Source organism: uncultured Microbulbifer sp., from assembly GCF_947498635.1.
GTDB lineage: Bacteria > Pseudomonadota > Gammaproteobacteria > Pseudomonadales > Cellvibrionaceae > Microbulbifer > Microbulbifer echini.
Window position 1 is genome coordinate 1 of sequence record NZ_CANMKV010000020.1, and the last position, 85,519, is coordinate 85,519.

The following is an 85,519-nucleotide window of genomic DNA, read 5'->3' on the forward strand; positions in this document are numbered from 1 at the left end:
TGGAAGCTTACTAGCCTACAGCCAGCTGGCCTCTCTCGCTATTGCCAAGTGTGTCGGTTGTTATGGGAATCTAGGATTTTATTTCAGCATCTAAACTCATTCTGGCATTTCCTGCATTGACCCTACGCAGTGCCATCTTAGGAAATTTTCTCTCGAGATAAACGCCGGGGCCTCAGGCTGGTTATGAGTGCTGCTTGGTTTTTCCGTATCGAACTGAATTTCTGGGCATTGATTAACCAGCTACCAATGGGCTTTGATCCAAGGATGCTAATCGGACCTTTTATATCCTTGCTAACTTTTGCTATATTTCTAATTCCTCTGACTTTCTTAGCATTTTACTTTTGATAAAAGAAGGTAGTCATCGATATAGCAAGAATACAATATTTGTAAGCCTTTGATTGATCACCGAAATCACCATCACAGGATCGTTTGCAGCAATCTTGTATATAGGGCCACCTAGACAGCTTCCATTTAGATAGAAACACAATAAATTGATTGAAATCAGGGCTACAAGCGCATTTATCGAGCGCCAATTTAGCCCGGATCATTGAGCGAACTTTTGATAAAGAACTATGAGCCAATAATACTCATTGCTCCCCCATAAGAGAGAAACTTGCCAATGGCAAACATGCTCACCTTTGAGAAAAAATAAGACTTTTTGATTTTATTGTATAAGAATATCGACGATAAGAAGTATCGCGTAACGAGGGAAAATAAGAGACTCTAACAACCTACTTATTCAACCAGTCATCCAAAGCAGCCAGTATCTGATGCCGATAGGGCTGGGTTTCATTGATCATCTGGTGACGGGCACCGCGAATCAAAACTCTATGACAGTGCGGAAAGCGGTCGCGGATAGCCCGCATGTCGTAACGCCAATCGACCGTACCATCACCAGTACCTTGCACCACCAATATTTTTCGGGGATTGCGCGCGGTCTTGGGAAAGGTCTTGATCCAGTCCACCATAGCACCGAGCCAGCACATGGAAATCACCCTGGACTGCAGAGGATCACGTAGGGCCTGCCGCCGGGAAAACTCGGCATCGTGCGTATTGATGGTGAATTCGCGACTGGGTTCGCTAATAAACAGGCGCCCCAGATAATACTTCCACTTAACCAGATGCCAGTTGGCCGGGCGCACCAATGGAGCCAGTAGAAAAACCTTATCCAGTGGTTGCCGGCGACTGAACTGCAGGTGCGCCAGTAAAGCTGCGCCACCAGTGCTCTGTCCCAAGGCGTGCCAGGGCTTGGGTAACTTGCCTTCAGCTACAGACAAAAGCCGGTCAAATACCTGGCGGTATTGCAGGAAAGTCTGGATGGCGACCCGCTCTCCACTGGAAAGGCCATGGCCGGGGAAGTCAAAAATCACCACATTGAGATTGCGCTCTAGCCCAAAGCGGATCGCCGGGCCATAAATACCGGTATGATCGAAATAGCCGTGACAAATAAACAAGGTGCCGCGGGGGTTTTCCACTAACCAATATTGAGATACCAGCTCAAAGCCCGCTGCATTAAAAGTGCCGACCCCGGTTTTATAGGAAAGGGGGAAGTGCAAGTCGTAAAAATTTCGATAATCTTGCATCTCGGTCAACAGCGGTGCCGCATCGTTGGAAAAGTCGAGTTGCGGCAATTTCTGGCGCAGGGCCGAGTAGTCCGGGCGCTGAATCACCGGGCTGTTTTCGTAGCTGCTAATGTCTTGCAAAGTTTCCATTGAACCAATGGTACTGCATTTTTGCCAAGGGGGAAGGGACAGGGTGAGGCAAAGGTACTTTAAACTACAAAAAGGCGGGCCCCAGGCCCGCCTTTCATACGGCTAAAAGACAGTAACCACTTACTTAATTTGCGGCTCCAGCTCTCCCGCAGCATACCGCTGACTCATAGCGTCAAGGCTAAGAGGACGAATCTTGCTCGCCTGACCCGCAGTACCAAAGGCTTCATAGCGCGCTACACAGATATCCTTCATTGCCATCTGGGCGGCTTTATAAAACTTGCGCGGATCGAATTCGGACGGATTCTCGGCCAGGAAGCGACGGGTTGCACCGGTTGAGGCGAGGCGCAGATCGGTATCGATATTGACCTTGCGCACACCGTATTTGATGCCTTCACAAATTTGCTCTACCGGTACACCGTAAGTTTCGGGGATTTCACCACCGAACTCATTGATTACCGCCAACCACTCCTGCGGTACGGAGGAGGAACCGTGCATCACCAGGTGGGTGCCTGGGATACGAGCGTGAATCTCCTTGATGCGATCAATAGCGAGAATATCACCGGTTGGTGGGCGGGTGAATTTGTAAGCACCGTGGCTGGTACCACAGGCGATTGCCAGAGCATCCACTTTGGTTTTTTGTACGAAGTCCGCAGCTTCTTCCGGATCGGTCAGTAGCTGATCATGGGACAGCTTACCTTCGGCGCCAACACCGTCTTCTTCTCCGGCCATACCGGTTTCCAGGGAACCCAGACAGCCCAGCTCACCCTCAACGGAGACACCACAGGCGTGGGCCATGTCCACTGCGCGCTGGGTAACCTCGACGTTGTACTCGTAGGAAGCCGGCGTCTTGCCGTCATCTTTCAAGGAACCGTCCATCATTACCGAACTGAAACCCAGCTGGATTGAGCGCTGGCACACGGCGGGGCTGGTACCGTGGTCCTGGTGCATCACCACCGGAATCTCCGGAAACTCCTCGATTGCGGCGAGGATCAGGTGGCGCAGAAAAGGCGCACCGGCGTATTTACGCGCACCGGCGGAAGCCTGCACGATTACTGGCGAGTCGGTCTCTTTGGCCGCCTCCATAATCGCGCGCATCTGCTCCAGGTTGTTCACGTTAAATGCCGGCACACCGTAGCCATACTCGGCGGCGTGGTCCAGCAATTGGCGCAGGCTGATAAGAGCCATAATAAATTCCTTTCTCGTCTACTCGTCGTATTTGTATTTTTTGCTTTTATCACTCTCCGCGGTTAGCGGAGAGCATTATTCGATATTTAATCGTCGGCGCGGGACTCAAGAATCGCAACGGCCGGTAGTTTCTTGCCCTCAACATATTCCAGGAAGGCGCCGCCGCCAGTGGAAATATAGGACACCTTATCGGCGATGCCATATTTATCCACAGCGGCAAGGGTGTCACCGCCACCGGCGATGGAGAAAGCATCGCTGCCGGCGATGGCCTTGGACAGATGCTCAGTGCCCGCACCAAACTGGTCGAACTCGAACACCCCCACCGGGCCATTCCAGATAATGGTTTTGGCGCCTTTCAGAATTTCTGCCAATTTCTCGGAAGATTGAGGGCCGATATCAAAAATCATATCGTCTTCGGTCACCGCATCAGCCGACTTGGTTTCGGCTGCAGCGGTCTCGCTGAATTCCTTACCCGTCACCACATCAACAGGTACCGGAATATCGCACTTCTGCATCAGGCTCTTGGCGGTGTCGAGCAAATCGTGCTCACACAGGGACTTACCCACCGGTTTGCCGCTGGCGGCGAGGAAAGTATTGGCAATACCGCCGCCCACGATCAACTGATCCACTTTGTCTGCCAGGCTCTCAAGAACGGTGAGCTTGGTGGAAACCTTGGAGCCGCCGACAATCGCAACCAGTGGGCGCGCCGGCTCTGCCAGAGCTTTTTTCAAGGCATCCAGCTCGGTGGCAAGCAGGGGGCCGGCGCAAGCCAGCGGTGCGAACTTGGCCACACCGTGCGTAGAGGCCTGGGCCCGGTGGGCGGTACCGAAGGCATCCATCACGAACACATCGCACAGTGCCGCATAGGCCTTCGCCAGGTCTTCGCTATCTTTCTTCTCGCCCTCATTGAAACGCACGTTTTCAAGCAGAGCTACCGCGCCATCCGCAAGCGCTACCCCATCGCGCCACTCCCTGATCAGAGCCACTTCGCGACCGAGCAGTTGCCCCAGGTGGGCCGCTACGGGAGCCAGGGAGAATTCCTCGGCATATTCACCTTCGGTGGGGCGCCCCAGGTGGGACATCAATAGCACTTTCGCACCTGCATCAATGGCGGCCTGGATAGTGGGAAGTGCCGCACGGATACGGGCGTCAGAGGTTACCCGGCCGTCTTTTACCGGTACATTCAGGTCCTCGCGAATTAGTAGGCGCTTACCCGCAAGCTCCAGATCTGTCATCAATTTGACCGCCATTCACCAATCCTCTTCTACTTCGATTAACTGAAAATATGGGCGCGGAGTATATCAACTGCGCTGCACTGCTGCCGACAGGAAACAAGGAAAAACTTGGCAGACTCAGCGATAAAAACTGAGAAAGCTGGGCGTTCAGATCGCTGTAGTTCATCGAGTACGGCCGCGGACACCAAATGCCAACTTCAACCCCTACTACCCGCATAAACCGACGGCATGCTGTGCAGCATCGTTATCCAGTCGGGCCTTAGAGACTTATGTGCCACTTGGTTATTCCCCCTCGAGCGTGACTGCTTGGTGAGCAACAGCCCGGCCACACCCTCTCCTTGTATAACTCATTGATACAAAAGTTCTTTTCGCATAAATACCACACCGCTAGAATCGCGGCCCCTTCCCCAAAAGCACAACTCGACAAGACCGGAAAAGTGCCACGGCACCGACGGATTGACTAAGGAGGTCTCTTACGTATGGAACCATCGGATAGCGATATTGTTTTTCAAAGTTACGGGCGCTGCTGTAACAGCGAGGATTTTTTTAAGGATTTTTACGATCGGTTTATGGGTAGCTCCGCTGATATCCGCGAACTGTTCGCCAATACGGATATGAAAGCCCAGCGCCACCTACTGCGCAATGGCATTATGCAACTGGTGCTTTACGCCCGCGGTATGTCCGATACCAAACTACGCGCTCTGGGCAAGAGCCACGACCGCACGGGCTACAATATCCGACCGGAGTGGTACCGCCTGTGGCTGGATGCCCTGATGGCCACTCTGCGACAGCACGACAGCCAATTTTCCCCGGAAGTCGAGGCCGCCTGGAACCGTGCCATTACCCCCGGCATTGATATCATTCGTCAGGCCTACTGAGCATCCTGCCAAACATTAGAGGGAGCCTGACGCGCACAAACCCATGTGTTTGCCATGTGCTCCTTCAATCTATATAAAACCTTTTCAGTACAGCCAAATTAAACCTATGAGATATAACTTGGAATTATGGTCCCAGGTAATGCTCGAAAAGGAATGGCAACTCGCAAAAGGCGAATGTCTTTACGGACATTCATAACGGGCAGTTCACATTGCTGGTTCTCTCTGGATAGAGCCTGATCGAACGCCAGAACTATGGATTAATTGACAAGGACCTCCTATGAAACCAGTACGAAAGTACAGCTTGCTTCTAGCACTGTCTCTGGCGATATCCGCCTGCGGTGAAGCGCCGTTAGATCGAAAACGCTCACAAAATGAAACCGATTCCACTTTAATCTCAACGGCCAATACCAAAGCCCCACTTTCTATTGATTACGAAAAGTTCACTTTGCCAAATGGTCTTCGCGTTATCGTTCATGAGGATCACAAGGCCCCGATTGTTTCTGTCGGTGTTTGGTATCACGTGGGCTCCAAAGATGAAAAGCCAGGGCGCACCGGCTTTGCCCATTTATTTGAGCACTTGATGTTTAACGGATCGGAAAATTACAACGACGAATATTTCAAACCTTTTGAGCGAGCTGGTGCAACCGGAATGAATGGCACCACTTGGCTGGACCGCACAAACTATTTCGAAACCGTACCAAAAAACGCCCTCGATATGGCCCTGTGGATGGAATCCGATCGAATGGGGCACTTGCTCGGAGTTATCACCCGGGAAAAACTCGATGTGCAACGCGGCGTTGTACAAAACGAAAAACGCCAGGGACAAAATCAGCCCTACGGCAAGGTCTGGGAGCGCATGCAAAAAGCGATATTTCCCGCAGGCCACCCCTACTCCTGGACCACTATAGGGTCTATGGAAGACCTCAATGCCGCAACTATTGAGGACGTGCATGAATGGTTTAAACAGTACTATGGCGCCGCCAATACCGTGCTGGTACTGGCTGGTGATATCGATGTAGAAACTGCCAAAGATAAGGTAAACCATTACTTTGGAGACATCCCCGCCGGGCCACCCTTAATCAAGAAAAAAGCCTGGATTGCCAAGCGGGAGCAATCCACCCGCGAACAGATGTTTGACCGTGTTGCCCAACCCCGCCTTTATAAAGTCTGGAATACCCCCAACCTTGCCCACAAAGATGCCAAAGCGATTGCTCTGGCTGCCTCAATACTCGGCGATGGCAAGAATTCACGCCTCTATGAGCGCCTTGTTTATAGGGATCAAATAGCCACCAACGTCAGCGTTGGGCTGCATGAGTTCGAACTCTCCTCCATATTCCCCATTACTGCCGACGCCAAGCCGGGAGTGAAACTTGCCGAGGTTGAAGCAGCAATTAAAGAGGAATTACAACGCTTCCTCAAAGAGGGCCCTTCTGCGGATGAATTAGCCCGCGTTAATATGAATGAATACGCTGCTCTCGTGCGCAACCTTGAGCAGGTGGGCGGCTGGAGCGGCAAAGGGGTCCTACTCGCCCGCGGTGAGCTCTACCTGAATAACCCCAATGCCTATTTGGATGCCTTGGGTGATAAGCAAAAAATCACCGCCGAGCAAGTGCGAGCGGCTGCACGGAAATGGCTATCCAGCGGTGATTACAACCTCGAGGTGCTCCCCTTCCCCGAATACAGCGTCGCGAAAAGTGGAGCTGACCGCTCCAAACTCCCTGAAACAGGCACTTTCCCTAGCGTGCCTTTCCCCAAGCTACAAACCACAAAGCTATCCAATGGACTGAGAGTGGTGCTGGCGGAACGCCACGCGGTTCCGATTGTGGATATTCAGCTACAGTTTGATGCCGGTTATGCGGCCGACCAGGGTAACAAACTGGGCACCTCCAGCTACGCCATGTCCATGCTTAAAGAGGGCACGAATAAATGGGATGCGCTGGAGATTAGCGCTAGAGAGGAAATGCTGGGAGCGCGTATCAGCGCAAGTGCGGATATCGATACCTCTACGGTTAGCCTCAATACACTAAAAAACAATCTCGACGATTCCGTAGCGCTATTCGCCGACATCGTTATGCACCCAGCCTTTTCTGAGGATGAAATAGAGCGCAAGCGAACGCGCTGGATCGCAGATATTCAGCAAGAAAAAACCCGCCCAGTGCAAATGGCGCTGCGCAGCTTGCCCCCACTGCTCTATGGTGAGGGCCACGCTTACAGCGTGCCATTCACCGGGTCCGGGACCGAAGCCTCGATACAATCCCTCAACCGCGATGATCTCGTGGGTTACCACCAAACTTGGCTGCGCCCTGACAATGCCACTCTGATTGCCGTCGGTGACATCACCTTGGAAGCGTTAACACAAAAACTGGAAAAGCACTTTGCCGACTGGGCAGCACCTGAGCATCCACTTCTCCAGAAAAAACTCACCGAGGTAGCCCACCCCCAGCAAGCCAATATCTACCTGATCGATAAACCCGGAGCCGAACAAAGTATCATTATTGGCGGACTGCTCGCGCCCTCAGAGAAAATCGTCGAGCGCGATGCGCTGCATATGATGAATGATATCTTCGGCGGAACTTTTACCGCGCGCCTCAATATGAACCTACGCGAAGATAAACACTGGGCTTATGGCGCCTATTCCTTTATGACGGGCGCCAAGGGGCAGCAACCGTTGATGATTTATGCCCCAGTACAGACCGACAAAACCAGTGAATCCCTGGTCGAGCTATACACCGAGTTACGCGCCTATATCAGTACCAAACCTGCGCAGGAAAGTGAGCTGCAAAAAATCAAAGAGAAACGAATTAATGAATTACCAGGCAGTTTCGAAACGATTAAAGCGGTATCCAGCGCAATCTCAGGCATGATTACTTACGACCGCCCTCTGGACTACATGGATAGCTATGCAAATACAATCCACAATATAGACCTACCCACCATTCACAAAATGGCCCTAAATACGATAAAACCCGAACAATTTACCTGGGTAATTGTGGGCGACAAACGAAAAATTGAGGCGGGAATTAGCGCACTTAATATTGGCCCAATCATTGAACTCAACCACGCTGGGCAGCCCATCGAAAAAGCAAGCATTAATTAAACACTATTAAACAAACCCAGGCGTTTCACCAAACGTCTGGGGTTTGTCAAATACCCAATAGATTATCCCCAAGTAAGACTTTATATATTTTCCCTTCTAAATTGAACGCCCGCCATACAGAAACGATTGCGCGCCACAATCTCTCAATGAAAAAACCGCCAATTTTTTATAAAGATGTAATTCTGTAATTTCTTAAATAAAAACAGTGTTTTTTATTTCTCTAAAACTAAAACATTGTTATTTTCCCCAACGGGGAGGGGCGGGATTTACTTCCTGAAGGGATTTTATCCTCCTCAAAAAAATAAAATAACATCTGTTAAGGAGTAACTTATGAAAAAGGTCCTTTCAATCTTTGCCAGCAGCGCCCTGGCTTTTAGCCTTGCAGCCACGGCCACTGCCGAAGACAAACGCTATATTGTCACCTTTAAGGAAGGCAAGGGGGAGATGGTCGGATCTCTGCTGCAACAAAATGGAGGGCGCAAAGCCCTTGAAATTCGCAACCACAATGCCATGGCCGCCCACCTGCCGGCAAAGGCGCTAATGGCAATGCGCAGGAATCCAAATGTTGCTTTTATCGAAGAAGATTTGAAACGCTACCCCCTATCCCAGGAAATGCCGTACGGTATTCCCATGGTACAAGCAGACCAACTCAGTGACCTTCAGGCAGGTAACCGCACCGTATGTATTATTGACTCCGGTTACGATTTGGCCCACGAGGACCTCTCCGGTAATGCGGTTACCGGTAGTAGCGATCCCGATGGTGCCGGTAACTGGTACGAGGATCAAAATGGTCACGGCACCCATGTGGCCGGCACCATCGCCGCAATGAATAACGACGCAGGTGTTGTAGGGGTAATGCCCAGCAGTAATATTAACCTGCATATCGTCAAAGTCTTTGGCGCTGATGGCTGGGCTTATTCCTCTTCGCTAATCGCCGCTGCGGAAGAGTGTGCGGCCAATGGCGCCAATGTAATCAATATGAGCCTGGGGGGCGATCGGGCCAACTTCTTCGAGAGACGCGGCTTCGACAATCTCAATCAACGCGGCATTCTCTCAATTGCCGCAGCGGGTAACGATGGTAATACTCGCCATAATTACCCCGCCTCTTACAATTCCGTTGTCTCCGTAGCCGCCATCGACAGCGACAAAAAAGTCGCTGGCTTCTCTCAAAAAACAAATCAAGTTGAGCTGGCCGGACCAGGGGTTCAGGTACTCTCCTCCATTCCTACTGGCAGTGGCCAGGCTGCTACCTTAGAAGTAGCCGGCGCTGAGGTCGAAGCGGCGGCCATAACAGGTACTCCCATCGCAGCGATCAGTGGAGCGCTGGAGAACTGTGACACCGCCGAATCTGCATGCGTGAGCGCGGCCGGTAAAATCTGCCTAATTCAACGCGGGAACATCAGCTTTGCGGAAAAAGTGCTGAACTGTGAGGCCGGGGGCGGCATTGGCGCGATTATCTACAACAACGAACCCGGACTACTGTTCGGTACTCACGGAAGTGTGGCAACACATATTCCCTCCGTAGGCATCTCCGATACCGATGGCAATGCCCTACTGTCGCAACTGGGCGCCAGTGCCACCATTGAGACAGAGGCGATGGATTATGCCTACTTTAATGGTACCTCCATGGCGACACCCCATGTTGCCGGCGTGGCCGCCCTGGTATGGAGCCACTTCCCCAACTGCAGTAACTCTGAGGTCCGCGCAGCCTTAAAGGCTACGGCAGAAGATCTTGGAGAAACAGGCCGCGACAATGCCTATGGTCATGGGCTGGTTCAAGCCAAAGCAGCTTTTGACTATCTGGCTGCCAACGGTTGCACCGGCTCCATTTAACAGCACTGTAATCCGCGGGTAGAGAGCCAGCGCTCACTACCCGTCGCGTACCGGGCAATTGCGCCCGGTACGCGTGGCAAACTCTCTCGTCCCCCCTCAACCTACTGAAAAACTGTTTTCCGGCAAAATGTTCTTGCTCACCAGCTGCTCCAGCACACCGCCGCACTTCTCCCGGAGGGTATCCCTGATCAGGCGCACAGTGGGTGTAATCGACTGCCTGCCGGGACAGACTAACCAGAGCTCCGTACGCTCCGCTTGATACCCCCCCATCACCGCCACAACGGTGTTTTTCAGTAAATCTCTCGCCATATCCAGGCTCGACTTAACTGCCAGCCCACGTCCAGCGACACACCAGCGCCGCACTAGATCCCCATCGTTGGAAGCGCGATCCCCATGCATACGAACTCGAAATAGCTGCTCTCTGGCGGTGAACTCCCAATTATTGTGCACAATATCGTGTAACTGATAAAAAAGGCCGTTATGCCTCGCCAAATCATCGGGGTGCTTGGGAGTTCCATGGCGCGCAAGATAATCGGGCGCGGCACAGAGTAATCGCGGTGAATCACATATTTTGAAACCATAGAGATTACTATCTCCAGGGGGACCATAGCGCAGGGCCACATCCACCGGATCCCGATAAAAATCCACTTGGCTATCACTGATATTGACTTTCAAATAGATTCCCGGATACAGATCCTGAAAGGCATCCAGCCAGGGAACCACAAGGTTGCGCCCCAGGTCCGAAGACAAGCCTATACGCAGCTCTCCGGCGAGCTCTGTGGTGTCCGCCTTCAAATCCTGCTTCGCCAAAACCAGGGTGAGCAACGCTTCCTCACATTTTGGAATAAAGCGCTCGCCTGCCGCTGAAAGACGTAACTGCCGGGTCGTGCGAATAAATAGGTCTGCCCCCAGAGCACGCTCGACACGCTTGATGGCCGCACTCGCTGTCGCAGTGCGCATATCCAAACTAGCCGCAGCGGCGGTGATACTGCGAAATTCGGCTACTTTAAGGATCACATTGAGATCTTCGATCTGCATATTATCAATTATTTTTTGATAAAGAATCAAAGATTGTAACGTTTTTGAATTGGTAATCTACGTCTAAAATGACTGCACTCTATCCAAGAGACAGGCAAGGGTGAAATGCCCCGATGGCTGCTGTTCGGCTTACTCCGACTCGTTTGGATAACCTACATATAGCCCCAACCAACAGGACATAAGAGGAATCGAGGATGAGCAAACTGACTATTGTGGCAAATATCAAAGCCAAGGCCGATAAGGTCGATCTGGTGAAGTCAGAACTTCTTAAACTGATCGACACCACGCGTGCGGAAGACGGTTGCATCAGCTATAACCTGCACCAGGACAATGATAACCCAGCACATTTCCTCTTTTTTGAGAATTGGGAGAGCCGCGATCTTTGGCAAACCCATATGAACAACACCCATCTAAAAGAATACATGCGGGCAACCGATGGAGCCGTTGATGTGTTTACTCTCAATGAAATGAGCGAAATAGAGAACTAAGCCTGATCTCTACCAAAAGCCGGGAATACCCGGCTTTATCAATCTGAAAAACAGTAAAAAGCCCTAACCATTGAAATATCTGGCGTAAGGATAAGACGGATTACGAAGAATCCTTTGACTGCAGCAAATCATCCAGCTCGCTCACCCGCTCATTGCCCAGATATAGCTGCTTCAAGGCTTTTAATGCCTTTTCCCCAATAAACATCTCAGAACTCTTGCGGGTCAGCAGAGTTGCCTTATCAGTACCGCCCAACAGGCCCTCGGGCTCCTCAAGCGCCCGTATCTGAAAGCGGTGATGTAAAAACTGCGGATGCCAAAGGGGGATCACGATCCACTCTCCAGAATTAACCGCCTCCTTGAAACGCCCAAAGCATTCAGTCTCAGTCCCTGGTCGGAAATAATATCCAGCATCCCCTAGTCAGTAGGCATCGATCATTTTGACAGAAAAACGGCTGATACCCGCGCCCGGGTTGATGCCCTGAATACGCTGGCTCATTTTCTCTAACACTTCTGGTTTTAAAAGATCACCGACGGCACGAATCTCCTCTGCCGGGATATGCTCTGGAACTCCCCAAATACAAAAAGGCTTATACAGCACGGTTAATTTGCGAACAACATGCTCCATCGGGGTGAGATACTTTTGATGGCTAGCGGGGAGCCAGGCCGACACCAGCATGTCCACTTGGCCACTACCCAACATTGAAAACATCACTTCATGTGAGGCGGTATACCGCTGCACTCGATGTCCAAAATCCTATAGGATTTTTTCAACCTCTCTGGCACTAGCATCGTGAAAACTGAGGTCTATATGACCAACGCGTATTGGTCGCATCACCATCACTTTAAAAAATAAAAACAATCTACAGTTCATTCTGCCAAATGGGCATCTACCAATCAGACAATGATACCCATGGGTCTCCATAGTCTTTAAAAAACTCAATGAAAATTTACTTTCTACCGACTTTTACGAACCAATATTTCGGACAGTTTTAGGGGGCTTGAGCCCCTGAATCTATAAGGCTTGAGCCCCGGAGGGCTGTTTTATCGCAAGTCGAAGGTAGCCCTGATCTGCCAATAACTACCCTTTGAGCTGCAGCCCTCGAAATTACTGGGCTAAAACAGTCCGGAGTATTGTTAAGCTAATGCTAGTAAGCGTTGTTTTTCTTTTCTTATTTTTCATTTTCTCTGCCGTCAAGCCAGAAATAAGCTTCGATAGAAACTAAAAATTTCGTGAAGCGGCTGAGAAAAATAGCTCCCTTGTAGATACCCTATTATCAAAATTTGATTGCAAGATCAGGCTTCAAGAGAGCTATAGATTTTCAAGACATTCTTTTCTTTCACTATCCAGCTAAATTTTCGCTACAAATCTAGATATGTTGCTGCTCCAGCAAAATAGTTTGATTTATATAAGCTACCTATAATTTATATTGAGGATAACAACTCTATGAATTATCAAACAATAAAATTCATAATATAAATAAATCGCATTCAGAACTCAATCAAGAATAGTTACTTCCAGTCTAATCAATACATATAGACCGCTCCTGCAAAATCGGCCTCATTGCTCTCAGGACTTGCGAGCAAACCGCTATCGGCACCTTCTTCACCGGTCGCCCCTACTGCTAAACTAGCGTCATCTCCACTTAGCGCAATAGATGCACCAAAATAGTCTCCCGAGTCTGTGTTGCTCGCCTTAATATAAGCTTCGCTAGACCAGTCTATACCATTAAATATATAGGTATAAACTGCGCCTGATCGAATTGAAGAGCTGTCTGTATTATCTCCAAAAAATCCTTGGCTAGAGCTATCCTCCCGCATTGCCCCCACAGCTATAAGGCTGCCATCATCACTCAGCTTTAGTACCTCTCCAAACATATCATTTGCATCAGTATTGGCAGCTTTCAAATAGGCAGTTTGCTGCCAGGAGTTTTCATTTCGCGAAAAAATGTATACAGCGCCATTGTCATATCCATTTTGATCATCGTGATTTTCATTAGATCCATCTTGTAATGGGGCGCCAACAGCTAGAGTTTTTCCATTACCACTTAAATTGAGCGAAAAACCAAATCTATCACCAGCAAATGCATTACTAGCCGATATCTTGCTATCTTCCACCCAGGAATCACCATCCAACTGGTATAGATAAACGGAACCTGCACCCGCATTATCAGCATAAGCTCCAACTGCGAGTGAAGCCCCAGCATCATCCAGGCTTATCGAAGCACCAAAACCTAATCCCGCAGAACTATCAGTAGCCTTAATGTAGGCATACTGTGACCAGACTCCCTCCTCATTACGGAACATATATACCGCTCCAGAATCTTCAATATCATCGCCAGATTCGCCATCAATACCACCGTCTTCATTAGGTGCGGTTACAGCTAAAGTAGAACCATCTCCACTTAGGCTAAGGGCATGACCAAATAGATCATCATTTCCTTGATTGTCAGCTTGAAGTCGGGTGCTGTGGACCCAACCTTCATTACTTCGGGAAAAAATATGAACAGCACCCGCAGCAAAATTATCCTTTTCCCCGTTCTCCTTGAACGCCCCTATTGCAAGCGTATTACCATCATCGCTAAGGCTCAACGCGGTTCCAAACTGTGCAGCTCCTTGAGGATCAGGAGCCTTAAGATAGGCTTGCTGTGCCCATTCACCATCTTCCCGAGAAAAAACATAAACTGCACCTGAATCAGATGTCAGGTTATCCTCTTGATCACCACCGCTATCTTCGGAAGGGGCACTTACTGCAAGCAGATTGCCATCATCGCTAATTGCTAGATCCCAACCAAACTGATCACCAGCATCCGTATTACTAGGTTTAAAATAACCGATACTACCTATCACTTCCTGATCAATCGCTACTGTTTCAGAATCGATACATCTCTGATCATCACAAGTTTGTAATAAGTATTGGGCGTTAATCCTTTTGAATAAAGGTACCACTAATTCAGTGTATTCTGTTTTTGGCGTAATAGGATTTCCAACAGGTTCAAACCCAGAGTGACCATCAGAATTTTCAAATAGCTGATAATAAGTTGCCCCAGAAACATCACTCCAGCGAAAGGTTAGCGTTTTGGGTTGCTCATAGTGGGCCTCAATGATAGCGGCTTTAAGCCCAGTGCCAGTATCTGTACCATCTCCCCCATTCGAAGATCCATTGCACCCTGAAAGCGATGCACTAAATATCAAGATTGCTACGTTGATATTAAATCTCATCCTATGTTTTCCTTATAAGTCATCGTATTGTTTTTCAAAACTTTCTCACTCTTTGCGCTGGAGCAGATAAAATTTTTACCTTTAATACAGACAATGCGAATTCTCTCTAGCATCATTCTTAGCACTAAAATTTCTCCAACAAAAAGTAATGCGGAAAATAAAATCAAAATAACGGTCGACTTGATCCATAAACAAGCATCCCTTTCATACACCAAAATTTGATTTCTTTTCAGGGCCTTGAGAAGGTTAAAGGCCTGGGATGCATAATTGATAAAAATTTAAGGTTAAGGGGCTCACTTGCTGAACTCGCAACAACCCGCAAGGATTTCAACACTGAAACGATCGGCATAAAAGAAGATTGAAAGGAAATACTCTGTCGAGCAGGCATTTATATATATCCTACTTACTTCACCAGCCGGAAGTAAAAACTCTAAACTTAGGATAAATTTCTCTTTAACCCTCATATTTTATACTTTTCATTGTTTGACTTTAGCTATTTACTCCGTATACCAGATAAAGTGCCAAGCTAATACAAAACCCAACAGGATTCATAGTAGCGCTTATAAACATAAATTTTGGCTTTAATTTATAAACCACAACCCGCTCATATCGCAGCTGAGATTATATAAGCTACCTAAAATCAAATACGTACCTTGATGTACTGATATTTTCAAAAAGCCTACAAGATTCACTTGATAGAGTAAACTTTTTTAGATAAAGAGAGTTTTGTCCCATAAATTAGAACAGTGGTTTCAAAAAAACCGAACGATAAGTCTTAAAGTGGTTAGATATATGTCCGAATTTGAGGGTATATTTTTATGAAAGAATGTGATTCACAATTTCTTGAATAACTACAACACTTCGGACAGTTTCATGCCGCCATAGTCCTGTAGTCACCATACCGCTCGTAAATACGGGCAACTTTGTCACAACTTTGGTCTAAATCTAACTCATCAAAAACTCTATCCATAAGGTGCTGATTGAACTTGGGACGCTTCCAGATAGCAATTGAAATGACCACAATCTCACCCGTTTGTTTCGTATTTCTATCTTCGATTTTCAGCAAATTCAGAGTCGCCAATGATGCATTGACATGCATGTTAATCGCCTCTTTTCGGATTGACTGACAATGAGCCAGACCAGTGTGCTGTTTTACATCTCTGCCGTCCTTTATGAATTTAAACATCACAACACGAATGGTTCGTTTTAAAAATTGGCATAAACAGTTTTCGTATATACTTCAGTTCTTTTATTTAGAGCACCAACCTAGTCAAAACGATGTACGTCCATATCAAAATCAACCTTGCCATCATATTTCTAAGAACGACCCGAGCCTTTGTACGCCCCTTCGTACAACCACTGTAAGCCTGCATCTATTCGCAACTTCCCACAATGCTCAACCCCGTTGGAATGATGGCTGAAACAAACTTCACCTTGCTATAATAGGCATCTGCAGCTAGATATTTCATACCAAGCGCAAGAATTGCTACTGCAACTTTGACGGCATGATCGGCATAGAGCTCAATTCGAGATCGGTCCCCTTCATCTATTGCCTGCAGACTATCCAAGGTATAGGCAGTATTCGATTTCAGATCAGTGATACTGTTCAAGGAAATTTCGAGACCACGCTGAAATTCTTCAGCACTGCCGTTGTAATACCACCCTAACCCTTCTGTTTTATAGCCTGACTTACTAACAAAGTTTTTATCTATGGCAGCTACACGCTCCTGGATGTGAGGAAACTCTTGTGTAAATAGTTTTTATTGAACTGGACGAAATCAAAATATCTACTAGACCAGCGACAAAAGCGTCTCTCACTGGCAGAACTGTATCGCCCCATGTTTAGATAGGTTGCTTTTCCCTAAAATACCATCAGGGCGGAAAAGGTGTAAGCATGAGTTTTCTTTGCGATCTTTTAATATTGGATATTTGAGCGAAAATAGTTTTTACTAAACCTTCCATGGGCAGGTATTATTTTGATGTGATGTGAGAACCTTATTTTCTCAGTATCTGGCCGTGGCTCCTACCTATTTCGCCCCTTAAAACTGTCCGAAGTATTGACAAACAGAAAAGGGCAACTCTGTTGGTTTGTGTTTCATGCAGATATTATTATATGCTACCAAATCCTAAACATCACAACTTGTAAGATTGCCCACCCCAATCTCTAAGAGGTATTCTTAAAAGGGCTCAGAATATTATTCCTTTAAACTATAAATAAAAAACAACAGATAGCCGGATAGATATCCGCTCAAAATGCAGACTTAAACAATAGAGCCAAAATCACTTTCGGCTCTATTATTCATCTCTTTATTTTCCCGCGACCTGCTTGACCTGATCATTCAAAATGGCATGCTGCATACCAATGGTGCCTAAAGCTTCTACCGGTAGAAAGACCTTGTTATTCGATTCAGCCATTTTATCCAGCACTTCCAGGGTGCGATAGGCTAAGTATTTATCGGTTACCGATTTTGCCAGAAGATCATTGACCTCCTTTTGTCCAATCGCTTTCTCACGGGCAATAGCACGATTCATCTTTTCCCGCTCCAGATCCCGCTCCATTTGAATTTTTTGAATTTTAAACTGCGCCTTTTCCTGCTCTATTAACTCGCGGCGCTCAGCGGCACGCTCCTTAGCCTGTGTAATCACCTTGGGGAATTGTATATCCGCCAGGCCCAGGCGTTTAATTTCAATGGGGGTTCCCTTCAAAGCCTTGGATACTTCACCAAACAACTCATGACTCAGGGATTCCCGGCTTGAGGCAATTTCATTTATGGAATACTTAGCCACGACACGGCGCACCACATCCCGTATTACGGGCTGGGCATAAGTTCCGTAGACATGATTAACAGAAATATTATTGTTCACCGGCGGAATACGATCAAATACATGATCAATAACATCGTTACTGATCGCACCGGTCATACGCACATCAAAGCTCATATTCAACTGATCTTTCGGCATAAAGACTTTAAATTTTTCCAAATGCCCAAAATCCGCAATCGTCATCGTGACCAGCTTATCGCAATAGAATATGCACATATCCAGACGAAACTTGGAAGGTGGTACCACTTCGGGCTTATATCCATTCTTGGTCAATATTTTGCCCACATGGGCCGGCGGCACTTCCACCCGTTCACCACAAGCAGAAAGTAATAGAAAGGAGGCCAACAAACCGAAAACCACTACAAAACGCATCATAAACACCAATCAATGAAAGGAAATACGATATGGCAATTGTTCGACGACGACAAGAAAGAGTAATCCGCTGAAAGATGCTACAATCGACGCCAAACAAATGAGCCCAAGCTCATATTCCTATTAACTGTTTGAAATAAAGATATGCAATTGGAATTTGTCACCGCAACCCTTTTTAATCTCGGCATTAACCTGCTCTACACAATGCTGGCACTTTTTATTGGAATCATCGCACTGATCACTATCGATAAAAAACTACTGCGCACAGTCGATATCGAGGGCGAACTGAAAAATGGCAATATTGCAGTTTCCATCTTCGCCTCCACAATCCTGATCTTTGTCGCCATCATTATTTCCTTCGGACTGAAAGGATAGAGCCGTGCGCAGATGGGTCGCCCCGTTATTAGTGTTCTCTGCGCTGCTAATGCTGCCGGAAATTCTCCGTAAAACAATACACAGGCCGACGGAAAGCTTCTCTGCAGAGGAATCCCTCAGTTCCGCACATAGAATTTATGATTCAACCGCCACAGCGGCTCAGGATCGTCAATACGGTATCGTGAGAGTCGTCGGTACCAGTAATCCCCTGCCGGAGGAAACTGTCCAGCAGGTGGTGGCCAAACGCACTCTGGAAGAGAGCGCCTACGTTTCAATTTGGAATTGGCAGGGTTTCGAGGCGGTAACCGCTTCAGCGCGAGGCCTGGATAACAAACACCATTTTGCCAATAGTTATCTGGTGGGTTTCAAACCTTTCCAAACCCGGCAACTCTGGGTGCCACTCTACACACTGGCCATGCAGAAGGAATATCAGTACGACCACCTGCAATACGCCGGCCTGTCCGATATCTGGCAGACTTCGCGCCAGGCTTATTATCAAAAACGCGGCGATTGCGAAGACCACGCCATTTTACTAGCCGACTGGCTGATTGAACTGGGAGTGGATGCGCGGGTGGCGCTGGGTACTCACCGGGGGCAGGGGCACGCCTGGGTGGTGGCTATTGTGGATGGCCAAGAATATCTGCTGGAAGCCACCAGCAAGCGCCGCGAAGCCAGCTGGCAAGCAATGCCCCTAGCCGCCCTGACCGAGGGCTATGAGGTGGAATTTCAGTTCAATCGCAACTTTTTCTGGGCGAAACGCAATTCCACGCCCACGCGAAAGTATCGCGGTCGCCACTGGATTAAAAAATCCCAGTTTATTCGCAGTTGATTTGACCCTGGGAGGATCCACCCGGTGTGTTATTTCCGGGTGCGTTTATTCTAAACTCAGGCCCTGCAGCCCCGTTGCTGGAGACAGCTTAAATCGGCGAACCCGGCGGCATCGCTTTGATATCCCCGGCTTTTACTTCCAGCTCTCCACGCATAAAAGATTCAATACGCTTAGCCTGGAAATAATAGTGCGCGCTATACCCTTCAGCATCCTCACCAAATAATTTTCTCTTCCCCAGCGCCAGCTGAAATTTAGCGAGTTGCAACTGTGCCTTGGCGCGCACCGACTCCGCAGCGTTGCGGTTACTGGCGAGTAACATCAGATACTGGATATAGACATGATTGGTGCGCTGATGAACGGCCGCCTGAAGTCCACTGTACTGTGCACTATTCAGGGATAGCGCGGTCAGTCGCTCCAACAGGGTATCGAACGCGGGAATCTCACTGCTGCGAGCACTCTGTTGATTCATACGCGCTGCCCGCTGCGGGTCCATCAAGATAGACAAGGTGTGGCCCACCGCTGCCTCGGCGAGGGCCACCGCATCGAAAGCCACACCGGTATGAGAGGGAAAGCTCTCCCTTGTGCGTTCATAGCCATAAGATTTGGGCGGAATTAATTGCAGAACCTGTTCCGGCAGCACCAGGAACTCTGGTGACAGGGTAGCCACTAACGTCTCTATCGCCTGCTGTTGGCGCTCCGCCGGTACCAGGGTGTAACTGTTTTGCTCAGCGTCGTTATACAGATAATCGTAATCCAGACCACCAATCAACTTACCCACAGCTTCGGCCTGGTAGCGGTGCCCGTAGTAAACAGGTACCAGTGTCTCCTCCAGATCTGATCGTGGCGCTGAAGTGGGATTTGCCGCACCCGAGAAGTTTTCCAGGGCATAACGACGCAGCTCAATCAAACGATTAAATTCCGCCAGTGGCTCTACTCCGTTATCCCATAAGTGGGATGTGGCATGGGCGTTGTTGATTGCGCGGGAATCCGGGTCAGAGATAAAACGCAATCCCTGTTCACCGGCTTCGGCAATGACCTTCGTTAAATAAGACTGCTCCTCATCGCCACTACCGTAGCCATAGCGGATTGCCAACTTATCCCATGCACCTATTCCGGATGCGTACGCGTTGGACAAATCCAATTCTGACCCCAGCAGGGAAACCAATGGTGCCGGGTAATCCATCACCGAGGCACGCTCCTCGGCGCTGGCAGCAAAATTGTGGGCCAGCCCCAAGGTGTGGCCCACTTCATGGGCGGACAGTTGGCGAATACGCGCCAGCGCCATAGCCTGCAAGGCCGCGGTATCTACTGCTTCATCCGTATAAGGCTGCAAAAGTCCTTGGGCGATTAGGAAATCTTGGCGCACTCGCAGGGAACCCAGGGTGACGTTTCCCTTCAGGATTTCACCGGTACGCGGATCAAACACAGAATAGCCATAAGACCAACCGCGGGTCGCGCGGTGCACCCAGTTGATCACGTTGTAGCGCACATCCAATGGGTCCACATCTTCCGGGAGAATCTCCACCCGGAAAGCATTTTTATAACCGGCAGCGCTGAAAGCCTGGTTCCACCAGCTGGCACCTTCTACCAGTGCGCTGCGGACTGGCTCCGGAACACCGGAGTCCACATAGTAAACGATAGGTTCAACCACCTCATTGCTACCCGATTTTTTCTCGAGCCGGTGACGGTAGATAAAGCGCTGATCCAGAGGCTGGTCGATTGCGGTTGCGTAATCGCGATACATAAAGGGGAAGTAGCCACTGCGACTGTGGAACACCCGCGGCTGGTACTCTCGATCGGGAAGTTCAATCAAGGAGATATGCTGGCGTAGGGAAACCAGAGTCGGGGTTGGTACCACCTCGCGCAAATATTTACCCGGCTTGCTACCGGAAAAGGTCAGCTGAGCCTCAAACTCGCTGTTCTTGGGAAAATTCTTAGTGCGCGGCAAAAAGATCGCGGACTTCGATTTATCCACAGAATAACTGCCCTGCTCCGCCTGCTTTAGGCGGGCCCCAATACCGTGCTGATCGCTCAGCAAGAAGGGGGTGAAGTCCACCAATGTAGAACCATCATTTTGTGCTAAAACTTCAAATCCCCAGAGTACTGAAGAGGCAAAAGCCTCTTCCACCGCGCGGCGTTCTGCCAGGTTTTCAGACTCAGCACGATAGTGAGCGTTTACCTGGTGCAACAGTACCTTATTACCCACACGCTGGAACTTCACCAAACGGCTCTCACCCACCTGGTTGCGGTCCAAGCCCACGGGGTTAGACCCCAACCCCTGAGCCAGACCGGTGAGGAGTAGCAGCTCACGCTCAAACATATCGATCTGCAATAGTACTCGGCCGCTGCCCTCGTCCCAGTAGAAATTGTGATACCCACTGTATTTACGCATATCCGTCGTGTACTCGACGATATTCTCGGCTCGAGCCACGGTGCTTAACAGCACCAAGCACAGCGCCATCAAATGCCTGCTGAATGACATTTGCCGTCCCCCAATTTTTAATTATTAAAAGCCAATACTCTGCGGTGCCCTGACCACATCTGGATTGTGGCCAAGAGTAGCACTTAGAGTAACCCCAATCTGCACAAAAAACAGGCTGAAAAGTTTTCTTATACGCTGCATCCATTTGCACCTTCAATCTCGTCTGAAAGGGAAAGGCAGAAAAACAGAGATTGAACTATGTGGAAACCATTTGCGATTTCAACACTGATTGGTTTGGGTGGAGCAGGCCAGGTCATGGCACACGAATCCATTCATATCGATACCGACAACTGTGAGTCAACGCTCGACTACACAGTGAAAGTGGGACCCGACTTCTTCGAAGTACACGAGGATAGTGATAAGCAACAATTGGTGTACTTCCACTCACCGGCACAGCTGCAGGTAAATGGAAGCCCGGTAACTCTGGATACCCAACAACAACAACTGTTGCAGGAGTATCGCCAAAAACTGCACCTCGCCGGCCGTGACACCCTTTTGGTGACACTGGAAGCCGTAGATATCGCCATGGACGGATTGTCTATCGCTATCAGCGCCCTGGCGAGCCCGGATCACCCGGAGAATCAGGAGCTGAAACAATTCTCTGTGGATTTAATTCAGCGCACCGAGGATCGCCTCAATCGCGAAGGGGAAGTCTACTATCTCGGCGATACTGAGATTGGCAACTTTATTGACGAGACAATCTCCAAAGAATTTGAGCCCCGTATCGAACGCCTGGCCAAGGATGCCGCGGGTACTATTGCCTGGCACGCTCTCAAGGCCGCGTTCACCGGAGGACAGAGTATTGAGGAGCGCGCTACCGAACAGGCGGAACAGTTACTGGAACATCGCGCAGAACAGATTGAGCAAACTGCCGAGCAACTTTGTGCCTCTCTGCAGTCCATTGACCAACTGGAAACACAATTACATCAAGCCGTACCCGAGCTGGGCGACTATGATCTGGTCAAATAGTATTAGTGCCAACCGGTCTTAATTTTATCCCCCAAAGCCTGGCCGCTCTGCGGCCTTTTTTATTGCAGTTGCAATTTTTTAAGAAATTGCTTTGCATCGCGAACACTTCCCTTCGCGTGCTCCACATGGGTCATATGCCCGACTTTTTCGTAAGCAATCAACTTACTATTCGGTATTTCATGAGAAAAATACTCACCTACCTCTAGCGGAATAATTTGATCTTCTGATCCCCAGAGAAACAAAACAGGAGTTTGTATATGCTCAAGCCCTAAAAGCGGTTGGAAATTGACTGTAGCATTAGCGACAAGATTAATAGCCGTGCCACGACTTTTCTTATAACGCGAGAGTAGGTAAATACGGTCCACCATTTTTTCCGGTACAGCATTTGGATTATAGAAAAACCGGGCTTTTAACAGTTTTCTAAACAGCCCACGGCTACCCAAATGAGAAACAAAGCGTCGCCCCCAGTGACTGAGTGCGAAACGCGCCATAGAGGCAGGCATTTTCAGCCCCTTGTCACATTGATAACCGCCCGGTGCAATCAAGATTGCGGCCTCAGCAGTATCGGGGTGTTCAATCAAGTAGCGCAGTACCGCATTGCCTCCAAAGGAGTGACCAACAAGAACAAACCTCTGCAACCCCATTGCCTCAATAAACCGCGCGATAAAATCCGCCAGGTGCTTAGGCGTATAGGTTCCCCCCGGCAAGGGATCTGTCAGACCGTGGCCTGGAAGATCCACCAATATCAAGTGGTAATCCCTAGCCAACACTTTTGCCCACTCCCCCCAGCCCCCCAAGGAGTCCCCACCACCATGAAAACACAAAAGCAGTGGGCGCCCCTCCCTGCCTACTTCCCGATAGTTCACCGAAAAACCATCGGCAAAAGCTAACTGGTTGTAGGAAAAACGGGACAATTCGTTGCGGCTCAGACTAGGGCTGAAAAACGCGATTCCCAGTAACCAGATAAAAATCAGCAGAAGTATAAGGACAATCCAGAATGCCATAATCACGACAGGGCCTCCCTAGCCCGCGCTGGTTGTTTAAGAAGACAGCGTGACCCCAAAATTATTAGTTTATCGAAGAAATGTCAGCCCTTTGAGACTGGTCGAGGCTACAGCCACATAAAAGTGCATCAATAAAATCATAAAGAGACCACCGACCAGAATTAGCCAAAACCGGTTGTACCCCAGGTGACGCATGGATAGGAACCAGGCGCCAAGATTTAACAGCTGTAATACAGCAGATAAGCCCGCCAACAGCACCGCTTCGGTATAGGCCAGCCAGGTGAGATTAAAAGCAAGGGAGGGAACCTGAGTCATCACCGCGGCTGCCCCCAGCAAGGCTGCCGCCAAGCCAACATTACGCACTGAGTCGAAGGTAATTTCCAAGGCCCGAGGATAATCGCTCATTTACTCCCTGTATCCATTTACCCAGTTCTGCCCATTTTAAAAACCTGTGGGCCAACCAGAAGAATAGATTGCATTCAGCAATGGGGTTCTAAATCCATCAGATAAGCAGCTTAAGCGAGGATTAGTAAGTATTGCCCGCGTGTAATGCGACAGTGCCAGGCCTTGTACACACGAACTACCGAGTTACAAGCCGAATTTATTCCTTAAACTCAAGCACCTGTTCCATCGCCCGGCGGATAGAGTCCAATGACAAAGTAATATCCTCCGCCGTGGTAGCCCAAGATGAGACACTGAGACGTAAAGCCATTCTATCCCGCCACACGGTCGTACCGAACCAGCACACGCCTTCCTCCTGCACAATACCTACAATCTGCTGCAACGCGGATTCGTCATTGATGCTCGCGACCACTTGATTCAGCACCACTGCATTGAGAATCTCAAAGCCTAAATTGGCTAGGCCGTCGGCAAACTGACGGGCAAAATCGCAGCACCGCTCCACCAAATTAGCCACGCCTTCACAGCCCATTTCCTGAATCGCCGCCCAAACCTCAACGCCCCGGGCGCGGCGGGAAAACTCAGGAACCATATCCTTCGGTGGCACCTGGACTCCAGACAGTAAATAAGGCGCCTGTGTAGTCATAACACAGTGCACCGCCCGGGCCTCGCGACAGATAGCAACACCACAATCGTAGGGTGTATTCAGCCATTTGTGCCCATCAACCGTCCAGGAGTCCGCTAACGCCACTCCCGCAGTTAGGTATCGCTGCCTAGGTGAAGCCGCCGCCCACAAGCCAAAGGCGCCATCCACATGTACCCAGGCTCCAGCCGCCTTGGCCCTCGGGATGATTTCTTCAAAAGGATCAAAATGACCGGAATTTACATTGCCTGCCTGCAAACACACGATGGTGGTTTCATCCAACTCGGGGAAAGAACCTACAAGCACTCGGCCCTGATTGTCGCAGGGAGCTTTCACCAATTGGTCTGTACCAATTCCAAGAATCGACAAAGCTTTATGCACTGTGACATGGGATTCTTCAGATACAATAATCCTCAGCGGGGGTGCTCCGGCTAGCCCCTTTTTCGCCAGATCAATACCCAGTTTCTCATATTGATGGTTGCGTGCTGCAGCCAAACAAACCATGTTCGCCATAGAGGAGCCAGTGGTAAATCCAACACTACTTTCTTCCGGTAACTCCAGCAATTGCAGTAGCCACTGAGCGGCAATGCGCTCCAAGTAAACTGCCGAGGGTGCCGATGATTCCAGTACCGCCACTTGGTCCCAGGCCGCATTTAAAATAGAGGCCCCCATTGCTGCCGGGGTAGAGCCCCCGACCACCAAACCGAAGAAGCGACCACCGGTACTCGCCACAGTAGCGGGAGAGGCGTAATGATGGAGCTCTGCAATCACCTGTTGCGCCTCTTGCCCTTTGTGAGGCAGGGAGGAGTTTAATCTTTCCAGCTCACTCAAATCTAAAGGTGATGGACTGACTCTTCGCTCGCGAATTTTGGATATATATTCCTCAGCACATCGACTTGCCTCAGACAGAGCCTTTAAAGATTTCAAATTACTGGTCATTTTATTCTTTTTCATTTATTCGCCTCACACTTCCCTTTATCAAAATTTTTAGACGGCAAGGAAATTTTCGCAACAGAATCTAAAAATAATTTCTCGAAATAAAATTCCAGGTCTGCTCACAAAGTAATTGATGCCCAACGGGGTTTGCATGGAGCCCATCTTCAGAAAGCAGTGGCATAATCGCCAATGCGCACCATAAACTTTCAAAATCCAGCACTGGGATCCCTTCACTCAAGGCTACCTCTCTCACCACTTGGCTATAAAGCTGTGCATCTTTTCGAAAGAAATAGCTATCGCTATCGCGATAAGGCGTCGTTCTCCGCTCATCAAAGGGGATGCCGGTCATTACAAAGCTGGGGGCGATCTCACTGGATGCTTGCAGTAGTTCTAACATCGCCTGGCGAAAAAAATCCAAAGCCATCGTATTCTTTGCCGCTTCCCCGCCAATGCGGCAAATATCATTATAACCAGGGTAGAGCCCTATTAAATGGGGCCTTCTCACAGAGAGTTCCGCTGAAACCCGCTGAGTAAGCGATACAACACTTTCACCAAATATTCCCAATGCATAGACTAAGTTTTTGGGATTCAAAGGTTCGTAACGGAAACGAAACCTTTGAACGAAGCCTCCCAGCTCGGTATCACCTCGTCCATAGATGGAGCTTGAACCAATAAAGGCGATCTTTTTGGGAACTCTTCTAGACATAGGAATAACCTTCAGGTTAAATGGGCTTTAATGTTCGCTACAAGTTACTACCAACAAAAAATATAGTTCCAACAATTTATGAAACACAAATTAAAAAAACAGTTATTCAAACAGTATAGAACTCCTATTTGAATAGGCGGGTAATACACCCATTTACCGACCGCCACCAAATTTCAAATTTCAATCGATACCCGATAGTTATGTAGGAATTTCTTAAGGCCAGAATGTGAGAAGTCAATCACGCGAGAATCCAATCTTCTCTGCGCCCATTTTTTGCTAAACGCATCCTCTAATATCCATTGACCCAGACTGCCTGCCAGATGATTACGTCTCTCACTCCAGTCTAAACAAGACTTGCACAATGGACGCCGAGTCTTTCTCAACTCCTCAATATCAACACCTAGTTTAGAGAAAAATTTCTTCCCTTTTTCAGTCAGTTCCGCACTCTGAAACTCTTCGAGGATGATACCTTCTGCCATTAGAGAGTCATATAGAGCAATTCCGAAACTCCCAGCCAGATGATCGTAACAAATTCGAGCTTTTCTCAGGTCAGGATTTGCCGGGCCAGTATCAATACTTCTGCGCGCCTGCGTACTACTTATATTGAGCAGCTTCTCCAATATTTCCGCCACCTCATGATCGCGCAACTGAAAATATTTATGGCGCCCTTGTTTGCGCACCACCAGCAAACTGCCCTCGGTAAGTTTGGATAAATGCGTACTCGCTGTCTGAGCACTGATATCCGCCTCACAGGCCAATTCGGTTGCCGTCAGGGCTTTACCACTCATCAGTGCCATTAACATTTTTGAGCGAGTCTTATCACCAATCAGACCCGCCACCAGAGATATATCAGGCTCCATAAGCACACCAAATAGTTCGTTGTAGATCGAAGCATAAAAACTATTGAGCCATAGAATGCAACGTATCCCAAACAGAGGCAAAGCTTATGACGATTACCTGCTTTATCGAGTATTGTATAAACCCCCATCAATTGGATGAATTCAGAGAGTATGCAGAGAATTGGGGAAAAATTATCCCTGAATGCGGAGGCGAACTCTTAGGTTACTTTCTACCCTATGAAGGCACAAATAACCGTGCCTTTGGCCTGATCAGTTTCGATAGTCTGGCGAGTTACGAGCAATATAGAAAACGGCTTAAAGCCTCCGAATTGGGCGCTGCCAATTTCCGCGTTGCTATGAACAAGAAGTTTATCAACAAGGAGAAACGTTCATTCCTTCAGCCGGTGCCATGTACTTATCTAGCCATAAACCAAGGATATGGAAAATAAAGATGATCGCCGTTATTTTTGAGGTAACACCTAAAGAGACAGGCAGAGAATCCTACTTTTCCAAGGCCCAAGAGCTAAAGCGCTGGCTTCAGTATATTGATGGGTTTATTTCGGTGGAAAGGTTTCAAAGTCTCTCCAGACCCAACACCGTTCTCTCTCTGTCGTTCTGGCGAGATGAGCAAGCAGTGCAAACCTGGAAAAATCAGATGCAACATCGAGAGGCCCAGCAACTGGGCATAGACAGCTTATTTGAGCATTACCGCATTCGCATAGCTCAAGTAGTGCGTGATTACGATATCCATCGAGAGGAAAATACTAAATGAGTTAATTAGGATGAGACATTTATCCCAAGAGGCCAAATAAATTCTTTAATCCGACTGGCGAGGCGATAATTTCAATCGATCACTTTGTGCTTACTACAGCGATCAAGTAATAACCCTATTATTTGGAAATAACATAAGAAAAACCGGTACCAGAAATTCAAAAATCCGCTAAGAGCACAATAGCTGAAACCGGTTTTTCTTGCGATTAAGACTAATTTAGATCGGTGGCGTATTGGCGTAACAGTTGCAAAGGTACGATTTCCAATGCTTTCAGGTGGGTACGCTGTAAAAAAACTCGCGGGGCCCTATCCTGCTGCTGGGCCTCTAACCAGCGCGCGGCACACAGACACCAGCGATCTCCCGGGGCCAGTCCCGGGAATCCATATTCCTCAATGGGGCGACTTAAGTCGTTGCCACGGCTGCGGGAAAATGCGAGAAATTCGGCACTCACCTCGACACAAACCGTGTGGGAGCCCTGGTCCTCTTTGCAGGTATTACAGCAGCCATCGCGAAAAAAACCGGTCATTGGCGCCAAGCTACAGGGAACAAGAGGGTCGCCAAACACATTGACGGAATTATCCTTTTCCATAATCAGCCCGGCCCCGTACTGTCATTGAGCAACTCGATATCCACCAGCTGCCAATGCAGGCCATTGCGCTGCATTATCAGCCGCAGCTCCGCCCGGTCGGCCTCGCCATAATCGACACTGAAGTGATTGATATCGGTAAAGCGCCACTTGAGACGCTTCCAGTTGCGCTTGGAGCCCTGCTCTGAATCTTGCTCCCCTAAGGGAATAGCTCGCTCCTCCTGGGCTGCCCCCCCACCAATCAGTTCCCGCTCTATACCCCGTAAGTCATCACCGCCACGCAGTAGGGCAGCGATCCCCTCAGGGGTGACAAACTGTTGCATCAAAGGCCCCATCACAAAGTTGGCCCCGGCACTCAGGAGTTCATCAAACTCTTGCGGAATTGAATTACCTATAGATGAGCGCAGCTGTTCCTGCATGCGAACTCTTAGATTGTCACGTAATACCGGAAAATCCACATAGCGCTCGAGAGTATCGATACTCTCACGCCTTTTTTCCGGCTCCTCAGCTTTAGCCATCTGCGCAGCCCGCTGTAACTGGTCCATTGAATAGAAGGGTAGCGCCACATATCCGGCGGCGATCAAAACCAGTATCACAGCTCCCGCCCATAGAGTTCTCTTCATTATTACCTCTCCTTTTTACGTCTAGGGGGAATTTTATGCTGAGAAAGATCCATCACCTAATTTGCTGCTGTACTGGCGTGGCATTGTTCCTAAATCACGCCTGTGAGATATTCGCCCCCAAGACTCTGCACACCCACCCAGTTAACTTTTAATAAGGACATCAGTCAGGATGAGTGATATTTATCAAGCTCCTCAGGCACAGCTAGCCGAGGGGGAAGAGAGTGGTGATTTTGGCTCTATTGAGAAAGGCATTGCCGGAGATTATTCGTTTGCGATCGGGGAGATCCTCAGCGAAGCCTGGGAGCGTACCAGCGGTAACAAAGGCACGGTGTTGATCGGAGCACTGCTTTACGTAGTCGGCTCAATAGGTATCAGTATCGTGGCTGGGCTGCTTACCGGTGCCGGTGGCGCTGCAGTACTGGGTATGGGGAGTACAGATCAAGCTTCTCAATCTATGTTTTTTGGGGCATTGATTTACCAACTTATCGTCATTATTGCCGGTGCGCCGCTGGCCGTTGGTATGGCGATGATTGGAATCAAAATAGCCCGCGGGGAACAAACATCCGGAGCCGAGGTGTTTTCCTACTTTGACAAGATCGTACCCTTAGGCATTGGTACTATTATCATGTACTTGATGATTATGCTCGGCTCCCTGCTGCTGGTCATTCCCGGTATTTACTTGGCCATCGCATACTTGCTAGCAATGCCTTTGATTGCCGACCGCAATCTAGGCCCCTGGCAGGCCCTGGAAACATCTCGCAAAGCAATCTCCAAAAACTGGTTCGCTTTCTTCGGACTCATAATCGTACTGCTACTGACCTATATGGCCGGCGGTTTAGCGCTGCTCATTGGCCTTATTTGGGCCATCCCCCTGTGCAGCATTGCCTATGGCGTCGCATATCGTAAGATCTTCGGCAGCCCCCACAAAGCCTGACTTTTAAAATAATCCAACAGGAGCGGTGGCTTGCTGGATACCACCTATAACGTCGAAACCCCCGAGGGTATCGATCTACGCGCGCGGGCCGCTGGGCCTGTGCCGCGCATCCTCGCCTTTGCCGTGGATGTGTTTTATCGAACCCTAATACTCGCTGGGCTCGGCATAGGCCTGGCCTTTGCCAAAACTGCCGGTATGGGGATCTGGCTAATCTGCTCCTTCCTGTTGGAGTGGTTTTACCCGGTGTTTTTCGAGGTGCTGCGCGGCGGCCAGACACCGGGTAAAAAGGCCTTTGGACTGATGGTGGTGAACGACAACCTCACTCCCATCTCCTGGGGCGCCTCTATTGTGCGCAACCTGCTGCGCTTCGCCGACTTCCTACCTTTCGCCTACGCCACCGGCGTAATTGCCATGACCCTGGGGCGCAACTTTCAGCGCCTCGGCGATTTGGCCGCAGGTACCCTGGTGGTCTACCGCGACACGGACAAGGTACCCATGGCACTGCCGGACACAACACCGCTGCCGCCACCACGCAATTTCAAACAGCAGGACCAACTAGCCCTGATCAGCCTGCTGGAGCGCCACGACGACTTGAGCGAGGCGCGCCAACAGGAGCTCGCCAATTTACTCGAGCCGATCACTGCCAAGAGAGGCCGCGCCGCGCTGGAATACTTACGCGCCGTGGGTAGCTGGTTATTGGGTGGCAGGGGCTAGGAATTCATGAGACAGAGAGATTTTGAAAATCGCCACCGCGACAGCTGGGCACAGCTGGAGACCTGGCTTAAAAACGATCAGGCCCGCGCTGAAGTGGCCACACTGGACTTGCCCGCCGCCTACCGCGAGCTGTGCCAGCAACTGGCCGTCGCCAAGGAGCGCCTGTACACCAGCCGCCTGATCGACCACCTCAACCAGCTGGTCACGTCGGCCCACCACCGGGTTTACCGCCAGCAAACCCTGCGCCGCAAGGGTTGGTTACACTACCTGGTAGCCGGATTTCCCCAGGCCGTGCGCGCCAACGGCCGCGTGGTGGCTCTGGCCAGTGCACTGTTTTTGCTGCCCGCCCTGGTGATGGGCATCGGCACCTACAACAACGATGCATTAATTTATGCGGTCATGGCTCCCGGCGATGTGCTCTCCCTGGAATCCATGTACGACCCCGGCAATCGCGTGCTCGGGCGTGAGCGCGGCTCGGATACCGACCTGGCCATGTTCGGTTTCTACATCAAGAACAATATCGGAATTGCTTTTCGCACTTTTGCCGGGGGCATACTGTTCGGCCTCGGCTCCATCTTTTTTTTGGTTTTCAACGGCATCTACCTCGGCGCGGTATTTGGCCATATCACCAGAGTGGGGTTTGTAACCACCTTCTACCCCTTCGTGATCGGCCACGGCGCCTTTGAGCTGACCGCCATAGTGCTGGCCGGAGCCGCCGGCCTGCTGCTCGGGCGCTCGCTGGTAGATCCGGGTCAACACCGACGCTCGGTAGCCCTGCGCCTAGCCAGTGTCGAGGCCATGAAAATTATGTACGGCACCTTCCTGATGCTGGTGATCGCCGCCTTCCTAGAGGCCTTCTGGTCGTCCAGCACGGCCATGCCCATCGCGATCAAACTCGGCTTCGGCGCTCTTCTGTGGCTGCTGGTATTCGCCTATTTCGCCCTGGCCGGGCGCGGGGGTTCCAGCCATGCAAGTTAAGCATCTGGCGGTACGCGCACGCCTGCGCTCACCCTGGGAGTCCATCGACTTGGGCATCGCCCTGGCGCGCAAATACTGGCTGCCAATGTTTCTGGTCTGGCTGATACCGGCGGCCTTGCTATTGGGCCCTCTCGCTTGGTTTTTCCCCGGCCATCCGGGCTGGTCGCTGTTCGCGGTCTGGTGGCTAAAACCCGTGTTCGACCGCCTGCCGCTGTTTATGATCAGCCGCACCCTATTCGGCACGCCGGTATCCGCGCTGGCGGCACTGAAAGCGTTTTTCCGGCAGAACCGCACCGACTGGCTCGCCTGGATCACGATCCGCCGCCTGAGCCCCACGCGCGCCTTCGATATGCCGGTGACCGTACTGGAGCAGTCCAAGGGCGGCGCTCGCGCTGCGCGTATCGGCGTACTGCACCGCAAACATTCCGGAGCCGCTACCTGGCTGACTTTGACCGGTATCCACCTGGAGACCTTCTTCCTGATCGCCGCCTTTATCCTTATCTACCTGTTTATCCCCGAGCAGGTTACGGCAAATATCGAGTGGACGCCCCTGGTCCGCGGCGAGACCCTGGCGCTGGAATGGGTCTCCAACGTTCTCTGTCTGCTAATTATGGCGGCGGTGGCACCGTTTTATATTGTGAGCGGCTTCTGTCTGTATATTGGTCGGCGCATCGAGCTGGAAGGCTGGGATATCGAGATCCAGTTCCGCGATCTGGTGGAGCGCCACCAGCGCGCTCAACAGTCGCGCAAGCCCACTGCAAACGGCGCCTCGCCTCTGGCCACGGTGTTACTGCTGTGTGCGCTCGCCTGTGCCTCGCTAACACCGACGCCACAGGCCTGGGCGGAAACTCTGGAGAGCCCCCAACAGGCACAACAACATATCGATAAGATCCTCGCGGCAGAAGACTTCCACAGGATCGAGGAGGAGAGCGGCTGGCGCCTCAAAGATTTTGATAGCGAACAGGGAAAAATTCCCGAGTGGCTGATCAAACTGTTCGAGTGGCTGTTCGAATGGCTCAGCGAGAACGCCGATGAAGCCGACGATTCCTCGGGTATCAACTGGGGAGCTCTGCTTGCCAAGCCCATTGAGTTACTGCTTTGGATCGGTGTAATCACCGGGTTGATCTATCTGGGCTGGCGCCACCACGAGGCCATTCTCAACAGCGTGCGCTGGCAGCCTAATGCGAAAACAAAAGCGGCGGAGGCGCCGGAGACCCTATTTGGCCTCGACGTGCGCCAGTCCAGTCTGCCCAGCGATGTGTGCGCGGAGGTACTGCGCCTGTGGCGGGCGGGCGACCAGCGCGCCGGCCTGGGCCTTTTATATCGCGCCACCCTGTCCCACCTGATCGAGGACTTCCAATTTTATTTTGGCGACCACCTCACCGAGAGCGAGTGCGCCCAATTGGTAAGTCAGCGCCAGCGGACACCAGAAGGCCTGCAGCGCCCGGTGAGCGCGCCTATGAGCCAGTTTGTACAGCAGCTCACGATGAACTGGCAGCAACTGGCCTACGCCCACCGCCCCCCCGCCGATACACAGGTAGGCGACCTGTGCCAGCAGTGGCAGGAGGTATTTGCCAATGACCGCTAAACGCCTGTTGATTGGTTTCGCTCTGCTGCTGTGTGCCGCGCTGGCATGGCTGTTCCTCGCGTTCTTTGAGCGCTACACCGAGGAAAAGGACCGTGGCTGGGGAGCAGAAGCACGACGCAATCCGTTCCTGGCCGCCGAGCACTACCTGGCCGAGGTGGGGCTGGAGCCCCGCCAGGCGGAAAATATCTCCGTGCTGAATACGCTGCCTGCAGACGCCACCCTGTTTATCGCCAGCTCCAGTCAAATCTACAATCCTCAGCGCGTTGAGGAGCTATTGCAGTGGGTTGAGAGCGGCGGCCACGCCATCGTAGTCGCGCGCACTGAAGGCTTCGATTTCGACAAGGGACGCAGCGAAGAGCGCGACTGGCTGCTGGAGGCCCTCGGCGTCTCCATGATGGAGGGGCATGAAGAGTTTCATTTTGAGCACCCTCTGCAACCGCTGATAGGGGAAGACGCCGAACTGAACCCTGAGCAGAGCCCCGGCGAGGCCCTGCGCGAATACAACCGCAAGATCGATGAGGGGCTAGTCGAGGATAAAGCCGAATCAGAGGCAGAGAAACCTCGCAACCCGGATGTGGAGCCAGAAAACCTGGTCACCCTACCCACCGCCAGCGGGGCCGAAATTCAGTTACATTTCGACGCCAGCCACCTGCTCTACCACGAGGGCATCGATGACAGCAGCGCCGAGGGCGCCCCCCTATTCTTTGCCAAAGTTTGGCGCGAAGACGAGGCAGCGCCGTTTATGCAGTTTGGACGGGGCACCGGCGTCATCACCCTGCTGACCGACAGCACCATCTGGCAGTCTCACCGTATCGGCCACTTCGACCACGCCTATTTCCTTCAGCTACTGGCCGGCAGTGGCGATTTTGTCTTCCTGACGCGCCCGCGATTCGAATCGCTGGGGTTCCTCGCGCGCAAGTATGCCGCCGAGTTTTTTATTTCCGGCCTGCTCGCCCTTTTCGGCTGGCTACTACTGCGCGCACGTCGCTTCGGCCCCCTGCAGCCGCCACCGGAAAGCGTACGCCGCTCACTGCTGGAACATATCTCTGCCTGTGGGCACTATTACTGGCGCGACGACCAATGTGAGCGACTGCTGCGCGGCCAGCGCGAGGCGCTGCTGCGCCGTCTCGGCGCGACAGGGGCCAGCGCTGCCGCCCGGCAAAAGCTGTGTAAAAAGCTCAGCGCCGAAACCAATCTCAGCGAACACAGCATCATCGCCTGCCTGTGGGGCAAACCGGCGATCAGCGAAGAATCCTTTACCGAACAAATGCGCACCCTGCAGCGAATTGAGGCAGTCCTATGAGCGATACCACCCTGAATCCCGAACCACAAACCCACAGCCAGGCGCCGGATTGGCAGACCGCTTCAGCCCAGTTGCAGTTGCTGCGTAACACGATCAACCGCCTATTGATCGGCCAGGAACAGGTGGTCGAACAGGTCCTGGTGGCGCTGCTGGCTTCGGGCCACGTGCTGCTGGAGGGCGTACCCGGTCTCGGCAAGACCCTGCTGGTGCGCACCCTGGCCAACTGTTTCGGCGGCAGCTTCCGCCGCATCCAGTTCACCCCGGACCTGATGCCGGCGGATGTCACCGGCCACGCCATGTACAACATGGGCGAAAGCCGCTTCGAAGTGCGCCGCGGCCCGGTGTTTACCAACCTGTTGCTGGCGGACGAGATCAACCGCGCCCCCGCCAAGACCCAGGCCGCCCTACTCGAAGTGATGCAGGAGAAACAGGTCACTATCGACGGCACAGCGCTGCCGGTGCCCAGCCCCTTTATGGTGCTGGCTACTCAAAACCCCATCGAGCAGGAGGGCACTTACCCGCTGCCGGAGGCGGAACTGGACCGATTCCTGCTCAAAGTTCTGATCGACTACCCAAGCCTGGAGGCCGAGCTGCAACTGGCCGCCGCCGCCAGCAGTGGCCGTATCGAGCAGCGCCTGCGGGAGAAACCCGCCGGGGAAATCACCATCGCGCAGTTGCAACAATTACAAGCCCTAGTACCGCAAGTGGCGCTGGATCAGCAGGTGCTGGAATACGCCGTGCGTCTGGTGCGCGCCACCCGCAAAGCAGCCCAACTGCGCAGCCCCGCCGGCCCCCGCGCCAGTATCGGCCTGCTGCAGGCCGCCCGTGCCAGCGCTCTGCTGCAGGGTCGCGAATTCGTGCTGCCGGACGATATCAAAATGATGGCGATTCCGGTGATGCGCCACCGCGTGAGCCTCTCCCCGGATATGGAGATCGATGGCGAAACCACCGACAGTGCTCTGGCAATGATCATCGATAGCGTCGAGGCACCGCGGCTGTGACACAGGGCGTCGCCGCGACAGAGGTTTCGAGCGCAGAGCCCCGCCTCGGACGTCCCGGACCCAGCCACCGCCTGATCAAACTCCTCGGCTACTGGTGCCTGACCGCACTGGCCGTCAGTGCCGCGCGTATTTGGCTACCCCAGTCTGCAGACCTGGTGGTCTCACTGTGGTGGACCGGCGGGGGCCTGTTGATCGGCGCGGCCCTGCTGGATCTCCTCACCGGGCGCAGAGTGAAAGGCCTAGAGGGCGCACGAAAACTGCCCGGTAATCTGGCCCTGGGCGTGCGCAACAGCGCGCGCTTGAAACTGCGCAACAGCGGCCCTCGCGCGCTAAAGCTTTGGGTGTGCGACAGTGTGCCGCAACAACTGGCCAGCACCGGGCTACCGCGCCAAGCACAGCTGGAGCCGGATCAGGAAGTTGCCATCGAGTACTCCCTGGTGCCACACCGCCGCGGCAGTGCTGAATTCGGGCGTATCGAAGTGCTCGCCGATTCCCCCTGGGGCCTGTGGCAGACCCAGGTGTGGCTCGGAGACAAACAGACCGTGAAGGTCTACCCCAACTTCCTCGGTATTTCCTCCCTGCAAGCGCTTTCCACCGAACAGACCCTGCGCCAGCTCGGCCTGCACCAACAGCATCGGCGCGGCGAGGGCATGGACTTCCGCCAGCTGCGCGAATACCGCCAGGGCGATAGCCAGCGACAGGTCGATTGGCGTGCAAGCTCGCGCCTGCGCAAACTGATCAGCCGTGAATACCAGGACGAGCGCGATCAGGAAATCATCTATATGCTCGACTGCGGTCGGCGCATGCGCGCCAAAGACGGCGAGCTGAGCCATTTCGACCACGCACTTAACGGCCTGCTGCTATCCGCCTATGTGGCGATTAAACAGGGCGATGCCGTGGGCCTGCAGGCATTTGCCGCCGCTCGCGACAGCTCCGGTGGACAACTGCCGCCGGTCAAGGGCGAGAGCGCGATCAACCTACTGCTCAACAATGTCTACGACCTCCACTCCGGCACCGGCAGTGCAGACTATAGCGGCGCCGCCCAGCAACTGCTGGCCACCCACAAGCGCCGCGCCCTGGTGATCCTGATCACCAATCTGCGTGATGAAGACAGTGCCGAACTGCTCACCGCCGTGCGACTGCTCACCCGCAATCACCTGGTGATGGTGGCCAGCCTGCGGGAAACGGCCGTAGACCGCGTGGCGCAAAAGCCCATCGGGAATTTTTCCGAAGCGGTCGACAGTGCCGCAGCACAGGATTTCCTGCGCCGGCGCGCACGCCTGTTACAACAGTTGCAAGCCTGTAACGTATCCGTCGTCGACTCCCGCCCGGAGCTGTTGCACCAAGCGTTGGTAGAAGCTTACTGGCGCCTGAAGCGCAGTGGAAAAATCTAACCAGCGCCTGCACCTGGGTTCCATTAAGTTGCAGTGGGCCGTCCCCAAGAGAGATACTCGTGCTGTTCAAAAATAGAATTCCACAAAAACAGGGAACCCAACACGAACATGTCTCAAAACACAATCGAGCTGCTCAGCCGTGCAGCGGTAAAGTCTTCCCCCTTCCCCCACTTTTACCTTGAGCGCTCACTGGCTTCTGAAGAGGCCAGCGCCCTGATCGCCGATTTCCCCCCCCTGGACCAAGGCGGCAGCTTCAATATCAACGATGTGAAGACTACCGAGCGCCTGCGCGATTTTGTCGAACAGTTTGGCAGCCCTGAAGTAAGACAGATTCTCGGCGAAAAATTTTCCGTCGACCTGTCCGATAAGCCGATGATGGCGACACTGCGTGGGTATTCCCGAGCCAAGGACGGACGAATCCATACAGATTCGAAAAGCAAATTGATTACGGTTTTGATCTACCTCAATGATGAATGGCCGGCGTCTACCGGCCGCCTGCGTATCCTGCGCAGTGGCGATAACATGGATGATTACACCGATGAATTACTCCCAGGCCCGAGTTCCCTGGTTGCTTTCAAGGTGACCGATAATTGCTGGCATGGTTATCCCAGTTTTGTCGGTAAACGCCAGGCGATCCAGATCAATTTTTTAAGCGGTGACAAAGCGAAAAAGAAGCACCAGTTTTTTCACGGCATCAGCGCGCGAATAAAATCCCTCTTCCAGTAAAATTATCGGATAAAGATCCTCGCTCGATAGGGAGCACAACAAATTAATAAACACTCCCTGCCCATATTTTGATGATGGCAGTGGCACTTTTACCACCTAACGGGTAATCTGTTGCCACCTGCCCGAGAAATCGAAATCGGCCCCGGTCATCTTAAGATCCACTATTTATGAGCCCCCAGCGCATCTTAAAAAGCCGCCCACACCTGCCCCAATGGCAGGCGCTGTTGCTTTTAGTGGTGTTTCTCAGTGCGCGTGGTTTGGTACCTGCGGGATTTATGCCCGCCGCCTTTGCGGACTCTACCCCCTACGGCCTCTGTCACGGCGACAGCCGCAGCGCACTTTTATTAAATGCCCTGGCAATCCCGGTAGAAGAGCACCACCACGGCCCTCAGACTGAAACGAGCGGGCATAACCACGATGCGCTGACCGCACATTCTTTTGCCGACAATCATTGTAATTTTTCCGCCGCGGCCAGCCTGGCCAGTGCGCCGGCGGCAGAGCTGTATGCAGCCGTCGCGGGAAACATCCTGCCCACGCCAGCCATCGGTTTCAGTCCGGTTCACTCCCACAGACATGCCCGCCCTCTTATCCGCGCCCCGCCGGTTTAACACCACCGTTTTTCCATTAATTTTTCAGCACTGAAAAAGTGTGTCGAAAATTCGAGGTCTGATTTCGAGGCTGGGTAGCGCGCGTCATACTCGCGATTAACCTGGCCAGGCTGCTACAGCCGTATATCCGCCTCGTCAAAATAGGAATTCCCGGCTGTGATTACGGCCGGGATAAATCCGTGCGCGCCTTTTAAGCACGCACGTATAACCGTGTCCGCTGCACGGTCTGATAAACGGATAAGTCAGCATGTACAATTTTAAATTTCCAAAGAAATTTTCACTGCACACACCGCTCAGCCTGGCCATTATTGCCGGCTGTACCTATTCCGGCATGTTGCTTGCCAATGAGGAGAACAGCAGCAAAGAGGGAGAAATGGAACAGATGGTAGTCACCGGGGTAAAAACCGAGCTGCCTCTCAACCTGGTGACAGACCCCAAAATACCTCGCCAACCCTTGCCTGCCAATGACGGTGCCGATTACCTGAAAACCATTCCCGGTTTTTCCGTAGTCCGCAAAGGCGGCACCAGTGGCGATCCCCTATTACGCGGTATGGGCGGTTCGCGCCTGGGCATGCTGTTGGATGGGGAATCGATTATGGGCGGCTGCCCCAGCCGCATGGACCCGCCCACCGCATATATTTTCCCCGAGAGCCTCGATGAAATCGAAGTGATCAAGGGGCCCCAAAGTGTTGTGCATGGGCCGGGTAATTCCGCCGGGGTAGTACTGTTCAATCAGCTGCAGGAGCGTCCCAGCGAATCGGAGTGGGATATGCACGCGAGCCTGCTCGGCGGTAGTGCCGATCGCAAAGATGGACTCTTTGACCTCGCCTATAAAACCCCCCAACTTTCCCTGCGCGGTTCGGCGACCTCCGCTTCCGCCGATGACTATGAAGATGGTGACGGCAACCAGGTGCACTCCAACTATGCGCGCTGGAGCAGCAAGGTAAACCTAGCCTGGACTCCAAACGACGATACCCGCCTGGAATTCGATAGCACCTTTAGCGACGCTGAAGCGGCCTATGCCGACCGGGGCGCTGACGGCAGTAAGTTTGATCGAGAAAGCTATAGAGCAAAATACCGCCGCAGTAACCCCGGGGGGCTGTTGAGTGCCATTGAGATTCAGGCGTATTACAACTACATCGACCACGTTATGGATAACTACAGCCTGCGTGAACCTGCAGGGATGGCAGCTAACCCCAGCGCCATGAATTTAGACAGCGAGACCTATGGAACCAAGCTGAGCCTGGAGTTTGCCCCTGCGGATAACATCGAGCTAACCGCCGGCCTGGATACACGAGAAAACCGCCATAGCAGCCGCATGAGCATGAACCAAACGATGCTTGATTACCGTCAGCTCGCGCGGGATGCAGATGCCGAATTTTCCCAGCTGGGTATTTTCTCCGAGGCCGGGTGGCAGATAGCTCCCAATCAACGCTGGATTGTCGGTGCCCGCCTAGACGACTGGGAAGTTCGCGACCTGCGCGAGACGATCTCTCTCTCGATGATGTCCTCTGTGGAAAACCCCAGTGCCGGGGAAACTCGCTCGGAACGCCTACCTAGCGGTTTCCTGCGCTATGAGCGAGCGCTGCCAACAGCACCTGAAAACTCAGCCACTCTCTATGCTGGCCTGGGATACAGCGAACGCTTCCCCGACTATTGGGAAATTTTCTCTCGCGAAGCGGAGGATTCCTACAGCGCACTCAATGTGGAAGCGGAAAAAATGACTCAGTTAGATATCGGCTATATTTACCGCGATGAAAATCTGTCCGCCAGTATTTCCGCCTTTGCCAGTGCTATTCGCGACTACCTGCTGGTACAGAATGACTTCCAGAAGACGGCGCTAATGGCAGAGATGAACGATATGTCCAGCATGGGCGACGACATGGATATGGGGAGCTCTTCAGGCGGCCGCACTGTTGCGGTAATACGCAATGTTCAGGCGCGGACTTGGGGACTGGAGCTGGATGCCAGCTATCAATTAACCGACAACTGGCGCAGTGAATTCACTCTGACATCAGTGCGCGGCGCCAACGATAGCGACGAGAGCACTCTGGCCCAACTGCCTCCACTGGAGGCGCGCCTGGGGCTCCACTACGAGCATACCCAGTGGTCTGCGGGTATTCTGTGGCGGGCAATTGCCAGCCAGGATCGTGTCGATGTCGGCAAAGGCAATATCATCGGACAAGACTTCGGTCCCACAGACTCTGCCAATGTGCTGTCAATTAACGCGGGCTGGCGGCCAAACAAGCGTCTGCTGTTGACGGCGGGAATAGATAACCTTCTCGATGAAACTTACGCGGAACATGTCAGCCGCGCCGGTGCGGAAATTCCTAACTTTCCACAACTCGACAGGGTGAATGAACCCGGCAGGACCCTCTGGTTAAAGACTATTTATCGTATTTAAATCGAGTATTTTCCAGCCGGTTCAATGGCTGAGTAAACGGAGCGGGAAGCCCCTGCGGGTTTCCCGCTTTATAAGTGCGCTGTCATTTATCGCACTATGCTCAAACAATAAATACGTACGCCAACAAGGCGGCTAAATAATAATATTAAAATCGATAGGAAAGATTGAGACTTAAAGTGCGCAGGTGTCCCAGGTTCACTCGATAGATCGAGCCAATATCATTGTAATTGTACTCAATGGAGGTATCGAAATCCGGGTTCCACATAAACCGGTAACCGAGGCCCAGATTCCAAAAGGTATCGCTGCCATTTGCATTGATGACATGGTAGTAATAGCCATCATAATACCAATCATCCTCGCGATCCAAAGGGTGCCACTTGTCTTTGTGGTGATACCAGTAGCCGTATTTGCGCACATTATTCAGGTCAATATCGGCATAATTCCAGCCAGCCATCCAATAGAGGCACTGGACATAGCAGTTCAGGGTAAAATCCACCTTGAAATTCAGACCCACCTGATTGATTTTCACGCGGCTGTCATCAAATCGTGAATAGCGCAGGTTTACCTGCCACACACCCACCGCCGGGGTAATTCCCACGCTGGCATAACCGAAAAAATCCCGCTGACTATTGAGCTGCAAATCTCCAGATCCCAAGCCCAGCGTGGTGATAACCCGATACTCCCCAGACTCTATACCCTCAAAAGGATTATTCCATTCCACCGCACTGACCACAGGCGACACTAGCAGGGCCAGGGCAAAGAAAATTACTTTCATGACAGACATCCTTGCATCACGATACTTATTAGGGAATCTCTGAAAATTTCGTAATATCTCTGTGGGGCGTTTGTCGATCAGGCACCATGACCTCACAGAGTCCAGCCTCAGAAAAGCTATACACTCTCGACATCGATAATGGCCCAGATGCCACCCGCAAAGGCGGGGTTTTCTCGCAGATGATCCACATCCTGTGGCTTGGGCATGGGCTTCCCGGCCTTGTGTAACTCTTCGAGGCGCTGGAATATTGTTTCCGCCATTTTTTGCAGGGCGCCATCTAAGGTTTCGGCATAGCAATGACAATGCGGCAGGTCCGGTGCTATGGCACCGAAGCCGGCGTATTCAATATTGTGAAGCACAACCGGGTAGCGCATTGGAAAATTCTCTTAGTCATTAGCTTTCCAAAGCGTAGACGGGTTTCAATCTGGTGAAGGCAATCTGGCAAGGAAAATCCACTATTTTTCCAGTGCAATAAATCCAGCGGTAGTATTTCTAATTGAGACAGACGCCTTCAGTAAATAATTATTTATTTTATTAAGTAATGAATAATTCCGTAGTGCCACTGGCACCCAGATCGCAGCACAATAAGTGCATGTTTTTGCAGGATCCCTCTAACCTGGCGGGTCTTAAAGGACATAACTGTCAAGTTGGATCGATTGCAAAGTGCCAAACTTGGATCATTCGCGGTAAGCTGCGCCTTTCATCTGCCGCTTTTATAAGTAAACCAATTATTAAATTATCCAAAAATTCCTTTAAACCATTATCGGCTCACAAGGAGACTAAGAGTAAGGAAGGGCTTCCCGGCATTCTGCTGAAAAATTAAAACAGACCTATAGGATTCTGGATCAATCTTAGAAAAAATATTGTTTTACGCAAATTACAGGGAGGAGTCAGCGTGGCATTCTTCCCAACAGCGCCCGGCGGGAAAAGATCATACCGTTTAATGTGCGTCGCAGTAGCGTTTGATTTTCCGAATCGGTTTCCGCAATAGCATCCTGTTGCCGCTGCAACCAAGCAATTTCATCTTCGAGCTGCCGGCGCAGACCGCGAGTTTCACTGAGTGGCGGCTCATTATGGCTCATATGGCTGGGCATGCTGCCGGCCTTTTCTGTTTTTATCTAAGGGCGTGACAAATAATATTGCGCCCCCAGCGGGGTGGGGGCATGGCAAGCTTAGTTCACGGATGACTCTGTGTTGAGTAAATCCTGCCAATCGAAAGACGCATCTCCGATCACATAAAAAAACGGATTCAACAGGGAATCCTTGCGGTTGTAGCGCAGCAGCTTGAATTGATCATCGACTACCGTGCCACCGGCCGCCTCGACCACCGCCTGGGCTGCGGCGGTGTCCCATTCGCATGTTGGTGCCAGCCTGGGGTATAGGTCTGCGGCACCCTCCGCCACCAGACACAATTTGAGAGAGCTCCCCATGTTTTTACAGGCCACCGCTCCCAACCTGGATTCAATGCGCTCCACCAATTGATCCACGGCACCGGCACCATGACTGCGACTGGCGACCAGCTCAACCGCTTCGCCCGACTCCAGACGCTGTCTCAATGGACGCACACGGATATCTGTATCACCGGATACGGTACGTTTAAAAGCGCCAGCACCTTTGCCGCCAGCATAGGTGATATCCAACACCGGCACATACACCACCCCCAGCACGGGCTCGCCGTTTTCGATCAGCGCAACGTTTACGGTGAACTCGCCGGTGCGGCGGATAAATTCCTTGGTGCCATCCAGCGGATCCACAATCCAGTAGCGCTGCCACTGGCTGCGCTCGGCAAAAGAGGGCATTTCCTGCTCTTCGGACAACACCGGGACACCTTCGATCAGCTGCGCCAGCGCTGGAGCGAGGATCTTGTGGGCAGCCAGATCCGCCGCAGTCACCGGTGAATCGTCCGCCTTGGTTTCCACTTCCAGGTCGGCACTGCTGTGGTAAACCGTCAAAATGGCTTCCCCGGCGCCTTTGCAGATTGCGATTACCTGCTCCAATAATGCCTTATTCATTAAAACTCCCTTATTTTTTAGGCTGTGATTATAGGACCTTAGGCGGAAAAAAGATCTTTTACAGACAGATAGCGCTCACCGCTGTCATAGCTAAATACCAGTACGCGACTGCCTGGGGCGAACTCACCCTCACGTTTTTTCAACGCCGCCAAACTGGCGCCGGAGGAAATACCCACAAAAATGCCCTCCCGCAAAGCGCACTGACGCGTCATTTCAAAACTATCCTCTTCGCTGACCAAAATAGTGCCGTCGAGCATCTCGGTATTCAGAACCTCCGGAATAAAGCCCGCACCAATTCCCTGTAGGCGGTGCAGACCTTTATCGCCACCACTGATCACCGGAGATTTTTCCGGTTCGACGGCAAACACCTGCAGCTTGGGAAAAGATGCCTTGAGAACCTCACCACAGCCCGTGATATGGCCGCCGGTGCCGACTCCGGTAATCAGATAATCCAGCCCCTCGGTGAAGTCGGCCAGAATTTCTTTAGCGGTAGTTTCTCGATGTACCTGGACATTGGCGCGATTGTTAAATTGCTGAGGCATCCAACCGTTGGCATGTTCTGCCAGTAATTCTTCAGCTTTGGCGATAGCGCCCCCCATCCCCTGTTCCTTGGGCGTGAGTACCAGCTCGGCCCCCATGGCAGTCATCACCTGCCGCCGCTCCAGTGACATGGATTCCGGCATGGTAAGAATCAAGCGATAGCCCTTCACTGCCGCCACCATGGCCAGACCGATTCCGGTGTTGCCGGAGGTGGGCTCAATAATCACACCGCCCACCGGCAGGGCGCCGCGACGCTCGGCATCCTCAATCATCGCCAGGGCGATGCGGTCTTTAATACTGCTGCCGGGATTGAAGCGCTCCACCTTCATCCACACCTCAATATCTGAGCGGAACAAGTGGTTAATGCGCACATGGGGGGTATTGCCGATGGTTTCCAGAATATTGGCTGCCTTCATCGATAAAGCTCTCCGTTAATGACTTTCTCGGCAAACACGTCGTTCTGCCTATAAATAATTGCCTGAAGACAGATAGTAACCCAGATGCGCGCCACCCCAAGTGGCTCGGGTAAAAATCCAGGCGGTGGTAAAAGCTGGTAAATTCTTCAGGCAATCACAGCGATTAAACGGGTAACCCCCCATCTTGTCTAAACCAGTTAATTGGCTCGCCAGCTTAAGGCGCCACTGAATAAAGAATCTGATAATAATAAGAGGCATCACTATGATCGTTAACGCTCCCGCCGCCCATCAATCCAGTCCTTTCCTGCCCTGTACATTTGTGCTCTGTGCCGCTCTTTTTGTGCTTCTTGACGGCCTCGGAGTTACTGGCCTTTGGATGGCCTCCTTAAAAGCCCTGCCGATCGCCATCCTCGCCCAACTGGCACTGCGACAGCTGTATGGGCTCAGTCGCAGCCTGACACTCGCAGCCCTGGCTTTTTCTGCACTCGGCGATGTGCTGCTGGAAATAACATTTACCCACCACTTTATCTTTGGCCTAGGCGCCTTTCTGCTAGCCCAACTTCTCTACGCTGCTAACTTCCTGCGCCACGCCGACTTCCGCAATCGCCGCAGCCTGATGCGAATCCTGCCGGTGATTCTGTGCGCTCTTGTGCTGGCCCGGCTGATTCTTCCTGTCACCGGGGAACTGGCACCGGCAGTGCTGTTTTACCTACTGGCCATTGTCGCCATGGCCCTGGGCGCGGCGGCACACCGGGGCAACTCGGGCCTATTATTCACTGGCGCAATCACCTTTATGCTGTCCGACACGCTGATTGCTCTAAATAAATTTGTCACCCCGCTCCCCCTTGCCGATACAGCAATTATGCTCACTTACTACAGTGCACAGTTCGCCATCCTGTACGGCATACGCCGCACCCAGGCATAATGTCCCTTAATCTAGGGTATATATGGGGACAGCTACACTTTGGCCTCCCTCCCCACCACTGAGAGGTAGACAGGCCCCATGCTCGACTGGCGAAGTATCGACACTGTGCTGCTGGATATGGACGGCACCCTGCTGGATTTGCACTACGACAACCACTTCTGGCTCGACCATCTGCCCAGGCGCTACGCCGAAGTGCATGGCCTGGACCCACTGCACGCACAGGAAACCCTGCAAAAAGAGATCGATGCCCGCCGCGGTACCCTGGAGTGGTACTGTCTCGATTTTTGGGCGGAGACCCTACAGATGGATATCCTCGAAGTGCTGCGCGAAATTGAGGAACGCATCGCCCTGCGCCCCCACACCGAGGCCTTTCTCCAGGGCTTGCAACAGCTGCGCAAACCCACTTATCTGGTCACCAATGCGCACCGCCTTGGGCTCGAGCACAAGCTGGAACTTACCGGTCTCGACCGCTGGTTTGACGGCATTATTTCCTCCCACGATTATGGACACGCCAAAGAGAGCGAACGATTCTGGCACGTCCTGCGCGAAGAGGTGACGTTCGACCCACAGCGCACCTTGTTTGTGGACGACAACCAGAGCGTACTGGCCGCCGCACAGGATTACGGTATCGCCCACCTGCTGTGTATCCGCCAACCCGACAGCCGCGGCCCCAAACGCGAGATCAACAACTTCCCGGCAATTCATCATTTCGATGAAATTATGTCGCCGCATCACAGCAATAATTAACCCGCAGAGTTCGGGTAACGCCTATATAACGACAGGTTTCGATGGAAAAAGTACGTATAGACAAGTGGCTTTGGGCCGCGCGCTTCTTCAAGACCCGCAGCATCGCCAAACAGGCGATTGAAGGCGGCAAGGTGCATGCCGATGGGCATAGAGTCAAAGCCAGCAAGGAACTCACCGTTGGTGCGCTGTTGAGTATTCGCCAGGGCTGGGACCAGATGGAGGTGGAGGTTATCGCCCTCTCCGACCAGCGCCGCGGCGCCGATATCGCCCGTACCCTCTACCGCGAGACCGAGGGCAGTATCGCCCGGCGCGCTCGCGAGCGCAGCGAGCGCCAGGCGGCCAACGGCGGTATCCAGCCCGAGCGCCCCAACAAAAAGCAGCGCCGCCAGATCCATCGCTTCCTGCGAGAGCAGGACTAGCGGTAAATAACCAGAGTGGTGAAAATTCCGCCATTTTTATTCATAGCTGCTAAACTGGCTCAACTTAACCCGATAGAAAACAGCCCCGATGAAACGACTGATCGCCATCTCTCTGTTGCTTCTGCTCGGCGTGCAGACAGCCCTCGCCGATAGCCGCGAACACGAGCAGCTCAAGCGCTCGATTATTAAGATTTACACCACCGCCTCGGCCCCGGACTACTTCAATCCCTGGGCGCTGTTGAACCCCAAACAGCTCTCCGGCTCCGGTGCGGTTATCCGCGGTCAGCAGATCCTCACCAATGCCCATGTCGTGGCCAACGGCAGCTTTATCCAGGTGCAGCGCCATGGCGATGCCAAGAAATTCCGCGCCCGAGTGAAGTTCGTCTCCCACGATGCCGATCTGGCCCTGCTCACCGTGGATGATGACAATTTCTTCAGTGACACCCGCCCCCTAACGCTGGGCAAGCTGCCCGACCTGCAGGAAGAAGTCACCGTATACGGCTACCCCATCGGCGGCAAATCCCTGTCGATCACCCGCGGGGTTCTATCGCGGATGGAGCATCAGTACTACGCCCATGCCGAGAGCTACCTGATGGCCGGCCAGATCGACGCTGCCATCAACCCCGGCAATAGCGGCGGCCCTGTGATTTCCGGTGGCCGCATTGTCGGTGTAGCCATGCAGACCAATCAGAGCGCCGAAAATCTGGGCTATTTCGTGCCCCCCAGCGTGATTGCCCATGTGCTTGAAGACGCCACAGACGGACAACACCAGGGCTTCCCCGAACTGGGGGTGGTCACCCAGAGCCTGGAAAGTCCCTCCATGAAAAAAGCCGCCGGCCTCAGCGAGGATCAGGATGGCGCCATGATCGTCAAAGTTTTTAGCGACTCCCCCTCCGCAGGGACTTTCCAGCCCGGAGATGTCCTGCTCGAAGTCGACGGTTTTAAGGTCGCCGCCGATCGCACCGTGGAATGGCGTGAAAATCAGCGTACCAATTACCACTACGCCGTAGACCTACACCATGTTGGCGACAAACTACCGGTGCGCTTCTCCCGCAACGGCGTGGAACAAACCGCAGAGGTGACCCTGGACGCAGCGCCCCCCTCCCGCGCTCTGGTCGTGGGTGAACAATTCGACCAACAGCCCCGCTACTACATCTATGGCGGCGTGGTATTCGTGCCCCTGAACATGAACCTGATCAAGCGCTGGGGCAACAACTGGCACTCCAAGGCCCCTATCGACTACCTCTATGCGCGCAATCAATGGGGTGAAGAAACCCGCCGCGAACTGGTAGTAGCCCTCAAGGTATTGCCCGCCAACGTCAATTTGGGCTACCACGACTGGAAGAACTGGATCATCGATTCGGTCAATGGCCACACTGTTGCGGACTTCGACGAATTCGCCCAGCTGATGGAAACCAACAAAGAGACCTTCGTGGAGCTGCGCGACCGCTCCGGTTACCGCATGGTGCTGGATCACGCCGAGGCCCAGGAGCAGGAACCGCTGATTCTGCAGACCTACCATATTCCCCAGCGCCACTCGCAGGGACTGTTCAGCAGATTGGCCAATAAAGAGGAGTAAGGCCCGCGATAAGGGCTAGGGAGAAGCCGTGAAACTACTGAGAGGAACCTTGTTTGGCAGCCTGATGGTGGCTGCCACTGCCGGGGCTAGTGAACTCTATCGCTGGGTCGACGCCGACGGGCGTGTACATTTCAGCGACCGCCCCCCAGCGGAGGCCAAGGCCCAGGATATATCCGGGCAGCTCAATCCGATCAACTCCGCCGAGGCCACCAAGAATCGGCCGAGCTTGATCACCTCCCCGGCCACAACCACCGGCCGAGAGCAGCAAAAACGCCAACAGAAGGAGCAACAGGCACGCCAGCAGGAGCAGCAGCGCAACTGCAGCAAAGCGCGCCAGCGTCTACGCGCGATCAATGGGCGCGTGGCCTTTATCGACAATAATGGCAAAGAGGTTCGCTATTCCGAGCGCGAGCGCCAACAAATGGCCAAAAAGCTCCAGCGGGAAATCGCCAGCCGCTGCGGCTGACCCCAAAAAACCACCTCCTTCAGCCGGCATATCGCTTGCCGGCGCCACAATTATCCAGGCCGGCTACCATTTAGACATATCCACCTCTAAAATCCCGCGGTTTTAATACCGAGGCAATCGATCTATGTCCGATCAGCTGGAACGCTTTATCTTTTCCCAACACGATATACGCGGGCAGATGGTGACCCTCACCGATGCCTACCGCGAAGTGCTGGAACACAACCCGCTGCCTGCGCCGGTGGCGCATCTGCTGGGAGAGTTTCTCGCGGCCGCCGCCCTACTTTCCACCACCCTGAAGTTCGAGGGCATACTGAGTCTGCAGGCCCGCGGCGAAGGGGATGTACCACTGATTATGGCGGAGTGTACCCACCACAGCGATTTGCGTGGTATCGCGCGGGTTGCCGAGGGAGCACAAATCAGTGAAGACGCCAGCCTGAGCCAACTGATCGGGCCGCGCGGCGTCCTCTCAATCACCCTGGAACCGAAACGCGGCGAGCGCTACCAGGGCGTTGTCCCCTTGGAAAAAGACAGCCTGGCCGGCTGCCTGGAAGACTACTTCATCCAATCAGAGCAACTCGATACCCGCTTCTGGCTGGAGTGTGACGGCAGCAGTGTGGGCGGCATTATGCTGCAGGTGTTGCCCGGCAATAACGCCGCCAGCGCAGAGGAAAATCACGATGCCTGGGAAACCGCCCTGCACCTGGCAGATACCGTGAGCGCCGATGAGCTGTTTCACGTTCCCCACGACGAGTTGATTCACCGCCTGTTCCACCAATTGCAGCCGGCGAGCCTGGGCACCGACAGTATTCGCTTCAAGTGCAGCTGCTCCAGAGAGCGCAGCGCGCACGCCCTGATTTCCCTGGGCGCAGAGGATGTATACCGGCTACTGGAAGAGCAAAATGGTGAGATTATAACCGACTGCCAATTTTGTAACGCTCAGTACCGCTTCGACCGAGAGCAGGTTGAATCCCTTCTGAGTGCGCCGCCCCATACCTTGCACTAGGGGTAGTTGCCACCGGTGGGGGAACAATTTTCGCCACTGGCTGGCCCAGCTTCCGCACACGAAGATTCACATAATCTATAGGGTAAAATTACTACATAGATGAAGTGAATCAAAAACAGGTAAATTTGTACTGACAGCGCTGTCAAAGAGCAAAAAGTGACCGAGTTTGCTACCCGCTTATTTTGAATTTTGCCATAATGCGCCCCCCCAATTTTGCCAGGCTGTCTAATACTTGGGCGGCCCTATATTTTTACTATCCAACATTCACGGGTAATCGACGAATGGCACAGATCGACGACACCGCGCTGGTTTATAAGAACCTTTCACCAGCACAATTGGTCGAGCAGGCTCTTACGCGCGGCGAAGGCAAACTTTCCGACACTGGCGCGCTGGTCACTGAAACTGGCGCCCGCACCGGCCGCTCCCCGGCGGACCGCTTTGTTGTGGAAGAGCCCTCCACCGCCGACAGCATCGCCTGGGGCAATGTGAACCGCCCCTTCCCACAGGACAAGTTCGATGCCCTGTGGGACCGCGTAGAGGCTTTTGTCGCCGGCGACGACAGCTTCGTGCAACATCTGCACGTAGGCCAGGACGAAGATCACTACCTCCCGGTTGTTGTGACCACCCAGACCGCTTGGCACAACCTGTTCGGCCGCAACATGTTTATCCGCGCCGAAAAGTACAACCCCAAGGGCAAGGAAGAGTGGCGTATCCTGCACGCACCGAATTTTGTGTGTGAACCCGACCGCGACGGCACCAACTCCGAAGGCTGCGTGATCATCAACTTCGGCCAGCGCCGCGTCCTGTTGGCCGGAATGCGCTACGCCGGTGAGATGAAGAAGGCGATGTTCTCTGTGCAGAACTTCCTGCTGCCGGAAAAAGATGTCATGCCCATGCACTGTGCCGCCAACGTGGGCAAAGAAGGCGATACCTGCCTGTTCTTCGGCCTGTCCGGCACCGGTAAGACCACCCTGTCCGCCGATCCCGAGCGCTACCTGATCGGTGACGACGAGCACGGCTGGAGCAAGGGCGCAGTCTTCAATATGGAAGGCGGCTGCTACGCCAAAACCATTGATCTGAGCCAAAAAAATGAGCCGGTGATCTGGGACGCAATCCGCTTCGGCGCCATCGTTGAGAACGTGGTGACCAACGATCACGGCACCGCCGATTACTGCGACACCAGCCTCACAGAAAACGGCCGCTGCTCCTACCCGCTGGAGCATGTCGAAATGCGCCAGCTGGCGAACCGCGCCGGCGAGCCGAAGAATGTCATCTTCCTCACCTGCGACGTATCCGGCGTACTGCCTCCAGTATCCATCCTCTCCAAAGAGGCTGCCGCCTACCACTTCCTGTCCGGCTACACCGCTCGCGTTGGCTCTACCGAACTGGGCGCAGAGGCCGGTATCCATCCGACCTTCTCCACCTGTTTCGGCGCGCCGTTCATGCCGCGCGCTCCGCGCGAATACGCCGACCTGCTGATGAAACGTATCGACGACTTCGGCTCCAAAGTCTACCTGGTCAACACCGGCTGGACTGGCGGCTCCGGCGACAACGGCAAGCGCTTCCCGATTCCGGTTACCCGCGCTGTGGTAGCGGCAATCCAGAGCGGCGCTCTGGAAGGCGCGGCCACCGAGCACCTGGATACCCTGAATCTGGATATTCCCCTGGAAGTACCGGGCGTCGACAAAGCCTACCTGAACCCACGTGAAGCCTGGGAAGACAAGGCTGCCTACGACGATCAGGCCGGCAAGCTGGCCAGACTGTTCGCCGAGAACATTGAGAAGTTCAATGTCAGCAATGAGGTGAAAGGCGCCGGTCCCAAGGCCTAAGCCCCTCAGCGCAGCCTCCTAAAGGCGTAAAAAAGCCCCGCCACCACATGGTGCCGGGGCTTTTTTTATACCGCCATCTTCCACATCCACTCCGCTACCCATGCCATCGAAAGTTGTCGATTTTTACGGCTATAGTGTGTAAAGAGGCGCCGACGAAATAGACGTCTGTGTGCAGGCTCTCACTTCACTGACCAGATTTCGGAGCTGTAATCGAAACCCATGTCCGAAGGCAATTCATTTACCCGCTTCAGGACCCTCTACCCCCATCAACCGCCCGGTCGGCGCACCAATTTTGCGGTAGTGGCCAGCCTGACCCTGTTGCTCACTGTGGTACTGGTAACCCTGTGGCTGTGGCTGTGGTTTAAGGCACAGGAAAAACCCTATGTGGAAACGAAAGGGTATCGCATCGCCAGCGAGGAGAGCTTTAAGAGCTTTTTACGCAATGGCAACAACCGCGCGCAGGTCAAAGCCCTCAGTGACTACTTGGAAAGCCGTGGGCTCAGCGAGGTCACCGCGGTGAGCAATCTACTGCGCCAGGGTGAAGAGTGGCTGGAACTCGAGAAACCAGCATTCGCCCTCCCCCCCCAGGGCGAGTGGTCCAAGATGGCCGATACCTTAAAGCTACTGCGCGAGCAGGTTGTGCCCCTGATCGGCCCGGTAGCAGTGATCTCCGGATTTCGCAGCGACAGCTATAACCGCGAGCTGGAGCACTCAGATAAGGCCCGTCACCGGGCCTTTTGCGCCCTAGACCTAATTCCTACCTCCAATATCAGCCACGGTGAGCTTGTGGAAGAACTGCAAGCCCTGCACGCGCGCCTGGGTCCCGAAAGCCGCTTCGGCCTGGGACTGGGTAACGGCGTGCTCTTCCATATCGACACCTGTGGCTATCGAACCTGGCAACTGATGGATTGAACCATGGGTATCCAAGACAACGGCGATCGTCAAACATCCATTTCACGCACCCAGCGCCGCTGGCTATTACTGACCGGCGGGCTGCTAATCATCATCACGATTATTGTGCTACTGCTCACCTCGGAGAAAACGCGTGAGTTAGGTGAGAGAATTCTCAGCCCTATCGACCTCCTGCCCTTGCCGGATACCCCTGAAATTTACGATATACAGGGATACCCTGCCGCCTCAGAGCGGGTTTTTAGTCGCTTCCTTAAGCAGGAAGAAAATCAGAAGCGGTTTGCCAAGCTAAAGAATTTTCTGCGAATCAATGAGGTGGACCATGTGGTAGCGCCCTTCGAACTGTTGCGCCAAGGCAGCGACTGGCAGGACCTAGGCGAACCACCTTTCGCCATTCCGCCTACGGAAAATTGGGGCTCCATGATTTACACCCTGAGAGCACTGCAGCGAGAGATAGTGCCGATTATCGGCCCGGTTACCGTGATCTCAGGCTGGCGTACCACCAGCTACAACAGCAAGGCCGGTGGCTCTAAAGGCAGTAAGCATTTGCGCTTTTGCGGGCTGGATATAGTGCCGCAGAAAAATTTCACCCGCGAACAATTAGTGCCCGTACTAAGGGATATTCACAAACGCAACGGCAAGCAGTGGGATATGGGATTGGGGATATATAAAGGGATTCGTTTTCACGTAGATACCTGTGGTTACAGGCGCTGGTAAATCCGCCCTGCTTCTGCTTAGATAGATCGCAAATTAGGCGCCCGATACCACAGGGCTTTGCAGCAGTAGAGGGAGCTCCAGTGCAGGAAAAGTTAGAAAGACGCTCATTTATACTTTCACTTATTTTAGTGTCGATCGGTTTTTTACTACTGGTAAAACCCTTCTTCACACCGATTTTCTGGGCCTGTGCTATCGCCCTGATTTTCTACCCAGTGTACCGCTTGCTGATGGAGCGCTTTCCGAACTCACCCAATTCCATGGCGCTGCTGACGCTGTTTATGTGCATCGTGCTATTGGTAATACCCGTACTGGTGGTAGCAACGTCCTTTATTAATGAAGCCGTCACTCTCTATCACCGGGTGCAGGAAGGGCAGATCGATATCTCGAAATCCCTGGAACAGGTGCGCAATACCTTCCCACGGGTCAACGATATGCTCGAGGGCATCGGCGTCGATATTGATGAAGCCAAGCAACGGCTACTTGGCGGCGTAATGAATGCCGGCAGCTTTATCGCCAAAAATGCTATTGAAGTTGGGCAAAACACCGTTAACTTTTTTGTCATGCTTGGCTTAATGCTCTACCTCACATTCTTTTTAATTCGCGATGGCGAGAAGCTGGTCAACCTGATTATTCATGCACTGCCCCTCGGTGATGAACGCGAACACCTGCTGCTGGCTAAATTTGCCGAAGTGACCCGAGCTACCATCAAGGGCAACCTGGTCGTCGCCATCACCCAGGGCTCTCTGGGCGGTATTATTTTCTGGGCCCTCGACCTCCCCGCACCGCTGCTGTGGGGGGTATTGATGACCCTGCTGTCGCTACTGCCTGCCGTTGGCGCGGCGCTGATCTGGTTTCCCGCCGCGATCTATCTCTACGGCATAGGCGAGCCGATCAAAGCCAGCATATTGCTGGCATACGGATTTACGGTAATCAGCTTGGTAGACAACTTATTGCGCCCGATTTTGGTGGGGCGGGATACCAAGTTACCAGATTATCTGGTGCTGTTTTCCACCGTGGGTGGCCTGATCATGTTTGGTATCAGTGGCTTCGCAATAGGCCCTCTACTCGCAGCGCTATTCCTCGCCTTCTGGGAAATCTTTATGCGGGAATTTGTCCACCCCGAAGACATGCTGATGCCGCCAAGGCCCGAGGGTGATTAGCCGTGAGCAACCCCGCCAGCTGAAAGTGGCAGCAAAATACTCTGACTGCTGAATAGAGCTAGCGCCGGGAGGTATAGGATAACGCGTAAATCCGAAAGTCTGGCTTCTGGCACTCGCCAGTCTCTCGGGCGAAACTAGACTGTTGCGAAAATTCCAGGTCGAACAAGAGGCATATACTAGTTTGATGCGGAGTATGGCAGTAGCATAGACGCAATTTTTGCCTTAGCGGATGTTCCTATGAAATATTGGTTTACCCTGATTATCGCCACCATAATTAGCCTGCCGCTAATGGCGCTGGAAGTTGGAGAAAAAGCACCCAACTTCTCCCTGCAGGGCACAGATGGAAAGACACACTCACTGGACGACTATATCGGCAAACGCGCAGTTGTAATCGCTTGGTTTCCGAGGGCTTTTACTAAAGGCTGTACTATCGAATGTAAATCCCTGGCTAAAAATGGGCACAAAATTCGCGCCTTCGACGCGGCCTATTTTATGGCCAGCACCGATAAGCATGAGGATAACACCCGTTTTGCCAAGCATAATGCCGCCGATTTTCCCCTACTCAGCGACCCCACTGGACAAACGGCTAAAGCATACGATGTGTTGATCCCCGTTCTTAAACTCGCTCGGCGCGTCACTGTTTATATTGGCAAAGATGGGACCATTCTGAAGATTGACAAAGATATCAACCCCGCTACTAGTGCAGAAGATATCGCCCGTAATCTGGCCGAACTCGGGGTGGAGAAATCGGGCAACACGCAGAAAGAAAACGTGGAGCAGTAATCTATTTCACAGCTCGGAAAGCTCCGGGCTGCTTTCTCATACTATGAGATTGCAGAATTGATCTTTGATCTTCTTAGTCACAAATAAAGGAAATCCCAAAACAGCACTGCTGTCCTTCAAACTCATCGAGCCACTTGCAAACGCTCAAGCTGGCCCGGCCCTCACTGGATTTATCCACAAACTCATGAGAGTAGATTGGCTCGCCAGAGGCGAATACACATAAGTCATCATCCCGCAATTCTACAGCGTTATTGGCCCAGGGCAGCTGCGCATCGGTCTTGCCTGCCACTTCCTCACCGGCCAATTCACAAATCTTTCGATTGCCCCAGAGATATTTTCCTTCCCGATCTTTTATCCAAAAAAGAAAAGGTAATTTTTCGAAAACACTCATCTCAGAACTATTCATAAACCCACCTAAATATTACGAGCATATTATAAATACAGCATTACTTACCGGATCTATCAATAAAACGACTTCAAACCAAATGCATTAAACTTACACACCCTTATAGCAATAAAGCGCAAACATATAACCGCACTACCCAACTAACCGTAGAATCCCAGTAGTAATAGCAACTTATAAAAACCAATTTTGCCGCTGTATGATAGCGTCCGATAAAAAAGTACTGTAACTAAACAATGCACAAAATTTCAGGAACTTCAGCACCCTTGTGATTACAGCCATCCTAGTCTCAGCCTGTAGTGGAGAGGCGGAAATGGTGAAAGCAACACTCTCGACTTTCATCACAGGCGAAGGTAATTATATTACCCGAGAAATAGCCATTCCAATGCCCAGGATTTTATCCAGGACTTAGCTTTTACTGTAAATAAATACGAAGGAATTTCCCTCCGGAACCCAGAGAAAATTTTGAAACCCTTAGAAAAAATATTAGAAAACTAATACTTGTGCGACCACTCATTTGCTATCAACACATATAAAACCAGTATTTTATTCAGCGGCCTACATGTCAGAAATAGAGGGCTTTTAACAAGAATCATTGAACTAGAAAAGAGAGAGACAGATTAGCGGTATTCCCAACTTTACTAGAGTTGGCGATTTCCGGTACAAAATAGACAGTAACAAAAATTTATCCTAGTTCTTCTACGAGGAAGCCATATGGAATAGATATAGTAAAGAATATTACTTAGATACCAAGGAAGAAATCTCGAAATTAAACTCTACCACATGTTAAATACCCAACGCTCATTTCCGTTGAATGAACTCCGCGGTGAATTTACCGCAAGATTTTACCATCCAGAGTCTTATGCAGAATACAATTGCGATTATCTCCACGCCTACCATAGAGGCGTACACCCACCTGGGATCTCAGTAGTCTTGAGATCCCAGTGTTAGAGTCACTCTCCACTCATCCCCAGCTCTTTCAGCTTCCTGGTCAGGGTATTTCGCCCCCAACCCAGTAAATCTGCAGCATCCCGTTTACGTCCGGCAGTATGCTTGAGGGCGATTTCTATCAACGCCTTCTCAAAAGCCGGCACGGCTTCGCTGAGAATTTCCTTGCGCCCGGCGCTCAGGGCTTGATCGGCCCAGAGTCGCAGGGCCTTTTGCCAGTCCAGGGGGGCTTCGACATCGTTCCCCTGTTGGTGCAATTCCTGCGGTAAATCCTCGATATGCACTTCGCGGCCCGAGGCCATCACGGTAATCCAGCGACAGGTGTTTTCCAGCTGGCGCACATTCCCAGGCCAGTCGAGCCCGGCAAGGTATCCCTCGGCCTCTTTACTCAGAATTTTGGGCTCAACATCGAGATCTGCAGCGGCGGCATTAAAGAAATGACGCACCAATCGTGGGATGTCTTCACGCCTGTCCGCCAACCGCGGAATATGGATACGAATAACATTCAAGCGGTGAAATAAATCCTCGCGGAATTTATGCTCGCGTACCAACTCCTCCAGGTTCTGATGGGTAGCGGCAATAATACGCACGTCCACTTTTACCGGGGTGTGACCTCCAACCCGGTAAAACTCCCCATCTGCCAACACGCGCAACAACCGCGTCTGTGTTTCCGCCGGCATATCACCGATCTCATCCAGGAAAAGGGTACCGCTATTGGCCTGTTCGAAACGCCCGGTGCGCTGGGCACTGGCCCCGGTAAAGGCGCCCTTCTCGTGGCCAAACAATTCGGATTCCATCAGGTCTTTGGGGATGGCGGCCATATTGAGGGCGATAAATGGCTTATCCCGGCGCGGGCTGTGGTTATGCAGGGCCTGCGCCACCAGCTCCTTGCCGGTGCCCGATTCACCGTTAATCAATACCGTGATATTCGAGTGAGACAGGCGACCAATGGCGCGAAACACTTCCTGCATAGCCGGCGCTTCGCCGATAATCTCTTTATTACCCGCACCATTGTCCGGCTCTGCGCGCTCTTCCTGGGCCTGTTCTTTGGCGTGCGCCAAGGCGCGGCGGGTAACCGCCACGGCCTCATCGATATCGAAGGGCTTGGGTAAATATTCAAAAGCCCCGCCCTGGTAGGCGGCCACCGCACTGTCGAGATCTGAGTGCGCGGTCATAATAATAATCGGCAGGCCCGGACGCTCCGCCTGGAATCGCTCCAGCAGTTTAAACCCGTCGGAACCCGGCATGCGGATATCACTAATCACCACATCCGGCGAATCGCTGTAAAAATCATCTAGAGCGCGATCACCACTCTCGTAACACTGGGTTTCGATTCCCTCCCGCGAAAGTGCCCGCTCCAGTACCCAGCGGATTGATCGGTCGTCGTCAATAATCCAAACGCGATTGCTCATTCTCTAGGTTCCTGTATTGGCTTATTCGGTAACAAGTGGCAGGTAAATCTGGAACACACTGCGACCCGGTCGGCTATCGCATTTGATCAGGCCGCGATGCTGGTTGATGATGTTCTGGGAGATAGACAGCCCCAGGCCCGAGCCCTCGGCACGCCCGGAAATCATCGGGAAAAATATGCGCTCACGGATCTCCTCGGGAATACCGGGCCCGTTGTCTTCTATTTCAATACGGCAAACCAGCGGGCAGTGGCGCCGGCCGATGGTGAATTGACGCTGTACCCGAGTGCGCAGCACCATCTCTCCGCTGGCGAGGCCTATGCTCTCGTCGATGGCCTGCATGGCATTGCGGGCGATATTCAACAGGGCCTGGATTAATTGCTCGGGGTCTGCCGGCACATCGGGAATAGAGGGGTCGTAATCCCGGCGAATGCGTAGTTCGCCCCCGCACTCGGCCTCCACCAACTGGGCCACCCGCTCCAGAATCTCGTGCACATTACTGGGCGCCAACCGTACCGGCTGGCGCGGCCCCAGCAGGCGATCGACCAGGTTGCGCAGGCGATCCACCTCTTCGATGATGATCTGGGTGTACTCTTCGAGCGAGGCATCGGGCAGCTCCCGCTGCAGTAGCTGTGCGGCGCCGCGAATGCCGCCGAGGGGATTCTTTACTTCATGAGCCATACCGCGCACCAGATTGCGCGCGGTTTCCTGGGTACTGAGTAGCGCGTCCTCGCGGGCGATACGCAGCAAACGGTCCATCGGCTGCACTTCCACCAGCAACACCCCCAGCTCCGGCACGGGGCTCACAGAGTAATCAACGGTGCGTGTTTCCTGATTATGCAGGCGCCAGCGGGCCCGGCGCACCGTGAATTTCTCACCACTGGCAAGGGCACTGCGCAGAGCCTTCTGCGCCTCAACGGATTCCCGCACCACCTCCTCCAAGGGCATTCCCTCAACCCGCGCGCTGGAAGCGGCCAATAAATCCTCGGCGGCATTGTTCAGATAGCAGAGTGCTAACTGGTCATCCAACACCAATACCGCAGAGGTAAGGCTGTCTAGTAACTGGCGCAACTGGCGATCATTGAGCATTCAATAGTTTCCGCTTCTCAACAGGGGCCTGGGCACGATCCTGCGCCCGGCGCGATAAACCCTTGTACCTAGCCAGTGCAAAAAGCAAACCAAAATGGCGCACATGGCGGTCCGAGAGGCACAGTCCGACCACCGCAGTATTTTTACGCTGCCCGGTCTCTGCAGCAGCCCAATCAACCACAGGAAAAGGTAGAAACGTACAAGGAGAACGACCTGCGCACCATATTAGTGCGCAAGCTATTGATTCACCAGCGAGTCTCAAAGAGGAGTAGCGCCCTCCCAAAAGAGGCAGTTGGCGCCGGTATTGGCTAGAGACTCAGGGGGTGGGCTGCGCCTGGGGGATGCCCGGCCCCACGGGGGCTTTGGGAGCCTGCGGAGCACGCGGTGCCGGGTTGTCCGGGAGCCTTCCCCCCGGACGCTTCACATACAGGGTGATCACCTGAGACTGGGCCAAGACCTGTCCTCTGGCATCGGTAAGCACCGCCTGCACCGAATGGGTGCCCCGCTCTAGTAGGGAGATATCCAGACCCGCTCCCTCGGAGCTGCCGTTCCAGGGCTTGCCATCAACTACTGCAAAGAAGCTGGCCCCCTCCGGATACACCGGTTGTACGTTGACCTGCAGTGGAATAAAGCGTTGCCCCGGTGGGATCGTAGCGCCGTCCTGCGGACTCACAATCTGAATAGTGAGGGGGCCCGTGGGCCCTTCTTTGCCCTCATCCTCTCTATCTTTGGGCGACAACTTGCGGGTTGACAACGGGCGCGGCAGGGCGATGGGCTGTACATTGATCGGGGCCAACTCCACCTTTTGTGCCTGCCCATTGGCCGGTGGCGTATCGCTAAATGTCACCTGGCCATCGGGGCCGACAACTTTGTAAATAGTGCCCGATGCGCTGCCACCATCGGTGCCGGCAAGGGCAAATAACGGTGTGGCGAGGCACAATACCTTAAGCAATTTTGTATATCCCATAGCTCCATCGGCCGCACAGCGGCGCTCCTTGTGTCTGCTCGATTGTGGGCTCCAACTTGGCGGGGCCAGCTAGCAATAAGCGCTGTAAACGCCGCGACAATGATCGACGGCAAAAACAACCACCCCAGTGAAAGTGTACCTCCAATAAAAAAGCCCGCACCAGGGCGGTGCGGGCTTTTCGAGAACAGCTCGACGGCATCACTGTGATGCCGCTCGCTATTACACGGAGTAGTACATATCGAACTCAACCGGGTGTGTGGTCATGTTCAGGCGCTCTACTTCTTCACGCTTCAAATCGATGTAGGCATCGATTGCGTCGTCAGTGAATACGCCGCCTTCGGTCAGGAAGGCGCGATCGCTATTCAGTGCGTCCAGGGCACCTTCCAGGCTCTCGGCTACCGTCGGGTACTCAGCCAACTCTTCGGGCGGCAGGTCGTACAGATCCTTGTCGGCGGCATCGCCGGGGTGGATCTTGTTCTTAACACCGTCGAGGCCCGCCATCAGCAGTGCGGCGAACGCCAGGTAGGGGTTGGCGGTCGGATCCGGGAAACGGGTCTCGATGCGCTTACCTTTCGGCGAGGTCACATACGGAATGCGAATGGAAGCGGAGCGGTTGCGCGCAGAGTAAGCCAGGATAACCGGTGCTTCGAAGCCCGGTACCAGACGCTTGTAGGAGTTGGTAGACGCGTTACAGATCGCATTCAGAGCGCGTGCGTGCTTCACGATACCGCCGATATAATACAGAGCGGTCTCGGACAGACCCGCGTAGGCGTCGCCGGCAAATTGGTTTACGCCATCCTTGGTGAAGGACTGGTGTACGTGCATGCCGGAACCGTTATCGCCAACCAGGGGCTTGGGCATAAAGGTTGCCGTTTTACCGTAAGCGTGCGCCACATTGTGCACAGCGTACTTGAGGATCTGTACCTCATCCGCTTTCTTGGTCAGAGTGTTAGCGGCAACGCCGATCTCACACTGTCCTGCGGTGCCCACTTCGTGGTGGTGCACTTCTACACGCAGACCCATCTGCTCCATAGCGGAACACATGGCAGCGCGCACATCGTGCAGGGAGTCGACCGGGGGTACGGGGAAGTAACCGCCCTTAACACCCGGACGGTGACCGATATTGCCCTCGGCAAAGCTGTGACCGGAGGACCAGGCCGCCTCTTCGGAATTGATTTTGTAGAAGGCGCCGCCCATTTCGGCACCCCAAGTAATGTCGTCGAATACGAAGAACTCGGGCTCTGGGCCGAACAGTGCGGTGTCGCCCAGACCGGTGGACTTCAGATATTCCTCGGCGCGCAGTGCAATGGAGCGGGGATCACGCTCGTAGCCCTGACCGGTGACCGGGTCCACGATGTTACAGCGAATAATAACGGTGCTCTCATCGGTGAAGGGGTCGAGGAACGCGGTATCGTCATCCGGCATCAGGATCATGTCGGACTCATTGATACCCTTCCAGCCAGCGATAGAGGAGCCATCAAACATCTTGCCCTCTTCGAAGAACTCGCCGTCAATCTCCGACACAGGGATGGAAACGTGCTGTTCTTTACCCTTGGTGTCGGTGAAGCGCAGGTCTACCCACTTAGCCTCACTCTCTTTAATCAAATCGAGCGTTTTCGCTGACATTGCTGTCCTCCAGGTCTTGAAAAGTAATTGGTCGCTATGCCTTTGCTGCCGGCATTCACTCTTTACCTGGCGTGAAATAAAGCAAGGAGTGTGCCAAATTAGGGCAGCCGCGCCGCAGCGGCGACTAGCGCCGGTGCGGGCCCCAGCACTGGGCCGACTGGGGCAGGATAGATGTATTGTGGCCGAGCAGCCACAGGTAAATGCACCATTCTGGCGCGATCGTTCTCGAGGGCGCTCATTAACAGTGCACAACCAAGTTGCCTCCGGCTAGTTTATAATGCCGCACCTTCTTATCAACATGCGGTACCACACGGATTCCCATGCACTTTGTCGTCAAGTTTTTTCCAGAGATCACCATCAAGAGCAACCCTGTGCGCAAGCGGATGTCTCGCCAGCTCAAGGACAACCTGCAGCGCCTGCTGCACCAGCTGGACGACCGCATTCAAGTGCGCAAAGACTGGGAAAAGATCGATGTGATCGCCCCGGATGCCGTAGCGCACCTGGGCAGCCGTATCGAAGAGGTGCTCTCCCATACTCCCGGTATCGCCAACTTCTCCCGCGTGCAACAGTTCCCCCTGGGCGACCTGCACGATATGTATGAGAAAACCCTGGCGGTGTGGGGCCCAGCCCTCAAGGACAAAACGTTTTGTGTGCGGGTAAAACGCACCGGCAAGCACGACTTCCAATCTCTAGATGTCGAACAGTACGTGGGGGGTGGTCTCAATCAGAATACCGAGGCGGCCGGGGTCAAACTGAAAAACCCGGATATCACCGTGAAGCTGGAGGTCCGCCACGACAAGCTCAACGTGATCGAGGTACAGCACCCCGGTCTCGGCGGTTTTCCCCTGGGCACACAGGACCCGGTGTTGTCGCTGGTATCCGGCGGCTTTGACTCCACCGTGGCCAGCTACCTGATGATGAAGCGCGGCCTGCGCACTCACTTCCTGTTTTTCAACCTGGGTGGGCGCCAACACGAGCTGGGCGTGAAGGAAGTGGCCTATTACCTGTGGAATAAATACGGTGCCTCCCACCGGGTGCGCTTCGTAACGGTGCCCTTTGATGAGGTGGTGGCAGAGATCCTAGAGCGCGTCGACGACTCCCATATGGGCGTGATTCTGAAACGCATGATGCTGCGTGCCGCCGATGTGATTTCCAAGGAACTAGAAGTAGACGCAGTGGTAACCGGTGAGGCGATCGCCCAGGTTTCCAGCCAGACCCTGAAAAATCTGGCGGTCATTGATAGCGTCACCGACACCCTGGTACTGCGCCCGCTGATCACCACCGATAAAACCGACATTATCCGCACTTCGCGGGAAATCGGCACCGAGGAATTCGCCGCGAATATGCCCGAGTACTGCGGCGTGATCTCGGTGAAACCCACCACCCGCGCGAAGATTGAAAAAGTGGAGTCTGAGGAAAACCGCTTCGACTTCACCATCCTCGATCGCGCCATCAGCAATCGTTCGATCCAGAATATCGATCAGGTGATCGAAGAGGTGGATGGCGAGGCCCCAGAAGTGGAGGTTCGCGAGGAGGCCGGCGGCGCCGTCGTACTCGATATCCGCCACCCGGACGAAGAGGAAATGGACCCACTGGAGCTCGAGGGCGCAGAGGTGCAGACCATTCCCTTCTATCGCTTGAACAGCAACTTCGCCCAGCTGGATCAGGAACGCGAATACCTGCTCTACTGCGCTCGCGGAGTGATGAGCCGCCTGCACGCCTCGCACCTGCTAGACGAGGGCTTCCGCAATGTCGGCGTACTGCGCCCACAGATTCCACACCGCCCCGAAGGCCTCAAGAAGTAGCCTCTGCGCGCGGGCGCTTGCTGCGTCCGCGCGCACCTCCCACAACAGTGGGGTCCACTATTCTGAACATGGCCGGTGATTTTTTACTCAAAATCACTCCCAATTGTCATGCGGCCCCCCTATAATCGCCGCCTTTGGCCGGAATGCTGCTGTAGAAACCCCGCAGGCCCCCGCCCCGATTTACCCAGATTTAACGCCCAGAGGCCCCCAGTGATAGACAATCTGCGCAATATTGCGATTATCGCCCACGTAGACCACGGCAAAACCACCCTGGTGGACAAGCTGCTGTCCCAGTCCGGCACTCTCGACCGCCGCGACGAAGGCGCAGAGCGGGTCATGGACTCCAACGATCAAGAGCGTGAGCGCGGCATCACCATCCTGGCGAAAAACACCGCCATTCGCTGGAACGACTACCGCATCAACATCGTCGATACCCCCGGACACGCCGACTTCGGCGGCGAGGTAGAGCGCGTACTGTCCATGGTCGACTCTGTATTGCTGCTGGTAGACGCGGTCGACGGCCCCATGCCGCAGACTCGCTTCGTCACCCAGAAAGCCTTTGAGCAGGGCCTCAACCCCATCGTGGTGATCAATAAGATCGACCGTCCCGGCGCGCGCCCGGACTGGGTGATGGATCAGGTCTTCGACCTGTTTGACAGCCTCGGCGCCACCGATGAACAGCTGGACTTCCCGGTAGTCTATGCCTCCGCCCTCAACGGTATCGCCGGTCTCGACGACACCGACCTGGCCGATGATATGACACCGCTGTTCCAGATGATCGTGGACAAAGTAGAGCCACCCAAGGTCGACCCCAACGGCGCCTTCCAAATGCAGGTTTCCGCCCTGGATTACTCCAGCTACGTAGGCGTAATCGGCGTTGGCCGTATCAGCCGCGGCACCCTAAAGCCCAACCAACAGGTAGTGGTGCTGGACCGCGAGGGCAGTTCACGCAAGGCTAAGGTCCTGCAAGTTATGGGTTACCTGGGCCTCGAGCGCGTCGAAGTTGAACAGGCCAGCGCCGGCGATATCGTCTGCATCACCGGTGTGGGCGAACTGAATATCTCCGACACCTTGTGTGATGTCGACACCCCGGAAGCCCTGCCGGCCCTGAGCGTGGACGAGCCCACCGTGAGCATGACCTTCCAGGTCAACGACTCGCCCTTTGCCGGCCAGGACGGCAAATATGTAACCTCGCGCAATATCAAAGAGCGCCTGGACCAGGAGCTGATCCACAACGTGGCCCTGCGTGTAGAGCAAGGCGACTCCCCAGATAAATTCAAGGTTTCCGGCCGTGGCGAACTGCACTTGTCCGTTCTGATCGAGTCCATGCGCCGCGAAGGTTTCGAGCTGGGCGTATCCCGTCCGGAAGTGGTACAGAGAGAAGTCGACGGCGAGATCCACGAGCCCTACGAGCAGGTGGTTATCGACGTTGAAGAGCAGCACCAGGGCCCGATTATGGAAGAGCTGGGTCTGCGCAAGGCCGACCTCACCAATATGGAGCCGGACGGCAAAGGCCGCGTGCGCCTGACCTTTATCGTGCCCTCCCGCGGCATGATCGGTTTCCGCTCCCAGTTCCTCACCATCACCAGTGGCTCCGGCATCATGACCAGCATCTTCGACCACTATGGTCCGGTGAAGCAGGGTGAAGTGGCCAAGCGCATCAACGGCGTACTGGTTTCCATGGTCAAAGGCAAGACCCTCGCTTACGGCCTGTTCGCTCTGCAGGATCGCGGCCGCCTGTTCCTGGGCCACGGTGAAGAGGTCTACGAAGGACAGATCGTCGGCATCCACTCCCGCGGCAACGACCTGGTGGTAAACCCCACTAAGGCCAAGCAGCTCACCAACGTGCGCGCCTCAGGTACCGACGACGCACTGACCCTGTCGCCGCCCATCCGCCACACTTTAGAGCAGGCGCTGGAATTTATCGAAGACGACGAATTGGTAGAAGTGACTCCCAACTTTATCCGTCTGCGCAAAAAAATCCTGCAGGAAAATATGCGCAAACGCGCGAAGAAATAATTTATATTTTCTTCCACTCTAAAAAGGGCCCTAACGGGCCCTTTTTTATTTGCCCTCTCACGACAAATAATACGCCGATCACTGTAAATATAAAAATCCCTCGGGCGAGGCTGTATTACTAATAGCTGAGTAATGTATACCGCTAGCTGGTATACGGTAAGAAAATTCACCGAAAATATACCAGCTAGAATTTTTAGATAATTCCGTTGTCCCCCGTACACTTTTCCTTTTGTTTTTCGAATTAGGCAAACCAGGTTTCAATACCGCACCCAAAGTCCGATCATTTACCCTTTTTTCTGATATGAAAAAATTTCCTAAAAAAAGTGCGATTAAATTTTAGCTCCATCTTCTTTTTTTCAACACATGGAAACTAAAAAAATATCCAGCGCAAATAAATCATTGAACGGCATTATTTCTCTGTATCCGTCGTGGAACTTTTGCATCCTTATTTATTCCTAATTTCTCAATTATAAAGCTTCGAGAATCTCTGAATAATTCCGTGATACCTTGGAAAGCCCCACCGGCAGGCCTTGGGGGGCCACATCTACTGCGTTGTCACTCCTGCAATGGACTAAGACCATTTGCGGCGAGCTGCGTCTAATATTTGCGACCTTCAAGTCCCACAGAGACATTACGGAATTATTCAGAGGTTCCCTTAGCTCTATAACGCTAAGTTATTTCATATTTAAGGCCCACGGGAGGTCAGTCTAATGTTTTCTTTCCTGCAATCTCAGGATCAAACAAGGATGTTGGAGGGGGACCGCAGTGACCGCGGATTTGGATTTAAGAGGGTTGCAACGCTCGCGGCAGCGCTCGTGTTGAGCGTAAATATCAGTGCCCAAGAGACAACCAAACGAGTCTCGGCCTACTGGGCCGACTGGGAGTATTGGGCCGACTCATCCTTTACCCACGACAACGTGGATTTTTCCAAGCTCACTCACGTCCAGTACGCCTTTGCCTGGAACGACGAAGAGGGCACCATCTACTTCACAGACCCCTATGTTTTCTACGGGCTGGGCGCCCAGTCATTCTCCGGCGGCGCGGGTAATGGTCCGGTCAAGTGCTCTCCGCCCTTCTGGCATCCTTACAGCCAGTACGACTCCAGTAAGCAGGCCGAGGTCTGCCAGGGATGGAACGATCAAGAGTCAGGTTTCGTAAAATCGGTGCACGACGACGGCGCCAAGGCAATTCTCTCTGTGGGTGGCTGGACCCTCTCTCATAAAGTGTCTGAGATGATGGAGAGCGACACCGCACGCGCGGCCTTTATCGAAAATGCCGTAACACTCCTTACCGATTGGGACTTCGATGGGCTCGACCTCGACTTCGAATATCCGGGCTATACACCGAACGGCGGACGCTCAATCGACAAAGACAACTTCACAGCACTCCTGAGAGAGCTGCGCGCGCGCTTTGATGAAGTCGAAGCCGAGACCGGCAAAAACCTGGAGTTGACCGCCGCGGTCGCTTGCGGCCCCTCAATTGCAAAGGAAGGTTACGATTTTGCCGAAGTCGGAGCAATCCTCGATTACGTCAATCTTATGACCTACGACTTCGGTGGTGACTGGGATTCGGTAGCCCAGCACACGTCCCCCCTGTTCCCCTATGAAGGCCAAGTCAACGAAGGCTTCGACGCGGAGAGCTGCCGCGACATGTGGATGTCCGAGGGCAATATCCCATCCGAGAAAATCATACTGGGTATGTCCCACTACGGCCGCAGCGTCGCCGGCGCCACCGCGATCGGCGAGGCCGCATCGGGGCAAGACGTAGCCCACTGGGGTTCTGACACTGAAACGCGCTATTACCAGATCGTCGAAAAGATGCAGAATGATCCATCATTCCAGACCGCCTACGATCCAGAGGCCGTCACCCACTATGGGTGGTTCCCGGATGGCGGTTTTATTTCTTTCGAGGATACAACCTCAATTGCCGAGCGGGCTCGCTACGTGGTCGACCAAGACCTGGGCGGCGTGATGATCTGGCAGCTCCGAGGCGGCATGCTCCGCGAGAATAACCAGTACCAGTATCCGCTTCTCGACGCGGCACTGGAGGTCTTTGGGCAAGGCGATTCCGGGTCGGATAACTCTGGAGATAGCGGCAATAGCGGCGACACTGGAGGCACGGATAACGGAGACAACGACAACTCCGGGAATACCGGAAATAACGATAATACTGGTAACGACAGCGATACTGGCGACAACAACACTGGTGACAGCGGCGGCGCAGGAAGCACTGCCTCCTGCACGGCTTTCCAGCAGCCTTATGCCGGTGATCCTGGCTACTCTATCGGTGATGTTGTCGTCTTCGAAGGAGCTGCCTACGAATCCAACCACGCACCAAACTGGTGGTCGCCATCCGCCGCACCGACACTGTGGAACGAGACCAGCTGCCAGACAAATAATGACGGCTCTGACAGCGAATCAGACAGTGACTCTGATAACGGCTCGGATAGTGGCACTGACGACAATACCGAAAATGGTTCTGGCAATAATTCCGATAGCGACTCTAACGACAGCACTGACGACAACGAGGGCACAGCGGCTTCCTGCCCGGCATTCCAGCAACCCTACGCCGGTGATGCGGCCTATGAAATTGGTGATCGGGTAACGTTCGAAGGCCAGGTATACGTCTCTACCTTCGGGCCTAACTGGTGGTCTCCGGCAAATGCCCCCCAGTACTGGGAAGCGAGTTCCTGCCAGTAGCCTAAACCCGTTTGTGTCTCGCAGGAAAACCCCGCGGGGCAATATGTAAGCGCGAAGAAATAAATTTTCTTCCAACCAATAAAAAGGGCCCTTTTGGGCCCTTTTTATTGGTTCATCACCCACACCCGATCCTGTCTATTTCCCTCCCTACTTTGTCGCCCACTTCGGACGATTTTGCAGCCATACCCTCAACCAATCGCAATACCGATTATAGGCATCTGGGCTAAAATTAGACGAATAGCGATTCATAAACCCATGCGGAAAAAGGGTTTGATGTACATTCACCAGCGGAATTTTGGAAAGATTGCGTGAAAAATCAGAAATATTCAAGGAGGGCTCTTCGTCTGCCAGGAAAAAATCTACATTTTTTCCTGGCCTTTCATCGAGAAAATGACGCACCCGGGAGCCATAAAAGCAAGCTGTCTGCTCAATGAATGCGGAACTATCACGACAAGCTAGCATCCAGGCGACAGTGGCTCCCACACTAAACCCAACTACATTACACTTGTGGCCCTGCGCTCTAATATATTTATTTACAAAAGAATAATAATTATCGACACCACCCTCTCTCATAAAATATTGATAAGCCGCCCCCTCACTTTCGAAATTCATTCTTCTCCCTAAATAGGGATCCAATATTTTATGATCGATACTCACTCTAGAGCACAACTGCTCCAAAGCTTCTGTTAAGCCCCAAATATCACTAATCACTACTATTTGCAAAATTAAGCACCAAGAAATCACCCAAGAATAAAAGATAGACAGAAATTCATTAATAATAAATATATTTATTCAGACCATCTCCCCTCTGCAAAACACCTCCTAAAGCTTAAATACTATTGACTTTAGCGGGTTATTCTCAATTTATTAAGATATTTTTTTAACCCAAAAACCGCATCAGACCCGTATCTGGATGACAATTTTTGTACATGGCTTTTCCCTTCCCCTTAGGGACTACAGCAACCTCATGACTCAATAGCAGATGCATCTCAGGGGAGAAACACACAGCATGCTGTTGCGCTGCTGTGTAAATCGCTTTGTGTGTGCGGTGGTGATGCACCCAGTTTTCCAAATCTACCAACGAGGCGAACCAAGCGATAGTCTCTGTATCCGGCCGGCCTCGCATTGGCTTTTCATCCCGTAAAAGGCGCACACTAAGACAGCGAGATTTCATTGGGTTTTCATCAAGAAATCTCACACCCTGTTCATATTTCGGGCGCAATTTTTCTTCGTAGCTTCTTCGCTCCTTTGAGCTTGTTACTGAATAGCCTTGTACGGTTCTGATCATACAGATATTTTCGGGCAGGCTAATTTCTTCACTGGATTGATCAATTGAAGATAATGGCTCCAATTTTTTTAATTGGCTAGACAGACCATTATTCTCGGCCGCTGCAATACGATCCCGCATAGCGCCCCAATAAGCATGGTCTCTCTGCGTACAGGTCTCAAAATGACGAAATAGGCCCCAGTCTGCTGTCGGTAGGGAAGACGAAACTTCGAAGTGGCTGCGAGGAGCTGCCAGTGCCTCATACCAAACCCCGCACTTACCCTGGGTAATTACAGCCAACTCACTAAGCCCTTTGAGCAGCCACTTATTCATGGTGTCTTCACAAGACCAATAAGCAATAGCGATATCATTGTAAGCGTCCTGAGGATCAACATATCCAGCGCGTTCATAATGCAATAAACCCTCTGCCAGGGATAAAGCCTTAGCTAAGCGGGAAAATAGCAAATCATCCCGCTTACCACTGGGCATCTGTAAAGCAACCTGGCACTGCACATACCATATCGCTGGAGGTAAATTCAGCTCCCAGGATGGATATGGCGGTTCAAAGTGATCTGGACGATTTTTCATAATGACCCTGCCGCGAGTGAGCACTGTCGTTAACAGTGTATGATTATACTGCTCGCCTCTCCAAGGAGAGGCATTGAAAAAAGCATACGGCTAACTTTCAGTAATTACACAGCTTCTCAAACGCCTTGCAATTGTCCCTGAATCTTACTTTCAAATTAAGGCGTCGATAGCTTTCATTGAAATACGCTCCAAAAGAAGGATAGTAAACTCAAGCATCTCTAATTGTGCAGACCCAGTAAGGCATGACATTGAGAATTACAGGAACAATAATCCTACACGCCAATGGATACGTTTACGCATTATTCCTGTGGAAAAATATCGTATCGAGAATTACGGGCATTTTACATGCCAGAATTAAAGAAACTTTTCTGATACTTATCGAAATAACATAATCTTGTTGAGACTTATAAAAAATAAAAAATAAAAAATAATACAAAATAGAGAGACCCAACAATAATTGAACACAGCTATATATCTAATTGTAAATTGTCTGCCAACACATAGAGCCTTTTGATATTCTTGGCCTTTCTGGACTCCCTAATTGGGGATGGTGGAATATACAGAAGGGTGATATAAATACACCTCTTTTAAATAAACTGCTATGGGTCAATGAGTATATTGAAAGATCAATGAACATAATAAAAGAACCCCCAACGCCGGATGAATTAGCGGCGATATATATTGAGGCTGGTTGGCTACAGGACCCTTTCTCAGATAAAATGACAAAAGCAGTTTCTTCACCGTCGGAATGGTATGTAGTTCGGGATCTTACTCATGCGACTTTGGGGATAGGTCGATTTATTACTGACTACGCAAGATGTGCATTTATCGTTGATGTAATTGTCCTTAAAATACATCATCATAAAGGGATTGGCACGGCCATAATCAGCGAGATTGTTTCAGATTGTCGTAAACTCGGTATCGATAATATCAATCTTTGGCCTAGCAAGGGCAAATTGCCGTTCTACGAAAAGCTTGGCTTCTATTCACTTCCTTCAGATCAACCACATATGAAGTTCGATACAGGTAAATGATGAGCTTCAGTTTGAGGCTGCGACATTCGAGTTGCTGCCATTAGAGAACGATGAGGAAAAGGGATAGGAAAATCGATTCTTGAGTTCCTCTCATCAAAGATTGACGGATGGGCAAATTTATTCGTTGCTATAACTAATTGGCCTGCAAAGAAGCTCTACTATGGATATGAAATATCTGATGAATTCATGACAGATTTCAATGGCACTCCGGTGTATGCTAACAAAATGATGCGCCCATACGGCAAGAGCTCACACCTCGCACACTCCCCCACCGATTAAGACGTTAAATTCCTTGGCTATGTAGAAAGATATCGAACGCAGACAGAATGAATTTATGGTCTTACTCGAAGAAGAGTATGGCTATAAGCATTGGTTCTGGTTCCCCAGAATGATGCCATTCGAGCTGGAAGCTTGGTGGAAAAAACTAGCAACTGTAGATCCTTACTTTAGGACTCCTGAACCATTACCAGGAGATATCCTATTCGCTGAGGACATGGAGTGCTGGTACTCCTTGCAAGAAAATGGAAAGCATTATCAGGCACATACTCATTGTGACGAGGATAGTTGGCTCATGAGCCCTTCAGAGAAATATATTTATCACCGTGGCTACGAAGGTGAGAGAGAATAAATTTAACACGACAAGGAAAAGTCGCCCTGCGGACTGGTCTCGCTAGCGTTCAGCTTTACTTGCGACCCCATAGAGCTTGGAGCATGAATTAAACCTAGGGATAAATCGCAGCCCCGAGTAAACCTATAGACTACATGAGTACTCGCAATGATGATGGTATATCGGTTGATGTATTTCGAGACAACCTAATTAAAAAATGAATCTATTACGGTAATGTCGGCAATTTTACGCTCCAATTCGCCAGTATTAATCAAATTTTTGAGCGCATGGAATAGAGCATCTTTTAAACGCATAAATAGCTTCAGAGGAATGCATCCTCTATTAGATCAATATCGGTAACTATAAAATATTTTTGATCGGTGAGATCTTTAGTAACCAAAAATAAAATAGACAGCAATCCCAAATAGAGATCTGAACACAACTAAACAGACTTTTCCCGATGACATTATTTCACGGACACTACTTAGGCCATCCAGTCCAACCATAGTGATGACGAATACAGAGGTACTCAAAGTAGTATCAAACCGTAAAAAACCTACGCTCAACTTTTTTCCACTCACCCAGAGCCGCAGGGGAATGCAGACAGACCGTAATTTGCTCGAACTGCTCAAAATTTCCATTCAGCACTTCCAGCGCTTGATGTGCGGCAATCGTATGGGGAAAGCGGTTGGTACCCGCACCCAACGCAGGAAATAGAATACGCTTCAGTCCACGTTCTTGCGCCAAGTGCAACACACTCTCATAACAGCGCCGCAGCTGGCCGATTGCCTGAGCCCCCCACTGATCCCCACTGCTCCACTGCGGAGTGACAGTGTGCAGCAGGTAGTCTACAGAGAGGTGGTAGGCCTTGGTGAGGCGTGCCTCGCCTACGGCGCATTCCGGTTGTTTTTGACATTGTGCCGCAAGTTCTTCTCCTCCCCGGGTATAGACCTGGGCTGAGAGGCCTCGCCCGCGAATCAAATGTTTGTGTGCAGGACACACCAGCGCATCCCCGCGCAGGGTCAAAATATTGCCCCAAGTCAGATCAATTTGTGTCACGGCTTCTCAGTTCTAACGTTTGCTTTACAGATACTGTAGCTTGCGACTTTGGTCGTCGGGCGAATCCTCCTATACTCAGCGCTGCGTCACTCCGCGGGTGAATCGTGCGACACATTTAGACGCCTGGTAGCCAACGGAAAGTTGCAGTCTGTATAGCAACAGAGATCACTATGAACTCAGGGTACAAAAAGCATAATCCCGCACTGGACACACCGGTGGAGGCGCTGGAGCGCATCGACCTGCGCCGCCGTATCATGGCCTCTTCCTATATGTTGATTTTCGCCATGGCGGTAACCGGCGCGATGGCTGTGATTGCCCTGACCGCCGCCGATATCCTGCAGGCCACTACTCTCTCCGCAGCCGCAGTGGTCATTCTCTGTGCCTACGTCACCATTAATGTCATGGGTCCCAGCCAAAAGACACCTCTGCTAGTGGGTATTCTTTTGCTCGTGCTCTACTTCTATCTATTGTTATCCGGCGGGGTGAACAATACCGGTCTGATGTGGGCGGTCATGTTAGTGCCGGGATTTATCAATCTCTACGGCTATAAGACCGGCACGGTCGCGCTTATTGCCATCGGCCTAGTGACGGCCACCGCCCTTTTCTATCCCGATTTTCCCGGCCTGACCGCGGAATATGATACCGCCTACCGCGCGCGCTTTATCGCGGTGTTTGGCGCACTCACCGCGCTCACCGCGCTACTCGACAGCAGCCGCCACCACACTCAGCAGTTGCTCGAGCGCCTGACCGGCGAGCTGGAAAAAAATGCCTCGACCGACGCCCTCACCGGGCTCGCCAACCGCCGTGAGGCCTACCGCGCTATCCACGACCTGGAGCGGCGTGACAAAGAGCAGCAGGGGCGCTATGTGGTATTGATCGGCGACCTGGACAACTTCAAAAGTATTAACGACACCTATGGCCATGCCTTCGGCGACCGCATATTGCAGGACGTGGCCAAAATCCTCGGGGACAACACCCGCTCCGAAGATATTGTCGCGCGCTGGGGTGGGGAGGAGTTTCTGCTGCTATTACCCAATACCGGCATGCGCGGCGGTAGCGTGCTAGCGGAAAAACTGCGCCGCAAAGTGGAGGCCCTTAGCCGCCGCTATGTACAACCGGTTAAGGTCTCCATCAGCTTTGGTGTCGTAGATGGCAGCGGCAACTCGCACAATGAGCTACTGGCGGAGGCCGATAAACGTATGTACCGCGCCAAGAACAGTGGCCGCAACCGGGTGGTGGCGGCTTGATGACGACAGGCCGAAAATATCTCGCCGAGAGACAAAGCGCTAACAGTGCGTGTCAGGCAATAAAACCGCGCAGGAAGAATCCGACGGCGAGCGCCAGCACGGCGGCCCCGCTACCAAAAACCAAGGTCTTGAGACCGGCCAACCAAGCCCTTTGGGAAAATACCAGGCCCTTACACAGACCGATAGCCAAGAAGGTGCAGGCCGCCAGAGCCGAGCTGCTATAAAACTGCTCGGTTAAGCTGAGCGGCGGAAAAAGATAGGGCAATAGCGGTATAGCGCCGACACCAATAAACGCAATAAATGTGATCATGGCACTGCCCAGGGGCCTGCGCGTCGCACGACTGATACCATACTCCTCCGCCAACATGGTCTCGATCCACAGCTGGCGGTTTGCGGTAATCGTGGCGACAATCTCACCCAATACGGGCCCGTGAAATCCTTTGCGCTGGAAAATCTGCCGAATCTCCTCGCGCTCCCCCTCCGGCACCAACGCTATATGTTCACCCTCGGTGCGGGCGGCTGCGTCTGCCTGCTCTCGCTCAACACTGACCGCCTCGTAGTTGCTCACCGCCATACTAAAACCATCGGCAATCAGGTTGGCAAAGCCCATCACCAGCACCACCGACTCTGAAAAACCGGCACCGAAGGCACCGGCCACTATGGCAAAGGTGGTGACGCAGCCATCAATAGCCCCAAGGACAAAATCGGAGACCCGCTGGGACCTCGGTGCCTGCCCCAATCTGGCGTGAATACGCTCGGGGCGGTGTTCCTCTAGCAACGCACGCCGGGACAGCGCCTCAGCCTTTTTGTCCTCGTCTTTCATGTTGTAGGCTCAGCCTAATAAAACCCTAGTGGCACAGAGCTTAAATAAACCTGACTAAGTTCGCAGCCGAATTCAGTGTTCATACCTGCCTTCTTGCTACGCCCCTATCCATGCTCTAGTTTTATTTCACAATAAAGCTGCCCCGGTCGACTCCGGTATTGCCGGTCTTAGCGTCATAGGCATAAACCAGTATTTCATACACACCGGGCAAGTCCGTCGCGAAGGGGGCACTAAAAGTATTCATAGTGTCCTGGATTTTTAGCGGTATTGTGGCGAAATCAGCCCCATCTTTTTTGATTAGCGCGGTGACTTCGATCTTACTGCCATCCCAGAGACCTCCGGCGGTAAGTGAACAGCCGCACATCATGACCACATTAGCGCGGATCTCAAACGGACTCTTATCCAGCCCCGTATAGAGGTGTGTTTGCGGACTGAGCAGGCCCACTATCATACCGGGTATCTCTACAATCAGTCCCTCACCAGTGATCGGCTTACCGGGCACCAGCCAGGTCTGGGTCTGAGCCACCACACGCGCCTGCTTCTTGATATAGGGCGCCAGCACCTCAACGGTGAGAAATACCGGTTCTCGGATATCGAGTTTAGCCGTGAATTTTGCCGCTCCCTCGGCGATAGGCACATGGCGCTCGCGCGGAGTCTGCATAATCTTGCCGGTATCACCGGTGCTCCCCTGGGTCAGCCCCCTCGCGAGGATTTCTCCGGTATCCGCCGCGCGGATAATAACCATGGCACCCCCAATGGAGGAGCCAATAAATTTGGCATCCTTGGCTTTGGCACGCACGGTAATTTCGGTAGGAGAGACTCGGGAAACCGTTTCGGCTCCAATTGGCAAAGCGACGACTTGAGCAATAAAAACACAAATAAATATGGTAATTTTTTTCATTCAAAATCCTTATCTATATTCCAGAAAAAATCATATAAGCGCCTAACGTAAACAATCCCCAAAACATGGCGCCGACCAACAACCAATAAAATTTAACAACGTTAATTTTTTATTGGACTTACCCTTTATATCTCCACAGGCAACATTTGCGGCCTTCTGCGCAGACAAAAGTGGCAGTGCAATAGCAGGCATCATAACCAGGCTAACAAAATCCAGAACTATCAACTCCGCAGAAACCGATGATAAGCGCTCACTCAAAAAACTGAGCAGAGTAGCCACGATATAAATAACCGCCATGAGTTTTGGCCGCCATTTATAACGCTTTTGCGTTTCTTCGAGGCGGATCCGTATGGTTAAAAATAAAGGGTAGACAAAAATGACGGAAAATATCGCACGCATAACCGGCAGCATACTTTCACCACTGGCCCTTTTATATTCTTTCCAGTGACGATAAAACCAATAAATAGAATAAATGCCGAATGTGCCAAAATACAGCACCAGGAACTTGGTGTTCGATACCACATAAAATTCTGTTCCTCCGAGCGCCTCATTACTCAGGTCGGCCTCTGGCGCGTCGTAAATTCGACTATCCATACTATCACCTTCAAAAAATCGGGAAAAACAAACTGATAAATAGAAAGTTCAACAGGCGGGGTGAAAATCCACCCAATAAAAAAGCCGGGCAATGCCCGGCTTTTCCTTAACGGTTTGTCTTGCCTTTAGGCACTTTTAACGGAGCCGACCCAGGCGGCCACACGGCTTTCCAGAACCGGCACCGGCAGAGCGCCACCGCCCAGTACGGTATCGTGGAAACCGCGGATATCGAACTTATCGCCCAACTGCTCTTCGGCCTGCTTGCGCAGTTCCTGAATTTTCAGCATACCGATTTTATAAGCGGTTGCCTGACCCGGCCATACCAGGTAGCGGCGAACTTCTGAGCGCACTGCGGTTTCGGGAATCGCGGAGTTCTCCAGGAAGTACTCAACCGCCTGCGCCTCGCTCCAGCCCTTGGCATGCATACCAGTATCCACAACCAGGCGGATGGCACGCCACATTTCGGCGGTCAGGTGACCAAACAGATTGTAGGGATCTTCGAAGGCCCCCATTTCCTTAGCCAGTTTCTCGGAGTACAGCGCCCAGCCCTCTACATACACGGTGAAGTGCGCCTGGGTGCGAAACTGCGGAATACCCTCCAGCTCCTGGGCTATGGAGATCTGCATATGGTGACCTGGGTTACCCTCGTGGTAGGCCACGGTCTCCATATCGGTGGTGGAGTAAGCGCTCATGTCGGACAGATGCGCATAGTAGATACCCGGGCGGGAACCGTCCGGGGTGCCTGGGTAATAGTGCTGGGCACCGCCATCCTGCTCGCGGAAAGATTCCACTCGCTTCACCACCAGCTCTGCCTTGGGCAACAGGCCGAAATATTCCGGTAATTCCTTGGTGATATTGTCGAGGAAAGCCGTGGAGTCATCCAAGTAGCCCTGGCGACCATCTTCGGTATTGGGGTAGTAGAACTGGCCATCTTCACGGATAAAGGTAAAGAAATCCTGCAGGCTACCCTCGAAGCCCACTTGCTTCTTGATGGTCTCCATCTCCTCGCGGATACGCGCCACTTCCTTGAGGCCGATATTGTGGATCTCATCGGCTGTCAGGCTAGTAGTGGTGGTATTGGCCAGACGCTGGTTGTAGTAGGCCATGCCATTCGGCAGGCTGCTGGCTCCCTGTGGTTCCGCAGAGGCTTTCTGAATGTCTTTCTTCAACCAGGCAATCAAGGCCTCGTAGGCTGGCAGGAATTCGCTCTCCAGAGACTTGCGCGCATCCGCAGTGAGCTTATCGGCCTGCTTCTGGCCAATCTTTCCGGCTTCCAGCAACTCGGCTATCTGACCTTTTGCTCCGGTCCACAGGGGCGCATCATCGCCATCGCTGAAAGGGGCGCCGGCGATCAACTTGCCGGACTGCTCGATAGCACCCTCATAGGCAAAGCGTGGCGGACGGATACCCTCTTTGGCAGACAATTCGGCGCGCTCGCGCAGCTGGTTGATCGCACGGGAAATACCGCCGATACGGGCGATATAGGCCTGCATATCCTCGATATTCTCCACCTTGTGGAAATTCAGCAGGAAGTTCGGCAGCTGTGACTGTACCCCACCCATCTGCTCGAAAATATAGCCATGGCGCTTGAAGGGCTCGTCGGCCTTGGCCTGTTCAAACTGATAGATCCAAATATCGTAGGACGTTTTCCCCTCCTGGCTCAACTTACCGTAATCGAAGTTCTTCTTCAGTTCGGCAACCGTCTTTTCCATCCAGGCCAGTTTGCGCGCCTCGGCGGCTTCACTCATATCATCGATCTGGTCGTACTGCTCTTTGCGACCAAGATAGGAGAGCTGCATAGGGCTGAACTGCAGCTGCTCTTCGTAGCGCGCGTCCAACCACTCGGTCAGGCGCTTGGTTTCGGCAACGGCGTCAACTGTAGCCGGTACTTCAGCAACGGCGCTCTGGGTCTTGTCGGTATTCGCGCCCGCCTGAGCGCTCTTATCGCCCTGACAGCCCGCGAGGATAGCGACAGCCAGCAGACTGGGGATCAAAGGGTTGTTCAGTTTAATCGGCATTTTCCTATCTCGATCAAAAATTGTACAAAAAAACGCCGATCACTTTGACATGAAATGATCGGCCTGTCGATTCGGCTACTTCCAAACGCCATATCTATGCGTCGAGCGGAGGAACCGGAGAAGATTTCACCTTTTAGTCCATACCGAACTGACTCTTCTGCGAGCCGAGTATTCGGGTTAAGCGGTGGAGCCCAGGATTGCGGCCGTGTTTACAGGAATTAAGAGGGCGAGTTACGCCGATTACAAAACCACACGGTCAAACCCTCGTTTGCAATCTCAGGTCCATACTTCCGATCTATAGGAGTCCCAAGGCTGTTGCCTCGTCCACGCAGCGCTGGTGTGCGGGGCAGGAGTCGAGGTGGTCGTTCACCATACCGGTTGCCTGCATATGCGCGTACATGATTGTGGAACCAACAAAACTGAAGCCGGCTTTTTTCAGCGCCTTACTCATGGCATCGGAGGTCGGTGTACTGGCGGGCACCTGCTCGAGGGAGCGCGGGTTATTCACAATGACCCGACCGTCGGTGAACTGCCAGAGAAAATCAGCAAGTGTCTGTCCCTTTTCCTTCAGCGCCAGGGTCGCGCGGGCATTTTTTACCGCGGACTCCACCTTTAGGCGATTGCGAATAATACCTGGGTCCTGCAGTAGCTTTTCTATTTTCCGCGGCGTATAGCGCGCAATTTTTTCCGCATTGAAATTATCAAAAAGCCGTCGGTAATTTTCCCGCTTGTTCAATACGGTTATCCACGATAGTCCCGCCTGCGCCCCCTCCAGTAAAAGAAACTCAAACAGGATTGCCTCATCGGTCACCGGAAAGCCCCACTCCTCATCGTGGTAGCGCTGATACAGGGGGCTGGACAGACACCAGCCACAACGCTTCTCTTCCATAAATTACTCCCCAATCTAAATGCCTGTGATTTTTATACAGCGACACCGCCGAATAATTATCCAAACGATACCAGTAAAAAAATATGACTGTGGCAGGGCGCTACTGCGCCCCGGAAAAGAAATAGTGCTGGATTAATTGCAGGACCAACAACAAAGAGACCAGGATAAGAATAATATTACTGCGATTCACTGTAACTCCAATAAATTTTGCTCTACCAACCAGTCGCGACATTCGCACAACATAGTATCCAGCGCCACCGTCGATTGATATCCCAGCTCCCGCTCGGCCTTAGCACTATTGGCCACAACCCGGCGAGTCACCAGAGTGGCCTTCTCGGGGGTAATTATCGGTTCGCGCCCGTTCATCCGCGACCAGAGGTCAGAAATCCAAGCAATGGACTGAATTGCGAGGGCGGGTGTGGTGCGCTTGGGCACCGGCTTGTGCAACAACTCGGCAATTTTCCCAAAAAACTCCAGGAAACTGGCATCGGTGCCGGCGAGGATATAGTTCTCACCACAGCGACCCTTTTCGACCGCATTGATGTGTGCCCGCACCACCGCCCCGGCGTGGCAAAAAGAACCCCAGCCCGGCGGCACACCGGGAAGCTGGTTTTTATCGATCAGAAAAAAGGTCTGGGCCCAACTGCTGGTATCGTATTTACCCACCACAGCACAGGGGTTCAGAAATACCGCATCTAGCCCCTTGTCAATTTCATTGCGCACCGCAATTTCTTCGCGCTTCTTGGTATATAGGTAGTGATGACGCGGGTCATCAGCCAGCTTTTCACTCTGTTCGGTAATGGTTTCCCTGTGATATCCGTAGGCGGAAATCGAGCTGGTCACGATCATACGACCCACTTTTTTCTCCCTGGCCACCTGCGCAATATTCGCCGCACCCTCGACATTGTCCTTCCACTGCTGGGCATTGCCACCACGCCACATACTGGTATTGGCCGCCATATGGAAAAGCGCATCAATATGATCGGGGATCGCCGTGCGTAGAGAATCGGGATCGTCCAGGGAGGCCTCGACCAGTTCCGCCCCCATGGAGCGTAACCTATCGGTATTAGAGGTACGACGGTGCATAGCGGTTACCCGCCAACCATCGGCTTTGAGTTGCTCAACCAAATTCGCACCGAGGAAGCCACTGCCTCCGGTCACAAATGCATGTTTCATAAATCCACCGGATGATTATTTTTTTATTCATACCCAGTGACATACTCTGTCGAAACCTCCGCACTCCGGGAGGGTAAACCGGCTGACAGTACCGCTGCTCCGGCAGAGTAGACCGCCGCACGAAAATACGGTGCAGTCGGCTCAAGAAAGACACCCGGCAAGCTGTTTACCCGCCGGGTTATCAGGAGGGAGATTACTCGATTTTCATACCCAGTTGGTAGGCAAGGAAACTCCATTGGTTGGCGAAGTCTTCCACCTGCATCCACACCGGTTTGCCGGCACCATGGCCTGCACGGGTCTCTACTGCGAGCCATATGGGTTTCTCACAGCCTTGATCTCCCTGCAGGGCAGCGGCGAATTTGTAGCTATGCCAGGGTACGACCCGATCATCGCGATCGGCGGTCGTAATCAGGGTCGCTGGGTAGCAGGTGCCCTCGCGGGTATTGTGCACCGGAGAATATGCGTGTAGCGCCGTAAACTCCTCGCGCTTCTCACTCAATCCATAGTCACTCGACCACTGACGCGCATTCGCGGAGGCCGTGTGATAGCGCAGCATATCCAGCACGCCCACTACCGGCAGTGCGGCGGCAAACAGCTCCGGGCGCTGCACCAGGGTTGCACCGGCGAGTAAACCGCCGTTAGAGCGCCCACTGATACCCAGCTTCCGCGGAGAGGTAACCTTCTCTTCGATTAGCCACTCCGCAGCGGCAATAAAGTCATCGAAGACATTCTGTTTTTGGGTTTTGGTCCCCGCTTGATGCCAGGCGTCACCGTACTCGCTGCCACCCCGTAGATTGGCCAGGGCCAGGGTGCCCCCCATATCCAGCCAGCCCACAAAGCGGTTATAGAAGCGCGGTAGCTGAGCCGAATTGAAACCACCGTATCCATAAAGCAACGTTGGGTTAGAGCCATCGCGTTTCATTCCCTTCTTGTGCACCAGGAACAAGGGGATACGGGTACCGTCCTTACTCTTATAAAAGTGCTGGCTCACCGTGAGGCCGGAGAAGTCTGCGGCGTATTCCGGCTGCTTAAACAGCTTGGTTTCGCCAGTCTGCACGTTCAGATGGTAAATACTCGGTGGAGTGATGAAATTTGAGAAAGAGTAAAAGGTTTCCACCCCGTCCGGCTCACCGTAAAAGCCCTTAACCGATCCCACACCAGGCAGTTTTAACTCATACTGCTCCTTACCGTCGGTATCAGTGACCAGCACCCGCGATTTGGCATCCTCCAGGTAATGCAGCACAAAGCGCTCACCGATATAGCTGGCACTCTGCAGGGCGCTGTCCGCCTCCGGCACCAAGTCTCGCCAATGCTTGCGTTGAGGCTTGTCCAGATCGACTGCAATCACCCGCCCCAGTGGCGCACCCGCGCTGGTTTTGAAGAAAAAGGTATTCCCCTGATTGCCGAGAAACTGGTAAAGGCCATCCCAGTCATCCAGCAGCTTAACCACCTTGCCACTGTCATTGCGCAGGTCGCGGTAGTAGAAGGCATTGGAGTCATAGCCATCGAAAATTCCGAAAAGCAGGTAGTTTCCATCGTCGCTCACCTCGGCCCCTGGGTTACGGGTAGGGTGGTCAGTAATGCGGTAAACCAATTGGTCGCGCTCCTGGGTATCTCCCAGGCGGTGGAAATAGACGGCTACCTGCTTAGTATCATCGGCACTGCCATCCTTATTGAATGGGTAGCGGCTGTAGTAGAAACCGGATTCGTCAGGCGCCCAGCTGGCAGCACTGAACTTGATACCCGTCAGCTGCTCCTTCAGGTCCTTACCCGTCTTTAAATCGCGGATACGATAGTCGGTCCAGTCAGTTCCACCATCGGAGATACCGTAGGCGAGGTAACGCCCCTGCGGACTGACTTGCAGACGCTTGGCCGCAATGGTGCCATCATCACTCAGGGTGCGTGGATCGAGGACAGCTTTGCCCTCTCCGAGGAGATTCCCGGTGCGGTAGAAAATGTTCTGATCCCAATCTCCGTTGTTGTAGTCGTAGTAATAGCTACCGCCCTTTTTGTAGGGCACACCATAACGCTCATAACGCCATAGCTCGGTGAGACGGTCATTGATTTTCTGCCAGCCTGGCAGGGCCTTCAGGCGCGGTAGGGTATACCCATTCTGCGCCTCGACCCAGTTCTTCACCGGCGCTGTGTCGGTGGCTTCCAGCCAGCGATAAGGGTCGGCAACCTCAACACCAAAGTACTTATCTACCTGTTCGATAGCCTGGCTCTTTGGGTAGTTGTCCGCTGCCTGCACACTGGCTGTGGCCAGGGCCCCAGCCAGAAACGTCAATAACCGTCTCTTCATACCGTATTCTCTGTTTCTCTGCATGAATCAGTCCGCTAATCTAGGCGATTTACCCACTGGGTTCCAGAGAGAGGGGCAGAACTGAGGTGAAAGGATTGATCCAACGGGTAAGCCACGCCCGCGTAGAAGTGGCCGGAGAGTCTGTTGGCGCCATTGAGCTAGGTGTTTTATTACTCCTTGGTGTGGAGTCCAGGGACAACCGTGAAAGTGCCGATAAGCTACTGCATAAAGTGTTGAATTACCGAATATTTCCCGATGAAAACGGGCGTATGAACCGGAGTGTGCAACAGGCCGGTGGCGGACTGTTGGTAGTCAGCCAGTTTACTCTGGTGGCTGAAACAGAACGAGGTATGCGACCCAGCTTCAGCCGAGGTGCCAGCCCACAGCATGCCGAGGGTCTATATGATTATTTTCTCGAGCGCGCGCGCTCCCAGTTTGCCCCAGTGGCCAGCGGTATTTTTGCTGCGGATATGCAGGTATCTCTACTCAATGATGGGCCTGTGACCTTCATGCTGGACACTTAAGTGTTCTCTACACCACATGTATTCCGAGCGAATGCCTGGAATACTAAATGAAAAAGAGCAATTAATTGCAAAGGAGTAAATCCCACATGCGACTAGCCATAACAGGTAATATCCACCTAACACCGCTTGTTGAGCAGGATGCTCAAGCGCTCTTTCATTTGATAGAAGCCAACCGTGCTTTACTGAATAAATACCTATACTGGGTAAAATCCGTAAAGGACCTGGATTCCACCAGGCAATACATACAGCAGCGCATACACAGTAAACGTGGTGGAGCGGTCTGGTATAAAATCATCTGCGACGACACGATCTCCGGAATTTTTGGCATTAAAGAAATTAATAGACAAGAGAAGAGTGCAGAAATCGGTTACTGGCTCTCCGCTCATTGCCAGGGCCGAGGTATTATGACAAACGTAGTCACAACAATTTGTGAGCAGCTTAGAAATAAGTGGGGCATCCTTCACTTGAATATTCACTGCTTATCAGAGAATACGGCCAGCATCACCGTCGCCAAGCGGGCCGGAGGAATTCACAGCGACACCATACCTGCTTATTCCACCATAGATGGCAAGTCTCAAGACCTGATGATTTATACTATTTCCCTCTAATATTATTAGCTAATTAGTAAGAAATTAATCAGGCATAATCAATAGCATACATTTTGAATGTGCTCCGTCAGGGCTGGACTTTTACTGGGCTCCATCCCAAACCATCCGAGCCCTGACCCGCCCTAAAAATTCTCTTGATCGACCATTCCCCAGTATCGATTTCCACCACTTTTCCGTCTCTCTGAGAACCTACAAACAAGAACTTGCCATCGGGAGAAAAGAGGAGTGAAGCTGGCTCACGCGCTGCGGCAGCTTGTAAATCAATACTCTTCAACTCTTTACGCTTAGCGGCATCGTAGATGACAACACGATTTCCCTGCAGATCTGCAACCGCAACCTGTTCTCCATTCGGGTGGAACTGTATTCGGATGGGAAGATAACCCACATCGATGGTATCTATCTTTTTCATTGTATCGGTGTCGTAAATGAAGATATTTTTCGAGCGGTTATTACCAATCCACAGCTCTTTTCCATCCGGGCTGACCCATACCGCCTCGGGGCCATCCCCAGCTGGAAGGGTACTTTTTAATTTCATATTCTCCGTATCGATCACACTGAAGGTATCCGAGCCTCGACTGGTGACATAGGCGGTTTTGTTATCTGGAGATAACGCCAGTAGATGGCTACCGATCTGATCTGTTGAGACAGAGCTCAATACCTTTCCCGAAACCACATTCACCTTGATCACATCGTGAGTCTCTTCGGTGGTCACGATCAAGTTTTCGCTATCGCCCAACCACATGATGCCGTGGGGGCCCATGTGAGGACTGATATCAATAACTTTTGTGCGCTTCCCGGTCTGCACATCAAAGACATTGAGCTCTTCTCCCACATAGCCATCCTCCAAATAGGAAACCACCACAACCTTGGACTTATCTGGGGATAGAATGAGCTCATGCGGTGACCCACCAGTTTCCTGTCGCTTGATCTCTTCGCCGTTTTCAAGATCGATAAAGCTGACTGTTCCCTCATATTTATTACCTACGATCAAAGTATTCGCACCCACAACACTTCCTATACACAAAAGCAACAGGGCAAGGCTATAGGGGATTAACAACCGCATTTCAGTACCTCACGATATTTACCCGGGGGGAGGGGGTGCATGTCGGAATAGCTAAGTAGCCTCCTATCGGCTAACAGTATAGTTAAATGGGCCTTAACACCTTGCCACTTTACTACTATGGGTTCATGACTGAGTGGCCGCCCACTTACCCACAAGTCGACCGTCAGCTTATCTTCAATTTCCCTGTCCACTTTTATTTTCCCGGTGGTTACCAACAGAAACCATGGATAGAGCTGTGCATAACTCCGGGATATCCCCTCTCAGCCCTGTCTTTCCGTGGCTCCGTAAAAGACGGGTAAAAAAGCAGCGCCTCTTGCGCAGATTTCCACAGGGGCGCGTTATTAACAGAAAGCCTGGATAGACTTGTGCATAACTCGAATAAATCCGCTACAGGCCCCGCGGTTACAGGTGTTCTCGGTAATGCTTAAAAATCCACCGATTAATCACTGGGGTAATTTCTACTTTTTGCGGGCGTGCTATCAGTACGTTTCCGGTTTTGTGTCGAGGTTTTTTTGGGGAATATTTTTAGAGGTGGAGTGTAAAAAAGCTCTGAGGGAGGATGCGCTGGAGACTATTTTTGTCGGGTTAAACCGCGCGAGCTGAATATCGCGGACAAAATTATTTGCGCGCTTTAGGGGTTTTTATTTATTTTATGGATAGGTTTTCTTAAAAAATATCTATAAAAATCTAAATTAGACGCTCTATTTTCATGGCGTCGTTTGTTCTATTTTTTTATTCGTTTTTATTTTCTACGCTTTGCGCTTTTTAGTCTCTATCTCTGCCTCTGTCTTTCTCTTTTGTTTGTCTTCTTGGCTTTTTTTGTTGCATATTTTTTTCAGACATAAAAAAAGGGCCACCCTATTGGGTGGCCCTTTCGGAAT

75 protein-coding genes and 1 pseudogene are annotated in these 85,519 nt (G+C 52.4%); 38 read left to right on the top strand and 38 right to left on the bottom strand.

What is annotated here, in order from left to right; genetic code table 11:
- Positions 1 to 731: 731 nt before the first annotated feature.
- The 3 genes from Q1A69_RS11715 to Q1A69_RS11725 form a co-directional block, all read right to left on the bottom strand.
- Positions 732 to 1,712, bottom strand: coding sequence for an alpha/beta hydrolase (locus tag Q1A69_RS11715; protein WP_299585464.1), 981 nt, complete (start codon positions 1,710 to 1,712; stop codon positions 732 to 734).
- A 120-nt stretch (positions 1,713 to 1,832) separates the two neighbouring features.
- On the bottom strand, positions 1,833 to 2,897 hold the full coding sequence (fba, locus tag Q1A69_RS11720; RefSeq protein ID WP_299585466.1) for a class II fructose-bisphosphate aldolase: 1,065 nt from the start codon (positions 2,895 to 2,897) through the stop codon (positions 1,833 to 1,835).
- Between the two features lie 86 nt (positions 2,898 to 2,983).
- Complete coding sequence (locus Q1A69_RS11725) at positions 2,984 to 4,147, bottom strand: phosphoglycerate kinase (protein WP_299585468.1); 1,164 nt, start codon at positions 4,145 to 4,147, stop codon at positions 2,984 to 2,986.
- A 464-nt stretch (positions 4,148 to 4,611) separates the two neighbouring features.
- Between Q1A69_RS11725 and Q1A69_RS11730 the strand changes: the two genes are divergently transcribed.
- The 3 genes from Q1A69_RS11730 to Q1A69_RS11740 all read left to right on the top strand — a co-directional run bounded on the left by Q1A69_RS11730 (position 4,612) and on the right by Q1A69_RS11740 (position 9,940).
- Entirely contained in the window at positions 4,612 to 5,010 is a 399-nt protein-coding gene (locus tag Q1A69_RS11730) for a globin (RefSeq protein WP_299585470.1), read from the top strand.
- A 277-nt stretch (positions 5,011 to 5,287) separates the two neighbouring features.
- Complete coding sequence (locus Q1A69_RS11735; RefSeq protein WP_299585472.1) at positions 5,288 to 8,107, top strand: pitrilysin family protein; 2,820 nt, start codon at positions 5,288 to 5,290, stop codon at positions 8,105 to 8,107.
- A 330-nt stretch (positions 8,108 to 8,437) separates the two neighbouring features.
- On the top strand, positions 8,438 to 9,940 hold the full coding sequence (locus Q1A69_RS11740; RefSeq protein WP_299585474.1) for a S8 family serine peptidase: 1,503 nt from the start codon (positions 8,438 to 8,440) through the stop codon (positions 9,938 to 9,940).
- A gap of 96 nt (positions 9,941 to 10,036) precedes the next feature.
- Here Q1A69_RS11740 and Q1A69_RS11745 read toward each other — a convergent pair whose 3' ends face one another.
- Positions 10,037 to 10,978 (bottom strand): LysR family transcriptional regulator, encoded by a 942-nt coding sequence (locus tag Q1A69_RS11745; RefSeq protein ID WP_299585476.1) that lies wholly within the window; start codon positions 10,976 to 10,978, stop codon positions 10,037 to 10,039.
- A gap of 194 nt (positions 10,979 to 11,172) precedes the next feature.
- On the opposite strand from Q1A69_RS11745, the gene Q1A69_RS11750 reads away from it, so the two are divergent.
- The gene (locus Q1A69_RS11750; protein WP_299585478.1) at positions 11,173 to 11,466 is read left to right on the top strand and encodes a putative quinol monooxygenase; all 294 of its coding nucleotides are present in this window, start codon (positions 11,173 to 11,175) and stop codon (positions 11,464 to 11,466) included.
- A 100-nt stretch (positions 11,467 to 11,566) separates the two neighbouring features.
- Here the strand turns inward: Q1A69_RS11750 and Q1A69_RS11755 are convergent.
- The 5 genes and pseudogenes from Q1A69_RS11755 to Q1A69_RS11775 all read right to left on the bottom strand — a co-directional run bounded on the left by Q1A69_RS11755 (position 11,567) and on the right by Q1A69_RS11775 (position 17,880).
- Positions 11,567 to 12,205: pseudogene (locus Q1A69_RS11755) on the bottom strand (glycine betaine ABC transporter substrate-binding protein).
- A gap of 785 nt (positions 12,206 to 12,990) precedes the next feature.
- Positions 12,991 to 14,685 (bottom strand): hypothetical protein, encoded by a 1,695-nt coding sequence (locus tag Q1A69_RS11760; RefSeq protein WP_299585480.1) that lies wholly within the window; start codon positions 14,683 to 14,685, stop codon positions 12,991 to 12,993.
- An 871-nt stretch (positions 14,686 to 15,556) separates the two neighbouring features.
- Positions 15,557 to 15,784, bottom strand: coding sequence for a hypothetical protein (locus Q1A69_RS11765; RefSeq protein WP_299585482.1), 228 nt, complete (start codon positions 15,782 to 15,784; stop codon positions 15,557 to 15,559).
- A gap of 274 nt (positions 15,785 to 16,058) precedes the next feature.
- Positions 16,059 to 16,295, bottom strand: a complete 237-nt coding sequence (locus tag Q1A69_RS11770; RefSeq protein WP_299585484.1) for a hypothetical protein — start codon at positions 16,293 to 16,295, stop codon at positions 16,059 to 16,061.
- 697 nt (positions 16,296 to 16,992) lie between these two features.
- On the bottom strand, positions 16,993 to 17,880 hold the full coding sequence (locus tag Q1A69_RS11775) for an SPFH domain-containing protein (RefSeq protein WP_299585486.1): 888 nt from the start codon (positions 17,878 to 17,880) through the stop codon (positions 16,993 to 16,995).
- Between the two features lie 144 nt (positions 17,881 to 18,024).
- Here Q1A69_RS11775 and Q1A69_RS11780 point away from each other — a divergent pair, with 144 nt between their 5' ends.
- Together Q1A69_RS11780 and Q1A69_RS11785 are read left to right on the top strand one after the other, a co-directional pair.
- Positions 18,025 to 18,255, top strand: coding sequence for a DUF350 domain-containing protein (locus Q1A69_RS11780; protein WP_299585488.1), 231 nt, complete (start codon positions 18,025 to 18,027; stop codon positions 18,253 to 18,255).
- Between the two features lie 4 nt (positions 18,256 to 18,259).
- The gene (locus Q1A69_RS11785) at positions 18,260 to 19,084 is read left to right on the top strand and encodes a transglutaminase domain-containing protein (RefSeq protein ID WP_299585490.1); all 825 of its coding nucleotides are present in this window, start codon (positions 18,260 to 18,262) and stop codon (positions 19,082 to 19,084) included.
- A gap of 88 nt (positions 19,085 to 19,172) precedes the next feature.
- Here Q1A69_RS11785 and Q1A69_RS11790 read toward each other — a convergent pair whose 3' ends face one another.
- Positions 19,173 to 21,566 carry a zinc-dependent metalloprotease gene (locus Q1A69_RS11790; RefSeq protein ID WP_299585492.1) on the bottom strand — a complete coding sequence of 798 codons (2,394 nt, stop codon included), beginning with the start codon at positions 21,564 to 21,566 and terminating at the stop codon, positions 19,173 to 19,175.
- A gap of 198 nt (positions 21,567 to 21,764) precedes the next feature.
- On the opposite strand from Q1A69_RS11790, the gene Q1A69_RS11795 reads away from it, so the two are divergent.
- The gene (locus tag Q1A69_RS11795) at positions 21,765 to 22,535 is read left to right on the top strand and encodes a DUF2884 family protein (protein WP_299585494.1); all 771 of its coding nucleotides are present in this window, start codon (positions 21,765 to 21,767) and stop codon (positions 22,533 to 22,535) included.
- Positions 22,536 to 22,594: 59 nt separating this feature from the next.
- Here the strand turns inward: Q1A69_RS11795 and Q1A69_RS11800 are convergent, their stop codons facing one another.
- The 5 genes from Q1A69_RS11800 to Q1A69_RS11820 form a co-directional block, all read right to left on the bottom strand.
- Positions 22,595 to 23,539 carry an alpha/beta hydrolase gene (locus Q1A69_RS11800; RefSeq protein ID WP_299585613.1) on the bottom strand — a complete coding sequence of 315 codons (945 nt, stop codon included), beginning with the start codon at positions 23,537 to 23,539 and terminating at the stop codon, positions 22,595 to 22,597.
- A gap of 69 nt (positions 23,540 to 23,608) precedes the next feature.
- Positions 23,609 to 23,944: a hypothetical protein gene (locus tag Q1A69_RS11805; RefSeq protein WP_299585496.1), complete on the bottom strand. Its 336-nt coding sequence runs from the start codon at positions 23,942 to 23,944 to the stop codon at positions 23,609 to 23,611.
- A 196-nt stretch (positions 23,945 to 24,140) separates the two neighbouring features.
- Complete coding sequence (locus Q1A69_RS11810; protein WP_299585498.1) at positions 24,141 to 25,535, bottom strand: aminotransferase class V-fold PLP-dependent enzyme; 1,395 nt, start codon at positions 25,533 to 25,535, stop codon at positions 24,141 to 24,143.
- 64 nt (positions 25,536 to 25,599) lie between these two features.
- Positions 25,600 to 26,223: a GDSL-type esterase/lipase family protein gene (locus Q1A69_RS11815; RefSeq protein ID WP_299585500.1), complete on the bottom strand. Its 624-nt coding sequence runs from the start codon at positions 26,221 to 26,223 to the stop codon at positions 25,600 to 25,602.
- Positions 26,224 to 26,396: 173 nt separating this feature from the next.
- Entirely contained in the window at positions 26,397 to 27,062 is a 666-nt protein-coding gene (locus tag Q1A69_RS11820) for a winged helix-turn-helix domain-containing protein (protein ID WP_299585502.1), read from the bottom strand.
- 107 nt (positions 27,063 to 27,169) lie between these two features.
- Between Q1A69_RS11820 and Q1A69_RS11825 the strand changes: the two genes are divergently transcribed.
- Positions 27,170 to 27,511, top strand: a complete 342-nt coding sequence (locus tag Q1A69_RS11825; RefSeq protein ID WP_299585504.1) for an NIPSNAP family protein — start codon at positions 27,170 to 27,172, stop codon at positions 27,509 to 27,511.
- A gap of 2 nt (positions 27,512 to 27,513) precedes the next feature.
- Positions 27,514 to 27,834, top strand: coding sequence for an antibiotic biosynthesis monooxygenase (locus Q1A69_RS11830; RefSeq protein WP_299585506.1), 321 nt, complete (start codon positions 27,514 to 27,516; stop codon positions 27,832 to 27,834).
- 211 nt (positions 27,835 to 28,045) lie between these two features.
- Here the strand turns inward: Q1A69_RS11830 and Q1A69_RS11835 are convergent, their stop codons facing one another.
- Together Q1A69_RS11835 and Q1A69_RS11840 are read right to left on the bottom strand one after the other, a co-directional pair.
- Positions 28,046 to 28,423, bottom strand: coding sequence for a DUF2237 domain-containing protein (locus Q1A69_RS11835; protein WP_299585508.1), 378 nt, complete (start codon positions 28,421 to 28,423; stop codon positions 28,046 to 28,048).
- A 2-nt stretch (positions 28,424 to 28,425) separates the two neighbouring features.
- Entirely contained in the window at positions 28,426 to 29,043 is a 618-nt protein-coding gene (locus tag Q1A69_RS11840) for a DUF2939 domain-containing protein (RefSeq protein ID WP_299585510.1), read from the bottom strand.
- Positions 29,044 to 29,212: 169 nt separating this feature from the next.
- On the opposite strand from Q1A69_RS11840, the gene Q1A69_RS11845 reads away from it, so the two are divergent.
- The 10 genes from Q1A69_RS11845 to Q1A69_RS11890 all read left to right on the top strand — a co-directional run bounded on the left by Q1A69_RS11845 (position 29,213) and on the right by Q1A69_RS11890 (position 40,693).
- On the top strand, positions 29,213 to 29,977 hold the full coding sequence (locus Q1A69_RS11845; protein ID WP_299585513.1) for a hypothetical protein: 765 nt from the start codon (positions 29,213 to 29,215) through the stop codon (positions 29,975 to 29,977).
- A gap of 30 nt (positions 29,978 to 30,007) precedes the next feature.
- The gene (locus Q1A69_RS11850; RefSeq protein ID WP_299585515.1) at positions 30,008 to 30,691 is read left to right on the top strand and encodes an RDD family protein; all 684 of its coding nucleotides are present in this window, start codon (positions 30,008 to 30,010) and stop codon (positions 30,689 to 30,691) included.
- Positions 30,692 to 30,697: 6 nt separating this feature from the next.
- On the top strand, positions 30,698 to 31,669 hold the full coding sequence (locus Q1A69_RS11855) for a stage II sporulation protein M (protein WP_299585517.1): 972 nt from the start codon (positions 30,698 to 30,700) through the stop codon (positions 31,667 to 31,669).
- Positions 31,659 to 33,257, top strand: a complete 1,599-nt coding sequence (locus Q1A69_RS11860; protein ID WP_299585519.1) for a hypothetical protein — start codon at positions 31,659 to 31,661, stop codon at positions 33,255 to 33,257. Before Q1A69_RS11855 ends, Q1A69_RS11860 begins: the two co-directional genes overlap by 11 nt.
- Positions 33,247 to 34,560: a DUF4350 domain-containing protein gene (locus Q1A69_RS11865; RefSeq protein ID WP_299585521.1), complete on the top strand. Its 1,314-nt coding sequence runs from the start codon at positions 33,247 to 33,249 to the stop codon at positions 34,558 to 34,560. The genes Q1A69_RS11860 and Q1A69_RS11865 overlap by 11 nt, the downstream gene beginning before the upstream one ends.
- Positions 34,557 to 35,561, top strand: coding sequence for a MoxR family ATPase (locus Q1A69_RS11870; protein ID WP_299585523.1), 1,005 nt, complete (start codon positions 34,557 to 34,559; stop codon positions 35,559 to 35,561). Before Q1A69_RS11865 ends, Q1A69_RS11870 begins: the two co-directional genes overlap by 4 nt.
- Complete coding sequence (locus Q1A69_RS11875) at positions 35,558 to 36,955, top strand: DUF58 domain-containing protein (protein ID WP_299585525.1); 1,398 nt, start codon at positions 35,558 to 35,560, stop codon at positions 36,953 to 36,955. The genes Q1A69_RS11870 and Q1A69_RS11875 overlap by 4 nt, the downstream gene beginning before the upstream one ends.
- Positions 36,956 to 37,063: 108 nt before the next feature.
- On the top strand, positions 37,064 to 37,681 hold the full coding sequence (locus Q1A69_RS11880; protein WP_299585527.1) for a 2OG-Fe(II) oxygenase: 618 nt from the start codon (positions 37,064 to 37,066) through the stop codon (positions 37,679 to 37,681).
- Positions 37,682 to 37,848: 167 nt separating this feature from the next.
- Entirely contained in the window at positions 37,849 to 38,289 is a 441-nt protein-coding gene (locus Q1A69_RS11885; protein WP_299585528.1) for a hypothetical protein, read from the top strand.
- A 247-nt stretch (positions 38,290 to 38,536) separates the two neighbouring features.
- Positions 38,537 to 40,693 (top strand): TonB-dependent copper receptor, encoded by a 2,157-nt coding sequence (locus Q1A69_RS11890; protein ID WP_299585531.1) that lies wholly within the window; start codon positions 38,537 to 38,539, stop codon positions 40,691 to 40,693.
- A gap of 145 nt (positions 40,694 to 40,838) precedes the next feature.
- Here the strand turns inward: Q1A69_RS11890 and Q1A69_RS11895 are convergent, their stop codons facing one another.
- From Q1A69_RS11895 to cysK, 5 genes are all read right to left on the bottom strand, one after another.
- A complete protein-coding gene (locus Q1A69_RS11895; RefSeq protein ID WP_299585533.1) occupies positions 40,839 to 41,468 on the bottom strand; it encodes an outer membrane beta-barrel protein in 630 nt (209 codons plus the stop codon).
- Positions 41,469 to 41,584: 116 nt separating this feature from the next.
- Complete coding sequence (locus Q1A69_RS11900) at positions 41,585 to 41,842, bottom strand: type II toxin-antitoxin system HicB family antitoxin (protein WP_299585535.1); 258 nt, start codon at positions 41,840 to 41,842, stop codon at positions 41,585 to 41,587.
- 516 nt (positions 41,843 to 42,358) lie between these two features.
- On the bottom strand, positions 42,359 to 42,562 hold the full coding sequence (locus Q1A69_RS11905; protein ID WP_299585537.1) for a hypothetical protein: 204 nt from the start codon (positions 42,560 to 42,562) through the stop codon (positions 42,359 to 42,361).
- 78 nt (positions 42,563 to 42,640) lie between these two features.
- On the bottom strand, positions 42,641 to 43,480 hold the full coding sequence (gene cysQ, locus Q1A69_RS11910) for a 3'(2'),5'-bisphosphate nucleotidase CysQ (protein ID WP_299585539.1): 840 nt from the start codon (positions 43,478 to 43,480) through the stop codon (positions 42,641 to 42,643).
- A gap of 38 nt (positions 43,481 to 43,518) precedes the next feature.
- Positions 43,519 to 44,436, bottom strand: a complete 918-nt coding sequence (gene cysK / locus Q1A69_RS11915; protein WP_299585541.1) for a cysteine synthase A — start codon at positions 44,434 to 44,436, stop codon at positions 43,519 to 43,521.
- A gap of 262 nt (positions 44,437 to 44,698) precedes the next feature.
- Between cysK and Q1A69_RS11920 the strand changes: the two genes are divergently transcribed.
- The 11 genes from Q1A69_RS11920 to Q1A69_RS11970 all read left to right on the top strand — a co-directional run bounded on the left by Q1A69_RS11920 (position 44,699) and on the right by Q1A69_RS11970 (position 54,973).
- Positions 44,699 to 45,361 (top strand): lysoplasmalogenase, encoded by a 663-nt coding sequence (locus Q1A69_RS11920; protein ID WP_299585543.1) that lies wholly within the window; start codon positions 44,699 to 44,701, stop codon positions 45,359 to 45,361.
- Between the two features lie 78 nt (positions 45,362 to 45,439).
- Entirely contained in the window at positions 45,440 to 46,108 is a 669-nt protein-coding gene (gene yrfG / locus Q1A69_RS11925) for a GMP/IMP nucleotidase (RefSeq protein ID WP_299585545.1), read from the top strand.
- A 41-nt stretch (positions 46,109 to 46,149) separates the two neighbouring features.
- Positions 46,150 to 46,527, top strand: coding sequence for a S4 domain-containing protein (locus Q1A69_RS11930; RefSeq protein WP_299585547.1), 378 nt, complete (start codon positions 46,150 to 46,152; stop codon positions 46,525 to 46,527).
- Between the two features lie 88 nt (positions 46,528 to 46,615).
- Positions 46,616 to 48,106, top strand: coding sequence for a serine protease (locus Q1A69_RS11935; RefSeq protein ID WP_299585549.1), 1,491 nt, complete (start codon positions 46,616 to 46,618; stop codon positions 48,104 to 48,106).
- Between the two features lie 28 nt (positions 48,107 to 48,134).
- Entirely contained in the window at positions 48,135 to 48,572 is a 438-nt protein-coding gene (locus Q1A69_RS11940; RefSeq protein WP_299585551.1) for a DUF4124 domain-containing protein, read from the top strand.
- 124 nt (positions 48,573 to 48,696) lie between these two features.
- Entirely contained in the window at positions 48,697 to 49,575 is an 879-nt protein-coding gene (gene hslO / locus Q1A69_RS11945) for an Hsp33 family molecular chaperone HslO (protein WP_299585553.1), read from the top strand.
- 281 nt (positions 49,576 to 49,856) lie between these two features.
- Positions 49,857 to 51,404 carry a phosphoenolpyruvate carboxykinase gene (locus Q1A69_RS11950; RefSeq protein WP_299585555.1) on the top strand — a complete coding sequence of 516 codons (1,548 nt, stop codon included), beginning with the start codon at positions 49,857 to 49,859 and terminating at the stop codon, positions 51,402 to 51,404.
- A gap of 219 nt (positions 51,405 to 51,623) precedes the next feature.
- Positions 51,624 to 52,316, top strand: a complete 693-nt coding sequence (locus Q1A69_RS11955) for a hypothetical protein (protein ID WP_299585557.1) — start codon at positions 51,624 to 51,626, stop codon at positions 52,314 to 52,316.
- Positions 52,317 to 52,319: 3 nt separating this feature from the next.
- Positions 52,320 to 53,030, top strand: coding sequence for a D-Ala-D-Ala carboxypeptidase family metallohydrolase (locus tag Q1A69_RS11960; protein ID WP_299585559.1), 711 nt, complete (start codon positions 52,320 to 52,322; stop codon positions 53,028 to 53,030).
- A gap of 80 nt (positions 53,031 to 53,110) precedes the next feature.
- On the top strand, positions 53,111 to 54,190 hold the full coding sequence (locus Q1A69_RS11965; RefSeq protein ID WP_299585561.1) for an AI-2E family transporter: 1,080 nt from the start codon (positions 53,111 to 53,113) through the stop codon (positions 54,188 to 54,190).
- 237 nt (positions 54,191 to 54,427) lie between these two features.
- A complete protein-coding gene (locus Q1A69_RS11970) occupies positions 54,428 to 54,973 on the top strand; it encodes a redoxin domain-containing protein (protein ID WP_299585563.1) in 546 nt (181 codons plus the stop codon).
- 73 nt (positions 54,974 to 55,046) lie between these two features.
- Here the strand turns inward: Q1A69_RS11970 and Q1A69_RS11975 are convergent, their stop codons facing one another.
- From Q1A69_RS11975 to glnA, 5 genes are all read right to left on the bottom strand, one after another.
- Positions 55,047 to 55,379 carry a PAS domain-containing protein gene (locus tag Q1A69_RS11975; protein ID WP_299585565.1) on the bottom strand — a complete coding sequence of 111 codons (333 nt, stop codon included), beginning with the start codon at positions 55,377 to 55,379 and terminating at the stop codon, positions 55,047 to 55,049.
- Between the two features lie 950 nt (positions 55,380 to 56,329).
- Positions 56,330 to 57,736, bottom strand: coding sequence for a nitrogen regulation protein NR(I) (gene ntrC / locus Q1A69_RS11980; RefSeq protein ID WP_299585567.1), 1,407 nt, complete (start codon positions 57,734 to 57,736; stop codon positions 56,330 to 56,332).
- 21 nt (positions 57,737 to 57,757) lie between these two features.
- Positions 57,758 to 58,822, bottom strand: coding sequence for a nitrogen regulation protein NR(II) (glnL, locus tag Q1A69_RS11985; RefSeq protein WP_299585569.1), 1,065 nt, complete (start codon positions 58,820 to 58,822; stop codon positions 57,758 to 57,760).
- Positions 58,823 to 59,138: 316 nt separating this feature from the next.
- A complete protein-coding gene (locus Q1A69_RS11990) occupies positions 59,139 to 59,774 on the bottom strand; it encodes a DUF4124 domain-containing protein (RefSeq protein ID WP_299585571.1) in 636 nt (211 codons plus the stop codon).
- 234 nt (positions 59,775 to 60,008) lie between these two features.
- A complete protein-coding gene (gene glnA / locus Q1A69_RS11995) occupies positions 60,009 to 61,415 on the bottom strand; it encodes a glutamate--ammonia ligase (RefSeq protein WP_299585573.1) in 1,407 nt (468 codons plus the stop codon).
- Between the two features lie 320 nt (positions 61,416 to 61,735).
- On the opposite strand from glnA, the gene thiI reads away from it, so the two are divergent.
- From thiI to Q1A69_RS12010, 3 genes are all read left to right on the top strand, one after another.
- Positions 61,736 to 63,220: a tRNA uracil 4-sulfurtransferase ThiI gene (gene thiI / locus Q1A69_RS12000; RefSeq protein ID WP_299585575.1), complete on the top strand. Its 1,485-nt coding sequence runs from the start codon at positions 61,736 to 61,738 to the stop codon at positions 63,218 to 63,220.
- Positions 63,221 to 63,430: 210 nt separating this feature from the next.
- Entirely contained in the window at positions 63,431 to 65,239 is a 1,809-nt protein-coding gene (gene typA, locus Q1A69_RS12005; RefSeq protein ID WP_299585577.1) for a translational GTPase TypA, read from the top strand.
- Positions 65,240 to 65,949: 710 nt separating this feature from the next.
- The gene (locus Q1A69_RS12010) at positions 65,950 to 67,938 is read left to right on the top strand and encodes a glycosyl hydrolase family 18 protein (RefSeq protein WP_299585579.1); all 1,989 of its coding nucleotides are present in this window, start codon (positions 65,950 to 65,952) and stop codon (positions 67,936 to 67,938) included.
- Positions 67,939 to 68,085: 147 nt separating this feature from the next.
- Here the strand turns inward: Q1A69_RS12010 and Q1A69_RS12015 are convergent, their stop codons facing one another.
- Positions 68,086 to 68,649: a dienelactone hydrolase family protein gene (locus Q1A69_RS12015; RefSeq protein WP_299585581.1), complete on the bottom strand. Its 564-nt coding sequence runs from the start codon at positions 68,647 to 68,649 to the stop codon at positions 68,086 to 68,088.
- Between the two features lie 169 nt (positions 68,650 to 68,818).
- Positions 68,819 to 69,793: a phenylacetaldoxime dehydratase family protein gene (locus Q1A69_RS12020; RefSeq protein WP_299585583.1), complete on the bottom strand. Its 975-nt coding sequence runs from the start codon at positions 69,791 to 69,793 to the stop codon at positions 68,819 to 68,821.
- A gap of 629 nt (positions 69,794 to 70,422) precedes the next feature.
- Here Q1A69_RS12020 and Q1A69_RS12025 point away from each other — a divergent pair.
- Both Q1A69_RS12025 and Q1A69_RS12030 read left to right on the top strand, forming a co-directional pair.
- On the top strand, positions 70,423 to 70,827 hold the full coding sequence (locus Q1A69_RS12025) for a GNAT family N-acetyltransferase (protein ID WP_299585585.1): 405 nt from the start codon (positions 70,423 to 70,425) through the stop codon (positions 70,825 to 70,827).
- A 334-nt stretch (positions 70,828 to 71,161) separates the two neighbouring features.
- Complete coding sequence (locus Q1A69_RS12030; protein WP_299585587.1) at positions 71,162 to 71,455, top strand: hypothetical protein; 294 nt, start codon at positions 71,162 to 71,164, stop codon at positions 71,453 to 71,455.
- A 519-nt stretch (positions 71,456 to 71,974) separates the two neighbouring features.
- Here the strand turns inward: Q1A69_RS12030 and Q1A69_RS12035 are convergent.
- The gene (locus tag Q1A69_RS12035) at positions 71,975 to 72,493 is read right to left on the bottom strand and encodes a macro domain-containing protein (protein ID WP_299585589.1); all 519 of its coding nucleotides are present in this window, start codon (positions 72,491 to 72,493) and stop codon (positions 71,975 to 71,977) included.
- 170 nt (positions 72,494 to 72,663) lie between these two features.
- On the opposite strand from Q1A69_RS12035, the gene Q1A69_RS12040 reads away from it, so the two are divergent.
- On the top strand, positions 72,664 to 73,740 hold the full coding sequence (locus Q1A69_RS12040) for a GGDEF domain-containing protein (RefSeq protein ID WP_299585591.1): 1,077 nt from the start codon (positions 72,664 to 72,666) through the stop codon (positions 73,738 to 73,740).
- Positions 73,741 to 73,792: 52 nt separating this feature from the next.
- On the opposite strand, the gene Q1A69_RS12045 is transcribed toward Q1A69_RS12040, so the two are convergent.
- From Q1A69_RS12045 to Q1A69_RS12075, 7 genes are all read right to left on the bottom strand, one after another.
- A complete protein-coding gene (locus Q1A69_RS12045) occupies positions 73,793 to 74,563 on the bottom strand; it encodes a VIT1/CCC1 transporter family protein (protein WP_299585593.1) in 771 nt (256 codons plus the stop codon).
- 121 nt (positions 74,564 to 74,684) lie between these two features.
- Positions 74,685 to 75,464 carry a hypothetical protein gene (locus tag Q1A69_RS12050; RefSeq protein WP_299585595.1) on the bottom strand — a complete coding sequence of 260 codons (780 nt, stop codon included), beginning with the start codon at positions 75,462 to 75,464 and terminating at the stop codon, positions 74,685 to 74,687.
- A gap of 42 nt (positions 75,465 to 75,506) precedes the next feature.
- Positions 75,507 to 76,058, bottom strand: coding sequence for a DUF4234 domain-containing protein (locus tag Q1A69_RS12055; RefSeq protein WP_299585597.1), 552 nt, complete (start codon positions 76,056 to 76,058; stop codon positions 75,507 to 75,509).
- A 125-nt stretch (positions 76,059 to 76,183) separates the two neighbouring features.
- Positions 76,184 to 78,076, bottom strand: coding sequence for a DUF885 family protein (locus Q1A69_RS12060; RefSeq protein WP_299585599.1), 1,893 nt, complete (start codon positions 78,074 to 78,076; stop codon positions 76,184 to 76,186).
- A gap of 295 nt (positions 78,077 to 78,371) precedes the next feature.
- Positions 78,372 to 78,965 carry a DNA-3-methyladenine glycosylase I gene (locus Q1A69_RS12065; RefSeq protein ID WP_299585601.1) on the bottom strand — a complete coding sequence of 198 codons (594 nt, stop codon included), beginning with the start codon at positions 78,963 to 78,965 and terminating at the stop codon, positions 78,372 to 78,374.
- A gap of 186 nt (positions 78,966 to 79,151) precedes the next feature.
- Complete coding sequence (locus tag Q1A69_RS12070; protein WP_299585603.1) at positions 79,152 to 80,141, bottom strand: NAD-dependent epimerase/dehydratase family protein; 990 nt, start codon at positions 80,139 to 80,141, stop codon at positions 79,152 to 79,154.
- 193 nt (positions 80,142 to 80,334) lie between these two features.
- Positions 80,335 to 82,467 (bottom strand): prolyl oligopeptidase family serine peptidase, encoded by a 2,133-nt coding sequence (locus tag Q1A69_RS12075; protein WP_299585605.1) that lies wholly within the window; start codon positions 82,465 to 82,467, stop codon positions 80,335 to 80,337.
- A gap of 62 nt (positions 82,468 to 82,529) precedes the next feature.
- Between Q1A69_RS12075 and dtd the strand changes: the two genes are divergently transcribed.
- Positions 82,530 to 82,967: a D-aminoacyl-tRNA deacylase gene (dtd, locus tag Q1A69_RS12080; protein ID WP_299585607.1), complete on the top strand. Its 438-nt coding sequence runs from the start codon at positions 82,530 to 82,532 to the stop codon at positions 82,965 to 82,967.
- A gap of 86 nt (positions 82,968 to 83,053) precedes the next feature.
- A complete protein-coding gene (locus tag Q1A69_RS12085; protein ID WP_299585609.1) occupies positions 83,054 to 83,575 on the top strand; it encodes a GNAT family protein in 522 nt (173 codons plus the stop codon).
- A 67-nt stretch (positions 83,576 to 83,642) separates the two neighbouring features.
- Here Q1A69_RS12085 and Q1A69_RS12090 read toward each other — a convergent pair whose 3' ends face one another.
- The gene (locus Q1A69_RS12090; protein WP_299585611.1) at positions 83,643 to 84,638 is read right to left on the bottom strand and encodes a YncE family protein; all 996 of its coding nucleotides are present in this window, start codon (positions 84,636 to 84,638) and stop codon (positions 83,643 to 83,645) included.
- Positions 84,639 to 85,519 lie beyond the last annotated feature (881 nt).

Bases quoted from the DNA above. Each gene is read 5' to 3' on its own strand.
- glnA (WP_299585573.1), bottom strand. From the start codon at position 61,415: ATGTCAGCGAAAACGCTCGATTTGATTAAAGAGAGTGAGGCTAAGTGG.
- Q1A69_RS12090 (WP_299585611.1), bottom strand. From the start codon at position 84,638: ATGCGGTTGTTAATCCCCTATAGCCTTGCCCTGTTGCTTTTGTGTATA.
- Q1A69_RS12060 (WP_299585599.1), bottom strand. From the start codon at position 78,076: ATGCCGATTAAACTGAACAACCCTTTGATCCCCAGTCTGCTGGCTGTC.
- glnL (WP_299585569.1), bottom strand. From the start codon at position 58,822: ATGCTCAATGATCGCCAGTTGCGCCAGTTACTAGACAGCCTTACCTCT.
- Q1A69_RS11950 (WP_299585555.1), top strand. From the start codon at position 49,857: ATGGCACAGATCGACGACACCGCGCTGGTTTATAAGAACCTTTCACCA.
- Q1A69_RS11750 (WP_299585478.1), top strand. From the start codon at position 11,173: ATGAGCAAACTGACTATTGTGGCAAATATCAAAGCCAAGGCCGATAAG.
- Q1A69_RS11815 (WP_299585500.1), bottom strand. From the start codon at position 26,223: ATGTCTAGAAGAGTTCCCAAAAAGATCGCCTTTATTGGTTCAAGCTCC.
- cysQ (WP_299585539.1), bottom strand. From the start codon at position 43,480: ATGAATAAGGCATTATTGGAGCAGGTAATCGCAATCTGCAAAGGCGCC.
- Q1A69_RS11715 (WP_299585464.1), bottom strand. From the start codon at position 1,712: ATGGAAACTTTGCAAGACATTAGCAGCTACGAAAACAGCCCGGTGATT.
- Q1A69_RS12045 (WP_299585593.1), bottom strand. From the start codon at position 74,563: ATGAAAGACGAGGACAAAAAGGCTGAGGCGCTGTCCCGGCGTGCGTTG.
- Q1A69_RS11795 (WP_299585494.1), top strand. From the start codon at position 21,765: ATGTGGAAACCATTTGCGATTTCAACACTGATTGGTTTGGGTGGAGCA.
- Q1A69_RS12065 (WP_299585601.1), bottom strand. From the start codon at position 78,965: ATGGAAGAGAAGCGTTGTGGCTGGTGTCTGTCCAGCCCCCTGTATCAG.
- Q1A69_RS12040 (WP_299585591.1), top strand. From the start codon at position 72,664: ATGAACTCAGGGTACAAAAAGCATAATCCCGCACTGGACACACCGGTG.
- Q1A69_RS11790 (WP_299585492.1), bottom strand. From the start codon at position 21,566: ATGTCATTCAGCAGGCATTTGATGGCGCTGTGCTTGGTGCTGTTAAGC.
- Q1A69_RS11905 (WP_299585537.1), bottom strand. From the start codon at position 42,562: ATGCCCAGCCATATGAGCCATAATGAGCCGCCACTCAGTGAAACTCGC.
- Q1A69_RS11860 (WP_299585519.1), top strand. From the start codon at position 31,659: ATGCAAGTTAAGCATCTGGCGGTACGCGCACGCCTGCGCTCACCCTGG.
- Q1A69_RS11900 (WP_299585535.1), bottom strand. From the start codon at position 41,842: ATGCGCTACCCGGTTGTGCTTCACAATATTGAATACGCCGGCTTCGGT.
- Q1A69_RS11735 (WP_299585472.1), top strand. From the start codon at position 5,288: ATGAAACCAGTACGAAAGTACAGCTTGCTTCTAGCACTGTCTCTGGCG.
- cysK (WP_299585541.1), bottom strand. From the start codon at position 44,436: ATGAAGGCAGCCAATATTCTGGAAACCATCGGCAATACCCCCCATGTG.
- Q1A69_RS12025 (WP_299585585.1), top strand. From the start codon at position 70,423: ATGAACATAATAAAAGAACCCCCAACGCCGGATGAATTAGCGGCGATA.
- hslO (WP_299585553.1), top strand. From the start codon at position 48,697: ATGTCCGATCAGCTGGAACGCTTTATCTTTTCCCAACACGATATACGC.
- Q1A69_RS11845 (WP_299585513.1), top strand. From the start codon at position 29,213: ATGAGTGATATTTATCAAGCTCCTCAGGCACAGCTAGCCGAGGGGGAA.
- fba (WP_299585466.1), bottom strand. From the start codon at position 2,897: ATGGCTCTTATCAGCCTGCGCCAATTGCTGGACCACGCCGCCGAGTAT.
- Q1A69_RS12010 (WP_299585579.1), top strand. From the start codon at position 65,950: ATGTTTTCTTTCCTGCAATCTCAGGATCAAACAAGGATGTTGGAGGGG.
- Q1A69_RS11825 (WP_299585504.1), top strand. From the start codon at position 27,170: ATGACGATTACCTGCTTTATCGAGTATTGTATAAACCCCCATCAATTG.
- Q1A69_RS11890 (WP_299585531.1), top strand. From the start codon at position 38,537: ATGTACAATTTTAAATTTCCAAAGAAATTTTCACTGCACACACCGCTC.
- Q1A69_RS11810 (WP_299585498.1), bottom strand. From the start codon at position 25,535: ATGAAAAAGAATAAAATGACCAGTAATTTGAAATCTTTAAAGGCTCTG.
- Q1A69_RS11725 (WP_299585468.1), bottom strand. From the start codon at position 4,147: ATGGCGGTCAAATTGATGACAGATCTGGAGCTTGCGGGTAAGCGCCTA.
- Q1A69_RS11970 (WP_299585563.1), top strand. From the start codon at position 54,428: ATGAAATATTGGTTTACCCTGATTATCGCCACCATAATTAGCCTGCCG.
- Q1A69_RS11805 (WP_299585496.1), bottom strand. From the start codon at position 23,944: ATGAGCGATTATCCTCGGGCCTTGGAAATTACCTTCGACTCAGTGCGT.
- Q1A69_RS12020 (WP_299585583.1), bottom strand. From the start codon at position 69,793: ATGAAAAATCGTCCAGATCACTTTGAACCGCCATATCCATCCTGGGAG.
- Q1A69_RS11840 (WP_299585510.1), bottom strand. From the start codon at position 29,043: ATGAAGAGAACTCTATGGGCGGGAGCTGTGATACTGGTTTTGATCGCC.
- Q1A69_RS11745 (WP_299585476.1), bottom strand. From the start codon at position 10,978: ATGCAGATCGAAGATCTCAATGTGATCCTTAAAGTAGCCGAATTTCGC.
- Q1A69_RS11960 (WP_299585559.1), top strand. From the start codon at position 52,320: ATGGGTATCCAAGACAACGGCGATCGTCAAACATCCATTTCACGCACC.
- Q1A69_RS12030 (WP_299585587.1), top strand. From the start codon at position 71,162: ATGGTCTTACTCGAAGAAGAGTATGGCTATAAGCATTGGTTCTGGTTC.
- Q1A69_RS11835 (WP_299585508.1), bottom strand. From the start codon at position 28,423: ATGGAAAAGGATAATTCCGTCAATGTGTTTGGCGACCCTCTTGTTCCC.
- Q1A69_RS12085 (WP_299585609.1), top strand. From the start codon at position 83,054: ATGCGACTAGCCATAACAGGTAATATCCACCTAACACCGCTTGTTGAG.
- Q1A69_RS11730 (WP_299585470.1), top strand. From the start codon at position 4,612: ATGGAACCATCGGATAGCGATATTGTTTTTCAAAGTTACGGGCGCTGC.
- Q1A69_RS11760 (WP_299585480.1), bottom strand. From the start codon at position 14,685: ATGAGATTTAATATCAACGTAGCAATCTTGATATTTAGTGCATCGCTT.
- yrfG (WP_299585545.1), top strand. From the start codon at position 45,440: ATGCTCGACTGGCGAAGTATCGACACTGTGCTGCTGGATATGGACGGC.
- ntrC (WP_299585567.1), bottom strand. From the start codon at position 57,736: ATGAGCAATCGCGTTTGGATTATTGACGACGACCGATCAATCCGCTGG.
- Q1A69_RS11780 (WP_299585488.1), top strand. From the start codon at position 18,025: ATGCAATTGGAATTTGTCACCGCAACCCTTTTTAATCTCGGCATTAAC.
- Q1A69_RS11830 (WP_299585506.1), top strand. From the start codon at position 27,514: ATGATCGCCGTTATTTTTGAGGTAACACCTAAAGAGACAGGCAGAGAA.
- Q1A69_RS11765 (WP_299585482.1), bottom strand. From the start codon at position 15,784: ATGCATGTCAATGCATCATTGGCGACTCTGAATTTGCTGAAAATCGAA.
- Q1A69_RS12070 (WP_299585603.1), bottom strand. From the start codon at position 80,141: ATGAAACATGCATTTGTGACCGGAGGCAGTGGCTTCCTCGGTGCGAAT.
- Q1A69_RS11920 (WP_299585543.1), top strand. From the start codon at position 44,699: ATGATCGTTAACGCTCCCGCCGCCCATCAATCCAGTCCTTTCCTGCCC.
- Q1A69_RS12050 (WP_299585595.1), bottom strand. From the start codon at position 75,464: ATGAAAAAAATTACCATATTTATTTGTGTTTTTATTGCTCAAGTCGTC.
- Q1A69_RS11800 (WP_299585613.1), bottom strand. From the start codon at position 23,539: ATGGCATTCTGGATTGTCCTTATACTTCTGCTGATTTTTATCTGGTTA.
- Q1A69_RS11855 (WP_299585517.1), top strand. From the start codon at position 30,698: ATGAGACAGAGAGATTTTGAAAATCGCCACCGCGACAGCTGGGCACAG.
- Q1A69_RS11865 (WP_299585521.1), top strand. From the start codon at position 33,247: ATGACCGCTAAACGCCTGTTGATTGGTTTCGCTCTGCTGCTGTGTGCC.
- thiI (WP_299585575.1), top strand. From the start codon at position 61,736: ATGCACTTTGTCGTCAAGTTTTTTCCAGAGATCACCATCAAGAGCAAC.
- Q1A69_RS11930 (WP_299585547.1), top strand. From the start codon at position 46,150: ATGGAAAAAGTACGTATAGACAAGTGGCTTTGGGCCGCGCGCTTCTTC.
- Q1A69_RS12075 (WP_299585605.1), bottom strand. From the start codon at position 82,467: ATGCAGAGAAACAGAGAATACGGTATGAAGAGACGGTTATTGACGTTT.
- Q1A69_RS11775 (WP_299585486.1), bottom strand. From the start codon at position 17,880: ATGCGTTTTGTAGTGGTTTTCGGTTTGTTGGCCTCCTTTCTATTACTT.
- Q1A69_RS11975 (WP_299585565.1), bottom strand. From the start codon at position 55,379: ATGAATAGTTCTGAGATGAGTGTTTTCGAAAAATTACCTTTTCTTTTT.
- Q1A69_RS11885 (WP_299585528.1), top strand. From the start codon at position 37,849: ATGAGCCCCCAGCGCATCTTAAAAAGCCGCCCACACCTGCCCCAATGG.
- Q1A69_RS11895 (WP_299585533.1), bottom strand. From the start codon at position 41,468: ATGAAAGTAATTTTCTTTGCCCTGGCCCTGCTAGTGTCGCCTGTGGTC.
- Q1A69_RS11740 (WP_299585474.1), top strand. From the start codon at position 8,438: ATGAAAAAGGTCCTTTCAATCTTTGCCAGCAGCGCCCTGGCTTTTAGC.
- Q1A69_RS11870 (WP_299585523.1), top strand. From the start codon at position 34,557: ATGAGCGATACCACCCTGAATCCCGAACCACAAACCCACAGCCAGGCG.
- Q1A69_RS11935 (WP_299585549.1), top strand. From the start codon at position 46,616: ATGAAACGACTGATCGCCATCTCTCTGTTGCTTCTGCTCGGCGTGCAG.
- Q1A69_RS11880 (WP_299585527.1), top strand. From the start codon at position 37,064: ATGTCTCAAAACACAATCGAGCTGCTCAGCCGTGCAGCGGTAAAGTCT.
- Q1A69_RS12055 (WP_299585597.1), bottom strand. From the start codon at position 76,058: ATGGATAGTCGAATTTACGACGCGCCAGAGGCCGACCTGAGTAATGAG.
- Q1A69_RS11955 (WP_299585557.1), top strand. From the start codon at position 51,624: ATGTCCGAAGGCAATTCATTTACCCGCTTCAGGACCCTCTACCCCCAT.